The following is a 113,790-nucleotide window of genomic DNA, read 5'->3' as shown; positions in this document are numbered from 1 at the left end:
CCCGTCGCCGGCCCCGTCCAGCTTGTGCCCCTGGAACACCGCGAACGCCAGCTCGGCCATCGTCATCCCGGCGTCCGTCCCGCGGACGCCGTACCGCCCGGCCGAGAACTCGAGGTCGTCCGCGTTCGCCTCCAGCAGCTGCGCCGCGATCGGCTTCGCCTTCTCGATCACCTTGTCCGCGGCGGCCAGGACCGCCATCCCGCCGACGGCCAGCGACCGCGAACCGTACGTGTCGAGCCCGCGGACGGCGACCTGGGTGTCGCCGTGCAGTACTTCGACATCCTCGAACGCCACGCCCAGCCGGTCCGCGACGAGCTGGCTCCACGCGGTCTCGTGGCCCTGCCCGTGCGGGCTGGTCCCGGTCACCACCTCGACCTTGCCGGTCGGCAGCATCCGGATCGACGCGTGCTCCCAGCCGCCGCCGACGTACCCCATCGACCCGAGCCAGCGCGACGGCGCCAGCCCGCACATCTCGGTGAACGTCGACACGCCGATGCCGAGCTGCACAGGGTCGCCGGACTCCCGGCGTTGCGCCTGTTCCTTGCGGAGTTCGTCGTACCGGAAGAGCTCGCGCGCCTTCGCGGTCGCGGCCTCGTAGTTGCCGGAGTCGTACCGCAGCCCGGACACCGTCGAGAACGGGAACTCCTCGTGCTTGATCCAGTTCTTCTCGCGGATCTCGAGCGCGTCGACGCCGACCCGGGCGGCGAGCTCGTCCATCAGGCGTTCGATCGCGTACGTCGCCTCGGGGCGGCCGGCGCCGCGGTACGCGTCGGTCCACGTCTTGTTCGTGAATACGTTCGTGATGCCGAGGTGGTACGCGGGGAACTTGTAGATCCCGTTGTACATGAACGCGCCGAGCAGCGGGATCGCCGACGTGACCAGGCCGAGGTACGCGCCCATGTCGGCGATCAGCTCGACCTTCAGCCCGGTGACCGTACCGTCGGCGTTCGCGGCGAGCGTGAGCTGCTGCCACTGGTCGCGGCCGTGGTGGGCCGCCATCAACGACTCGGACCTGCTCTCGGTGTACTTGCAGGGTTTTCCGGTACGGCGGGCCGCGATCACCGTGAGCACTTCCTCCGGGGTGAACTGCAGCTTGCCGCCGAAGCCGCCGCCGACGTCCGGGGCGATCACCCGGATCTTGCTCTCCGGGATGCCGAGCACGAGCGCGATGAAGATCTTCACGAAGTGCGGCACCTGGGTCGACGACCAGACCGTCATCTGTTCGCTGGTCGGATCGACGACGATCGACCGCGGCTCCATGAACGCCGGGATCAGCCGCTGCTGCCGGAACTCCTGCTCGATCAGGATGCCGCCGTCCCGGGCCGCCGCGATCGCCGCCTCGACGTCGCCGCCGGTGCCGGACTCGGCCGAGTCGTACGACCAGACCGCGGACACGTTCGTCCCGAGATCCGGATGCGCGAGCACCTCGTCGCGGGCCGCGGCCTTGAGGTCGAGCGCAGGGTCGAGTTCCTCGTAGTCGACGTCCACCAGGTCGGCGGCGTCGGCCGCCTCGGCGGCGGTGCGGGCGATCACCATCGCGACGATCTCGCCGGCGAACGCGACCCGGTCGACCGCCATCGACGGGTGCGGCGGTGCCTTCTGGTCGGGGACGACGGCCCACGCGTTCGGCAGGGCGCCCTGTTCCTCGGCGATGTCGGCGCCGGTGATCACGGCGACGACACCGGACGCTTCCTTGGCGGCGCTGGTGTCGACCGAGGTGATCCGGGCGTGGGCGAACGGGCTGCGCACCATCGCGAGGTGCTGCATGCCGGGCAGCACGATGTTGTCGGTCCAGCGGGTCCGGCCGGTGATCAGCCGGGCGTCCTCCTTGCGGCGCCGCGGGTTGCCGACCTCCTTGACCGGGCGTTCCTCGGTGGCCGTCATTGCGCACCTCCGGCCGCGGCGCGGACCGCCTTCACGATGTTCTGGTAGCCGGTGCAGCGGCAGAGGTTGCCTTCGAGGCCGAGGCGGATCTCGTCGTCGTCGGCATTCGGATTGTCGGCAATCAGGTCGAGGGACTGCATGATCATCCCCGGTGTGCAGTAGCCGCACTGCAGGGCGTGGTTCTCGTGGAAGGCCTGCTGCATCGGATGCAGTTGGCCGTTGGTCGCGAGTCCCTCGATTGTGGTGATCTCGTGACCGTCGGCCTGGACCGCGAGCAGCGAACACGACTTCACGCTGCGGCCGTCCAGGTGCACGGTGCAGGCGCCGCAGTTGCTGGTGTCGCAACCGACCACGGTGCCCGTCTTCCCCAGTTGCTCGCGCAGATAATGCACGAGCAGCGTGCGCGGCTCCACTTCGTCCGTGAAGCTGCTTCCGTCGACCTTCACCGTGATCCGGGTCATCGCCCCGCCTCCAGATGTCAGTACTCGCCGTACCGTCGATCCTGCTCCTGTTGTGTTCTCGACCACAAGGTTCAGTGGTGGATCGGCCCTGCCGCTGCCGAAAGTCGTTGCCCTGCGCCACCCCACCGTTGGGCGATGATCTCGGCCGCGATGCTGACCGCGGTCTCCTCCGGGGTACGCGCGCCGAGGTCGAGGCCGATCGGGCTGGCCAGCCGGGCGACCTCGGTCTCGCTCAGACCCGCCTCCCGCAGGCGTTTCAGCCGGTCGTCGTGGGTGCGCCGAGAGCCCATCGCGCCGATGTAGGCGACCTGCGGCAACCGCAGCGCGACCTCCAGCAGCGGTACGTCGAACTTCGGGTCGTGCGTCAGTACGCAGATCACCGTGCGCTCGTCGAGCCGGCCGGCCGCCGCCTCCGCGGACAGGTACCGGTGCGGCCAGTCGACGATCACCTCGTCGGCGAAGGGGAACCGGGTCGCGGTCGCGAACACCGCGCGCGCATCGCAGACCGTCACCCGATAGCCCAGGAACGAACCGAGTCGCGCAACCGCAGCTGCGAAGTCGATCGCGCCGAACACCAGCAAACGCGGCACCGGCGCGTACGACGACACGAAGACGCGCATCCCCTCACCGCGCCGCTGCCCGTCCGGTCCGTACTCCAGCGTCTCGGTCCGGCCGTTCGCCAGCAGGCCGCGCGCATCGTCGGCAATCGCATCGTCGACACGGTCCGAGCCGGTGCTCCCCGACTGCCCGTCCGGACGGACGATCAGCCGGCGGCCGATCCGGGCCGGGTCCGGGTGCGCCACCACGGTCGCCACCGCCACCGGCCGGCCATCGGCGATGTCCGCCGCCACCTCCGCCAGTTCCGGGAACGTCGTCCGGTCGACCTTCTCGACGAACACGTCGAGGATCCCGCCGCAGGTCAGCCCGACCGCGAACGCCGACTCGTCGCTGACGCCGTACCGCTGCAGCACCGGCTCACCGGACTCCAGGATCTCCTCGCCGAGCTGGTACACCGCGCCCTCGACGCAGCCGCCGGACACGCTGCCGACCGCCTCCAGCCCGGGACCGACGAGCATCACCGCACCGGGCGGCCGGGGCGCCGACTGGAACGTCGCGACAACGGTGCCGACGGCAACGGATTCGCCGGCCTCCCACCATGTCAGCAACCGATCGAGGACGTCACGCATCGGCCACCACCTCCAGTAGTTCCGCGAAGCTGGCCAGGCTGTGCCCGGCGACGAGATCGTCCAGGTGCGGCAGGACGGCGACGATCCCGGCCTGCACCGGCTCGTACCCGCGCTTGCCGCGGTGCGGGTTGAGCCAGACCACCCGGTGCGCGAGGCTCGCCAGGCGTTCCAGCTGGGCGCCGAGGAGGGCGGCGTCGCCGCGTTCCCAGCCGTCGCTGCACACCACCACGACGGCGCGCCGCGCGGTACCGCGTTGCCCCCAGCGGTCGAGGAACACCTTCAGCACCTCGCCCAGCCGGGTCCCGCCCGACCAGTCGGGTACCACGTCCCCGGCGGCGCGCAGCGCGAACTCCGGGTCGCGGTGCCGGAGCGCCGGGGTGACGCGGGTCAACCGGGTACCGATGGTGAACACCTCGACGATCCGCGGTGCCTGCTGGACCATCGCGTGCGCGAGCCGGAGCAGGCTGTCGGCGTACGGGCGCATCGAGCCGGAGACGTCGATCAGTACGACGACGCGGCGCGGCCGGACGCCGCGGCGCCGGTAGTGGACGCGGGCCGGTTCGCCGACCTGCCGGAGCTGGGCGCGGAGCGTGCGCCGCGGGTCGATCTCGCCGCGGTGTGAGGGGCGGCGGCGGTTCGCCCGGCGCAGCGGGACCTGCGGGCGCAGCGTGCCGAACAGGCGGGCGAGTTCGGCACGGTCGACGGCCGACAGTTCGGCGACGTCGCGATGGCGGAGGACTTCCGTCGTACTGGCGGAGACGTTGAGGCTGTGGTCGCCGCTGTCGTCGCCCGCGTCCGAGACGTCGAGGGCGGCTTGGACGGAGGCCTGCGGTGTGCGGCTCGGGACGACGCCGCGGGTGCGGTCGCCGGTGAACCAGGCGGCGAACACCTCGTCGTACCGGGCGGTGTCGTCGGGTCCGCTGCAGAGGGCGGCGCGACCGGCCCAGTACACGTCGGCGGTCAACGTCGCGTCGAGGACCGCCACCGCCTGCAGGAACAGCTGCACCCGATCGGCTGTCACCGCCAGCCCCGCGTGCCGAAGCGCGGTCGCGAACCCGGCAAGCGCCAGGTCCGGCGCGGAGAGCTTCTGGTGCGTCATAGGAGTCAGCTCGCCAGCAGGCGGTCGAGGGAGTCGCGGACGCGGTCCGTGTCCTCGCGGTACTTGAGTACGGCGCCGAGCGTCGCGGCCGCGGTCTCGACGTCGAGGACGTCGGTGCCGAGCGCCTCCAGAGCGCGCGCCCAGTCGAGGGTCTCCGCGACACCGGGCGGCTTCAGCAGGTCCAGATCGCGCATCCGCTGGACAGACCTCGTGACCTGTTCGGCGAGCCGCGCCGACACGCCGGGCAGTCGCGTCCGGACGATCTCGATCTCCCGGGCCAGACCCGGGTGGTCGATCCAGTGGTACAGGCACCGGCGCTTCAGCGCGTCGTGCACCTCCCGCGTCCGGTTCGAGGTGAGCACCACGACCGGCGGTACGTCGGCGGCGATCGTGCCGAGCTCGGGGATCGTCACCTCGTACGTCGACAGCACCTCGAGCAGGAACGCCTCGAACTCGTCGTCGGCGCGATCGATCTCGTCGACCAGCAGTACGGCGGGGCTCTCCCGGAGCGCCCGCAGAACCGGGCGGGACAACAGGAAGCGCTCGTCGAACAGGCTCTTCTCCACCTCTTCGACGGCCGCCTCGGAGCTGGTCGCCTCGACCGTGCGCAGGTGCAGGATCTGCCGCGGGAAGTCCCAGTCGTAGAGCGCCTGCGACGCGTCGATGCCCTCGTAGCACTGCAGGCGGATCAGGTCGATCCCGAGTGCTTCGGCGAGTGCCTCGGCGAGGGCGGTCTTGCCGGTGCCAGGCTCGCCCTCGAGCAGCAGCGGGCGGTGCAGTGCGAGCGTGAGATAGCCGACCGTGGCAAGGCCCTCACCGGCCAAGTACCCGGTCGCCCGCAAACACCCGGCAAGCTCGCCCGCCGAGCCGACGGCACGCATTTCTTCAGCATTCACCTACCCGGCCGTGTTGCCAACCCCCGTCTCAACGGTGGCCCGGCGGCAGGTCCGCGGGCGTGTCGACGTCGGCGCCGTCCGCGACGTCACCGCATTCCACCTGCGCCGCCCGGTGCTCGCGGAGATAGGCCCGTGCCCCTTCGTCCCCGCGCGCCGACGCGATCACCCCGTCCCAGTGCGCCCGCCCGATCACCACCGGGTGCCCGGGCGCGCCGTCGTACGTCGCCCGCCGCAAGGCCTCCGGTCCGACCTCCGACGTGATCCTCTCGATGGCGGCGACCGTCAGCCCGGGTACATCCACCGGCACCACGACGACCGCGTCCGCACCCGAGCTGGTGAGATGCGTGAGGCCGGCGCGGAGCGAGGCACCCATGCCTTCGGACCAGTCCGTTGCTTCGACGACCTCGACCGGTTCGGCGGCGAGAGCGGCTCGGGCTCGGAAGGCGTCGGCGCCGACGACGACCACGACCGGGGCGCAGCCCGCCCACGTCAGCAACCTCGCCGTACGGACGGCCCACGGTACGCCGGACGCGTCGCGGACCAGCGCCTTCGGAGTACCCATCCGGCGGCCGGCGCCGGCAGCGAGGAGGAGGCCTGCGACGGCAGGGGCGTTCTTCACCTCAGCAGCGTACTGATTTCACACTCTGGGCAGTGACGTCTGCCACGCGATGCCGGGCGGCAGGCGTGGCACGATATCTGACGTGACGACGATCGCAGACGGCTCGAGGTCCCTTCCGTTGCTGTTCCTCGGGCAGAACACCGACCCGCACTCCGAGCGCGGCGTCGAGTGCCCGGGCGCGCTTCCGCCGGCGTCCGACCCGGATCTGGTGGAGCGGGCGCTGAAGGCGAAGGCGGCGCTCGGTGACCAGGTGTTCGTGCTCGGGCACCACTACCAGCGCGACGAGGTGATCCAGTTCGCGGACGTCACCGGTGACTCGTTCAAGCTCGCCCGGGACGCGGCGGCCCGCCCGGACGCGCCGTACATCGTGTTCTGCGGCGTGCACTTCATGGCGGAGTCGGCCGACATCCTCACCAACGACCAGCAGACCGTGATCCTGCCGGACCTGGCGGCCGGGTGCTCGATGGCCGACATGGCCCGCATCCAGCAGGTCGAGGCCGCCTGGGACGCGCTCGCCGACGCGGGCGTCGCGGACGTGACGGTGCCGGTCACGTACATGAACTCGAGCGCCGACATCAAGGCGTTCTGCGGCCGCCACGGCGGTGTCGTGTGTACGTCGAGCAACGCCGAGACGGCGCTGAACTGGGCGTTCGAGCAGGGCGAGAAGGTGCTCTTCCTCCCGGACCAGCACCTCGGCCGCAACACCGCCGTACTGCAACTGGGCATGTCGCTCGACGACTGTGTCGTGTACGACCCGCACAAGCCGAACGGCGGGCTCACGAAGGAGCAACTCGCCGCCGCGAAGATGATCCTGTGGCGCGGGCACTGCTCGGTGCACGGCCGGTTCACCGCCGAGTCGGTCGACGACGTCCGCTCCCGGGTCCCCGGCGTGAACGTGATCGTGCACCCCGAGTGCCGGCACGAGGTCGTCACGAAGGCCGACCAGGTCGGGTCCACGGAGTACATCATCCAGGCCCTTGAGACGGCCGAGCCCGGTACGTCGTGGGCGGTCGGCACCGAGCTCAACCTGGTCCAGCGGCTCGCGAAGCAGCACACCGACAAGAACATCGTGTTCCTCGACAAGACCGTCTGCTACTGCGCGACGATGAACCGCATCGACCTCCCGCACTTCGTCTGGGCCCTGGAGAACCTGGTCGCCGGCCACGTCGTCAACCCGATCAAGGTCGACGCCGACACCGAGCACTACGCCAAGGTCGCCCTCGACCAGATGCTCGCCCTCCCGGGCAAGACCGCGAAGGACTGATCAGAGGGAGGCCCGCAGACTGCGTACCAGGTCTTCCGGGTTGCGTTCGGCGATGTGGTGCGTGGACTTGATGCCGTGCCCCTCGACCTGGCGGCACCACGGCCGCCAGACCGCGACCACATCTCCGTAGAGCTGCTCCATGTCGTCGTCGGTCGACCAGAGCGCGAGCGTGGTCCACGCGTTGTACCAGGTGTCGGGATCCGCGCAGATCACCCGCTCGGCAGGCTTCTCCTGCTGCGCGAAGAACCACCAGTGCCACCACGCCGCGGCGAACTCCGCCCCACATCGCTCCAGCGCTTCGACGACCGGCACGCTGTCCATCACGACGAGCTTGCTGACTCGCTCCGGATGGTCGAGCGCGGTGCGATAGGCGACGTACGAACCGCGGTCGTGCCCGGCGACGGCGAACCGCTCGTGCCCGAGCGACGTCATCAGCCGTACGACGTCCGCGGCCAGCTCCCGTTTCGAGTACGGCGTGTGCTCCGCGCCCGTGACCGGCTTGCCCGACTGCCCGTAGCCGCGCAGGTCCGGACACACCACGGTGTACCCGGCGGCCACCAGCCGCGGTGCCACGGCGTACCAGGTGGTGTGGGCCCGCGGATGCCCGTGCAGCAGTACGACGGCGGGTCCGCTGCCGCCGTACCGCACCCTGATCCGCTGTCCTTCGAGGTCGACGTCGTCCAGCACGAATCCTTCGAACACGGCCGGCCGGTACCCAGTCCCGGCGGCTCAGAAGCCCGGCAGGAACAGGCAGAACAGGTGACCGTCCGGGTCGCGCATGACCCGCACACCGTCCGGCTGCGGCTGATGGGCCTCGACGCTGCCGCCCAGACTCACCGCGTGTTCCACCTCGCGGTCGAGGTCGTCCACCTCGATGTCCAGGTGGGCCTGCATCTGCTGGACGTCGCCCTGCTGCGGCCAGGTCGGCGGGACGTGGTCGGACTCCAGCTGGAAGCTCAGCCCCGGGCGGTCGCGGTCGGGGTGGCGCAGGGTCACCCAGTCCGGCTGGCGCCGAACCTCGACCCAGTCCAACAGCTCGCGGTAGAAGTCGGCCAGCTTGGGCGGATCCGGAGTTCCGAGGACGGTGGCAGCGAGGTTCGCAGACATGGCGGCCTTTCTCTGGGCGAGGTCGGTGATCTGCCGGTACCCCGCCCCAACCCGTCAGTCGGCGGTGACGCGCGCCGGGTTGTACCACTCCGCCAGCAGCTCCGGGAGGCGGTCGGGGCCCCAGCGGTCCACCGGGGTGATGCGGCCGGTCAGGGTGGACAGGCCGCGGGCGAGTTCGCCGACGACGTCGCCGCGCCACGGGACCGTGACGCCTTCCTCGGGGCCGACGATGACCGCCGGGCCGCCGCGGTCGACGCAGACCACCGGACATCCGGAGGCCAGGGCTTCGGTGACGGCCCAGCCGGCGGCCTCCCGGAACGCGGGTGCGAGCAAGGCGTCCGCCCGGAACATCGCGGCCAGCACCTCCTCGCGGGGCAGCGCGCCCATGAACTCCACGCGGTCGCGGACGCCCAACTGCCAGGCGAGGCTCTCGGCGCGGCCCCAGTCGGGCCCGTCGCCGATGATCCGCAGCTCCCAGCCCGCCGCCTCCGGACGCGCCAGCGCGCTGATCGCCAGCAGCACGCCCTTCCACGGGATCAGCCGCCCCACGAACAAGGCGGTCTTCACGGTGCGGCTGAACGGCTCGTACGGCCCGGACGCCGTGAACCGCCGGATCGCGACGTTCGGCTGCACCACGAGCTCCTGCGCGTACGGCGCGAACGCCGCCGCGACGTCGTTGTTCTGGGCAACCATCAGGTCCGCGGTCTGCGCCATCCGGCGACCGGTCAGACGCCGCCGCACGCCGGTGTAGGCCCGCCGTACCAGCTCCCCCAGAACGCCCCGCGGGCCCAGCCAGTGCGCCATCGACAGCGGCGCGGTCGTCGACCCGCCGACAGGACCCCAGATCACCTTCGCGGACGACTCCTCGACCACCCCGGCGCCCATCCAGTCCACCGCGAACGTCAGGTGGTGGATCACGTCGAACGCGTGCAGCGCGTGCAGCTCCCGCGCCGTACGCCGGGCCAGCCCCTGCCACAACGGGTAGTACCAGTACACGTCCGCGGGCCGGCGCCGGAGCCGGAGAATCCACCGGGGCATCTCCAGCGGTACGACGGTCAGCCCCGGCACCGGCCGCGCGGCGAGCTCCTCGTGGATCTCGTGCACGAACTTGCCCCGGGTCAGCAGCCAGACGTCGTGGTCGCGCGCCGCGGCCTTCGCCCAGGCCCATCCGGCGCCCGGCTCGGACCCGCCCGACGGCCGGCACGCGTAGGCGCTCAGCAAGACCTTCGGCCGGCCAGGCATCAGCTCATCCCCTCCAGGAGCCTGCGCAGATCGGTGCTCGAGGTGGAGGCGGTGTACGGGAAGTAATGCACCTGTGCGCCGACCTCACCCAGCAGCCGCTCCAGTCTGGTCCCCTTTTCGGTTCCCTTCCAGTCGTCCCCCTTGAACAGGATGTCGTACCGCAGCTGCTGCCACATCTCGAACTTGTCGCTGGACCAGTCGCTGACCACCTGGTCGACCAGGTCCAGCGCCCGGACCACGTCCATCCGCTCGGCATGCGGGACGACCGGTGGGCGGCCCTTGATCCGGGTGACCACGTCGTCCTCGACGACGCCGGCGATCAGGTGGTCGCAGTGCTCGCGGGCGCGGCGCAGGATGTTCAGGTGGCCGATGTGGAACATGTCGTACACGCCGGGCGCGTAGCCGACGACCGTCATGCGGACACCCCCAGGGCTGCCATCTCCCGATACCACTTGCCGATCGCGGCGGCCAGGAAAAGCGCGTTCAGCAGCAGCAACGCGCCGTACAGCACGACGAACACCGACGGTGCGCCGAAGGCGAGGAAGACCAGGCAGAGGACGCCGTAGTCGGTCGGTGCGATGAGCAACGACTTGACCACGGAATCGCCACGTTCGTTGGGTTTCGCGCCAACGCCGTGCCGGCGGCGGAGCTGGTCGATCAGGATCAGGCCGAAGAACAGCACCGACGACAGGCACACGTAGGCCAGCGGCACCAGCAGCACGAGGTCATTGCCGAAGGCATCGAAGCGGTAGAACGAGATCAGTACGGCGCTGTGCAGCAGCACGATCTTGACCGCGTCGATCATGTGGTCGAGCCACTCCCCCAGCGGCGAGCCGCCGCCGCGCAGCCGGGCCAGCTGCCCGTCCGCGGAGTCCAGCCCGTACCCGAGCACGAGCAGCGCGGTCACCAGCAGGGCCGACCACCACGACGGGCGCACGGTCGCCACCAGCACGATCCCGACCAGCGAGCAGAACCCGGACGCGAGGCTCACCTGGTTCGGCGTCCGGCCTCCCAGGTACGCCGCGGCCGCGAACACCCGGCCGATCCGGCGGTTCACGAACCGCGAGTACGCCGGCGTACCGGCCGACGGCTTCTGCGCCCGGGAGAGCCGCGCGACGGTGTCCCGCAACCCGGTCATGGGGCCTCCCGGTGTCGCGGCATCAGTACAGCCCTCATGCGACCGAGCTGCGCGACTGCCGCTGGTCGATCGCGGCGCGCAGGATCGGGCTGCGGGACCGCCGACCGGCGGGCAGTACGGTGATCAGCCCGGCCGGCAGCCCGGCGAGCTCCGCAACACCCAGCACGCCGTCCGCGGCACTCGCGGCGAACACGGTCTGTACCCCCAGTGCACCGGCCAGCCGGTCGTCCTGTACCGCGTCGACGGCAACGACCTCGTCGACGCAGCGCAGGTGCCCGACGATCTGCGCCCGCTCCAGCTGCGGCACGAACGGCCGCGCGCCCCAGGCGTCGAGTGCCCAGTCGTCCGACAGCACCGCGACGACCAGCCGGTCACAGAACTGCCGCGCCCGCTCGAGTACGTCGACATGCCCGACGTGGAACAGGTCGAAGACCCCCACAACGCATCCGACCCGCGGCTCGGTGGCCAAGCTGCCTTCCCCCAACACGAAATCCCGCATTCTTCCCTGCCCGATGCCGCCCCCTGCATCTGGCGTGACCTTATACCTGGCGGGCACGACCGGCCCAACGTCCCGTGCTCGACCTGCCGCGGGCGGTGTGCCGGGCGATCGCATCGGTGTAGATCCTTTCCGTGGCCACCAGATCGCGCTCCGGCGTGAAGCGCTTCAGGTAGTCCTCGCGGGCTCGTTCGCCGCAGGCTATCGAAGTCACGGGATCAGCCACCAACCCGATCGCCTTGCGCAGTGCTTCCGGATCGCCGGGTTCGGTCAGCGCGCCGGTCCGTCCGTCGTCGACCAGCTCCGCCAGCGCCCCGAGCCGGGACGCGACCACCGGCACTCCTTGTGCGAAAGCCTCGACGACCACGAGTCCGAACGTCTCATACGAACGGGCCGGTACGACGGCGGCGCGCGCGGAGCGCAGCACATCCATGCCGGCCGCCCACGGTAGTTGACCGAGTACCTGAATCGACAGGTCCGTCCGGGCCCGTTCGTCGGCCACTGCGCGCAGCGGACCGTCTCCCACGACAACCAGTCGGCCGAGCCCGGAATCCCATGCCTGCAGGAGATCCGCGAACCCCTTGTCCTCGCTCAACCGCCCGAGGAACACCACCGCGTCGCCCGCTCCGGTGCGTACCCCGGCGGGATGCGGTACGGCGTGCGGCTTCACCACGAACCGCTCCGCGTCGAACCCGGCGGCGACGTACCGGTCACGGACGAACCCGGACGGCACCACGAACGTGTCGACGTACCGCTGCCAGGTGTGCAGGGAGTTGTGCACGCCGATGCCGGTCGCCAGCGGGAGTGTCTGGACGCGCGACTCGCGGTAGCAGCTGTGCTTGACCGCGGCGAGCGGGAGCTTGCCGATGCAGGACTCGCACGGCCGCCCGTCCCGCTGGAGGACCGCGTTCGCGCAGAGCAGCCGGAAGTTGTGCAGGGTCGCGACGACGGGCAGGTCCAGCCGGTACGCCGCGCGCAGTACCGACGGGCTGAACAGCGGGAACGTGTTGTGGACGTGCACCACGTCGGGCCGCTGCTTCTGCAATAGCTGTGTTAAATCGCGTTCCGCCGAAAATGACCAGACGGAACGAAACGGTAACAGTGCGCGATCTTTCCGGCTCATGGTCGCGATGTCGTCGCTGTCCCGGGCGTAGAGGTCGATCTCATGGCCGGATTTCCGCAACGAATCAACCGTTTGAGCGACAACGGTGTTCTCACCACTGGGTTGACCGGTCCGGTAACGGTTGTGCAGCATTGCGACCCGCATGGCACTACCTTAAGTCCCGCGGTAACTACAGCCTGGTCTCGCCCGCTCCCAGGAGAGTGCATTGAGGAAGTGGTGGTTCGCAGGCCTGCTCGCCGCGGCGGTGGCCGTGGTCGCGGCCGCTGTGCCGGTGATCGCGCACGAGCACAAGGCGACGACGGCGGCGCGGTTCCAGGAGTCCGAGCAGGCCGCGTCACGGGTTCTGCCCTCGCATCGTCCCGGCACTGCCACTCGACCGACCACCAGGCCGACCTCCGCCCCTTCGTCGAAGCCCGGCTCGCACCACACCAGGAAGCCGGGCGGTACGCCGACGACCGGCAAGCCGTCGAAGCCTGCCGAGCCCAAGGTCCCGAAGCCGCCCGTGGTCAGCTCGGACAAGGCCGGGCCCGCGATCGCCGGCCCGTGCGTCGGCGTGGTGATCAAGCCCGGGCAGGACGCACAGTCGATCGTGAGCTCCGAGCCCGCCGGTACGACGTTCTGCTTCGCCGCGGGAGTGCACCGGATCAGCAGCACGATCCGGCCGAAGGCGAACCAGGTCCTCGCGAGTGCGCAGCGGGCCGTACTGACCGGGTCCGTTCCGTTGAGCGGCTGGGTCCGCTCGGGATCGGCGTGGGTCGTCCGCGGCGTGCTGCCGGCGGCGTACGGCAAGAGCGGTGAGTGCGAGGACGACAGGGCGAACATCTGTTATCTGCGGGAACAGCTGTTCCTCGACGGCGCCCACCTGACGCGAGTCGCCGGGGTGTCCGCGGTCCGGGCCGGCACGTTCTACGCCGACTACGCGGCCAACGCGGTCTACCTCGGCAGCAGCCCGTCCGGGCACGACGTCGAGATGTCGAAGACCGCGACCGCGATCGAGTCGAACGCCCGCGGCGTCGTGGTCCGGGGGCTCACGATCGAGCACTTCGCCAGCGCACCGCAGGCCGGGGCGCTGGTCTCCGGTCCCGGCTGGAAGGTGACGGCGAACGACGTCTCCTGGAACCACGCGGTCGGCGTGATGCTGGTGGACGCGGACAAGGCGATCGTCGACAAGAACCTGATCCACCACAACGGGCAGCTCGGCCTCGGGCAGTACAGCTCGGCCGCGGCGAACGTCACCCGCAACGTGGTCAGCTCGAACAACACCGACGGCTTCTGGATCGCCGACTGGGAGTCCGGCGGCATCAAGTCGACCCGTTCGTCCGGCACCGTGAGCGGCAACGTGATCAAGGCGAACAAGGGCGTCGGGATGTGGGCCGACGTCGCCGACGACGGCCGGCAGATCGTCGACAATCAGATCGTCGGCAACGCGGCGGACGGCATCCGCTACGAGATCAGCCGGAACGGCACCATCGAGGGCAACACGGTCACCGGCAACGGCTTCGGCACCGGCCGCGGCTCCGGTACGTCGCTGTGGGACGGCGGCGGGATCAACGTGAACACGTCGACCGGTGTGACGATCAAGGCGAATCGGGTCGCGGGCAACGTCAACGGCGTGACGATCCAGTCCCGGACACGCGGCAGCGGGCCGTGGGGCACGTACCTGCTCCGCGACGTCCAGGTCAGCGGCAACACCATCGAGATGACCGGCGGATCCCAGGCAACCGGCATGGTCCAGAACTCCGGAGCCGAGGTTCCCGCGGGCGAGGTGGTGTTCAGCGGCAACAAGTACGTGCTGGACAGCCTCGGGACCCAGCGGTTCGCGCGCTTCGGCACCAAGCTGACGGCGGCCGGGTGGCGGCGGGCGGGGCTGGACAAGGTCGGGAGCTTCCTCGCCAACTGACGGCGACCGCTTGCCTTTCGCAACATATTTGTGCGCTACGTATTGCCATGACTACGTGACGTAGGGGTAACCTGCGTAGCGAAGCCGCGCCATGGGGGGTGCGCTCAGGGCTACCTGTGCCACCGGAGGCTCCGCTATGAAGACCGCATTTCTGGCAGTCGTTGTCGTCGGCACCGGCCTGGTTGCCGTCGGCCCGCTACCCGCGAACAGCACACCGCCCGACGTCGGCGATCAGGTTCTCGGCCTGTTGACCGGCGACGATCACGCTGCCGCCACGCCGCCGAACGACGGGACGTTCCGCACCGGCCCCGCGCTGGCACCCGCGTGCGACGGCCTACCGATCAGCACCACCGACGACGCCGCCGAGATCGTCGACAAGGCACCCGCCGGTACGACGTTCTGCTTCAGCGCCGGCCTGCACCGGATCCGCGACACGATCCACCCGAAGGCCGGCCAGGTGCTCGCCAGCGACGACGGCGCCGTACTGACCGGGTCGGTCCGCCTCAACCGCTGGGCCGCCGCCACGGGATCGAGCCGCGCCTGGGTGAGCACCGGCGTACTGCCGCCGGCGTACGCGCGGACCGGGCAGTGCGAGGACGACAAGGCGAACATCTGCTACCTCCGCGAGCAGGTGTTCCGCGACGGCCGGCACCTGACCCGGGTGGCGTCCCGCGACAAGGTTGCCCCCGGCACCTTCTACGCGGACTACACGGCGAACGCCGTCTACCTCGGCGACAGTCCGTTCGGGCACGCGATCGAGATGTCGCGTACACCGACCGCGATCGAGCCCGGCGGGAACAACGTGGTCGTCCGCGGGCTGACGATCGAGCACTTCGCCACTCCCCCGCAGTCCGGCGCCGTGGTGCTCGGGCTCGGATGGCACGTTTACGCGAACGACATCCGCTGGAACCACGCCGTCGGCGCGATGCTGGTGAACGCGGACAGCGCCGTACTGGAGAAGAACCGGATCCACGACAACGGCCAGCTCGGCGTCGGGCAGTACAGCACGCTGAAGGGCACGATCGCCGCGAACGAGGTGAGCGGCAACAACACCGACGGCTTCTGGATCGCCGACTGGGAGTCCGGCGGGATCAAGACCACCTGGTCCTCCGGCGGCTCGGTCGCCGGCAATCTGATTGCCGACAATCTGGGCGTCGGGCTGTGGAGCGACGCGTACGACGACAGCCGGACGTTCGCCAACAACCAGATCGTCGACAATGCGGCGGACGGGATCCGCTACGAGATCGGCCGCAACGGTGTGATCGAGGACAATGTGGTCAGCGGCAACGGCTTCGGCACCGGCCGCGGCTCCGGTACGTCGCTGTGGGACGGCGGCGGGATCAACGTGAACACGTCGTCGAACGTCCAGGTCCGCGACAACGTCGTGGCGAACAACGTGAACGGGATCTCGATCCAGTCCCGGACCCGCGGCTCCGGTCCGTGGGGCCAGAACCTGCTCCGCGACATCGTTGTCTCCGGCAACCGGGTGACGATGCGCGGCGGCAGCACCGCGACCGGGATGGTGCAGAACTCCGGTGCGGCGATCCCGGCCGGCGCGGTCACCCTCGACGACAACCTGTACGTCCTCGACAGCCTGACCGCGGACCGCTTCCAGAAGACGGGCCAGTGGTACACCGCGAAACAGTGGCGCACCACCGGCCAGGACACGTCCAGCGTCTTCACCCTCGGCAAAGCAGTCCTCACCGCCACCGGCATCCTCACCATCCTCCCCACCAACTGAGGCCGCCCGCCAGCGGATGGCGTGGTGGGGTTCAGCGGGTGAGGGCGGAGACGTGGTGGGTGAGGAGGGTGCGGAAGGTGGTCGAGTCGCGGAGGTCGGGGGTGAAGACCGTGTCGACCGAGAGCAGCGCGTCGACCAGTTTGGCGGGGTCGGTGATGCCGGCGACGGCGGACTGCAGGCGTGCGGCCTGGGGGTCGTCGAGGTCGGGCGTGCGGAGGACGTAGACCATCCAGGCGGCGACCGCGAGCGAGATGGTGCGCGGTTCGGCGCCCGCGTCGAGGCGGTCGCGGACGGTGCCGAGCATCCGGACCGGGAGCTTGACCGAGCCGTCCATCGCGACCTGGCGGGTGCGGTGCTTGAGGGCCGGGTTCTCGAAGCGCTCCAGGACCGTCTCGCCGTACGCCGCGAGGTCGAGACCGTCCGGCGGCGTCAGGGTCGGGATCACGTCGTCGGTCATCAGCTGCCGGGCGAGGCCGCCGAGCTCCTCGTCGCGGACCGCCTCCGCGATCGTCTCGTAGCCCCGGAGGGCACCGAGGTACGCGAGCATCGAGTGGGTCGCGTTCAGCATCCGCAGCTTCGCCTGCTCCCACGGCGCGACGTCGGCGGTGAGGACCGCGCCGCCGCGTTCCCACGCGGGTCGCGGGCCGGCGAAGTCGTTCTCGATCACCCACTGCAGGAACGGCTCCGCGACCACCACGGCCTCGTCGCGGACGCCGAGCATCCGGGCCGCCTCGTCGCGGTCCGCGTCCGTGGTCGCCGGGACGATCCGGTCGACCATGCCGGCCGGGAACCGGGTCGCCTCGAACGCCGCCGGAACCTTGCCGAGGGCGTCGAAGTAGTCCGTCACCAGCTTCCGCAGGAACGGGCCGTTGGCCACCAGGTTGTCGCAGGACAGGATCGTCAACGGCTCGTCCCGGCGGGCGAGCGCGGCGGCCAGCTGACCGACCACGGTCCGCGGCGGCCGCCCGGTCAGGTCGGCCCGGATCTCCGGGTCGTCCAGGTCGAGCCCGCCGCCCGCGGCCCGGTACCCCTTCTCGGTCACGGTCAGCGTGACCACCGACACCGCCGGGTCCGCGATCCGGGCCACCACCGCCTCCGGGTCCTCGGGCGCGGTCAGTACGTCGCGAACGCTGCCGATCACCTGGATCGACGGATCGCCGAGGCCGCGTTCGAGCACGGAGTACAGGCCGTCCTGCGGCGCGAGCTGGTCGCGGACCGTGGCAGACCGCTGGCTCACCCCGGTGATCCCCCAGCGGGTCTCGCCGGTCGCGACCGCCGCGCGTTCGGTGACGACGGCCTGGTGGGCGCGGTGGAACGCGCCGATCCCGAGGTGCACGATGCCGACCGACAACGCGTTCGGGTCGACCGCGGGGGCGACGGGGAGGTTGGTGAGACTCAGCCTGGACAAGCGACACGGCCTTTCTTTCGAGAAGCACAGCTATTCGGAGGGTTCTTCCTTCACCCGGGCCACCAGTTGGGTCGGGTTGACGAAACGCAGCGCGACCACCAGCAGGACCAGCATCATCGCCGTGTACATGACGGCCATCGCGTCGACCGACTGCTGCGCGCGGATCCCCGCGGCGGACATCGAGTAGTACAAGGCAACCACGAGGGTCTGCGAGTCCGGCCCCGCGGTGAGGAAGGTCAGTTCGAACATCCCGACCGTGCGGACCAGGACCAGGATGCCGGACGCGAGCAGCCCCGGGACCAGCAGCGGCGCGAGGATCTTCAGGAACACCGAGCGGGTCCCGGCGCCGAGCATCCGGGCCGCGTCCTCGATCCGCGGATCGACCTGCTCGATGAACGGCGTCATCGTGAGGATCACGAACGGCACCGACGGCACCAGGTTGGCCAGCACCACCCCGGACAGATGCCCGGCGAAGCCGAACTTGTAGAGCACGGTCGCGAGCGGGATGCCGTACGTGATCGGCGGCATCAGGATCGGCAGCAGGAACGTCAGGTACACCAGCCGCTTGCCGGGAAAGTTCTTCCGGGCCAGCACGTACGCCGCGGGCGCGCCGACGAGGACCGACAGTACGACGACCAGCGCGGACACGAGCAGCGTGACGACGATGACGTGGAACAACGTGAACTCGTGCCACGCGTCGCCGTACCACTTGGTGGTGAAACCGCTCGGGAACCAGGTGTCGAACCACTTCTGGCCGAACGAGCTGACCAGGACCGACAGCACGACGCCGGCCAGGTTGACGAAGAAGAACGCCACGACGGCCCAGATCACCCAGCCGAGCGGAGTGGAGCGGACCGAACGCACTTTCTCGCTCATCCCTTGCCTCCCGTCGATCCGGTGTACAGCCGGGACCGCCAGATCAGCACGATCGCGACCACGATCAGCTCGACGGCGCCCATCACCATCGCGATCGCCGACGCGTACGAGTAGTCGTACTGCTCGTACGCCGCCTGGTACGCGGCCAGCGAGATGACCCGGGTGGATCCGGCCGGGTTGCCGACCAGGACCGCCGACGGGAACACGGAGAACGCCAGTACGAAGGTCAGCAAGAAGGTCGTCGCGAGGCCGGGGGCCAGTAGCGGGAGCGTGATCCGGCGGAAGCGCTGCGCCCGGGACGCGCCGAGTGTCGCCGCGGCCCGTTCCAGGGTCGGGTCGATCCCGGACAGGTACGACAGCACCAGCAGGAACGCGAACGGGAAGCCGGTGATGACCAGCGAGAAGAACACGCCCCAGTAGTTGTTGGTCAGCCGGACAGGATTGTCGACAATGTGCAGGCTGAGCAGCACGCGGTTGAACCAGCCGGTCGGGCCGAGGTAGTTCAACAGCCCCTGCGCGGTGAGCACCGTGCCGAGCGTGATCGGTACGACGAGGATCGTGGTCATGAGCCGCTTCCCGCGGAACCGGCCGCGCAACCGGAACGCGATCGGGACCGCCGCCAGCACGTTCAGCAGGGCCGCGGGGAGGGCGATCTTCAGCGTGGTCGCGATCGTGTCCCGCTGGTACGCGTCGCCGAAGAACTTGCTGTAGTTCGCCAGTACGCCGCCGCCCTTCATCGGCTGGAACGACAGGCTGAGGCCGTACAGGAACGGGTAGACGAACAGCAGCAGGACGAAGATCGTAGCCGGAAGCAACAACCACAGCCGCCGGTCGACGCCTCGCTCGGCCAGCCGGTGCTGCCAGGTCGCGCCGGCCCTCGCGCCGGCCGTGCCCGCGCTCACGACGGGTACACCAGGAGCCGCCCGGGCGTCACCGTCAGGGCCACCTGCTCCCCCGGCTCGACCCGGTGCTCGGTCCGCACGTGCAGCTTGACGTCGCCGTCCAGCGCCACCTCGAGGGCCCGTTCCCGGCCCTGGTACTCGACCACCTCGACGAGGCCCTTCACGCCCTCGTCGCCGAGCTTCACGTCCTCCGGCCGGACCGCCGCGATCACGTCGTCGCCGATCGCGACCGGGCCCTGGGCGGCGCCGCGGACCGGCGTCCCGCCGAGGTCGACGGTCACCTGGTCGCCGTTCAGCTGGGACACCTTCAACGGCAGCAGGTTCCGGTACCCCATGAAGTCCGCGACGTGCCACGTCGACGGCTTCGTGTGCACCTCCTCCGGCGTACCGATCTGCTGCACCTTGCCGAGCCGCATGACGACCAGGCGGTCGGCCATGCTGAGCGCCTCCTCCTGGTCGTGCGTCACGTACACCGTGGTGAGTCCGAGCGACTGGTGCAGCCGGCGGATCTCGGTGCGCATCTCCAGGCGGAGCTTGGCGTCGAGGTTGCTCAGCGGCTCGTCCATCAGCACCAGCGACGGCTCGAGGACCGTCGCGCGGGCGATCGCCACGCGCTGCTGCTGACCGCCGGACAGCTGGCCCGGCAGCTTGCCGGCGTGGTCACCGAGCTGCACCATCTCGATCGCGTCGGCGGTCCGCCGCTGGACGTCGGACTTCGGCAGGTTCCGCATCCGCAGCCCGAAGGCGATGTTGTCCCCGACCGTCAGGTGCGGGAACAGCGCGTAGTTCTGGAACACCATGCCGAATCCGCGCTTCTCCGGCGGCAGCGTGTCGATCCGCCGGTCGTCCTGCCAGATCGAACCCGCGGTCAGCGGGAGCAGCCCGGCCAGGCAGTTGAGCGCTGTCGACTTCCCGCAACCGGACGGCCCGAGCAGGGCGATGAACTCGCCCCGCTCGATGGTCAGGTCGAGCCCGGAGAGCGCGTCGGCGGTCCCGAACCGGCGCGTCACCCCGTCCAGCCTGAGCTGCGCGAACCCGCTCACGAGCCCTTGACCTTGCTGCCACCGACCTCGCGGTCCCACTTGTCGAAGGCCGCCACCAGCGCCTTCGCGTCCAGCGGCACCTCTGTCGGATTGTCGGCAATCAGCTTGTCGTACTCCGGGCGACCGAACTGGTTGATCGCGTCCTGGCTCTCCTGCGGCGCCTGCGACAGCTGGACACCCTTGATCGCCGGACCCGGGTAGAAGTAGCCCTTGTCGTAGGCCTTCGCCTGCTGCTCCGGCGTCAGCATGAACTGCAACAGCTGCAGGATCGCCGCCTGCTTGTCGGTCGACACACCCTTGGGTACGACGGCGTAGTGCGCGTCGGTGACCCAGTGGAAGCCCTGGATCGGGGTGATCGCGGCCTCCTTCGGGACCGTGCCGAGCACCCGCGGGTTGATGTCCCACCCGGTGGTCGAGGCGATGATGTTGGCGGACCCGTTGGCCAGCGCCTTCATCGTGTCCGCCGTACCGGACGGGTAGAAGTCGACGTACTGGTTGAGCTCCTTCAGGTACGCCCAGGTCTTGTCCCAGCCGTTCACCGGGTCCTTCGGGTCCTTGTCGCCGAGGATGTACGGCAGACCCATCAGGAACGTCCGGCCGGGACCGGAGTTCGCCGGGCGGGCGTACATGACCTTGCCCTTGTTGGCCTTCGCGTAGGCGAGCAACTCGTCGGCCGTCTTCGGCGGCGACGGCACCTTGGACGGCATGTACTCGAGCAGCGGGCCGGACGGGTAGTACGTGACCGTCACGCCCTCGTTGCCGGCCAGCTCCTGCATCTTCGCCGCGGGCGGCAGGTAGTCCTTCATCCCGGGCAGCCGGTCCTTGTACTTCGAGAGCAGGTCGACCCACAGGCCCTGCTCGTGACCGGCGGCGAGGCCGTCGGTCCCGGTGAGCACGAGGTCGATGTCGACCCGGTTCGCGTTCTGCTGGGCCTTGATCTTGCCGGCCAGCTCGGGCGCGGGCCCCTTCGAGTACGTGACCTTCGAGATCACGTCCGGGTGCTGCTTGACGAAGTCGTCGATCATGCCCTGCGTGAGCTGCAGGTTGCCGGCCACGTCGAGGATGTTCAGGCTCACCGCCTTCGACGGCTTGTCGGGTACGTCGCCACCGCTGTCGGCGGCGGGCTTGTTCGGGGTCGGGGCGCCGCAACCGGCCAGCAACGCCAACAGGCCGGCGGCGGCAACGAACTTCCGCTGCAGTTGCATCGGACATCTCCTTGATCAAAGGCGGGCCCGGCGCGGCGCGAACGCCGGCCGGGGTGATCACTTCAGTGGTGCCGGTCCGGTCGAGTCCCGGACGATCAGTTCCCCGTGCAGGTCCCCGTGGGTCGTGCTCGCGGCGTCCGGGTCGTCCAGGAGGGCGAGCAGGAGCTCGACCGCGACCCGGCCGGCCTCCTGCTTCGGCAGCCGGACCGTGGTCAGTGCGGGCCGGGCCATCCGGGACATCGCGATGTCGTCGACGCCGACCACGCTGAGGTCGCCGGGCACCGAGATGCCGCGGCTGTGCAGCCGGGCGAGCAGGCCGATCGCGACCAGGTCGTTGTAGGCGATCACCGCGGTCGCGCCGGTCGCGGCGACCTGGTCCGCGGCCGCCATCCCGCCCTCGTACGTCGGCGCGAAGTTGCCGACCGGCGCCAGCTCGACCTGCAGCGCCTCGACCGCGTTCCGGAGGCCGACCGCTCTGTGCTGGGTGGACCAGGACGAGGCCGGGCCGCCGACCCAGGCGATCCGGCGGTGGCCGAGGGCAACGAGATGGGCGACGGCCTGCCGCATCCCGTCCTCGTTGTCGTAGCTGACCCCGGGCAGGCCCGCGGCCGCACGGTTGACCAGGACGACCGTTGTCTCCTGGGCGATCGCGGCCAGCTCCTCGTCACTGCCGCGGGGCGAGCACAGGACGACGCCGTCGACCTGCTTGGACAGCGCCCGGACCAGGCCCGACTCGGCGGTCGGGTCCTCGTCGGTGTCGGCGACGAACACGGCGACGTCGTGCCGGCGGGCGCGCGCCTGGACGCCCTTGGTGAGGCTGGCGAAGAACGGGTTGGCCAGATCCGGCACCACCAGGCCGATGGTCCCGGTGCGGCCGGTGATCAGGCCGCGGGCGGCCCGGTTCGGCTCGTACCCGAGCTGCTCGACGGCGGCGGCCACGCGGGCCCGGGTGGCCGCGTTCACCATCCCGGGCAGCGAGAGCGCACGGGACACCGTGGACGCCGACACACCGGCCAGCCGCGCCACATCCCGGATCGTCGCCGCCACCTTCGCCTCCTTCATTAGTCGGCCATGAGTCTGCAATCGGTTGCAGTTTGTGTCAAGAACCCGGGTATTGTGCGGACAAGGATCGACTGCAATCCTTTGCAGTACCTGTTTCAGACCCGCTCATCGGAGGACAGATGCCGAAGGCTTTGCAGCCCCATCCGGACCGCGCCCTGCCGGCCGGTCCGGCGCGTGACGTCGCGCGCCGGATCCACGACTCGACGAAGGACCTGCCGCTGCTCTGCCTGCACGGCCACGTCGACATCGGGCTGTTCGCCGCCGACGCCCCGTTCGGCGACCCGGCCGAACTGCTCGTCGTCCCGGACCACTACGTGACCCGGATGCTGGTCTCCCAGGGCGTCTCCCCCGGCAAACTCGGCCTGCCCCGCCGGGACGGCAAGCAGACCGCGGAGCCGCGGGAGATCTGGCGCGAGTTCTGCGCCAACTGGCACCTGTTCCTCGGTACGCCGAGCCGGTACTGGCTGGAGCACGAGTTCGCCGAGGTCCTCGGCCTGACCGTGCACCCGTCCGCGGAGACCGCCGACGAGCTGTACGACCAGATCATGGCGCGGCTCGCGGAGCCCGAGTTCCGCCCGCGCGCGCTGCTCGACCGGTTCAACATCGAGCTGATCTCCACCACCGACCCGGCCACCGACGACCTCGCCCAGCACGCGAGCCTGGACAAGGAGCTGCCCGGCCGGGTGGTCCCGACCTTCCGGCCGGACGCGGTCGCCCACGTCGACCGGGACGGCTGGCCGCAGCTGGTCGCCCGGCTCGGCGAGCTGGCCGACGTCGACACCACGTCGTACGACGGGTTCCTGCAGGCGCTCCGGCAGCGGCGGCAGGCGTTCATCGACGCTGGTGCCCGCGCGACTGATCACGGCCACCTGAGCGCCGCCGCCGTACCGCTCGACGACAAGGAGGCCGCCCGGATCTACGCGGCCGCGTTGAAGGGTGAGGCGTCGCCGGAGGACGCCGCGGTGTTCGCCGGGCACATGCTGTACCAGTTCGCGGTGATGTCGGCCGAGGACGGGCTGGTCATGCAACTGCACCCCGGCGTGCTGCGGGACCACGACCCGGCGGTCTTCGCGACGTACGGCCCGGACCAGGGGCACGACATCCCGGTGGCGACCGAGTTCACCCGGTCGCTGCGGCCGTTGCTGGAGCGGTTCGGGCACGCGGACGGGTTCCGGCTCGTGCTGTTCACCGTGGACGAGACGGTCTACAGCCGGGAGCTCGCGCCGCTGGCCGGCGTCTACCCGGCCCTCCGGCTCGGGGCACCGTGGTGGTTCCTGGACAGCCCGGACGGCATGCGAAGGTTCCGTGAGCTGGTGACCGAGACGGCCGGGTTCTACAACATGTCCGGGTTCGTCGACGACACCCGGGCGTACCTGTCGATCCCGGCGCGGCACGACCTGGCCCGCCGGATCGACGCCAGCTACCTGGCCAACCTCGTCGTACAGCACCGGCTGGACGAGGACGACGCGCTGCAGGTCGCGAAGGCGCTGGCGTACGACCTCGCGAAGGACACGTACCTCTCGAACAGGTAGTCTCTCGCAATCTTGCCGAAGGGATTGCGATGAGGCGTGGGGCCGTCGCGGCTGCTGGTGCCGCGGTGCTGTTGGTGTCGGGCTGCTCGAGCAAAGGAGCGGCCCCGGAGCCCACACCGGTCGTGACCGTCACGGTCCCCACCGCTCCCCCGGCCGCGGCCGCCGCCGTGCTCGGACCGACAGGCCCGAGTACGGCGAAGCCCTGCAGCGGTACGGCGCTCCCGGTCGGCACCGACCCGCAGCCGATCATCGACGCCGCACCGGCGAACACGACGTTCTGTTTCGCAACGGGCGTGCACCGGCTGACGCGGGCGATCCAGCCGCGGACAGGTGACACGCTCGGCGGACAGCCCGGCGCCGTACTGACTGGAGCTGTCCGGTTGACCGGCTGGAAGCACGCCGGCACGAGCTGGTCGGTGCAAGGCGTGCTGCCGCCGGCGTACAACCTCAAAGGCCAGTGCGAGGACAACAGGACGAACCCCTGCCAGCGAGGCGAGCAGGTGTTCGTCGACGGCAAGCACCTCACCCGGGTGATGAGCCTTCCCCAGGTGAAGCCCGGCACGTTCTACGGGGACTACGGCACCAACACCTTGTACGTCGGTGACGACCCGAACGGGCACGTCACCGAGATGTCGCGCACCCAGACCGCGATCGCGAACACGGCCGAGGACGTGACCGTCACCGGGCTGACGATCGAGCACTTCGCGAGCCGCCCGCAGGCCGGCGCGCTGCAGGCCGGGCCCGGCTGGAAGGTGCTGTCGAACGAGGTCCGCTGGAACCACGCCGTCGGCATCATGGTGAGCCAGGGCGACCGCGCCGAGGTCACCCGGAACACCGTCGCCGACAACGGTCAGCTCGGCATCGGGCAGTACAGGTCCGCGGACGTCCGGATCAGCGCGAACCTCGTCACCCGGAACAACACCGACGGGTTCTGGATCGCGGACTGGGAGTCCGGCGGGATCAAGTCCACCCGGTCCTCCGGCGAGGTCAGCGGCAACGACATCGTCGCGAACCGCGGCGTCGGGATGTGGAGCGACATCGCGGAGTACGACCGCCGGATCACCGGCAATCGGATCCGCGACAACGCGGCGGACGGGATCCGGTACGAGATCAGCTACGCCGGCGTGATCGACCAGAACGTCGTCGAGCACAACGGGTTCGGCACCGGCCGCGGCTCCGGCGGCACGCTCTGGGACGGCGGCGGGATCAACGTCAACACGTCGTCCGACGTACAGGTCCGCGGCAACCTGATCAAGGACAACCGCAACGCGCTGTCGATCCAGTCGCGGACCCGGGGCGACGGGCCGCGCGGCACGTACGTCCTGCGGAACGTGCTGGTCGAGGGCAACCTGATCGTGATGACCGGCCCGTCGTCGACGCTCGGCGTGGTGGAGAACAAGAAGTCGCCGACACAGCCCGGCGCCATCACCTTCCGCCGGAACAGCTACCAGGGTGCCGACCGGTTCTCGTACCACGGCAAGTCGCTGACCTGGTCGCAGTGGCAGCAGTCCGGCTTCGACAAGGACTCAGTGAGCAGCTGAGCGTCTTCGCTGCCGGAGGCGGTCGGCGTCGCAGATCGCGGCGGCCACCAGCAGGTGCACCGTCATCGAGGACAGGTCCGACAGGCCGCTCTCGTTCAGCGAGGCGGCCGTCACGTAGCCGAGCAGCAGCGCACCGCAGGCCTTGACGTACGGCGTCGGCGCGCGCAGCACGGACACCCACGCGACGATCAGCGCGAGCCCGACGATCGCGACCGCGAGCAGTCCGGTCTCCCAGTACAGGCCGAGCCAACTGTTGTCGATCGCCATCACGTCGACGTCGCCCTCGCCTCGGGTGAGCAGCACCCGTTTGTTGCCGAGGCCGTGGCCGATGATCATGGTCTGCGTCGACACCTTCTCGTCGACGACCGCGTGCCAGCTCGTCGTCCGGCCGCTCAGCGAGGTGATCTGCCGGCTGCTCTGGCCGCGCAGCAGCCAGTCGTGCAGTGACCCGATGGTGAGGAACGCGAGCCCGAGCAGCCCTGGTACGACGAGGCAGGCGAACCGGCCGAGCCACGTCTTCCGGGTGACGATCAACGCGATCACGAGCCCGAACGCGACGGCCGCCGCCGACGTACGCGTCCGGCTGGCCGCGATCAGGACGCCGCCCAGGCCGATCAGCGTCAGCGCGGGCAGCACGGCCAGCTTCCGGCAGATCAGCCCGATCAGGGCCAGCCCGAGCAGGATCGCGCCTACCTCGCCGACCCGTGGCGGCAGCATCGGGATGATCACACCCTGCAGCCGCGACCCGGTGCCGAGCGAGCTCAGCGGCCGCCAGGCCTGCGACGGCGAGTACGCCAGACTCAGTACGACGGTCGCCGCGAGCAACAGGTGCGCCCACAGATGCGCCCGGACCAGGCGCTCCGGGACCTGCACGAGCGGCCGCCAGAGCAGGAAGACGAACACCAGCCCGATCAGGAACCGGGCCAGCCGGGTCAGCGGCCCCATCGGCTCGGCCAGCAGGAACGCCGTCGCGCAGGCGAACAGCACGTACATCACGTAGATCCAGCTGGCCGGGTTCACCCGGGTCCGGAACCCGGGCTTCGTCGCCGCCAGCGCGACCAGGAACACCGCACCGAGCAGCAGCCCCTTGGCCATGCTGTTCGTGGATCCCGTCGTACCCTGCGGGGACGCGACCCGGGCCGACCATGGCTGCACGCCGAGGACGAACAGGCACCACAGCAGCAGCCAGAACCAGCCCGGTCGCTCGCTCTCGTGCTCGACCGTGCCCGGGACCGGAGCCGCCAGCGTTGCCTGCATCAGTCCAGCGGCTTGTAGTTCAGCGGGATGCCCAGCGTCTCGTCCTGCGTCGCCGTGCCGATCAGTACGACGCCCAGCACCGGGGCGCCGGCGAACTGCAGCGCGCCGGTCAGCCGGGCGACGTCCATCTCCTTGTCGAGACCGACCTGGACCACCAGCACCGACGCGTCGACGGCGGCGGCCAGCGGCGAGATCCCGTGCCGGCCGACGGAGGCCGGGCCGTGGATGACCACGGAGTACCCAGGCGGCAGGTCCGCGACGATGCCGGGCACCAGCGACGGGCCGACCGCCTCCGCGGTCTCCTCGTGGTTGAGGCCGGGCGGCAGCACGTACAGGTCCGCGACGGTGCCGGGCCGGAACAGCTTGCGGGCGCGGATCGCCCGGGTGGCGGCGGGCTCGTTGACCAGGTCCGTCAGCCCTTCGTGGCCGGTGAGGTGCGGGAGGACCGGCGTACCTTCGATGTCGGCGAGGACCAACAGGGTCTCGCGGCCGTCGCGGGCGTTCGCCTCGGCCATCGCCAGCGCGATACCGGCGGAGTTCGGCGTCGGGGACGCGGACACGACCAGCAGTGCGCCGGGGCTGCCGCCGGCGATCGCGCGCGGGTTCAGCTCGCGGCGCGCCAGCGCACCGCTCGCCTCGGCACCGAGCGCGGTGATCTCGTACTGCGGGAGCTCCGGGGCGGACCGCCGCCAGAACCGGCGGCGATGCCCCTCGGAGGCCGCCATCACCGGGGCGCTCGCGGCCCGCGCCGCCTGGTCACGGGTGAGGATGTACGGCGTCAGGTGCGAACGGAGCAGAGCGAGACCGAAGCCGAGCACCAGGCCGAGAATGCCGCCGACGAGGATGTCGCGGGCAACCATCGGCGACGAGGTGGCCGTGTCGGTTGTGGCCGGCGCCACCAGTTGGCTCGCGGCGCCGACGGCCGAGAGCGCCTTCAGCATCGCGGCCGCGTCGTCGGCGGCCTGCCGGGCCTCGGTCGCGAGGCCGACCCGCTGGTCACGCAGTGCTGCCGCGGTCTGGTTGTCGCCACGACCGACGGCCTCGTTGATCTGGCTGACCAGGCTGCGGGACTGCGCGGTCGCGGTCTTCGACCGGGCCTGCGCCTGCTCGGCCAGGTTCGTGAGCAGGCTCTTGGCCTCGTTGTTGCGCTGCGTCAGATAGGTCGCCGCGATCGCGTTCGCCCGGTCCACCGCCTTCTGCGCGGTCGGACCGTCGGTGCTGATCAGGTAGGCGTTGTCGGTGACCGCCTTGACCTTGGTCGCCGCGGCCAGGTTCTGGAGGGTCTTGTCGTCGCTCGGCATCCCGAGGCTCTTGACCACGGCTTTCAGCAGCGTCGGGCTGGCCATCACCCGGGCCTGCGTCTCGGCCGGCAGGTCCATGCCGAGCGGGCCGGTCTTGTCCGCGCCGGTGGACAGCTTGCCGACCAGCGCCGGCGGCACCGCCGGGCCGATCACCAGCTGACTGGAAGCGGTCCAGCGGGTGGTCTGCGAGAGCGCGAACACCGAGGCGCCGAACAGGCCGAGCAGCACGCAGCCCATGATCAGCCACTTCTGCCGCAGCAGTGACTGGGCGGTCTCCCGCCAGACCACAGTGCCCGGTTCCATGCAGTACCTCGCTCGAGTCGATCACGGCCAGCGCCCCAGGATATCCACAGCGTCTTCCGTCCAGGGCAGACGATCTCGCTCCGGTGCTCTACTCTCTGTCCGGGGGAGCTTCTGAGAAAGCTTGTGTACGGCGTCGTGAGGCGGCGCCGAATTGTCCTAGGGGGGACATGACGAAACGACGGCTGTTCACACGTCTGCGCATTCAACTCGGCATCGCTGGGACCTTGCTGGCCGTCGCCGGCACGCTGCTGCTCGCGCCGCCGGCGCAGAGCGTGGAGGCGTCGCTGTCCGCGGTCGACAGCTCGAGCTGGCAGACCAACGCCAGCGTCCAGGGTCTCGCGGTGACCGGCGGCAAGGCGTACGCGGGAGGACGGTTCACGAGCGTCCGGCCGCCGGGCGCCGCGGCCGGCACCGGCGAGGTCGCCCAGGCGTACCTGGCGGCGTTCGACGCCGGCACCGGTGACCTGGTCAGCTCGTTCAACCCGGTGCTGAACGGTCAGGTCTACGCGGTCGCCGCCTCGGCGGACGGGTCGCGGATCTTCGTCGGCGGCGACTTCACCACGGTCAACGGCCAGACCCGGAACCGGATCGCCGCCTTCGACACCGCGACCGGTGCCCTGGTCACGAACTGGAAGCCCTCGGTCTCGTACCGGGTGAAGACCATCGCGGTCTCCGGGACGACGGTGTACTTCGGCGGCTCGTTCGGCCTGGTGAACGGCCAGACCCGGAACCGGCTCGCCGCGGTCACCACCGACACCGGCACGCTGTTGCCGTGGGCGCCGGACGTGAACGGTGACGTGTACGCCGTCGACGCCGCCGATGACGCTTCCAAGGTGTACGCGGGCGGCCAGTTCAGTACGGTCAACGGCACCAGCCAGAACACGGTGACCAGCCTCGACCCGGTGACCGGCGCCGTACTGCCGTTCCCCGGTGCCTCCGCCGTACCGCCGCCGAACGGGTCCTGCACAACCCGGGTGAAGACCATCGACGCCAGCGGCGACACGGTGTACTTCGGCAACGGGGGTGACGGCGGCGGGTGCTTCGACGGCACCTGGGCGGTCGACATCGCGACCAACACGCTGAAGTGGAAGAACCAGTGCCTCGGCGCGACCGAAGCCGTCAAGGTCGTGAACGGCTGGCTCTACAAGGGCTCCCACGCACACGACTGCGCCAACCAGGGCGCCGGTGGATTCCCACAGGGCTTCGGCTACCACTTCCTGCTCTCCGAGAAGCTCAGCGACGGTGGCCTCGGCCCCTGGTACCCGAACACCGACGCGGATCCGAACAGCGTGACCAACGTCGGCCCGCTGGCGTTCGCGACCGGTGGAGACGACCTGTGGGTCGGCGGCGACTTCCTGCACGTGAACGGCGTCGCCCAGCAGGGCCTCACCCACTTCACCAACGCACTTCCCGGTGCGGCTCCGGCCAAGCCGGCCAAGTTGACGCCGTACAGCGTCCGTCCGGGTGCTGTGCAGATCAACTTCCCGACCGTGGTCGACAACGACGACAGCACGCTGACCTACCGGCTGCTCCGCGGCTTCAGCAACACCACGATCGCGACCTGGACGGTCAAGTCGACGCCGTGGGACCGCCCGTGGGTGCACTACACCGACACCGACGTGACCCCCGGTGAGTCGACCAACTACCGCGTCGAGGTCACCGACGGCAGTACGACGATCCGCGGCAACTACTCGGACCCGGTCACGGTCGCCACGACCGCGTCCACGGCGTACGACCAGATCGTGAACGCCGACGGGCCGCAGGCGTACTGGCGGCTCGGCGAGCCGGCCGGTACGACGACCTCGGTGGACTCCTCCGGGCAGAGCAACAACGGCACCTTCACCGGGGTCACGCTGGGCAGCGCCGGGGCGGTCGCGGGCAACACCGCGATGACGCTCAGCACCAGCACCGGGCGGATGGTCGGCGAGAAGGCGTACAGCATGCCGCAGCAGTTCACGGTCGAGGCCTGGGTCAAGCAGAGCGGGCTGAACCGCGGCGGCCGGATCCTCGGCTTCGGCAACGGGAAGACCCAGAGCAGCGCGATCAACGACCGGATGCTGTACATGCGGACCAACGGCTCGATCGTGTTCGGCGTGAGCGACGGCTCCCAGCGGACGCTGACCAGCGTGTCCGGCAAGAACGACGGCACCTGGCACCACGTCGTCGGGACGTACGACAACGGCGCGATGAAGCTGTACGTCGACGGCGTGCTGAGCGGCAGCGCCCAGGTGGGGCAGGCGTCGCTGTACTACGGGTGGTGGCGGGTCGGGTACGACAACAACAACTCGTGGCCCGGCGGCGGCGCGACGCAGACCGGCATGGGCATCGACGAGGCCGCGGTGTATCCGTACGCGTTGACGGGCGCGCAGATCCAGTCCCACTACCTGGCCAGGTGAAAAGGCTTCTCCAGCACAAAGTCATAACGCGAGCAGGAGGCCCGCTTCCGGTGGGCCTCCTGCGGCGCTAGTGTCCGACGCTGGTGCGTGATGAGGCACGCGCTGTAGGACCCCGCCTGTGTGAGGACACAAATGAAGAAGTTAGTGCTGGCCCTTGTCACCGGTGCGGCCGTTCTGGCCGCGGCGCTGATTCCGTCAGGACCGCCTGTGCAAGCGGCGACCCCGGGCTTCGCGTCCGCGGTGTCGGCGATCAAGCAGACCTCGTGGCAGACCAACAACAGCGTGAACGCGCTGGCGATCGCCGGGGACACCGTGTTCGCCGGCGGCCTCTTCACCAGGCTGCGGCAGCCCGGGATGGCCTCCGGTCAGGCGCCGGAGACGAAGCGCTCGTACGTCGCCGCGTTCAACCGCAAGACCGGTGCGCCGACGGCCTTCGCGCCGACCCTCAACGGCCCCGTGTACGCGATCGCCACCAGCCCGGACGGCAAGTGGGTGGTGATCGGCGGCGACTTCACGATGGTGAACGGCATCCGGCGCAGCAAGATCGCGATGTTCTCGGTCGCCACCGGCAAGCTGGTCGCCGCCTGGGACCCGGTGGTCGCGGCCCGGGTGAAGGCGCTGGCGATCTACGGCAACAGCGTGTTCATCGGCGGCGCGTTCGGCAAGATCGACGGCGTGGTCCGCAACCGGCTCGGCGCGGTCCGGCTGATCCAGGGCGACCTGCTGCCGTGGAACCCGAACGCCAACGCCGACGTGTACGCGGTCGACGTGTCCGACAACGGCACCCGGGTCTTCGTGGGCGGCCCGTTCAGCACGATCGGCGGCAAGGACCACTACTCGCTGGCGATGCTGAACAACACCACCGGCGCGGCCTTCAGCTTCCCCGCCGCGGCCGCGATCCCGAAGCCGACGGCGACCTGTACGACCCGGGTGAAGGACATCGACACCCTCGGTGACAACGTGTACGTGTCCAACGGGGGCGACGGGTCCGGCTGCTACGACGGCGTACTGGCCGCGTCGGTGTCGACCGGCAAACTGCTCTGGCAGAACAAGTGCCTCGGCGCGACCGAAGCCATCAAGGCGATCGGGAGCTGGCTGTACAAGGGGTCGCACGCGCACAACTGCAGCTCGTCGCCGAACGGCTTCCCGGACGGTACCGGCACGCACTACCTGCTGGTCGAGAGCACGATCAACGGCAACCTCGGGCCGTGGTTCCCGAACACCGACGCGAACCTGAAGAGCACCACGAAGGTCGGCCCGCTGGCGATGGCCGGCACCGACACCGACCTGTGGGTCGGCGGCGACTTCCTGCACGTGAACGGCAAGCTGCAGGTCGGCATCACCCACTTCACGAACGCGCCCGGCGGCGCGGCTCCCGCCGTACCGAAGGCTCCGAGGCTGACCGCGACGACGGCCGGCCGCGTGTACGTGAGCTACTCGGACTCGTACGACGTGGACAACCTGTCGCTGACGTACAACGTGTTCCGCGGGTCGCTGAACATCGGCTCGAACAAGTACACGACGTACTTCTGGCAGCCGCGCAAGACCTACCAGGTGGTGGACCGCGGCCTGAAGCGCGGCTCGACGTACTCGTACCACGTCGAGGTCCACGACGGCCGGAACATCATGAAGGGCGCCTCCGCCTCGGTGAAGATCCCGTAACTGCCTCTTCCCGATCGGCACCCCCAGTCGTAGCTTGATGACTGGGGGTGTTGATCATGGGGACAAGACTCTTCGTTGCGTTGGGCATCGGTGGACTGGTCCTGGCGGTGCTGCCGCCGGAGCCCGCACACAGCACCGGGGCGAGGCTGACGGCCGTCGCCGCCACCAGCTGGCAGACCGATGCCAGCGTGCTCGGCCTGGCCGTTGCCAGGGGCAAGGTGTACGTCGGCGGCCGGTTCAGCACCGTCCGCCCGCCGGGAGCGGCGCCCGGGACACGCGAGGTGACCCGGACCTATCTGGCCGCGTTCGACGAGCGCACCGGTGCGCTCGACGCCGCGATGAACCACGACCTGAACGGATTCGTCTGGGCGGTGGTCGCGTCGCCCGACGGTTCGAGGGTCTATGTCGGTGGCGACTTCACCCGCGTCGACGGTCTGGTCCGGAATCGGCTCGCCGCCTTCGACACCGCGACCGGCAGGCTCGTCGCGGGTATCGCGCCGCGGGTGTCGTACCGGGTGAAGGCACTCGCGATCGGCCGGACCAGCCTGTACTTCGGTGGCTCGTTCGGGCTCGTGAACGGCGTGACCCGGAACCGCGCGGCCGCGATCAGCACCGTCACCGGTGCTCTGCTGCCGTGGAACCCCGACGCGGACGACGACGTCTACGCGATCGACGTTGCCCACGACAACTCCAGGGTCTACCTGGGCGGGACGTTCGCCACGCTCCGCGGGAGGAGTCACTGGGCCGTTGCCAGCGTCGACACCTCCACCGGCGCGGCTCTGCCCTTCCCCGCGGCGTCCGCCGTACCGCTGCCGACCAGTACCTGCACGTCGCGGGTGAAGGACATCCAGGCGTCCGGGCGCCGGGTCTTCTTCGCCGACGCCGGTGACGGCCGCGGCTGCTTCGACGGGACCTGGGCCGCGGACGTTGCCAGCGGCAAACTCCTGTGGAAGAGCAATTGCCTGGGCGCGACCGAGGCGCTGGCGGTGGTGGACGGGTGGCTCTTCAAGGGGTCGCACGCGCACAGCTGTCCCCGGACCTTCGCCGACGGCAGCGGTACGCACTTCCTGCTGCTGCAGAACCCGGCGACCGGTGCGCTGGGCCCGTGGTTCCCGAACACGAACGGCGGGCCGCCGACATTGGTCGGTCCCCTGGTGGCGACCAGCGGCGGGAGCGATCTGTGGGTGGGCGGCGACTTCACCGAGGTCAACGGCGCCGGGCAGCAAGGTCTGACCCGGTTCACCAACTTCGGACCCGACGCCCCGCCGCTCAGGCCCGCGGTCCCGACCTTGTCCCGCCCGGCGATAGGACAGGTGCGGGCCACTGTGCGGGCCTCGCTCGACAACGACGACGTACGCCTCACCTATCGTCTGCTCCGCGGTACGTCGAACACGGTTGTCGCCTCCACTCGGGTCAGCTCCGCGTTCTGGTACCGCCCGAACGTCACGCTCACCGACACCACGGCGCCGACGAGGACCACTCAGGCGTATCGCATCGAGGTCTCCGACGGGCATCACGACGTACGAGGCGGCTACGCCACCGTCACTGTGCGCTGACCCGGCGATGGGCGGCGATGGCCCGGTGTGCCTCGTTCCACCACAGCAGCAAGGTGGCGAACGAGGCACCGGCCAGCCCCCACGCCGCACCCTTCGGGCCGCACAGGTAGGCACCGGAAATGCCGCAGACGATCAGGATCACCGACGAGATCAGCCGCACGCGCAGGCCGCGGGTCGCAGCGGTCAGGGCGCGGAGGATCGCGAAGGCGCCGGCGTTCGAGGCGCCGAGGGCCTGCAGCAGGATCACCGGGATCAGCACCGTGTGCGCCTGGTTCCAGACACCCGGGCCGAGGAGTTCCCGGCCGACCACGGCCGGCAGCAGCAGGAAGACGGCACCCCAGGCGAGCGCCCCGGCGCCGACGCCGAACGAGATCGCCAGGCCGACCAGCCACAACCTGCGGTACGAGTGCCGGAGCGCGCGCGCCGCCTCCGGGACCGAGATCATCCGGATCCCCTGGTTCAGCACGTTGACCGGGCCGAGCAGGACCTGCGCGCCGCGGATGCCCGCGGTGGCGACCAGGCCGGCCGCGGCGGTGATGCCCAGCATGTAGACCTGGATGGTGCCGGAGACCGCCAGCATCTCCCCGACGTACTTCGGGCTGAGGTCCCAGTTGCGCCGGACCCATTCGCGGATCAGCTGGCGGCGGGGGGCGACGCCTGCCTGGAAGCGGCCGGCAATCGCGGCGATGACCGCGCCGAGTCCCCAGCCGAAGGTGAGCGTGAAGGCCGAGGTGGTCCCGGTCAGGTAGAGGCCGCCGAAGATCGCGAGCATGGCGAGCAGCCAGATCAGGTCGTTCACGAAGGCTTTCTGGCCTTCGCCGACGACGAAGAACGCCCAGCGCCAGGCGTCCTGCAGGAGCAGCCCGGGCATGGTGAGGGCGAACGCGAGCAGGACACCCTTCGACGGAACGCCTGGGACCGCGGCGATGGCGAGGCCGACGAGCAGCGCCAGCAGACCACAGAGTACGGCGGTGGCGGTGCTGGCTCGGACGGCTCGTTGCCAGGCCGGGGTGCGGGTGCCGGAGTGGCGGACCGCCAGGGGCTCGGTCGAGACGGCCCGGGAGACGTTGAGGGCGATCGTGTAGCCGCCGAACGCCAGCGCGTACACGCCGAAGTCGGCGACCGTGCTGGAGCGGGCGACGACGACGCCGACGGCGAGATTGCTGAGGCTCGACAGCGCCTGGTCGGCCAAACCCCAGGTGGCGCGACCGGCCGGACCGGCCAGCCGACGCAACTTCGGCCGCCGGAACTTCACCGCCCCAACCTAGACTAGGCGGGCCGCGGCGGATGCCGGAGCACGCCCAGGAGGAACCGCGGGATGCCCAGCACGTACCGCTTCCAGAGCCGCCGCGGTTCCTTGTACAGCCGGTAGCTCCACTCCAGCCCGGCGCGCTGCATCCAGCGCGGTGCGCGCTCCAGCCGCCCGGTGTGGAAGTCGAACGCCGCACCGACGCCGATCAGGATCGTCGCGTTCAGCCGGTCTCGGTGGTCGGCCATCCAGCGTTCCTGCTTCGGCGCGCCGAGCCCGACCCAGACGATGTCCGGCCGTGCCTCGTTCATCCGGGCCACCGTCTCCGCGTCCTCGGCGTCGGTCAGCGCACGGTACGGCGGGCACTCGACGCCGACCACCTTCAACGCCGGGTGACGGTCCTGGAACCGCTCGCTCAGTTCCTGCGCGACGCCGACCGCGCCGCCGTAGAAGTACTGCGTCCAGCCGCGTTCGGCCGCCTCCGCGAGCACCCGCTCGAGCAGGTCCGGCCCGGCGACCCGGTCCATCTCCGCGAAGCCTGCCTTCTTCCCCGCCCACACCAACGGCATGCCGTCCGGGACGGTCAGGCCGGACGTGTTGTAGACCTCGGTCAGCCGGGCGTCGGCCCGCGCGTGCAGCAACGCATTCATGTCCGACACGCACACCAGCTGTCGCTCGCCGTCGTCGATCCAGCGCGCGAAGGTCTCCACCGTCCGGTCCAGGTTCGTCACGCTGACGTGGATGCCGAGGACATCTACCCTGCTCATGCGTGCTCCCCCGTCAGCTCGGCGAGGTCGGCGTCGACCATGATGCGGACCAGTTCCGGGACGTGCACCTGGGCCTTCCAGCCGAGTTCGCTGGTCGCCTTCGACGCGTCGCCGATCAGCGAGTCCACCTCGGTCGGGCGCTCGTACCGCCGGTCGTGGTCGACGTACTTCTCCCAGTCCAGCCCGACGTGCTCGAACGCCAGCGCCACGAAGTCGCGCACGGAGTACGACGTACCGGTCGCGATCACGTAGTCCGCCGGGGTGTTGTGCTGCAGCATCCGCCACATGCCCTCGACGTACTCCGGGGCGTACCCCCAGTCGCGGGACGCCTGCAGGTTGCCGAGGTACAGCCGGTCCTGCCTGCCGCACTTGATCGCCGCGACCGCACGGGAGATCTTCCGGGTCACGAACGTCTCACCGCGGCGCGGTGACTCGTGGTTGAACAGGATCCCGTTCACCGCGAACATGTCGTACGCCTCGCGGTAGTTGCGGGTCATCCAGTAGCTGTAGAGCTTCGCGGCGCCGTACGGCGAGCGCGGGTAGAACGGGGTGTCCTCGTTCTGCGGCGGGGGCGTCGCGCCGAACATCTCCGACGACGAGGCCTGGTAGAACCGGCAGTCGAGCCCGATCATCCGGATCGCCTCGAGCAGCCGCGTCGTACCCATCCCGGTCGTGTCGCCGGTGTACTCCGGCTCGTCGAAGCTCACCCGGACGTGGCTCTGCGCGGCCAGGTGGTACACCTCGGCGGGCTGGATCGCCGCGAGCAACGTGACCAGCCGCGAGCCGTCGGTGAGGTCGCCGTAGTGCAGGAACAGCCGCTTGTCCTCGGCGTGCGGGTCCTCGTACAGATGGTCGATCCGCTTGGTGTTGAAGGTGCTCGCGCGGCGGATCAGGCCGTGCACTTCGTAGCCCTTGGACAGCAGCAGCTCGGCCAGGTACGAACCGTCCTGGCCGGTGATACCGGTGATGAAGGCCTTTTTCATGATTGGTTCTCCACGTACCAGCGGTAGGTGGCGGCCACACCGTCTTCCAGCGAAATCGAGGGTTTCCAGCCCAGCGCGAGCAGCCGGCTCACGTCGAGCAGTTTGCGCGGGGTGCCGTCCGGCTTGGACAGGTCGTTGCTCAGGGCACCGGTGTAACCGACGGTCCGCGCGACCAGCTCGGCCAGCTCGCGGATCGTCACGTCGGTGCCGACACCGACGTTGATCGGCTCCGGCTCGTCGTAGTGCTCCAGCAGGTGCAGACATGCGTCCGCCAGGTCGTCGACGTGCAGGAACTCGCGCCGCGGCGTACCACTCCCCCACAGCACGACTTCTTCGGCAGCGCTCGTCTTCGCCTCGTGGAAGCGGCGGATCAACGCCGGCAGGACGTGCGAGCTGGCCGGGTCGAAGTTGTCATGAGGCCCGTACAGGTTCGTCGGCATCGCGGAGATCCAGCGCAGGCCGTACTGCCGGCGTACTGCCTGCACCTGCATGATGCCGGCGATCTTCGCGATCGCGTACGCGTCGTTGGTCGGCTCCAGCTCGCCGGTCAGCAGGCTCGACTCCTGGATCGGCTGCTCGGCGTACTTCGGGTAGATGCACGACGAGCCGAGGAACAGCAGCCGCGGCGTCCGGACCTCGAGGCAGGCGTCCATCAGGTTCACCTGGATCCGCAGGTTGTCGCTGAGGAACTCGGTCGGGTGGTCCCGGTTCGCCAGGATCCCGCCGACCCGCGCCGCGGCGTCCACCACCACCGCGGGCCGGTGCTCACGCAGGAACGCGAACGTCGCGGCCCGGTCCCGCAGGTCCAGCTCGGCCGACGACGCGCCGATCAGGTTCGTGTACCCGGCGGCGTCCAGCCGCCGCCAGATCGCCGAACCGACCAGACCACGGTGGCCGGCCACGTACACGGGTGCATGTAGATCCATCAATAGGCTCCTGCGCCGTAGATCACCGCGCGGACGGTCTTCCAGAGAATCAGCAGGTCGAGCGTCATCGACCAGTTGTCGACGTACCGCAGGTCGAGGCGGACCGACTCGTCCCAGGACAGGTCGCTGCGGCCGCTGACCTGCCACAGGCCGGTCATCCCGGGCTTCACCAGCATCCGCCGCGAGTCGTCGGCGGCGTACAGCGCGACCTCCTCGGCCAGCGGCGGGCGCGGGCCGACCAGCGACATGTCGCCGCGCAGCACGTTGAACAGCTGCGGCAGCTCGTCCAGCGAGAACCGGCGGATCCAGCGGCCGAGCGGGGTCATCCGCGGGTCGTTGCGCATCTTGAAGATCACGCCGTTCCCGTCGCTCAACGCGTACAGGTCGGAGAGCCGCTGCTCGGCGTCGACGTACATGCTGCGGAACTTCAGCATCGTGAACTCGACGCCCGCGCGGCCGACCCGCTGCTGCCGGAACAGCATCGGACCGGAGCTGGTCAGCTTGACCGCGAGCGCCAGCCCGATCAGCAGCGGGGACAGCAGCAGGATGATGCCGAGGGCAACCACACGGTCGAAGACCGCCTTCATCAGGTGCGGGCCGCCGCTGACCGACGGGCGCTCCAGGTGCAGCAGCGACAGGCCGGCCACCGGGCGGACCGAGATCCGCGGGCCGGCCACCTCGATGATGCCCGGCGAGACGATCAGCTCGACGCCGCGCTGCTCGAGCGCCCAGGAGAGCCGGCGCAGCGACTGGCCGGCCAGCTCCGGGTCGGTCGCGATCGCGACCACCTCGACCGCGTACCGATCGGCGGCGGCGAGGATGTCCGGCTCGGTGAGCTCGTCGGGGTGCAGCGGGGTGTCGTCCGTCGCGGTGCTGCTGTCGCCGCGGGGGCGGCAGGTGGCGACGACCCGGAACCCGTCGGTCGGACGGCTCTCGAGGTGCTCGCACAAGGTCGCGGCCGGGCCACTGCGCCCGACCACGAGAACCCTGTGCATACAGCGACCTCGGACCCGGTGCCGGTGCAGGTCCTTCCGCAACGCGTACCGCAGCAGCAGCGCGGCGATCACCAGGACCGGGATCGCCAGCACCACGAAGCCGCGGGCGATCTCTGCCCTGGTCACGTACGACGTCATCGCCACCGCGGCGGTCAGCCCGACACCGGCCCGCAGCAGCGAACGGAACTCGTCCGGGCCGGCGCCGAAGAACCGCGGGTCGTACCCCTTCGACAAAGCGACGACCGCGACCCAGGCGATCGGCAGCAGGCTGCTCACGACCAGATAGCTGGAACCGACGTGGTATCCGAACCGGGTCAGCAACGCGATCGAGACACCGAGCATCGCCGCCAGCAGGTCGCCGCCGACCGCGGCCCAGCGGTACACCCCCACCCAGCGCGGCTCGGTCGACCGCGAGGACAGCGGAACGATCGCCGGCACCTCGTGCGGGACGACCCAGAGCGGGCGACGGCCATCCCTGCTGCCGACCGCGTCCGGCGCTTCTGCTCCGCTCACAGCGGCCCCTGTCCCCTCCCGCAACCGCTCCGTCACTATCAGTGTCCGATCCGGCGTGCAGTGTGTCCTTGTTAACCCGCGTGTCGTCGCCGGGTCACCGAAGATTACTACGCAGTCGGTCCGCCAGTGACGCATGGGCGCCGTTCCTGTGGACAACTTGGTCAAGTCCTTGCATCCACAGCAAAGAAGCAGTGCACGCCTGACGAATCAGTTGCACCCTAGACTGACTACTGGGGGTGGGGATGGCGTCAACTCGGACACTGCCGGCGCTCGGACAGGGGCTGCGCCGGCCACTTGCGGTGCTGGCCGCGGTCGGTGCGGTGCTGCTCGCCGTACCGGCTGTCGCGCTCGCCGGTGACACCGGCCCGAGCCGGCTCGACCGCTCGATCCAGCGGCTCGTCGACGGCTCACCGGCCGGTGTCTGGAACCTCGCCCACGCCCTCGACTGGCTGGGCGAACCTGTCGGCCGGGCCGTGCTGACGATCGCCCTCGCAGCGGTCTGCCTGCTCGCCGGCCGCCGGATGCTCGCGATCGCCGCAGTGGCCGCCATGGTCACCGCCACACTGCTGAGCACGCTGCTGAAGTACGTCGTCGACCGCCGGATCCACGACGGCTTCCTCTCCTACCCCAGCGGCCACGCCGCCGCCGCCACCGTCGCCGCCACGATCATCGGCCTGCTCCTGGCCGGCCTGCTGCGCACCGACGGCGTTCGCGGTACGGCGGTCGTCCTGGCCGTCAGCATCCTCGGCGGTGGTCTGATGGCCTGGACGCAGATCCTCCTCACCGCGCACTACCCCACCGACACGCTCGGTGGCTACGGGTGCGGAGTTCTCGTCACCGCAGTGGCCGTTCTGCTCATGCCTCGCCGCAGGTAACGACAGAAGGCCCACAGAAGACCCTGTATCAACGCCCGATGGAAATGCTCTTTTCGGAGGGGAAGAACTCGGGGTCAGCTGTGGTGCGACTGAGGAGGTATGTCGCGGTGCCGAATTCACACGCCGCGGAGATCGTGACGGATCTCTGCATCATCGGCGCGGGGCCTGCAGGGATCAGCGTCGCGCGGACGCTGGCCGGCACCGGGGCCCGGATCTGCATCCTGGAGAGCGGTGGTCCGAACATCGAGCGCCGCGTGCAGCGGCTGAGCAGGGGCGAAACCGACGGCTATCCGCTGCACCTACTACACCGATCGAGGGTACGCGCCTTCGGCGGCACGCTGCGGCATCCGAGAGTCCTGCACGGCGGGTGGCTCGCCCGTCCGCTGGACCCGATCGACTTCGAGTCCCGTCCCGGGCGCCCCGACTTCGGCTGGCCGTTCGACCGCGACCACCTTCTTCCGTACTACGTTCAGGCGCAGCGGGACTGCGGCCTGGCGCCGTACGACCTGGTCGACGGCGACCCGTTGTCCGACGGCCGACCGGCGCCGCCGGTGCAGGACGACGAGATCGTGCCCACACTGTTCCAGGTCTGCTCCGCCGACTTCCGGGACGAGCTGCAGGCGTTCGCTCGTACCGCCAACGTGCGGGTCGAGTTGCACACCCGGGTGGCCGACATCACCGCCGATCCGTCGGGCCGGCGCGTCGCATCGGTCACCGCCGTACGTGCCGACCGCAGCCGGGTCGTCGTCCGGCCACGGGTCGTCGTACTCGCGACAGGCGGGATCGAGAACGCCCGGCTGCTGCTGACCGCCGACGGCGGCAAGGGCATCGGCAACGAGCACGACCTGGTCGGGCGCTACTTCGCCGAACGGCTGTCGCTGCCGGTCGGCCAGGTCGTGCTGTCCGGCTCGCACACCGTCGACGACGCAGGATTCTTCCCCAGCCTGCACGACGCGACGGGCGCGGTCCGGATCGCCGAAAGCGTCCAGCGGGACAAGGATCTGCTGAACTGCACCTTCTCGTTGGTCCCGAGGCCGGCAGCGGTCTCGACGCCGGCAGTCCGATCGCTGACCACGCTGCGCAAGGCCGTCGGCAGGCGGCCCCGGATCGACGGGTTCGGTACCCACGTGCGCAACGTCGTGACGGGACTTCCGGATGTCGCCGAGCTGGCACTGGGCAAGGTGATGGCGCGGCCCCGGACGCTGATGCTCCGCGCCATGGGTGAGCAGGCACCGAACAGCCTGTCGCGGGTGTCGCTCGGCTCCCGGCGGGACGACCTCGGGATCCCGGTCGCCCGGGTGACCTGGCGGCGGTCGACCGACGACGTCGAGTCCCTCCGGTCGTCGGTCGACATCCTGGCCGCGGCCTTCCGGGCCGACGGGTTCGGGTACGTCGAGACACTGTTCGACGACGTCCCCGCGACCCTTGTCGAAGGCAACCATCACCACATGGGGACCACCCGGATGAACGTCGATCCGCGCAAGGGTGTCCTGGATGCCGACTCGCGGGTGCACTCCGTGGAGAACCTCTACGTCGCCGGAGCGTCGGTCTTCCCGACGTACGGCGCCTCCAACCCGACGTTCACGATCATCGCGCTCGCGCTCCGCCTCGCCGACCACCTTCGCGGAGTCCTCGGTTCAGGCGGGTGATCCCTCGGGCACGTGCTGCCGTAGCGCACTCGTCAACTGCTGCCACCAGATCCCGGTGCCCAGGATCGCGGCGAGTGCGGAGCCCCAGACGGCACCCTGGGCTCCCCAGGCGAGCGCTCCGGCGGCGCAGAACACGACGGCGAGCGGAGCGTTGGCGAGTTGGCAGCGCATGGTCCGGTCGGCTCTGCCCAAGGCGCGCAGACCGGCGGACGGACCGACCTGCAGGCAGCCGGCCAAGTTCCTGACCGTGATACCGAGCACGAGTACCTGAGCTTGCGGCCAGACGGTCCCGAGCAGCACGCTGCCGAGCCCGAACGGGAAGACGACAAGGACCACCAGACTCCAGCCGAACGACACGACGGCCAGCCCACCGCTCAGTCCGAGGCAGAACCGCCGCAGGTGCCGGTCGCTGCGGCGGACGGCGCGCGCCGCCTCCGGAACGGCGACCTGTGCGAGGCCCATCAACAGCGCGCTCACCGGGCCGACGAGCATCTCGCCGCCCCTGATCGCGCCGACCGCCGCCAGCCCGACGGTCGCGGCCACCACGACGGCGCGGACCTGCCCGACCGATGCGAGTACGACGTTCTCGACCAGGAAACGCGGACCGAGATCGCGATGCCGGTGCAGCCAGCCGGTCGCGGCCCGCGGTCGGGGCACGATCCCGGCCTGAAACCCGCCGAACAGCGCGGCCAGCGTGGCTGATCCTCCGAACGCGAGCAGCGACCACGCGACCCCGTGGGCACCGGCGAGCCCGCCAAGGAGCAGCGTGCCCAGCAGCAGCACGGTCCAGACCGAGTCGTTGACGAACGCCTTGACCCCTTCGCCCGCGGCGAAGAACGCCTGACGCCAACTGTCCTGCAGCATGAGCCCTGGGAGCCCTGCCGCCAGGGCGACAAAGGCGGCCCCGACCTCGGAGCCCGGCATCGCGCTCCGCAGGACCGCCCCGATCGCGGCGCAGCCGACGCCACCGGCGAGCCCGACCAGGAGCGCGACGCCACCAGAGGCGGCAACTCCCTGGCGCCAGGTCTGTCTCGGAACGTCGCTGAACCGGACCATCAACGCGTCGGTGGACAGCGCGCGCGACACGTTGAGGATGATCCCGTAGGCGACGAACGCGACACCGAGCGCGCCCAGGCTCGCGGCACCCAGCGTCCTCGCGACATAGACGCCGAGCAGGAAGTTCTCCAGGCTGGACACCGCCTGGTCGGCGACTCCCCAGCTCAGCCGCCGCAGGATCTGGCGACGGAGTCTCGACGGCACAGCTTCCCCGCGGCCGGGTCAGGCGTACTTGCGGAAGACGGGCTGCACCGGCCGTCCGGGCAGGAACGCCGTCACGTCCTGCGAGTCGAGCGCCTGGCGGTAGACCGTGCAAGCCTGTGCGACGACCTCGACAGTACGGTCGATGTCGGCATCGGTGAGCGCACTGCTGACCACGAAGGACGGGCCGATCACGCCGCCGAGGATGAGCTCGCGGAGGAAAAGCGTGCGGTACGGCTGGGACGGCAGCAGTTGCTCGTCGAGCGTGGCGAACACCAGGTTGCTCGGCCGGCCGCGGACCACCACGTGGTCCTGGACGCCCGCTGCCGCTGCCACCTCGCGTACTCCCCTGGCCAGTCGTTCGCCGCGCTCGTGCAGCCGGGCCGAGATGCCTTCCTCCGCGTAGACGTCCATCACGGCCATGGCCGCCGCCAGCGCATGCGTCTCGGCGCCGTGCGTCGTGGAGAGCAGGAACACCCGCTCCCGCTCGTCCCGCAGGCCGCCGCGTTCCATGTACTCGCGTTTGCCGGCCAGCGCGGACACAGCGAAGCCGTTGCCGAGCGCCTTGCCGAAGGTGGAGAGGTCGGGTGTCACGCCGTACAGACCCTGGGCACCCGCCGCGGAGAAGCGGAAACCGGTGATCATCTCGTCGAAGATCAGCAGTGCGCCGTGCCGGTGCGCGAGGTCGCGGAGGCCTTCGAGGTACCCGGCCGGCGGGTCGTGCTGGGTCGCGGCCTCCAGGATCAGGCAGGCGATCCGGCCGTCGTGCTGCCGGAACAGTTCCTCGGTCGCGGCCAGGTCGCCGTACGGGAAGCCGACCGTCAGGTCGCCGAACTCGGCGGGGATGCCGGCCGACATCGGGGTCCTGGCGATGAACCAGTCGTCGATCGAGAAGAACGCGTGGTCCGAGCAGAGCGCGACGAGCGGGCGGCCGGTGACCGCGCGGGCCAGCTTGACCGCGGCCGTGGTGGCGTCCGAGCCGTTCTTGGCGAACTTCACCATCTCGGCGGTCGGCACCGAGGCCAGGAAGCGTTCGGCTGCCTCGAGTTCGACGATGCTCGGCCGGACGAAGTTGCTCCCGCGCTCGAGCTCCCGGCGTACCGCCTCCAGCACCTTCGGGTGCCGGTGGCCGAGGCTGACGGCGCGCAGACCGGCGCCGTACTCGATGTACTCGTTGCCGTCGACGTCCCAGACGTGCGCGCCCAGCCCGTGGTCGATGACCGGCGCCAGGTCCTCGGGGTACTGGTCCTCGCCCTTGGCGTAGGTGTGAGCCCCACCGGGGATCAGGTCGTGCAGTCGCTTGTTCGCGGCAACGGACTTCTCGAAGGACTTCTTCGGCACTGTCATGTGAGCCTCGCAGTAGCCAGGACGAGTGAGAGGGCGGCCTGGTCGCGCTCGGACACGAGCGTGACCGGGAGCGGCCAGGGGATGTCCAGTTCCGGGTCGTCGAACCGGATCGCCACGTCCTCGGAAGGGTCGTGCGCCCGGTCGATGCGGTAGGACACGTCCGCGGGCTCGGTGAGCGCCTGGAAGCCGTGCGCGCACCCGGCAGGCACGTACACGGTCACCTGGTTGTCGCCGGTCAGGTCGAACGTCTCCCGGTTCCGGTACGTCGGTGAGCCCGGACGCAGGTCGACGACCACGTCCAACACCGCGCCGTACGAGCAGCGCACCAGCTTGGCTTCGCCCCGGCCGGAGCGGACGTGCATACCGCGGACGACGCCGCGCCTCGAGCGGGAGATGCTGTCCTGCACGAAGGCGTCCGGGTCGAGACCGGCCGACTTCACCACGTCCCGGTCGAACGTGCGCGAGAAGAACCCGCGCTCGTCGCGGTACGGCGCCGGCCGGAACAGCAGCGCTCCGGCGATCGCCGGCACCTCGATGACTTCCATCCCTAGGCCCCCTGTTCCGTGACGACAACGCTGCGGGTCGTGCCGAAGAGGGCCGCGGACAGGACGTCGTACTGCCGCTCGAGGTCCGCGACGTACTCGGCGTTCCGCTCCCGCATGACGGAGACGATCGACGGCGCCCGCAACTCCAGCGCGCGAACCTGCTCCATCAGCAGGTCGACGTCGAGCCCCCGGATCGGCTGCCTGAACTCGGCGAGGCGCATCTGCTCCAGCAGGATGTCGCCTTTGGTCCCGTAGCTGATCGAGACCGTCGGCTTCGACAACTTCAACGCCGACAGGACGTTGTGGTACCTCGAGGCGACGACCAGGTCGACCTCGGCCAGCTGCGTCATGAGTTCGCCCAGCGTCTCGGCCGGCTCACTCAGCACGCGCTTCTCGACGAGGTCCGGCCGGGTCCGGCGCAGATCGGCGTACACGGCCTCGACCACTACGAGGTCCGACGGATCACCGGTGATCAGGCGGATCCGGTAGCCCTGGTCCACGAGCCGGCGAGCGAAGTCGACGATCTTCGCGGTGTACTCGTCGAGGATCTGTTCCGCCCGGTGCCGGTCAGAGTTCGTTCCGCGGTAGGCCATCACGCCGAGGCCGACAACGCGCTCGGCTCGCTCGACCCTCCCGGCGGCCGCGGGTTCCGGCAGCCCGAACGCGAGATCCGGGTACACCTCGTCCGCACTGGTGTCGAGGCCCATCTGGCGCATCGCGTCCCGCGAGTACCCGTCGCGGAACGAGCGGTACGACGCGAGCCGGGCGGCGCCGGCGTACAGCCGTCGCAGCGAGCGTTCGCGGGCGACGTTCGCGCCGACGCTGACGAAGGCGGTCTTCGCACCGGCGAGCCGGGCCGACGCCGACATCAGGAACAGCGCGTACGGCCAGCCCCACGGGCGGACCTCGAGCGTGGTCTCGAACACGCCCATCCCCGGCACGATCACGATGTCGTAGTCGCGCATCAGTCGTGGCATCCGCACCAGGTCGGCGGCCTTGCCGAAGACCTTCCGCGCGACCGACCCGAGCCTGGAACCACCCGGGCCGTGCGCCTGGTACCACGTGATCGCCACCGCCGGGATGCCGTACTGACGCTCGAACTCCTCCGGGTCCGAGCACACACAGCTGAGCTCCGCCTCCGGGTGGTGCGTCCGGACGAACGCCAGCATCGCGTCCAGCGAGCCGTGGTTGCCGAGGTTGCCCGACCCCAGCAGCCCGAAGAACGCCACCCTCGGTGCTCGCGGTGCGTCGTTCATGGTCAGGACGCCTTCCCGCGGACCACTGCCGAGCTCTCCGGGATCCGGGCCGGCGGCGACGCCGGCTTGCTGTCCTCGATCCGGCCGGTCGACCGGCCGGCCGCACGGCTCGCCAGCCAGCGCGTCAGGTGCCCGTAGCACTCACGCCGGTCCGCGGTCGACAACGGTGCCCGGCGGATGCCGCCGACGAAGCCGTTCACGTACTCGGCCAGCAACCGGACGGTGGGGTTGCGCAGGCGGCTCGCCCGCCGGGGCTCCATGTTCGCCGACCGGGAGCGGATCGTCGGCTTCGCCCGCTCGGCGCGGTCGGGGTGGTCGCGCCGGAAGAACAGCAACTCCGGTACCTGGTGGAAGCGGCCGTACAACGTCAGCTCGGCCATGATCGTCCGGTCGGAGTGGTGGTAGCTGCCGTTCAGCGGCGTACGGCGGAGGATGTCGGAGCGCATCACGCCGTAGAAGTCGTCACCGCCCACGTCGAACAGCAGGCTGCGGAACCGTTCCGGCGCGTGCGGATCGGCGGTGTCGAGCGGATAGTCGACCTCGAGCACGATATCGCCGGCGCCGTCGATGATCGCCTGGTACGCGTGCGCCAGGACGAGGTACGGGTCGTCGTCCAGCGCCTCGACGCAGCGCTTCAGCAGGTCCCGGCCGTACAGGTCGTCGTACGACGCCCACTTGAACAGCTCGGTGTCCGACTGCTCGAAGCACCAGTTGTGGTTCGGAGTCGCGCCGATGTTCACCGGCTGGCGGAAGTACGTGATCCGCGGGTCCTTGGCCTGGTACTCCCGGCAGATCTCCTCCGTGGCGTCGGTCGACGCGTTGTCGGAGATGATCATCCGATAGTCGCCGTAGCTCTGCCCCAGCAGCGCGTCCAGGGACTCGGCCAGGTACTTCTCGCCGTTGTAGACCGGAAGGCCGACGGTCAGCCGCGGTACCGCGTTCATGCGCTCCTCATTTCGGGCAGTTCCTCGACAACGGCCGGCTCGGGTCCGGCCGGCTCGGCTTCCAGCAGCCTGCGTTCACGGACCCCGGCCCGGAGTGTGAAACACCAGACGACGGCGCTCGACGACGTCGCGGCGGCGGCTCCCCAGGCCGAGCCCAGCGCGCCGCCGACAGCGCCACCGGTGACGCCGCCGACGAGGTAGAAGGCCGAGGCACACAGCTGCGCCTTCAGACTGCGCCGCGCGACACCGAGAGCGCGTAGCCCGGCGGCCGCGCCGGTGTTGAACCCGGCGGACGCCACCGCCAACGTTGCCGGCAGCACCAATGCGGACGACGTCAGCCAGACCTCGCCCAGCAATGCGTGTCCCCACTTGTCCGGAAGCGCGAACAGAAGCGTCAGACCCCACGCGAGCGCCGCGGCCGCCTGCGCGCCGCCGAGCGCGAAACAGAACAGCGGCAGCCTGCCGACGGACCGGCGAAGGACCCGCGCAGCTTCCGGCACCGCGACCAGCCCGACGCCGGACAGCACGATGAAGAACGGCCCCAGCAGCATCTCCGCGCCCCGGACCGTGCCGACGGCGGCGACTCCGGCGAAGGCACCGAGCCCGTACATCCGGAGCTGGTACGCACCGCTCTGTGTCAGGTTCTCGGTCAGGTACCGCAGGCCGAGATCGCGATGCTCCGTCAGCCAGTACCGCGCGCGCGACACCTTCGGCACGACGCCGGCCTGTACGCCGCTCACCAGCGCCGCCAGGATCCCGGCGCCGCCCCAGGCCAGCACGAACCCGGTGACACTCGGACTCCGCGCCGCCAGATACAGCGCGGGAACGAGACCGAGCGCCCAGGTGATGTCGCTGGTGAACGCCTTGCTGCCCTGACCGGAGGCGAAGAACGCGAACCGCCAGCTGTCCTGCAGCATGAGCCCGGGCAGCACGATGCCCAAGGCAACGAACGCGCTGCCGGTCCGGCCGCCGAGGGCCGCACCGAAGCCCGCGCAGATCGCACCGGTCGCGATGCCGACGACGATCGCGGTACCCGACGAACCGGCCACCGCGGTGCGCCACAACCGGCGTTCGACGCCGCTGAACCGCACCGCCAACGGGTCGGTCGCGAGACCGCGCGAGATGTTGACCGCCACGCCGTACGTCACCCAGGCCAGGCTGAACGCCCCGAACTCGAGCGCGCCGAGCGACCGGGCCACGACGATGCCGACGACGAAGCTGACCAGGCTGGTCACCGCCTGGTCGGCCAGTCCCCAGGTGAGGCGGCGCAACACTCCGCGCATGGTCAGCGCCTCGTCCCGTGCGGTTCGGGCAGGCGGAGTTCCTGCAGCGGCCAGACGCCGATCCGGCTCGGGTCGACGTCACCTCCGTCCGGGAACGACTCGACCGGTTCGGGGAACTCGAAGGGCGGCCGGGTCAGGTTCAGCCGCCGCCAGTTCCGGCCGGTGAACTGGTTCCGGTTGCTCTCGACCTCGGAATAGGTGTTGGTCAGCAGCCAGTTCGCTCCGGTACTGCGGAAGTTGTCCAGGATCAGCGCCGCGTCCTGGAACGAGACGTGCACGAGGCAGTCCCGGCACAGGATCGCGTCGGCTTGCGGCAACTCGTCGCGGGTCAGGTCCGCGACCGCGAAGGTCCGGTTCCCCGCACCGTGCTGCCGCTCGTTCGCGGCGATCACCGACGGCACGATGTCGACTCCGTAGTACTCGTCCACCGGAAGCTCGATCTGGCTCATCCAGTTCAGGTCGCCGCACGGCGCGTCGAGCAGCGAGCGCGCCTCGAGGCGGGTCAGCACCTCCGGCAGGTTCTGCCGGATGTCGACGGTCGCGCGCAGCTCGGACCCGGTACCGGAACCCGACTCCGCACTGGCCCAGCCGGCGGTCTCGTAGACCTGGGAGAACAGCTTCTCTCGCGACGTGACGCGCCACCTCAGGCGGTGCATCGCCGGCAGCCGTGGCAGCGTGCCGCGCAGTGTCCGGAGCAGTCGTCGCATCGTCAGCATCCCCTCTCGTAGGGTTCTGGGAGCGGCACGAGGTACGTCGTACCCCAGCCGCCGGCGGACTCGAGCTGGGTGATGATCTCGTCGGCGATGTCCCAGGTCAGGACGAGCACGACGTCCGGCTTCGCGGCTCTGAGGTCGTCGATCGGGCGGATCGGGACCAGGCTGCTGCCAGGGATCCGGCGGCCGTGCTTGCCGGGGGCGAGGTCGACGGTGAACGGCAGCAGGTCGGTCGTCACCTTGCTCAGGTCGAGCAGCAGCGGGGCCTTCGACGGGGCGCCGTACCCGAGGACCGTCCGGCCCGCGGCCCGGTGCCGGGCCAGCTCCTCGTGTAGCGCACCGGCCGCATGCCACGCGGCGTCCTGCAGCGTGCCGAGCTGTACTTCGTCCGCGATGCCGGCCGCGTCCTCGTCCTCCAGCACCACGTCGACCGAGGCGTCCGGGTGGGCTTCCGCCGTGTGCCGGAGCATCACCAGCAGGCTGCCGCCGTACATGTCGACCTGCCGTACCGACTCGACCGCGAGACCGTGCGGCGCGGCGAGGTTCCGCAGTGCGCGCAGCGACATGTAGACCCAGTGGCCGTGCCGGATCGTGTCGAACTGGTTCCCGACGAACAACGGCAGCAGGTGGTGGAACTCCATCACCAGCAGCCCGCCCGGCGCCAGCCGCTCCGCCCGCAGCCTCAGCATCTCGCCGTACCGCGGCTCGTGCACGATCCCGTGGACGTCGACGACCAGATCCGCCCGCTCGTCGCTCTGGGCGAGCCGGCACCCCGCGGCGTACAGATGCTCGAGCCAGGAACCGCCGTGCGGACTCCCGAACTCGAACACCACCTTCAGGTCCGGGTAGTCACCGAGGATCTCCTTGACCGAAGCCTCCGCGTGCGCCCGGCTGGTCGCGGACTCCACCGCCAGCGGCTCCTCGGGCAGCTGCGGCCGGACCGGACCGAGCTGCACCAGCGTGCACTCGCGACACAACCACAGCGCGAGCGGCCACCGCGGATCCGGCCCGGGGGTATCGGCGGCCGGAAAGTAGTCGGCGCACGGCTGCGCCCCCAGATCCACCACCGGTACGACGTCCGCACCCGCGCACCCGCGGCACGTGAAGCCCACGACGTCCCCCTCGCTCACCATGTCAACGTCGCCTTCGCGGTCGTGAACGCCTCGGCGTACGGCGCCCGGCACTCCATGCCGCGCAACCGCGCCAGTCCGGCGAACACCTCTTCGTCGAACCAGTCGTGCGGGACCTGCGACGGGTACGCCTTGTGCAGCAGGGCGATCTTGTCCCGGAGCTGCTCCTCGGTGAGTTCGACGTACAGCCACGGCCGGCTGAAGTCGCCGTCCCACTTCGGGATCTCGTAGTGCAGCACCAGGTGGTTGCGCCAGACCGTCGGCGCCAGCTCGGCGATCAACCGGTGGTCCTGGTGCGCGTCGGTCCGGCTCGGCGCGAGCACGAGGTCCGGGCGGCGGCTGTTGCGGGCGGTTGCCTCCAGCAACTCCTTGGTCTGGTTCCAGTACGCCGGGAGCCTGCCGTCCCGGAGTTCCGCGGACGTCACGGTGACCTCGCAGTCGGGCAGGAACAGCTCCGCCGCGCGGCGCGCCTCCTCCAGGCGGACCGGCGTACCGGTCGCGATCACGAACTCGGCGGACAGCTCCGGCACCGACTCGGCGAGCTTGAGCAGCGTGCCGCCGCAGCCGATCTCGATGTCGTCCGGATGGGCGCCCACGGCAACCAGATGGATCGGCCCGTCGATCAGGCCGAGCTGGAACGGGAGCATCAGACCGCCGCCATCGGCGAGGTCTGGCGGCTCCACAACGCCCACGGCTTCTTGCCGGAGCGGTGCAGGTCCTCGAGCATGCTGCGCTCCTTGAGCGTGTCCATCGGCGCCCAGAACCCGTGGTGCGGGATCGCCTCCAGCTTGCTCATCGCGGCCAGCCGCGGGAACGCGTCGCCGACCAGGTCCTCGCCCTCGTGCAGGACGTCGAAGATCTCCTTCTTCAGCACGAAGTAGCCGCCGTTGATCCAGACGTTCAGATCGGTCGCCGAGCGCAGCCCGGTGACCCGGGAGTCGGTGCCGAACTCGACGACGTGGAACGAGTCCTGCGGCGGGACCGCGAGCAGGCTCGCGGTGATGTCGCTGGTCAGCACGTGGTCGACGATCTTGTCCATCGGCGCGTCGGTCAGCACGTCGCCGTAGTTGGCCAGGAACGCGTCGTCGTCCTCCAGGTACGGGCGCACCCGGCGCAGCCGCTCACCGATGCTGGTGTCGATCCCGGTGTCGACGAAGGTGATCTTCCATTCGCTGATATCGGACTCGAGCAGCTCGATCTGCTGGCCGCCCTTGGTCATCACGAAGTCGTTCGAGACGGTCTCCTCGTAGCGCAGGAAGTACTCCTTCACCGAGGCCCCGCCGAAGCCCAGCGGCAGGATGAACTCGGTGTGCCCGAAGTGCGCGTAGTACCGCATCACGTGCCACAGGACCGGCCGGTCGCCGATCGTCATCATCGGCTTCGGTGCGGAGTCCACGCCGCTGCGCATCCGCAGCCCGTGCCCCCCGCAGAAGATCACGACCTTCATGACGGTGTTCCCTTCCCCCCGGAACGGTTCAGATCACTTCAAGACGCGGAATGGGTACGACGAACCTCGCGCCCCACTCCCGTGCGTAGCCGAGCTGGTGGACGATCTCCGCGCGCAGGTTCCACGGCAGGATCACGATGTAGTCGGGACGCGTCTCGGCCAGGCGCTCCGGGGCGAAGATCGGGATGTGTGTGCCCGGCAGGTACATGCCGTGCTTGTGCGGGCTGCGGTCGACCGTGTACGGGAGCAGGTCCTCGCGGATGCCGCAGTGGTTGAGCAGCGTGTTGCCCTTGCCGGGAGCGCCGTACCCGGCGACGAACTTGCCGTCGCGCTGCGCCTGGATCAGGAACTCGAGCAGGTCGGACTTGATCTTGAACACCTCGGCGGCGAAACCCAGGTGGCCCTCGACCGTGTGCAGCCCGGCGTCCTGCTCGTCCTGCAGCACCTTGCCGACCAGCTCGGTCGGCTCGGTCTTCGCCGGCGTCGAGAAGACGCGGAGCGAGCCGCCGTGGCTCTGCAGCTCCTGGACGTCGACGACGGTGAGGCCGGCCCTGTTCAGTGCTTCGGCGGCCGTCTTCAGGGTCAGGTACTGGTAGTGCTCGTGGTAGATCGTGTCGTACTGCCGGTTCTCGATCAGCCGGAGCAGATGCGGGAACTCCAGCGACACCAGGCCGTCGTCCTTGACCAGCGCGCGCAGGCCCTTGGCGAAGTCGACGATGTCCGGCACGTGCGCGAACACGTTGTTGCCGACGACAAGGTCTGCCTTGCCGTGCCTGGCGGCCGCGTCCTTGCCGGTCGCCTCACCGAGGAAGTAGCTCTCGGTGCGGATGCCCTTCTCGTTGGCGATCTCGGCGATGTTGGCGGCCGGCTCGATGCCGAGCACCGGGATCTTGAGTTCGACCGCGTGCTGCAGCAGGTAGCCGTCGTTGCTGGCGGCCTCGACGATCAGGCTGTTCTCGTCCAGGTCGAGCCGTTCCTGCATGTCGACGACGAACCGGCGCGCGTGCTCGACCCAGCTGGTCGAGTACGACGAGAAGTACAGGTAGTCGCTGAACACGTCGTCGGCCGCGACGTACGCCGGGAGCTGCACGAGCAGGCAGTTGCCGCAGATCCGGACGTGCAGCGGATAGAACGTCTCGCCGCTGTCGAGCTGGTCGGCGCGAAGGTAGCTCTCACACGGCGGCGACATACCCAGGTCGACGAACGTCTGGGTGAGCGGTTCGCCGCAGAGCCGGCAGGCTGGATCGGTCATCGGCCCAGCTCCTTCGGTCCGGGGAACTGCTCGTCGGTGCTGCGGCGCAGTCGATTGTCGACAAGGCCCGCGTCGAGCAGTTGCTGGATGCGGCGCAGCCGGACGAACTGCGCGGAGTTGAAGTCGTCGAGCGTGAGGCCGTGCCGCCGATACGCGTCGTACAGCTCGTCGACCCCCTTGCGGACCGACCACTGCAACTCGAGCTCCGGGAACGTGTCGTCGAGCTTGCCGAAGTCGACCTTGTAGTTGCGCAGGTCCGGGCCGGCGCCGTCGGCGATCGACAGCGTGGATCCCGGGACCGACTCGCGGACCATCTCGGCGATGTCGCGGACCTGGACGACGTCCTCGGCCCGGCCGACGTTGAACGCCTCGTCGTGGATCGTCTCCCGCGGCGCCTCGAGGACGGCCTGGAACGCCCGGCTGATGTCCTCGATGTGCACGAGCGGCCGCCACGGGGTGCCGTCGCTCTCCAGCCGGACCTGTCCGGACGTCATCGCGATCGCCGTCAGATTGTTGACAACGATATCGAGCCGCAGCCGGGTCGACGCGCCGTACGCGGTCGCGTTCCGCAGGTACGTCGGGCTGAAGTTGTCGTCGGCCAGCTTCGACAGTTCCTGCTCGGCGAGCGCCTTCGTCTCGCCGTATGCCGTCACCGGGAACAGCTCGGCCTCCTCGGTCACCGCCTCCGACCCCGCCGCGCCGTACAGGCTGCACGACGACGCGAACAGGAACCGCTCGATGCCGGCGTCCTTCGCGGCCCGGGCGAGGTTGAGCGTCCCGTCGAGGTTGACCGAGTACGTGGCGGCCTTGTCGAGATTCCCGAGCGGATCGTTCGACAGCGCGGCCAGACACACGACGGCGTCGTACCCCTGCAGTTCGGCCGCCGTCACGTCCCGCAGATCCCGCGGCGCCCGCTCCCCGATCGCCTCCGGCCCGCCCAGCAGGTCGCACCCCTCGTACAACCCGGAGTCCAGGCCGCCGACCTCGAACCCCTGCCCCCGCAGGAACGGCACCATCACCGCCCCGATATAACCCCGATCCCCCGCAACCAGAACCCTCATCCCGCCATCCCCTCACCCCACAAGTTCCCGTCGCCCAATACAGATCACCGGGCGGCGCCCCTGATACAGGAACCTCGGAATTGGGCTTACGGAAGGAGGGAACTCCGCATCGCGGCAGCCAGCCAGCCGCGGAACCGCGCCTCCGGCCAGCCGCGGCCGAGCACGAGGTTCGCGTAGTGCGCCGGATCGTTGAACACGGCGAGGATGTCGACCGCGGACCCGAGATCGAGACCGTCGGTCAGCGAGCCCACGGTCAAGAGGTGTTCCAGCACCATGTGCGCGCCGGCACGACGGTTGTCGCGCAACGTCTGCCACAACTCCTCCGCCTCGGGCGAGTCGTCCGCCGCCCGGTGCACGGCCTCGAACAGCGGAGCCGCCCGCCCGGCGATCAGTACGCAGACACCGGCATACGCCTCGAGCACGTCAGCCGGGGCGGACGCCTGCCAGACCGGCTGGAACCAGGGTCGCTGCGCCACCGGCACGGGATCGTCGTCACCCGCGAGCGCCTGGTCCAGCGCCTGGCGCAACAGCGCGGCCTTCGAGCCGAACGCGGCGAACACGGTCGGCCGCGCGACCCCCGCTGCCTCGGCCACCTCGGCCAGCGAGGTCGCCGCGTAGCCCTTGGCCACGAACAGTTCGCCGGCCGCGGCGACGATCGCCTGACGGGTGCGCCGCGCGCTGTCGGCCCGGACCGCCGACCGGTACGGCCGGCGCTTGGCTTGCTTCTTGACAGGCTCGCTCATCGTGTCGTCATACTAGCGACATATTCAGTAGACGCGAGTATGACGAAATGAGGTTGCTGATGATCCGACCGTCGGTGTGCCGTGACGGCGAAGGTGAAGCGCTGTGGTTCCTGGGCAACCTCGTGACGCTCAAGGCGACCGGGAAGCAGACCGGGGGCAAGCTCACCGTCGCGGAGTTCGTCAACCCGCCCGGTTTCGCACCGCCCGTCCACCGGCACCTCGAGGAGGACGAATGCTTCTACGTACTCTCCGGCAGCGCCGAGTTCCGCTGCGACGGTGAGGTGTTCACGGCCGGGGCCGGCGACTTCGTCCTGCTGCCGGTCGGTCTGCCGCACACGTTCCTGGTCGGCGCCGACGAACCTCTCCGCGCTCTCCAGCTCACCACCCCGTCAGGCTTCGAGGACTTCGCCGCCGCGGTCGGCCGCCCCGCCCCCGAACGCCGCCTCCCCGACCCGACCCCGCTCGACCCGGCCGCGCTCGGCCACGCCGCCACCCGACACGCCATAGAAATCCTCGGCCCACCCCCGAACCTGTAGCCACCCGTCGGCAGACTTCTCGCGGAAGTTTTCACAGGGGTGTATCAGCGTGGTGGGGTGCGTGCTCTCATGGGCGCTGGGGCGTGGGGACGTCGGGATCTTGCCTGTGGGGGGCGTTATGAGAGTTGCCGTGTTCGGCTTGGGGTATGTGGGGTCGGTGACGGCGGCTTGTCTGGCTGCTGCCGGGCATGAGGTGTGGGGGGTGGATGTCGACACCGCCAAGGTCGAGCCGATCGTGCGGGGGCGTAGCCCGGTGGTCGAGCCGGGGCTGGACGAGCTCGTCGCGGCGGGGGTTGCGGCGGGGCGGTTGCGGGCGACCACGGATCCTCGGGAGGCGCTGGACGGTGCCGACGTCTCGTTGATCTGTGTCGGTACGCCGTCGACCGCGGCGGGCAGCACCGATCTCACGTACATCAAGCGCGCGGTGCGGGACATCGCCGAGGCGGCGCGGGACGTCGTACGGCCGGAGTCCGGGTTTCACAGCATCGTGGTGCGCAGCACGGTCCCGCCGGGAACGGTCGACGGGGTCGTCGCGCAGGTGCTGGCGGAGGTGCCGGCGCCGGACGGGCTGACGTTCGGTACGGCGATGTGCCCGGAGTTCCTGCGGGAGGGGTCGGGGCTGGCGGACTTCTACGCGCCGCCGTTCGTTGTCGTCGGCACCCGGAACCCGCGGGTCGGCAGCGCTCTGACCGACCTGTTCGCCTTTCTGAATGTCGACGTTCAGATTGTCGACGTTCGGACGGCCGAGGCGCTCAAGTACGCGTGCAACGCGTTCCATGCCACGAAGGTCTCGTTCGCGAACGAGATGGGCCGGATCTTCCGGCACTTCGCCGTGGACTCGCGCGAGGTGATGAAGATCTTCGTGCAGGACACCAGCCTGAACATCTCGCCGTACTACCTGAAGCCCGGCTTCGCGTTCGGCGGCTCGTGCCTGCCGAAGGACCTGCGCAGCGTGCTGCACCTCGCGCGGATGAACGACACCGAACTACCGTTGCTCTCCGGCGCGCTGGCCACCAACGAGCGCAGCGTCCGCGACATCGTCGACCGGGTGATCGCCGGCCCCGGCCGTGAGATCGCGCTGCTCGGGCTCAGCTTCAAGCACGCCACCGACGACCTCCGCGAGAGCCCGAACGTCGAAGTCGCCGAACGCCTGATCGGCAAGGGCTACAACCTGCGGATCTACGACGCGATCGTGAACCCGACCCGCCTGGTCGGCGCGAACCTGCGGCACGTCCAGTCGAAACTGCCGCACCTGCAACGGGTGCTGACCGACGACCCGCACGCCGCGCTGGCGGGCGCCGACCTGGCGATCGTCTCCGCGACCGACAGCGCCGCGGTCGGCGCGCTGCTCGACAACCCGCCGGCCCGGACCATCGACCTGAGCGGCCGGCTCGGCGCGGAGGTCGAGGCGCTGCCCGGATACGAAGGAGTCGGCTGGTGAGCGGTCCGCGGGTACTGATCATCATCCAGAACCTGTGGGTGCCGTTCGACCGCCGGGTCTGGCTGGAATGCCAGGCGCTGGTCGCGGCCGGGTACGACGTGACGGTGGTCTGCCCGAAAGGTCCGGGCGATCCGTCGTACGACGTGATCGACGGCGTGACCGTGCACAAGTACAAGGCGTATGCACCCGGCGGCAGCAAGATCGGCTTCGTCTGGGAGTACGCGTACTCGTTCCTGATGACGCTCCGGCTCGTGTTCCGGGCCCGCAAGGCCGGCACGTTCCGCGTGCTGCAGGCCTGCAATCCGCCGGACATCTTCTGGCCGATCGCGATGCTGCTCCGTCGCCTCGACGGCACCCGGTTCGTGTTCGACCACCACGACCTGTGCCCGGAACTGTTCCAGTCCCGGTTCGGCGGTACGGCGAGCCTTCCGTACAAGGGATTGCGCTTCCTGGAGCGGACGACGCACCGCCAGGCCGATCACGTGATCTCGACCAACGACTCGTACCGCCGGATCGCGATCACCCGCAGCGGCAAGGCGAACCACGACGTGACCGTGGTGCGCACCGGGCCGGACCCGGACAAGCTGCTCCGCGGCGCTGCGGACGAGTCGCTGCGCCGCGGGCACCGGTACCTGGTCACGTACATCGGCGTGATGGGTCCGCAGGACGGCGTCGACATCGTCGTCCGGGCCGCCGATCATATTGTCAACAATCTGCAGCGCACCGACATCGCGTTCACGCTGATGGGCGGCGGCGACGCGTTCGACGAGGTGGTCGCGCTGCGGGACGAGCTCGGGCTCGGCAGGTACGTCGAGTTCACCGGGCGGGTGCCGGACGAGACCGTGCGCGCGGTGATGTCGACCGCGGACCTCGGCCTCTCCCCCGACCCGAAGAATCCACTCAACGACGTGTCGACGATGAACAAGACCATGGAGTACATGGCGTTCGAACTCCCGGTCGTCGCCTTCGACCTGGTGGAGACCAAGGTGTCGGCCGCCGACGCCGCGGTGTACGTGGAGCCGAACGACGTGACGAAGTACGGCCAGGCGATCGTCGACCTGCTCGACGACGAGGTACGCCGGCGCCGGATGGCGAAGCTCGGCCGGGAACGCGTTGAACGGGTGCTGGCGTGGAAGCACCAGCAGAAGGCCTACCTCGAGGTGTACGACCAGCTGACCGGGCACGTCAGCCGTTTCGGGCCTGTCGCCGGCGTCAAGACGGGGTCCTGACGTGTGCGGGATCGCGGGCTGCTACCAGCAGCGCGACGGCTTCGCGCTCGCGGAGGTGATGAGCGACCGGATCGCGCACCGCGGCCCGGACGCGGACCAGGTGTACGCGTTCGACGAAGGCGACGTCCGGGCGTTCCTCGCGCATCGCAGACTGTCGATCATCGACCTCTCGGCGGCCGCGGACCAGCCGTTCAGCAAGCGCGGGCTGACGATCTGCTACAACGGCGAGCTCTACAACTACAAGGAACTCCGGGCCGAGCTGTCGAAGTCGGGCGTGCACTTCCGCACCCGGAGCGACACCGAAGTCGTGCTGGAAGCGTGGCGCCGCTGGGGTCCCGACGCGCTCCGGCGGTTCCGCGGCATGTTCGCGTTCGCGATGCTGGACGAGGACAGCGGCAGCCTGTACCTCGCCCGGGACCCGCTCGGCATCAAGCCGCTGTACTTCCTCCGCCGGCAGGGCGGCGTGATCTTCGCGTCCGAACTGAAGGCGCTCGTCGCCGCGGTGGGGCCCGAGCTCCGTACCGAACCCGGCGCGCTGATTGCGTCGATGCTCTACTACTGGCTGCCCGAGCAGCGCTGCGCGATCGACGGCGTCGACAAGCTGCCGCCCGGGTCCTGGGCGGAGTTCCGGCCGGACGGCAGCAGCCGGCACGAGACGTACTGGCGGGTCGCCGACGTCGCGGCCGAGGCCGCCGCCGGTCCGCCCGCCGACCTCCGCCAGGTCATCGAGGAGTCCGTCGCGGCGCACCTCGTCGCCGACGTCGGAGTGTCGACGTTCCTCAGCGGCGGCCTCGACTCGAGCCTCGTCACGGTTCTCGCGAAGCAGCTGGATCCGGGGATCGACTCGTACACGATCACGTTCCGCGCGCAGGACCAGAAGCTGGAGGCGATGCCGGACGACGCGATCTACGCGCGCAAGCTGGCCCGGCAGTTCGGTATCGACCTGCACGAGATCGAGATCGCCCCCGACGTCGTCGAACTGCTTCCGCGGATTGTCGACAATCTGGACGAACCGATCGGCGACCCGGCCGCGATCAACACGCTGCTGATGTGCGACACCGCACGGGACGCGGGCGTGAAGGTCCTGCTGTCCGGGATGGGCGCCGACGAGCTGTTCGGCGGCTACCGCAAGCACCTCGCCTGTGTGATGGGAGCGCAGTACCAACGACTCCCCGGCGTCCTGCGGAACGGCGTGGTCGGGCCCGCCGTACGGCGGCTCCCCGTCACGGTCAACGGGCGCGGTCTGCGCTACGCGCGCTGGGCGAAACGGTTCGAGACGTTCGCGAACCTCCCCGAGGAAGAGGCGTTCCGGCGCAGCTACACGATGTACGACGCGGACCAGCTCGCCGGGCTGATCAGCCCGGACCTCGAGCCGTACGTCGGGAAGCTGCTCGCCGAGCACAGCGACATCTACCACGACAACGCGCTCGACGACCACGTGAACCGGATGTGCCTGGCCGACTCGCGGATGTTCCTGCCCGGGTTGAACCTCACGTACACGGACCGCGCGAGCATGGCGGCGTCGACCGAGGTGCGGACGCCGTTCGTCGACCCGGTCGTGGCCCGGGCGGCGTTCTCGATCCCGGGCAGCGCGAAGATCCACCGCCGGGTCGGCAAGCTCGCGTTGAAGCGGGCCGCAGAGGAGTGGTTGCCGAAGGAGATCATCTACCGGCCGAAGGCGTCGTTCAGTGCGCCGCTGCGCGCCTGGGTGCGGAACGACCTGCGCGAACTCGTCGACGACGTACTGCTGCGCGGTGAACTCGTCGGGAGCGGGTTCCTGCGGCAGTCCGCCGTTCAGCAGATTGTCGACAACGAACGATCCGGCCGGGAGGACTACTCCAAGCAGATCTGGCAGCTGCTGACGCTCGAGACCTGGACCCGGCACATGCGCTCGCTGGGCGTGACCATCACCTCTGGATGAAGGACGGACATGAAGCAGGTTGCACAGAACTACAAGTCCGGCGAGCTGGCGGTTCTCGACGTACCGCCGCCGGCTTGTGCGCCGGGCGGAGTGCTGATCCGTTCGCTGTACTCGTTGATCTCGACCGGGACCGAGCTGATGAAGGTCGGCGAGGCGCGGCTGTCGCTGCTGGGCAAGGCGAAGGCGCGGCCGGACCAGGTGCGCAAGGTGCTGGACACGGTGGCGCAGCAGGGGTTGACGAGCACGTACAAGAAGGTGATGAACAAGCTCGACTCGTACACGCCGCTCGGGTACTCCTTGTGCGGCGTGGTCGTCGAGGTCGGGGCGGGGGCGGAGGAGTTCAGTGTCGGGCAGCTGGTTGCCGCTGCGGGGAACGAGTTCGCGTTGCATGCGGAGTACAACTGGGTGCCGGTGAATCTGTGCGTGCCGGTGCCGGACGGCGTGCCGGCTGAGCAGGCTGCGTTCTCGACCGTCGGCGCGATCGCCATGCAGGGGGTTCGGCAGGCCGAGGTGCAGCTGGGCGACACGGCGGTGGTGATCGGGCTCGGGCTGGTCGGGCAGCTGGTGGTGCGGTTGCTGGTTGCCGCCGGGGTGCGGGTGTTCGGGATCGACACGGTCGCGGACCGGTGCCGGATGGCGGAGAAGGCGGGCGCGCTGTACTGCGCGGGGGCGGACGAGGCCGGGGTCGCCGCGCTGGAGCAGTCGTTGCTGCAGGCATCCAACGGGCTCGGGGCGGATCACATCCTGCTGGCTGCGGGCGGGCATTCGAACGGGCCGGTGGAGACGGCGGCGCGGCTGGCGCGGGACCGGGCGCGGGTGGTCGACATCGGCAAGACGAAGCTGGACCTGCCGTGGAACGCGTACTACGACAAGGAGCTGGAGGTCCGGTTCTCCCGGTCGTACGGGCCCGGGCGGTACGACGACCGATACGAGTTGGAGGGGATCGACTATCCCGCCGGCTACGTCCGCTGGACGGAACGCCGCAACCTCGAGTGCTTCGTCGACCTGATCGCACGCGAACAGATCGACGTCGGCGCGCTGATCGCCAACACGTTCCCGATCACCGACGCCACCGACGTCTACCAGAAACTCAGCACCGGCACCTACCCCGGCGTCGGCTTCCTGTTCGAATACCCAAAGGAAGCAGAACCCGCCACCCGGACCGCGGCAAGCGCGAGGGCGGCCGGCGCCGCGACGAGCACGGTGAGCGCAGGTGTCGACGGCGGCGTGCGGGTGGGGTTTGTGGGGGCGGGGAATTATGCGTCGAGCATGCTGCTGCCGCATCTGCAGAAGGACGAGCAGGTCGTGCTGGGACGGGTTGCGACCAACAAGTCTTTGTCCGCGGCGAACGCTCAGCGGAGGTTCGGGTTCGAGGCGGTGTCGACGGACGCCGCCGAGGTGCTGGCCGACGACACCCTGGATGCCGTGTTCGTGGTGACGCGGCACAGTTCGCATGCCGAGCTCGCGTGCCGCGCCCTGGAGACCGGGAAGGCCGTCTTCGTCGAGAAGCCGCTGGCGTTGAGCGACGACGAGCTGGACCGGATCGTCGCGACAGTGGATGCCACAGGCAACGATCGGCTCATGGTCGGTTTCAACCGCCGGTTCGCCCCACTGCTGACCGACCTGAAGGACCGCTTCGCCGCACACGGCAACACCTCCGTCAGGTATCTCGTGAACGCCGGCAAGCTCGACTCCTCCAGCTGGTACCTCGACGCCGGCAAGGAGGGTACGAGGTTCGCCGGCGAGGGCGGGCACTTCATCGACACGCTCACCTGGTGGCTGGACAGCCTCCCGACCGAGGTGTACGCCGTACCCGGCCCGGACGCCGGCGACGTCCTCGTCACGCTCCGGTTCGCGAACGGCTCCGTCGGCACGATCACGTACGTCGGCGGCGGCAACGCGCGCTTCCCGAAGGAGACGATCGACATCACCGGCGGCGGCCGCAACGCGCGCTTCGACAACTTCCAGCGCGCCTCGGTGTGGGCCGGACGGAAGCCCGCCACCCGCAAGACCCGCAGTACCGACAAGGGCCAGCGCAACGAACTGGAACGCTTCGTCGCCGCCGTACGCACCGGCGGACCGATGCCGATCCCGTTCGAGCAGCTGATCGCCACCACTCGCGCCACCATCGCAGTAGACCGCAGCCTGGCTTCCGGAAAGCCGGAGTGCGTGTGAGCCGCCAGCCCCTGGGCTGGTATGTCCGCCGCCTGCGCCGGATGTCCCCCACCGAACTCATCCAGCGCACCAGCGACGCCGGACGCCGTACTGCCTGGGCCTACCAACAGGTCCGGCCCGGGCAGGACGGAAAGCTGACCCTGCCGCTCCGACGCGAAAGAACCTTCAGTACGACGCTCCCGCTCCAGGCGGCCTGCTCTGTCCCGGAAGACGCCCGCAAGGCGGTCATCCAGCAGGCCGACGCCATCCTGGCGGGCAACCTGGAGGTACTAGGCGTCGACCGTACCGATCTCAAAGCGCCCGACTGGTTCCGCGACCCGGTCACCGGCCGCCGTTCCGACCCGACGCAGTACGTCTTCAAACTGAACCACCGCAACGAGCAAGCCGTCGGAAACATCAAGCAGGTGTGGGAGCTGTCCCGTCACCACCACCTCACCCAACTCGCCGCGGCGTGGTACCTGACCCACGACGACCGGTATGCCGAACGCGTAGCCGACCACCTGAACGACTGGTGGCGTGCGAACCCGTTCCTGTCCGGCGTGCACTGGGCGAGCGGCATCGAGATCGGCCTGCGCCTGATCAGCTGGACGTGGATCAGACGCCTACTCAACGACTGGCCCGACATCACAGACCTGTTCGAGCACAACGAACTGGCGCTACAGCAGCTGTACTGGCACCAGCGATACCTGGCCGCGTTCCAGAGCCACGGCTCCTCGGCCAACAACCATGTGATCGCAGAAGCAGCAGGACAGCTAGTGGGCGCCTGTGCGTTCCCCTGGTTCACCAGGAGCGACCGCTGGCGCGCCAACGCCGCGGCCCTGCTGGAGAAGCAGTTGGACGCCAACACATTCCCATCCGGCCTCAACCGCGAACTGGCGACCGACTACCACCGCTTCGTCTCAGAACTCGGCCTGTACGCCGCTCTGGAAGCCGACAACGCCGGCCACCCGCTCAGCCAGGACACGTGGGCCCTCCTGACCCGAACGCTCGACGCAGCCGCAGCAATCGTCGACGACCGCCTACGCCCACCTCGGCAAGGCGACGACGACGAAGGCATGGTCCTGGTGCTGGATCCACCCGACGCAAGCACGTGGTCGGCGTACCTCTCGCTAGGCGCTGCTGTCGTCGGCAAAGCACCCTGGTGGCCAGACACCCCCCGTACGGCGACCTCGGTCATCGTCGGCGCGCTGGTCCACGGACAGCAGCCGGACCGCCCAACCGAGCGCCCGTCGCATTTCAGGGACGCCGGGCTGACTATCCTGCGCCACAAGGACATCTGGTGCCGAGCAGACGCCGGCCCGCACGGTTTCCTGTCGATCGCCGCCCACGCGCACTCCGACGCCCTCTCGCTGGAGGTCCGTGTCGACGGGGTCGACATCCTCGCCGACCCAGGCACGTACTGCTACCACGGCGAAGAGGACTGGCGGGACTACTTCCGCTCCACGATCGCCCACAACACCGTCGAGGTCGCCCACACCGAGCAGTCCACCTGGGGCGGCCCGTTCCTCTGGCTGCGCGGCGCCAACGGCAACGTCCTCCACCACTCCCCCACGACCTGGCAGGCAGAACACGACGGCTACGCACCGGTGACGCACCGCCGTACGGCGACCCTCGACGACACCGTGCTCCGCATCGAAGACACCCTGGACACGACGACCGACGTACGCATCGCCTGGCATCTAGGGCCCGAGGTTGACGTCGACCTGGCCACCGGGCGGCTCGAATGGCCGACGGGCTCGGCCGTCGTCGAGTTGCCGACAGAACTCACGTGGACGACGTACCGCGGCAGCACCGACCCGCTGCTCGGCTGGTACTCACCACGCTTCGGCCACAAGGTCCCCACCACCACTCTGATCGGCGAAGGGACCCTCACCGCCGGCTCGCCCGCGGTCAGCACCTTCCGTTTCTGACCGCGGACGTGTATCAGCCCCCCGCCGTAGGCCCTCTATTACCGGACACAGTTCGGCGTTCATCTGGAGGGGACCGTGAGCGCACAGCAGCTCGATGTGAGGAAGTCGTGGCGGGCGATCCGTCGGCATCGCTGGATCGTGGCAGCCGCGGCGGCCGTGGGTCTGCTCGGCGGGATCGCCTACGGCCTGGCCGTCCCTGCCATGCACACCGCCACCTCCCTGGTCGTCCTGCCACCGCCCGCGGCCAACGATCCCGCCAAGACCGCCACCGCGCCCGGTGTCCAGAGCATCGACACCCAGGTCTACATCGCGGGCAGTGAACCGGTGCTGAAGAGCGCCGGGCAGAACGTCACCCCCGCCCTGCCGACCGAGAAGGTGCGGGACCGGGTGAAGGTCACGGCCGTCACCACCGATGTCATCCAGATCGACGCCCAAGGAACGACGGCGCAGCAGTCGATGCAGCTCGCGAACGCGGTCGCCGAGGTCTACCTGGTGTTCGTGACGACCGATCAGAAGCTGCCGGGCGACCTGGGGAAGAAGACCGGCGCCCGGATCCTGGAGCAGGCGACCACCGCACGGGGCGGGAACATGCTCGTACACCTCGGGATCTTCGGCCTGCTCGGTGCGCTGGCCGGCGCCGTGGCCGGGTCGATCGGCGTACTGGTCAGGGTCCGCGGCGACCGGCGGCTGCGACTGCGCGACGAGATCGCGGACTCCGTCGGACTGCCGGTCCTCGCCTCGGTCTCGTCGTACCGCGCGACCGACAGGTCGGACTGGGCCTACCTGCTCGAGCACTACCAACCGACCGCGGTGGAAGCCTGGAGCCTGCGCAAGACCCTGCACCACCTCGCCCTGGACGTCCGCGACGGTACGCCGGGAACGCTGACCGTGCTGTCCCTCGCAGGCGACGACAAGGCACTCCCCCTCGGCCCGCAACTGGCCGCGCTGGCGAACTCGATCGGCATCTCCGCCGCGATCGTCATCGACGGCCATCAGGAACCGGCGGGCGACCCGGCGCTGACCATCCACCTCGTGGTGGTCGACCGGGAGACGCCGCACCTGGGCGACGCCGAGCACACCGCGAGCACGATCGTCGCGCTCTCGGCCGGTTTCGTGACCGCCGAGCAACTCGCCCGGCTCGCGGTCGCCGCGGCCGCCCAGGATCGCACCATCGACGGCATCGTGGTCACCGATCCCGACCCGACGGACCGCACCACCGGTCGCGTCTCGGCGGCGACCCGGCGGGCGGGCTCACGCTTGCCCACCCTGCTCAGCGGTACGGCGCGGAGGCTCCGATGAGCAACCAGCCGTACGACCGGCCCACGGTCCGCGAACCGCTCTGGGCGGACGACGACGACCTGTTCGACGACGAGCGGTCCGCCTCCTTCCCGCCCGACGCGCTCGTGACGTTCCGGTTCATCCGCGACTCGCTCCGCCGGCACCTGCGGATCTGGCTGGTCCTCGGTCTGGTCGGTCTGGCCGGCGGCCTCGCGTCGATGGTGGTGATGCCCGCGCCGCACACCGCGCAGACCCGGCTGCTGCTGACGCATCGCGACGGCGAGGACGGCACCAAGGCGATGGCCACCGATGCCAGCCTCGCGACCACCCACACGGTCGCGCAACGGGTGATCGACCTGCTCAAGCTGCCGGTGACGCCGGACAAGCTGCTCAAGCAGTACACGGTCGTGGCGTCGACCGACCGGATCCTCGAGGTCACCGCCGGCGCCAAGACCGACGCCGAGGCGGCGAACCTGGCGACCGCGGTCGCGCAGGTGTTCCTCGTCTACCGCAAGCAGCAGATCGCCTTGCAGGACGCACCGTTGACCCGCAACCTGACGGCCGCCCAGAACGAGCTCGCCCTGGCCGAGCAGGGAGTCAGGGCCACGGGCGACGACCCGAACGACATGAAGCGCCCGAACAGCCCCGCGGGCGTCCGGCTCGGCGTGGCGCGGGACCAGGTCCAGTACGTCCGGCAGCAGCTGCTCGACCAGCAGACACAGGCCGCCCGGATGAACAGCAGCCGCGTTCTCGACGTCGCCGCGCCGGTCAGGGTCTCGCTCAAGAAGACGATCGTCATCACCGCCGGGACCGGTCTGATCGCGGGCCTCTTCCTCGGCGTCGGCTTCGTCATCGTCCGCGCGCTGATCTCCGACCGGCTGTGGAAACGGCAGGACATCTCGCACGCGCTCGGAACCCGGGTCCGGCTGAGCACTCCGCGGCCGCGCCGCTGGCGGCTGCTCCCGTGGCCCGCGCTGCTGAGCGACAACCAGCGCCGTGCCCCGGAGAACAAGCTGATCGTGCAGCACCTCGACCATCGGATCGTCCGGGGTGAGCGCCCGACGTCCGCGCTCGCGGTGGTTGCCGTGGACGACGACTACACCTGCGCGCTGGCGGTCGCCTCACTCGCCGTATCGCTGGCCGAGGACGGCAAGCAGGTCCTGGTGGCGGACCTGACCCGCTCGGGCAAGCTCGGACGGATGCTCGGCGTGAAGGCACCGGGGACCCGCGAGTCCCGGTTCAGCGAGCCCGGGCGGCGGATCGACGTACACCTGGCCGACCCCGCCGGCGGACCGGCCGAGGGTGCCTACCTGCGGCTCGGCGAAACCAGCCGTCCGGGCGGGTCGGAGAACGTCGCGCTCGACGCTTCGTGGGAGGTCGCGGACGTCGTACTGACCCTGGCCGAGATCACGCCCGCGCTCGGTGCGGACCACCTGGCCACCTGGGCCGCCCGTGCCGCCGTCGTGGTGACGGCCGGGCGCTCGACCGCGACCGCCGTCCAGGCGACCGGAGAGATGCTGCGACTGGCCGGACTCGAACTGGACACCGCGATCGTGCTCCGCCCGGACCGCACCGACGAGAGCGTCGGCCTCGCCGAGGCGGAGTCCGGCCGCCGGCGCACCGTCGACCTCGAGATGTTCGGCCGATGACCCTCTCCGTCACACCACCCGGTACCAGCTCCGGCCCCCGCTCCGGCCACCGCCTCGCGGTTCGCCCGACGCGGCGGGTCGTCGCCCCGGAGGTACGCCGGCGCCGCCGGGTCCAGCTGACCTGGGCGCTGATGGTGCTGAACGTGATGACGTTCTTCCCCGGCGCCCCGCACCTGCTGCCGATCCCCGGATCGGTCGGCAAGCTGATCGCGCAGGGGGCACTCGTCGGCGCGCTGGTGATGGCGCTGTCCGTGAACCGGCCGCTGCGGGTCCGGCCCAGCGTGTACGTCGTGATCCTGATGACCCTGGCCGTCGAGGCGTTGCTGTCCAGCCTCCACGCGGAGTTCCTGCTCGGCGCGCTGTTCCGGGCCTGCCGGCTGTTCGGCTTCGCCCTGGTGCTGTGGTTGCTGACGCCGTGGTGGACGCGGCGCGACCTCTTGCTGGTCCGTACGCACCTGCTGATGCTGTGGGGCATCGTCGCGTCGGTCGTCGTCGGCCTTGCGGTGGCGCCCGGTCTGGCGATGACCGAGGACCGGCTCGGCGGGACACTCTGGCCGATCCCACCGACCCAGGTGGGCCACTACTCCGCGGTGGCGATCGGTCTCACGATCGTCCTGTGGATGTCCGGTCTGCTGCGGCGCAGCGTGGCCCTGGTCAGCGTGCTGGTCTGCGTCCCGGTCCTGCTGCTGACCCACACCCGGACCGCCCTGGTAGCGGTGCTCGCGGGCGTCACGCTCGCCGGGATCAGCCTGTTCACCGCGCGCTCGCGGGTCCGTAAGGCCTTCGCGATCGGTCTCGTCGTGTTCACGCTCGGCGACCTCACGCTCGGCTCGGTCGTCACCACCTGGCTGGCCCGCGGCCAGGACACCGCCGAGCTGGGGGCCCTGACCGGGCGGAAGGCGGTCTGGGAAGCGATCCTGGCGCAACCCCGGTCGGCGATGGAGGTCCTGTTCGGCTTCGGCCTGTCCAACAAGTCGTTCAACGGCCTGCCGATCGACAGCAACTGGCTCGGCACGTACTACGACGTCGGCCTGGTCGGCTGCGCCCTGACAGTCATGCTCGTGCTGTTCGTGCTGGTCGCGGCCTGGTTCCGGCCGCAGGGTCCGCACCGCGCTCTCGCGCTGTTCCTGGTCGCCTACTGCGTCGTGGCCTCGTTCACCGAGAGCGGCCTCAGCGAGGCGTCGCCGTACCTGCTGGAACTGACGCTCGCCGCGTCGCTGGTGTACTCCACCCCCACCCGTGAAGGACCGCGATGAAGATCCTGATGGTGCACAACAGGTATCGGTCGACCGCGCCGAGCGGAGAGAACCAGGTCGTCGACCAGGAGAGCGCCGCACTCACCGCGGCCGGGCACGCCGTGCGGCACTTCGAGCGGCACAGCGACGACATCGAGGACTGGTCCGCACTCAAGAAGGCGACACTGCCCGGGCGGGTCGTCTGGAGCCGGGCGAGCCGCTACGACCTCGCCCGGGACCTGTACCGGCATCGGCCGGACGTGGTGCACATCCACAACACCTTCCCGCTGCTCAGCCCGTCGGTGCTGTACGCGTGCCGGCAAGCCGAAGTACCCGCGGTGATCACCCTGCACAACTACAAGCTGCTGTGCGCCGGCGGCGACTTCGTCCGTGACGGCAAGGTCTGCCACGACTGCGCCGGCGGCAACCCGCTGAGCGGCGTACTGCACCGCTGCTACCGCGGGTCCGCGCTCGCCACCGCGACCACCGTGCTGAACACGCGCGGCCATCGCGGCAGCTGGCGGAACCTGGTGTCCGCCTACATCTTCATCTCGGAGTCCCAGCGCGAGCTGATGGCCGGAATGGAGTTCGACCCGCACCGGACGTTCGTCAAACACAACCTCGTGCCGTACGACGGACCACCCGCGCGCCGGGCCGAACGCCAGGTGGCGTACGTCGGCCGCCTGGACGCGGCGAAGGGCGCGCCGTTGCTGATGAAGGGCTGGGACGCGTACCGCGCGACCGCCGGCGACGACGCGCTCCGCCTGGTGATCGCCGGCGGCGGGCCGATGCTCGAGGAGGTCACCGCGTGGGCCGCCGACCGGCCGTCGGTCGAACTGCGCGGTCTGCTGAGCAAACCCGACGTGTTCAAACTGATCGGCGAGTGCCGCGCCGTCGTCCTGCCGTCGGAGTGGGAGGAGACGTTCGGGCTCGTGGTCGTCGAGGCGATGGCGGTCGGCGTGCCGCCGCTGGCCACCGCGCACGGGTCCTTCCCCGACCTGATCACCGACGGCGTCGACGGCGCCCTGTTCGACCCGAGTCGCCCGGACGCGCTCGCCGCCCTGCTGCGCGACGTCGACGCCGACCCCGAGCGGTACGCCGGGCTCGGCCGGCAGGCGCGGACGACGTACGAGACCCACCACCGGACCGACCGGAACATCGAGCAACTGCTCGACATCTATCGCTTCGCGGTGGACCACCCGGTCACCGCCCACCGCTGAGCCGAGGTCCCCATGCCCCCCGAATCCCCCGGACGTGCCGCGTGGTTCCGCAAACCGCAGGTCCTTGCAGGCGTCGCGGCACTGGCTGTCGCGGCGCTGGTCACCGCCGACCTCGCCGGCTATCACCTGCACTCCGGACGGCAGGTCGCGACCGGCCCCGGCGTCGCATCCTCCACCGCGGTCACGACACCCGCACCCCCCGCGCCCACCGCACCACCCGCCCGGATCTGCGCCAATCAGAAGGCGCTCTCCGGCCCGGTGTCCGCTCCGCCCGGTGCCGTCGTGGTCACCACCTCGGACAACCTCAACCAAGTCACGCAGGCGCATCCGGAAGGCACCACCTTCTGGCTGACGCCCGGCGTCCACCGGCTCGGTACCAGCCCGTTCGCGCAGGTGATCCCGAAGAACCGCGACACCTACGTCGGTGCGCCCGGCGCGATCCTGGACGGTGCGCGACGGAACCGCTACGCGTTCACGGGCTACGCCACCGGCGTGACGGTGAAGAACCTCACCATCCAGAACTTCGGGCCGGTCAGGACCAACAACGACGAGGGCGTCGTCAACCACGACTCGGGCGTGCGCTGGAACGTGCTCGCGAACACCATCAAGGACAACGCCGGCGCCGGGGTGATGATCGGTGACCACAACGTTGTCCGCGGCAACTGCCTGCAGTCCAACGGGCAGTACGGCTTCAACGCCTACAGCGCGAACAAGGTGGCCGGGATCACCGTCGAGGGCAACGAGATCACCGGCAACAACACCGACGACTGGGAGAAGCTGAAGGGCGGCTGCGGGTGCACCGGCGGTGGGAAGTTCTGGGAGGTCACCGGGGCTGTCGTGCGCGCCAACTGGGTGCACGACAACCACAGCCCCGGTCTCTGGGCGGACACCAACAACACCGGGTTCGTGATCGAGGGCAACTACCTGTCCGGCAACCTGGCCGAAGGCATCATCTACGAGACCAGTTACAACGCGGGCATCCGCGGCAACACCTTCGTCCGCAACGGCCTCGGCAAGGGTCCGGCGAACCACGGCTTCCCGACCCCGGCGCTGTACATCTCGGAGTCCGGCAGCGACTCGCGGGTCCCCGGCGTCTTCAACCAGACCTTCGAGATCAGCGGGAACGTGTTCACCGACAACTGGGCCGGAGTGATCCTGTGGGAGAACGCCGACCGGTTCGCCGGATCGGCAGCCAACACCAGCACCGGCGTGGGCACGCTGGTCAACCCGTCGGTGGTGAACGCCAAGACGTGCACGGCCGCGACCATCCGCGACCAGCCGTACCTGCGTGACTGCCGGTGGAAGACGCAGAACGTGCGGGTGCACGACAACGTGTTCAGCCTGTCCCCCGACAAGGTCTCCCCGATCTGCGGCTTCAGCAGCGGCTGCGGCTTCAACGGCCTGTTCTCCAACTGGGGCACCTACCCCACGTGGTCGCCGTACCAGAAAGCCGTCGTGCAGGACGCGATCACCTATCACCAGGCCAACCGGTTCTTCAACAACACCTACGCCGGACCGTGGAACTTCATCGTCCACGAGCAGGGCAACCGGGTGAACTGGGCCGCCTGGCAGGGTGCGCCGTACGGGCAGGACCAGGACAGCGTGGTCAAGGTTCTCGGGGAGCGCTGACCATGACGGAGCGGGTCGCCGGCGAGCAGATCGCACTGCTCCGCTGCATCGGGTACGCGGCATTCAGCCGGTACGACCGCGACGTCGACATCCTCGACCTGGTCTTCGACAGCCTGGTCGACGCCCCCGGAAGCGAGGGCGTCCGCCGGCTGCGGTTCGCCGGGTACGGCGTCACGCTGGACGTCGACCGCACCGAACTGGGCGTGGAACTGCGGGTATTACCCACCGGGCCAGTCGTGGTGGAAGCCTGCGGCGACAAGGCCACCCGGCTGGTGAGCTTCCTGTTGCGGTGGCCCGCAGGTACACAAAGGCCGGTCCGGACCGCCTGGGTGATGCTTTAGGCGGTCCGGACCGGGTCTGGTGTCTCAGGAGGCAAGTAGCAGTCGGAGTTTCTCCAGGCAGCGGCCGCGGATCGGGCCGATGCTGCCGATCGGGATCCCGATCGTCGCGGAGATCTCGGCGTACGGCGCCGGCGGGTCGGCCATCAGCATGCCGAGCAGCTGCTGCCACCGGTCCGGCAGGCTTTCGAGCGCCCGCCGTACGTCGTCGGCGCGCTCGCCCGCGAGCAGGTCGGCGTCCAGCTCAGGCTGGTCACCGGCCACCTCCTCGAACGCCGTCGCCTCGTAGGTCAGCAGCACGCGCTTGCGGAACGCCAGTACCCGCAGGCATTCCCGGCGCGTGGTGACGACCAGCCAGGCGCCGACCCGGCCGGGGTCGACGCGATCGATGTGTTCGAGCAACCGCAGCCAGACCACCTGCGACACGTCGGCGGCGTCGCTGTCGGTCAGCCGGAAGCTACGGGTCACGGCCCAGACCAGCCGCGCGTAGTGGTCGACCAGCCGGCTCCACGCACCCTGGTCCCCGGACGCGGCGTCGACGACCGTCGTCTGATCGAAGTCCTTAGTAAGCACCGTCGCTCCCCAGGACGGCGCGGGCGGTCTTCCACAGGATCAGCAGATCCAGCGCGATCGACCAGTTGTCGGCGTACCGCAGGTCGAGCCGCATCGACTCTTCCCAGGTCAGATCGCTGCGCCCGCTGACCTGCCAGAGGCCGGTCAGGCCGGGCTTCACGAGCATCCGGCGCGCGTCGTCGAGCTGGTACTGCGCCACCTCGGCGGGCAGCGGCGGACGCGGGCCGACCAGCGACATGTCCCCGCGGAGCACGTTCACCAGCTGCGGCAGCTCGTCGATCGAGAACCTCCGTAGGTACCGCCCGATCCTCGTCACCCGCGGGTCGTCGCGGAGCTTGAACAGGATCCCGTTGCCCTCGTTCAGCGCGTGCAGCTCGGCCTTGCGTTCCTCGGCGTCGGCCACCATCGTGCGGAACTTCAGCATCCGGAACTGCTCGCCGCCGCGGCCGACCCTGGTCTGCCGGAACAGCACCGGACCGCGGCTGGTGAGCTTCACCAGCACCGCCGTCACCAGCAGTAGCGGCAGCAGGGCCAGGATCAGCAGGCAGCCGACCACCCGGTCGAAGATGTTCTTCAGCACGTGCGGGCCACCGCTCACCGACGGCCGCTCCAGGTGCAGCAGCGACAGCCCGGCGACCGGCCGGATCGAGATCCGCGGACCGGCCACCTCGACGATGCCCGGCGACACGATCAGCTCGACGCCGCGCTGTTCCAGTGCCCAGGACAGCTTCCGCAAGGAATGCCCGGTGAGCTCCGGGTCGGCGGCCACCGCGACCACCTCGACGTCCCATTCGTCGACGGCCTTCAGGATGTCCATCTCGGCACGGCCCAGGCGTTCCGGCCCGGGCTCGTCCGGCGTGTCGCCGCGCGGCAGGCAGCTCGCGACCACGACGTACCCGTCGGTCTTCCGCTCCTCCAGGTGCCGGTGCAGCGTGGTCACCTGGTCGTTGCGCCCGACAACGAGTACCCGGCGCATGCAGCGGCCGGCGAACCGGCGCCTCGAGATCTGCCGGTGCAGCACCCAACGCGCGAACATCGCCGCGAAACACGTCATCGGCACCGCCAGCACGACGAACCCACGCGCCACCTGGCTCTTCGTCGCGTACGACGTCACCGCGACCAGCGCGGTCAACGCGACGGCGGCCCGGATGATCGACCGGAACTCCTCCGGCCCGGTGCCGAAGTACCGGCTCTCGTAACCCCGCTCCAGCGCGACACACACCAGCCAGGCGATCGGCAGCGCGACCCCGAGCAGCACGTAGCGGACGTCGATCTGGGCACCGAACCGAACCACGAGCGCCAGCGAGACACCGAACAGCGCCGCTCCCAGGTCACCCGCGAGCGCCGCCCACCGGTACTTCGCGACCCAGCGCGCCTCGGTGAACCGTGCCGCCCGCGGCACGACCGCCGGTATCTCTTCCGGCACCACCCAGACCGGCCGACGTCGTTCCCCCGACGGCGCCGGCCGTAGATCAGCCGGATCGGCCAACCCCTCGGACATGACAAATTCAGTCACGCACAGTCACCCCCCACAGGTGAAAAAACCGAACCCCGTGACCAACCCACACCCCGTCACGGACCTCGTCCAACGCCGCCCCCACAACGGCGTGAACCAGAGAGTACTACGTGGTCGCGGCGGAGGACAGCGCCTGACGCGAGTGTTTACCGCGGAGCAACCCGACTCCCAGGTTCCGTAAAACAAAGACCTCCGGGAGCCCGAATTCGGGTTCCCGGAGGTCTCAAACGATTACTTCAAGTGACCAATCGCCGGGTCGGAGGCTTTGGTCGCCGAAGGTTCGTCAGCCGGCGATCAGGCCGTCGCCGCTGATCAGCTCGCGCATCTCGGCGAGCGAGCTGTCCGACGGGGGCAGGATCGCGTCGGAGTCGTGCAGCTCGTCGTCCGGCACCTTCTCGCCGGAGCGGACGAAGTCCAGCAGCGCGGCGAAAGCGGTCTGGTACGCCGCCTCGTCACCGGACGACACGGCCTTCTCCAGGTCGCCGTCGACCGCGTTGAGCGCGTCCAGCTTCTCGTCGGCCAGTCGCCACTGACCTTCACCCATGATGCGAACGATCACCGAACATCTCCGTCCTGAGGTCGCGCCGGCTCCGAGGCAGGTTGAGCTGCCGGCTGCTGCACTGGCTGGGCGGCCTGCTGGGCCTCACCGGAGAGCTCCTTGGGCGTGCTGCTGCCGCCGGACAGCTGGGCCTTCATCGCGGCCAGCTCGTTCTCCACGTCGGAGCCGGACGACATCCGGTCCAGCTCCAAGGTGATGTTGTCCTTGACCGTGCCGCTGGCGTCGTCGAGCGCGCCGGAGGCGAGCAGCTCGTCGATCGCGCCGGCCCGGGCCTGCATCTGCTGGGTCTTGTCCTCGGCGCGCTGCACCGCGAGGCCGACGTCGCTCATCTCCTCGGAGATGCCGGAGAACGCCTCGTTGATCCGGGTCTGCGCCTCGGCCGCGGTGTAGGTGGCCTTGATGGTCTCCTTGCGGGTCCGGAACGACTCGACCTTGGCCTGCAGCCGCTGGGAGGCGAGCGTGAGCTTCTCCTCCTCACCCTGCAGCTGGGCGTGCTGGGTGGTCAGGTCGTCGATCTGGCCCTGCAGCCCGGACTTGCGGGTCAGGGCCTCCCGGGCCAGGTCCTCGCGGCCCATCGAGAGCGCCTTCTGCGCCTGCTCCTGGAGCTTCGCCGACTGGGACTGCAGCTGGGACGCCTGCAGCTCCACCCGCTTCCGGCTGGTGGCCACGTCGGCCACGCCGCGGCGTACCTTCTGGAGCAGCTCGAGCTGCTTCTGATACGAGTAGTCAAGGGTTTCGCGAGGATCCTCGGCCTTGTCCAGGGCGGAGTTCGCCTTGGCCTTGAAGATCGTCGACATCCGCTTGAAGATGCTCATCGATATCCGTACCCCTTCTGTGCCGGCCTGACGACCCGGCGTGCGTACAGTCCACCCTATGTCCCACCGGGTCACCACACCATCGGGACAGGCCCCGATAAAGTAGTAGGAAGGTCCGGGGACCACCCCGACGCGTCCTGCCCTGCGAATGAGGTTCTGACCCCGTGTTCCGTCGTACCAAGTCTGAGACAGCTACCACCGTACCTGCCGAGCCCCAGGGCAAGCCGGGCGGCAAGGGACGGCCGACCCCGAGCCGCAAGGAAGCGGAGGCGGCCCGGAAGGCGGCGTTCAAGAAGCCGCGGAACCGCAAGGAGGCCTCGGCGATCCGCCGGGACAAGATGCGGACCGAGCGGGCCAAGATGCAGTCGGCCATGCAGACCGGCGACGACCGGTACCTGCCGGCCGCCGACAAGGGCCCGGTCCGGCGGTTCGCCCGGGACTACGTCGACGCCCGGTACTCGGTGATGGAGTTCGCGCTGCCGATCCTGCTGGTGGTGTCGCTGGTCGGCGTGGTGTTCTCGCCGCAGTTCCCGTGGCTGGCCGGGATGGTGAACCTGCTGTTCCTGTTCATGATCCTGCTGATCGCCGGCGACTGGTTCCTGCTCACCGCGGGGCTGAAGAAGCAGATCGCGATCAAGTTCCCGAAGGAGTCCACCAAGGGCATCGGGTTCTACGCGGTCCGGCGGACCATGCAGATGCGCCGCTGGCGGCTGCCCAAGCCGATGGTGAAGCGCGGCGAGAAGCCGTCCTGATCGAGGCGAGTTAGGGTCGGACCATGGACTTCCGCTATCTGGGCAACAGTGGTCTCAAGGTCAGCGAGATCTCGTACGGCAACTGGCTGACGCACGGCTCGCAGGTGGAGAACGAGCAGGCGAAGGCCTGCGTCCGGGCCGCCCTGGAGGCCGGCATCACGACGTTCGACACCGCCGACACCTACGCCAACACCAAGGCGGAGTCGGTGCTCGGCGAGGCGCTGGCCGGCGAGCGCCGCGAGTCGCTGGAGATCTTCACCAAGGTGTATTGGCCGACCGGTCCCGGCGGACCGAACGACACCGGCCTGTCCCGCAAGCACATCCACGAGTCGATCAACGGCTCGCTGAAGCGGCTCGGCACCGACTACGTCGACCTCTACCAGGCGCACCGGTTCGACACCGAGACGCCGCTCGAGGAGACGATGGAGGCGTTCGCCGACGTCGTCCGGCAGGGCAAGGCGCTGTACATCGGGGTCTCCGAGTGGACCGCGGACCAGCTCCAGGAGGGTCACCGGCTGGCCCGTGAGCTGCGGATCCCGTTCGTCTCGAACCAGCCGCAGTACAGCATGCTCTGGCGGGTCATCGAGGGCGAGGTCGTCCCGGCGTCCGAGGAGCTCGGGATCAGCCAGGTGGTGTTCTCGCCGATCGCGCAGGGGGTGCTGACCGGCAAGTACCTGCCCGGGCAGCAGCCGCCGGAAGGCTCCCGGGCCACCGACGCGAACGGGTCGAACTTCATCAAGCGGTTCCTCACCGACGACGTCCTGACCCGGGTCCAGGAGCTGAAGCCGCTGGCGGCCGAGGTGGACCTGTCGCTGTCCCAGCTGGCGATCGCCTGGGTGCTGCAGAACCCGAACGTCGCCTCGGCGATCATCGGCGCCTCCCGGCCCGAGCAGGTCACCGAGAACGTCAAGGCCTCCGGCGTCACGCTGGACGAGGGCCTGCTGAAGCGGATCGACGAGGTGCTCGGCCACATCGTCGAGAGGGATCCGGCGAAGACCGTGCAGAACGCCCCGCAGAAGCGGCCGAACTCGTGAGCTGGAGCTGGCGGTTCGAGACCGCGACCGGCGCGCTGGTCGACCCGGGTGAGGTCGGCGGCGCGGAGTTCTCGGCCCAGGGCGACGCCGAGAGCTGGCTGGGTGAGACCTGGCGGGACCTGGCCGACCGCGGCGTCGGTCAGGTGTACCTGCTGGAGGACGGCCGTGAGGTGTACGGCCCGATGAGTCTCTCCTCGGCAGAGTAGAGTTCGCTCGAACCAACAAGCCTGCGTCACAGGGAAGCCGGTCCAAGTCCGGCGCTGACCCGCAACCGTAGGCCACCGCACCTGGTGGCAAGCCGGAACACTGTGACGCAGGCAGTCAGGCTCAACTACCCGCCGTGGTCCGCGGGTGGAGCCCCTACCCTGCCGGTGCAGGCGGGACCTCCTCCACCGGGCTGCGGCCCGACCGAGGAACACCACCATGACTGCACATCGCCGGACCCTACGACTGGTCCTCAGCCTGCTGGCGGGTCTCCTGCTGGCTGGGACCGTTGCCACCAGCGCCCGAGCCGAGGACGGCTACCGCTTCTGGGGCTACTACCAGTGGACCAACGGCCAGTGGGCCTTCTCACAGAAGGGCGCCGACGCCACCGTCCCGGCCGACGGGGCGGTCGAGGGCTGGCGGTTTGCCGTCGGCGGCGCCAAGCCGCGGGTGCCGCGGGCGGCCGGCGACTTCGCCGCCGTCTGCGGGAAGACCCCGGCCGAGACCGGCAAGAAGCGCGTTGCCCTGGTCGTCGACCCGGGTACGCCGGAGGACGCCGTGTCCGGCGAGACCCCCGGCCCGGCCACCGGGACGTGTGTGGTGACCGCCACGACCTCGACCGGCGCGCAGATCCTGGCCGCGGCCGGGCCCGACCGGATCGAGAAGGGCCTGACCTGCGGGATCAACGGGTACCCGGCGAAGGGCTGCGGCGACCAGGTGAAGAACATCAAGGTCCCGGCCACCGACCCGCCTGTCACGCTGGAGATCAAGTCCGCCGTGGGCTCGACGGCCGCCGCGCCGGCGTCGTCGACGTCGAACAGCAGCAGCGGTACGCCGTGGACCGGCATCATCATCGCGATCATCGTGGTCGTGCTGCTGGCCGGCGGCGGGTTCTTCCTCAACCGTCGGCGCGCCGCAGCCAAGTAGATGCGCGCCGTACACCACCCGACACTCCCCCGGGCGCTCCACCCGGGGGCCTGGTGGTTGTGGGCGCTCTGTATGGCTGTGGCCGCCAGCAGGACGCGTAACCCGGTGCTGCTGGTTCTCATCCTCGCGGTCACCGGTTTTGTCGTGGCTGCGCGCCGCAGTGACGCGCCCTGGGCGCACAGCTTCACGGCGTTCCTCAAGCTGGGTCTGCTGGTGATTGCGATCCGTGTGGTCCTGCAGGCGTTGCTGTCGACCCGCTCGCAGGGCAACACGGTGCTGTTCACGCTGCCGCAGGTCCCGTTGCCGGACTGGGCCGCCGGGGTGAAGCTCGGCGGTCAGGTGACGGCCGAGGCACTCATCACCGCTCTGTACGACGGCGGCCAACTGGCCGTGATGCTGTGCTGCGTGGGCGCGGCCAACGCATTGGCCAGCCCACGACGGCTGCTGAAGTCGTTGCCAGGAGCCCTCTACGAGATGGGCGTCGCCTGTGTCGTGGCGCTGACCTTCGCACCACAGTTGGTGACGGACGGCCGTCGTATCCGTGGTGCCCGCCGGCTGCGCGGCCGTACCCGCGCGTCCTTCCGTACGACGGCCATGCCGGTCCTGGAGGGCGCACTGGATCGTTCGGTGGAGCTGGCGGCTGCGATGGACTCCCGCGGGTACGGGCGTACGGCGCAGGCTCCTCGTAGTCACCGTCGGCTCACGGCGTTGTGTGTGCTGCTGGGGCTGCTGGGGATCCTGCTCGGTGTCTACGCGTTGCTGACCGACTCCATGGCGTTTCCAGTCTCAGCCGGTGCACTGGTGGCCGGCGTACTCCTGGCAGTCGCGGCCATGGCTGTCGGACGTCAGCGGGTCAGCAGGACGCGGTACCGGCCGGATCCGTGGGCGTTGCCCGAGTGGCTGGTCGTCGCGGCCGGTGTGGTCGCCGCCGGTGTCATGGTGACCGCGGCGGTGCGCGGCGTGGACGGACTGCTGCTGGCGGGCCCGTTGGTGGTCCCACCAGTACCTGTGCTGCCGGTTGTCGGCGTACTGATCGGACTGGTGCCCGCACTCGCTGCACCACCGTTGAAGAGGGGCGCCGCATGATCGAGTTCGAGCGGGTGAGTGTGACGTACGACGGGGCGCGCGAGCCGGCGCTGCGGGACGTGAGCTTCACGGTGCCGGAGGGTGAGCTGGCGTTGGTGATCGGACGCACCGGCTCCGGCAAGTCCACGTTGCTGCGGGCAATCAACGGGCTGGTGCCGCACTTCACCGGCGGCACGCTCGCCGGGCGGGTGCTGGTCAGCGGGCGGGACACCCGCGAGTACCGGCCGCGGGACCTGGCGGACGTGGTCGGAATGGTCGGGCAGGACCCGATGGCGGGGTTCGTCACCGACACGGTCGAGGACGAGCTGGCGTACAGCATGGAGTCGCTGGGCGTGGCGCCGGACGTGATGCGCCGCCGCGTCGAGGAGACGCTCGACCTGTTGGGGCTGGCCGACGTACGCGACCGGGCGCTCACCTCCTTGTCGGGCGGTCAGCGGCAGCGGACCGCTATCGGAGCGGCCCTCACGTCGCATCCCGCCGTACTGGTGCTGGACGAGCCCACGTCGGCGCTGGACCCGCAGGCTGCCGAGGAGGTACTGGCTGCCCTCCAACGGCTCGTCCACGACCTGGGCGTCACCGTGGTGATGGCCGAGCACCGCCTGGAGCGGGTGATCCAGTACGCCGACCGGGTGATCGAAATACCGGGTGGGGGTGCCGCCGTGTCTACAGGACTGCCCGCGGAGCGAATGGTGACCGCACCGGTCGCACCGCCCGTGGTGGAGCTTGGCCGGCTGGCTGGATGGTCACCGCTCCCCCTGTCCGTACGAGATGCACGACGCGCGGCCGCGACCCTGCGATCCCGCTTGGCCTCCCCGCCGTCGCGTACTGCGGGACCGTTGGGGGCCGAGCTCGCCCACTGCAAGGATCTCGTGGTGGGCTACGGCGCCGTCACAGCACTGCGTGGTGTTTCCGTCGGCGTCAAGGCCGGCGAGGTGGTCGCGTTGATGGGCCGCAACGGCGCAGGCAAGTCCACCCTGCTGAACGCCCTCGTAGGCATCGTCCCGGCCCGTTCCGGTACGGCGGTTGCCGCCGGCGCGGACCCACGACGTACCAAGCCGAAGCAACTGGTCAAGGCAGTCGGCCTGGTGCCGCAGGAGCCGGCTGACCTGCTGTACGCCGCTACGGTCGCGGACGAGTGCGCCAGCGCGGACTCGGACTTCAAGGTGCCCGCTGGTAGTTGCCGGGCGTTGCTGGAGCGGCTCGCGCCGGATGTCGCGTTGGACATGCATCCGCGCGACTTGTCGGAAGGACAGCGGTTGTGCTTGGCGCTGGCCGTCGTACTGTGCGGCGCTCCGCCGCTGCTCTTGCTGGACGAGCCGACACGTGGGCTCGACTACGGCGCGAAACGGCGGCTCGTGGCGATTCTGCGCGAGCTGGCGGCTGCTGGGCATGCGGTGGTGCTGTCGACACACGACGTGGAGATGGTGGCCGAGGTCGCGACCCGGGTGATGGTGCTCGCGGACGGTGAGCTGGTCAGCGACGGCCCGACGGCCGAGGTGATCGCGGGGTCGCCGGCGTTCGCACCGCAGGTCGCGAAGATCCTTGCGCCGCTGCCGTTCCTGACGGTCGGAGAAGTCGCCGACGCACTGGATCGTGCTTCATGAACCTGATCCGGCTGAAGCCCCGCAGCACGGTCGCATTGCTGGTCGCCTCACTCGTCGGCGTACTGGCGTTCGCCTGGCCGTTGTTCTTCCGCACGCCCCAGGCAGGCGCGGCGGCGATCGGTCACACCACGGACGCCCCGTGGCTGTTCGTGTTGCTGCTGCCCTTGCTGGTGGCCGTCGTACTCGCGGAGCTCTCCGAGGCCGGCATCGACGCGAAGGTGATCTCGCTGGTCGGCATGCTCGCGGCGGTCGGCGCTGCGCTGCGGGCGCTCGGCCCTGGTACGGCGGGGCTCGAGCCCGGGTTCTTCCTGCTGGTGCTGGCCGGGCGGGCGTTCGGCGCCGGGTTCGGGTTCGTGCTGGGTGCGGCGTCGTTGCTGGGCGGGGCGTTGATCAGCGGCGGGGTCGGGCCGTGGATGCCGTTCCAGATGTTCGCGTGCGCGTGGGTCGGCTGCCTGGCCGGGTTGCTGCCGCGGATCGGCGGTCGGCTCGAGCTGCTGCTGCTGGCGGCGTACTCGCTGGTGTCCGGGGTGCTGTACGGGATCATCATGAACCTGTGGTTCTGGCCGTACGCGACGTTCGGGAGCGACTTCTCGTTCGTGCCGGGTGACGCGCTGGCCGAGAACCTGCACCGGTACTTCCTGTTCGTGGTGGCGACGTCGCTCGGGTGGGACATTCCGCGCGGGATCCTGTGCGCGGTGCTGGTGCTCGTGCTCGGGCGGCCGATCCTGAACGCGTTCCGGCGGACGGCCCGCAAGGCGGCGTTCGAGGCGCCGGTGGTCTTCGAACCCGGGAGGACGAATGGGTGAGCGTACGTTGGTGCTCGGCGGGGCGCGCTCCGGCAAGTCGATCGCGGCCGAGCGACTGCTGGCCGACGTACCGGACGTCGTGTACGTCGCCACCGGCGGAGACGACTCCGGCAACGCCGAATGGGCCGACCGGATCGCCCTGCACCGCTCGCGCCGCCCGGAGTCCTGGGGCCTGGCCGAGACCATCGACCTGGTCCCGCTGCTGGAATCCCCCGGCCCGCCGCTGCTGATCGACTGCCTCACCCTGTGGCTGTCCCGCACCATGGACGCCACCGACGTCTGGTCCGACCTGACCCGCGCCACCGTCGTCGACCAGCACCTCGCCGCCCTGGCCGACGCCTGGTCCGCCACCCCTCGCCGCGTAGTTGCCGTTAGCAACGACGTCGGATCCGGCATCGTCCCCGCCGACCCCGGTACCCGCCTCTTCCGCGACCTGATGGGCCGCCTCAACACCACCATCTCCCTGGCCTCCGACCAAGTCCTCTGGACCATCGCCGGCCGCACCATGCCACTCACATGAGCACTTTGACCGATGGGTTGCGGCTCTCGTTCGGGACGCTGACTGTTCTTCCGGCAGGGGTTCCGCGGCGGGTGGATCGGGTGGTGGGCGGGTGGGCGATGGTGTTGGCGCCCGCCGCCGGTGTGGTGATGGGTGGGATTGCAGCCGGGGTGGTCGCGCTGGTGCAACTCGTGCGGCCGGACGCGGGGTTGCTGGCGGCGGTGCTCGGAGTTCTCGTCGTCGCCGGGTTGTCGGGTGGGCTGCATCTGGACGGGTTGGCGGACTACGCCGATGCGCTGGGATCGCGGCGAGACCGCGAGCGCATGTTGCAGATCATGAAGCAGAGCGACATCGGCCCGTTCGGGGTGGTCGCGATCGCCGGCGTCCTGCTGCTCGACGTCGCCGCGCTGACGGCGTGCGTACAGGCGGGCTTCGGCTGGCAGGCGATCCTCGTCGCCACCGTCGCGAGCCGCCTCACCCTCCCCTGGTCCTGCCGTACGTCGATCCCCGCCGCCCGCCCCGACGGCCTCGGCGCCGTCGTCGCCGCCACGATCCGCCCCGCTACCGCGACCCTCACCACAGCCCTGGTCCTCGCCGCAACCACCACCCTCACCTGGCTCCAACCCGCATCCCCCACCTCGCTCCAACACCCGACCAGCACCCCACCAGACGCGAGCGCCTGGCAGCTGATCGGCGTCGGCAGCGCCGTCCTCCTCGCGGTCGTCACCAGCCTTCTCACCAGCCGTCAGGCGACCAAGAAGCTCGGCGGAACTACCGGTGACGTACTGGGCGCCACCGTCGAACTGGCCCTCCCGGTAGCCCTCGTCGCCCTCGCCCTGACCGTGTGAGCGCTCACCTCCACCACGCTGTCCCCGCGGTGGTCTACTGTCGCCGATGGAACGATCAAGTGGGGTAGTGACGGCGAGGTTGCGACTGATGTTCATGGTTCACGACCGGTGGGCGGCCGGGTACGCCCCGCGATCCGTTATCTTTATGTAATGAACGCAACCCGTCCGGCCCCGGGCTCGCAGGCTTCGCTGCGCGAAGCCAACCGTGCGCGCGTTCTCGATGTCGTCCGGCAGCACGGCCCACTCACCCAGGTCGAGATCGCGGCCGCCTCCGGCCTCTCCGCGGCCACCGTGTCGAACATGGTGAAGGAGCTCGACCAGACCGGCATGGTCGGCCTCTCCCGGAGCATCCGCAACGGCCGCCGCGCCGTCCTGGTGTCACTCGCCTCCGGCGGCGGCCTGCTGGCCGGTGTCGCGTTCGGCGAGCGCGACGTCCGGGTCGCCGTCGCCAACGGCTCCCGCGAGATCCTCGCCCAGCAGCTGATGCCGTTGCAGGCCGACCACGTCGCCGACGAGGGCATGGAACGCGCCGCCCGGCTGCTCGCGGACCTGGCCGAGACGGTCAGCTCCGGCGTCGAGGACATCTCCGCGATCGGGTTCGGGCTGCCGATGCCGGTGGACGCGATCAGCGGCGAGGCCGGGTCGGACGCCGTACTGCCCGGCTGGCGCGGCGTGAACGTCACCGACGCGATGTCGGCGTACCTGCGGGCCCCGGTCGCGCTCGACAACACCGCCAACCTGGCGGCCCTCGGCGAGCTCCGGGCCGGCGGCCTGCGCGGTGTCCGGAACGGCTGCTACCTGAAGTTCTCGTACGGCGTCGGCGCGGGGATCGTGATCGACGGCGAGGTCTACCGCGGCTCGGCCGGTACGGCGGGAGAGATCGGCCACGTCACGATCGACGAGAACGGCCCGATCTGCCGCTGCGGGAACCGCGGCTGCCTGGACACGTTCGTCGGCTCCCGCGCACTGATCAGCAGCCTCGCCGCCTCCCACGGACCGCTGCGGCTGAAGGACATCGTGCACCGCGCGCTGGCCGGCGACCTGGGCTGCCGCCGGGTGATCGAGGACGCCGGCCGCCGGGTCGGCGTCGCCGTCGCCGGCGTGGTGAACCTGCTGAACCCGGAGGCGATCGTGGTCGGCGGCCTGCTCGCCGAGGCCGGCGAACTGATCCTCGGCCCGCTCCGCGAGGCGCTCGACCGGTGCGCGATCCCGAGCGCCGCCGCGACCGTCGAACTGCGGCCCGCCGAGCTCGGCGACCGGGCCGACATCGTCGGCGCGATCCACCGGGCGTCGATGCTGACTCATGCCAATATCTCCATTTCTTGAATTCAAGTCTTGACGTCAAGGGCTGACCCGGCTTGACTGCGGGCAGGCCAAATCGGCCTGTCCCGTCAAGGAGCCGCCACATGTCTCTCTCCGCATTCCGTCTCGTCGGCCTCGGCATCGCCGTGTCGGCCCTGGCCACCTCGCTGGTGGCCTGCGGCAAAGACAACTCAGGCGACTCCGGCAGCAAGGGCGACGCCAAGAAGATCGCGCTGCTGCTGCCCGAGTCGAAGACCACGCGGTACGAGGCCCTCGACCGCCCGCTGTTCACCGAAGCGCTGAAGGCCGCCTGCGCGAAGTGCGAGCTGATCTACAGCAACGCCGACCAGGACGCGTCCAAGCAACAGCAGCAGGCCGAGGCGGCACTCACCCAGGGCGCGAACGTCCTGGTCCTCGACCCGGTCGACGGCAAGGCTGCCGCCGCGGTCGCCGCCTCCGCGAAGGCGCAGAACGTCCCGGTGGTCGCGTACGACCGGTTCATCGACAAGGCCGACTACTACGTGTCGTTCGAGAACGAGGCCGTCGGCAAGCTGCAGGCACAGACCCTGGTCGACACCCTCAAGGCGGCCGGCAAGACGTCCGGCAACATCGCGATGATCAACGGCTCACCGACCGACCCGAACGCGGCCGAGTTCAAGAAGGGCGCGCACAGCGTGCTGGACTCGAGCGGGTTCAAGATCGCCGCCGAGTTCGACACGCCGGACTGGAGCCCGGACAAGGCGCAGGCCTGGATGGAAGGCCAGCTGAGCGCGATCAAGAACGGCCTCGTCGGTGTGTACGCCGCCAACGACGGCACCGCGGGCGGCGCGATCGCGGCGCTCAAGGGCGGCGGCGTGAAGCCACTGCCGCCGGTCACCGGGCAGGACTCGGAGCTGGCCGCGATCCAGCGGATCGTCGCCGGTGACCAGGCGATGACCATCTACAAGGCGGTCAAGCCCGAGGCCGAGGCCGCCGCCAAGGGCGCGGTGGCGCTGGCGAACGGCGGCAAGCCGGAGTCCACCACCGACAAGAACGGCGTACCGGCAACGATTCTCGACCCGGTCGCGGTGACCAAGGCGAACATCAAGGACACCGTGGTCAAGGACAACCTGTACAAGATAACCGACATCTGTACGGCGTCGTTCGCCGCGGCGTGCGCCGCCGCCGGACTCTCCACCAACTGACCGCCCCGCGGCGTTGCCCCCGTCGTGAGGTGCGGGGGCAACGCCGGTCTTTTCAGGTTCCGGAACCGGCAGAGCCTGTTCCCACCGGCCGCCCCGCCGGATCATGGCCTGAAATCCAAGCCCAGGAGGCTGATCGCGTGACTGTTACCCCGGCTCCCCTCGACGTCGGTGCCGGCACGGTGCTGCGGCTGGAGGGCATCTCCAAACGCTTCGGCGCCGTCCAGGCCCTGAAGAACATCGAGCTGGACGTCCGGGCCGGCGAGGTCCTCGCGCTGGTCGGTGACAACGGCGCCGGCAAGTCCACGCTGGTCAAGACCATCGCCGGCGTCTACACCGCCGACGACGGGACGATGGTCTTCGACGGCCGCCGGGTCCGGGTCGGCAGCCCGGCCGAGGCGCAGCAGCTCGGGATCGCCACCGTGTTCCAGGACCTGGCGCTCTGCGACAACCTCGACGTGGTCGCGAACCTGTACCTCGGCCGCGAGCTGCGCACCGCCGGCGCCCTCGACGACGTCGAGATGGAACGCCAGTCCTGGGACCTGCTCCGGCAGCTGTCCGCGAAGATCCCGTCGGTGCGGATCCCGGTCGCCAGCCTGTCCGGCGGCCAGCGGCAGACCGTCGCGATCGCCCGCAGCCTGCTCGGCAAGCCCAAGGTCGTGATGCTGGACGAACCGACCGCGGCTCTCGGCGTCGCTCAGACCGCCGAGGTCCTCAACCTGGTCGAGCGGCTCCGCGAGCGCGGTCTCGCGGTGATCCTGATCAGCCACAACATGGCCGACGTGATGGCGGTCGCCGACCGGGTCGCGGTCCTGCGGCTCGGCCGGAACAACGGCGTCTTCGTGGTCAGCGAGACCCGGACGCAGGACATCATCGCCGCGATCACCGGCGCCGAAGACAACGCGGTCTCCGCGCGCGCGATGCGCCGGAACCCGGAGGAGGGTCCCACCAGATGAGCATCCAGGGATCGGGCACCCGCCCCCAGGACACCGTCGGTACGGCGAACACCCCGGAGCCGGACGGCGCCGCCGGGCTCCCCGCCGACCTCCAGGACGAGCGGCTGATCGCGAGCCACGGGCTCAGCGGCGCGATCGCCGCCTTCACCGCGAGGCTCCGCTCGGGCGACCTCGGGTCGGTCCCGGTGGTGATCGGGCTGATCATCATCTGGGCGGTCTTCCAGATCGCCAACAGCTCGTTCCTGTCCAGCCGGAACCTGGTCAACCTGACGCTGCAGACCACCTCGGTCGGCGTGATCGCGCTCGGTATCGTGCTGGTCCTGCTGCTCGGCGAGATCGACCTGTCGGTCGGTTCGGTCAGCGGCTTCGCGGGCGCGGTCGTCGGTGTCACGTTCGTCAACAAGGGCTGGCCGCTCCTCGTCTCGTTGCTGATCGGCATCGTGCTCGGCGTGCTGGTCGGGCTCTTCTACGGCCTGCTCTACACGAGGTTCGGCGTACCGAGTTTCGTCATCACGCTCGCCGGGCTGCTCGGGTTCCTCGGGTTGCAACTGCTGGTGCTGGGCAAGGACGGCACGATCAACCTGCCGTACGACTCCGCGCTGGTCGGGTTCGCGACCCGCAGCTTCCTCTCCCCTGCCGTCGCCTACGGGCTGGTCGTCGTGGTCGTGGCGGTCTACACGCTCACCCGGCTGCAGAGCCGGAAGGCCCGCCTCGCCGCCGGGCTGTCCGCGGCGCCGACGTCGTTCATCGCCGTCCAGGCCGCCGGCCTGGCGGTCGTCCTGCTCGTCCCGGTCGCGATCCTGAACGGCGACCGCGGCGTCTCCTCGATGTTCCTGCTGTTCCTGGCACTCGTGGTGGTGGCCGACTTCGCCGTCCGCCGGACCCGCTGGGGCCGGTCGGTCTTCGCCGTCGGCGGCAACGTCGAGGCCGCACGCCGGGCCGGCATCGACGTCCGGGCGATCTACCTGTCGGTGTTCGCCGCCTGCTCCACGTTCGCGGCCCTCGGCGGGATCCTGGCCGCGGCTCGGCTGGTCGCGGTCGGCCAGGCCAGCGGCGGTACGGACACCAACCTGAACGCGATCGCCGCCGCGGTCATCGGCGGCACCAGCCTGTTCGGCGGCCGCGGTTCGGCGTACTCCGCGTTGCTCGGCGCGCTGGTGATCATGTCGATCTCCAACGGCCTCGCACTGCTCAGCCTGGACTCCAACGTCCGCTACATCGTCACCGCCGGTGTCCTGCTGATCGCGGTCACGATCGACTCGCTGAGCCGCCGCTCCCGCCAGGCCCACGGCCGGGCCTGAGCCGGGAAACCTCTCAGGTTCGGGGCGGTACGACCCCCCGGGGAGGTTAACGTCCTGGACGGGCTAGTTGCCTTAAGCATCTAATTCGACCAGGATCGAAAGGTTTGACAACGATGAAGTGGAAGATTCCGGGGACCCGTCGTACCCGGGCGCTCGGTGCGGGTGCCGTCGTGACCACCGCGGCGCTGGTCGCGGGTGGTGTCGCGGTCGCGAACAGTGCCGGTGCAGCGACGACCTCCGCGACGGCGACGTCGTACCGGACGCAGCTGATCGAGATGCGCACCGCCGGCGCGAAGGGTTACTTCTACACCGCGAACCAGGCCGAGTACCTGCGCGCGCAGAAGCTCGGCTTCAAGTTCACCGGCCAGGTCCCGGGGTACGTCGCGAACACCGCGATCCGCGGCACTGTCCCGGTGTACCGGCTGCGGATGAAGTCCGGGTCGTCATACCTGCTGTCGATCTCGACCGCCGAGCGGAACAAGCTCGCGTCGTCCGGCCAGTGGGTGTACGAGGGTGTCGTCGGCCGGATCCCGCTGGCCGCCGCGGCGGACCGGACCAAGATCTACCGGGTGTCGAAGAACGGTGTCGGCTGGCGGGTGATGCGCACCGCCCAGGCGGCCGCGTACGTGAAGGCCGGCTGGCATCTGGACGGCTTCATGGGCTACGTCTGGACCCACAAGTAGGCACGTGCAGATGAGAAAGCCCCCGTCGCCGTTGACGGGGGCCTTCTCCGCTTCTCAGCAGGTCACGCGGTGGCGGCGGTCAGGTCGACCTTCGGCTCCGCGAAGTGGCAGGCGGCCGTGTGGCCCTCGGAGGACTGCGGCTTGATCTCCAGCAGCGGCTCCTGGGTGGCGCAGATGTCCTCCGCCTTCCAGCACCGGGTCCGGAACCGGCAGCCGCTCGGCGGGTCGATCGGCGAAGGTACGTCGCCGACCAGCCGGATCCGCTCCTTCGGCGGGACGCCGCGGATCGTGCCGAGGTCCGGCGCCGCCGACAGCAGCGCCTGCGTGTACGGGTGCTGCGGCGCGTTGTAGATCTGGTCCCGGCTGCCCTGCTCGACGATCTTGCCGAGGTACATCACGGCAACCTCATCACAGAAGTGCCGGACCACGCCGAGGTCGTGCGCGATGAACACGAACGCGATCCCGAGATCGCGGCGCAGGTCCTCGAGCAGGTTCATCACCTGGGCCTGGATCGACACGTCCAGCGCGGACACCGGCTCGTCGGCGATGATCACCTCGGGCTCCACGGCGAGCGCCCGGGCGATCCCGATCCGCTGCCGCTGGCCGCCGGAGAACTCGTTCGGGTACCGGTTGTGGTGCTCCGGGTTCAGGCCGACCCGCTCCAGCAGCTCCTGGACCCGGTCGAGCTCCTTGTTCCGCGGCACCAGGTTGTGGACGCGCAGTGGCGTACTGATGATGTTGCTGACCGTCTGCCGCGGGTTCAGCGAGCTGTACGGGTCCTGGAAGACGATCTGCAGCTGCCGGCGGAAAGGACGCAGGTCCCGTTCCTTCAGCTTCGCGATGTCGGTGCCCTTGAACACGATCTCGCCGGACGTCGGGGTCAGCAGCCGGGTGATCATCCGGCCGGTGGTCGACTTGCCGCAGCCGGACTCGCCGACCAGGCCCAGGCTGGCGCCGGCCTTCAGCTCGAAGCTGACGCCGTCGACGGCCTGGACGACCTTCTTGGTCCGGGCCAGGCCGGCGGCCTCCTTGATCGGGAAGTGCATCTTCAGGTCGCGGACCTGCAGCAGGGTCTCGCCCTTGGCGGCCGGCTTCGCGACCGCGTCGACGGGACGGGTTTCGTCGCTCATCTCTCTCCTCGATCCCCTCGTCAGCCCAGTCTCGGCGCGACCTCGGTCTCGTACACCGAGACCTTGTCGTGCAGGTGACAACGGGACGTGTGCGCACCGGCGCCGTCGACCGGCAGCAGTTCCGGCAGTTCCGTCGTGCAGAGCTCGCCCTTGACCCGGTCCTTGTACGGGCAGCGCGGGTTGAACGAGCAGCCGCCCGGCAGGTTCAGCAGGCTCGGCGGCAGGCCCTTGATCGGGCGCAGCCGCTCGTTCGCCGCCGACACCGTCGGGATCGACTCGAGCAGGCCCCAGGTGTACGGCATCCGCGGGTTCGCCAGCACGTCCTCGGCGGTGCCGTACTCGACGCAGCGCCCGGCGTACATCACCAGGACGTCGTCGGCCATCTCGGCGACCACACCCAGGTCGTGGGTGATCAGCACGATCGCGGAGCCGAACTCCTTCTGCAGATTGTTCAGCAGGTCCAGGATCTGCGCCTGCACGGTGACGTCGAGCGCGGTGGTCGGCTCGTCGGCGATCACCAGCTTCGGGTCGTTGATCAGGCTCATCGCGATCATCGCGCGCTGCCGCATACCGCCGGAGAACTCGTGCGGGTACTGGCTGAACCGGCGCGGCGGGTTCGGGATGCCGACCAGTTCGAGCATCTCCAGCGCACGCTTCTTCGCGACGTCCTTGGAGACCTTGTGGTGCACCCGGTACGCCTCGACCAGCTGGTTGCCGATCGTGTACAGCGGATGCAGCGAGGACTGCGGATCCTGGAAGACCATCGAGACCGCGTCGCCGCGGATCTTCATCAGGTCGTTCTCGCTGAGACCGACGATCTCGTCGCCGCCGACCCGGATCGAGCCGGTGATCCGGGTCCGCTTCCGGTCGTGCAGGCCCATCACGGCCATGCTGGACACGGACTTGCCGGAACCGGACTCGCCGACGATCGCCAGCGTGCGGCCGAGCGGGACCGAGTAGCTCAGCCCGTTCACCGCGCTGACCAGTCCGTCGGCGGTCGGGAACTTCACCGCCAGGTCCTCGACCACCAGGTACGGCGTCTCGCCGCTCGGGTTCATCGCCGACTGCCGGCGCTCGCGCGTCGCGATCGACGGGCCGCGCTTGGCTGCCTCTGGAGCGTCCGCCGGGGTGGCTGCGTCCTCGGCCATGCTGTCCTTCCGGTCTTCGGGTACTGGTGCGCTCATGCCAACCTCACCCGCGGGTCGATCAGGCTGTAGCCGATGTCCACCAGCAGGTTCATCACGACGATCAGCACGGACGCGACCAGCACGGTGCCCATGATCACCGGCAGGTCGTAGTTGTTCAAGCTGTCCAGCACCAGCACACCGAGACCGGGGAGGTCGAAGATCCGCTCGGTGAAGATCGCGCCGCCGAGGCTGCCGGCGACGTCCAGGCCGAAGATCGTCACGACCGGGATCAGCCCGGAGCGCAGTGCGTGCTTGTAGGTGACCATCCGGTCGGACAGGCCCTTGGCCCGTGCGGTCCGGATGTAGTCCTCGCTCAGTGTCTCGACCATGGAGCCACGGGAGTATCTGGCATAGGACGTGCAGTTGTAGATCCCCAGCACGAGCCAGGGAGTTATCAGTCCGGCGACCCATTTGCCCGGATTCTCCGTGGGTGGTGTCCACTCACCGCGCGGAAGGATCGGATACAGCACGGTCAGGTACAGCGCGACCATCAGGGCCACGATGTAGTACGGCACCGAACTGACCACCAGGGTGGTGCTCATCAGCGCCCGGTCGCCGAGGGTTCCGCGTCTCTTGGCCGCCATCGATCCGACGAACACGCCGATCGTCAGTACCAGGACGGCGTACCCGAGGACGAGCGACAACGTCACCGGGAACCGGGACTTGATCATGTCCGTGACCGGACGGTTGTTCTTGAACGAGAAGCCGAGGCACGGCGCGTCGCAGTGCTGCTTGACGCCCGCGGTGGTGAATTCGCGGCCGGTGAAGATCCCGCCGGTGTACTCGACGAACTGCTCGACCTTGGGCCGATCGAGATGCAGGTTCTTCTTGATCTCGTTGTAGCGCTGCGTCGTGCACTGGCGCTCACCGCAGATGGCGCCGGCAGGGTCCGTCGGCGCGATGAAGAACAGCGCGAAGGTCGCGATCAGCGTTGCCAACACGACACTGAGCGCGCTGACCAGGCGGCGCGCCACGAAATAGAGCACGGGATCGACTCCTCACCGATCGGCGTGGTGCCCGGACTTTTGGTCCGGACACCACGCCACCTTCAGTGGATCAGTACTTCGTCAGAACGGACTTGTCAGGACGGCTGCTTCAGGAACATCGAGGTGAACTCGGGCATGCCCTGTGTCGGGTCGTTGATCGCGTGCCCGATGTTCGTGCCGACCGGGAAGTTGCTGGAGCTCCAGTACAGCGGCAGCACCGGCAGGTACTTCTCCAGGATGTCCTTGTCGACCTTCGACCATTCCTTCAGCTGCTCGTCCGGGGTCTTCGCGGTGACCGCGTCGATCTCGGCGTCGAGCGCCTTGTCCTGCAGCTGGCCGACGCTGTTGCCCAGGGCAATCGCGTCCGACTTGAACAGCACCGGGAACCAGCTGGTGCCGCTCGGCCAGTCGGAGCACCAACCGGCGGGGGTCTTGCCGATGTTCACCGGAGCGTTCTGGTCGCCGTTGGCCGCACGGATCTTGGCCTTCGGGAGACCGACGGCGCGGACCTTGAAGCCGGCCTTCGTGAACATCTGCGTCCGGAGCTGGTTGACCTGGGTCGAGATCTTGTCGTCGATCGAGTAGTACCAGCTGAGCTCGAAGTTCGACTTGCCCAGCTTGGCCAGGTCGGACTTGACCTCGGCGGCCACGGCGTCGTCCTCGGCGCCCTTACCGGTACCGGTCAGGCCCGGCAGCTCGTACTTCTGGAAGCCCGGCACGGCCGGCGGCAGGATCGTCGACGACGGCGGGTCGTCGTTCGGGTTCAGACCGGCGACCTTGCGCCACGCGTCGTACGGGTACGCCTTGGCGATCAGCTTGCGGACCTCCAGCGGAATCTTCCGGGTGTCCATGGTGTACATGATCGAGCACGGCGACTCGCCCTTGACCAACTGCGACTGGTCCTTGACCTCAGGCAGCAGCGAGACGTCGAGGTTCGAGTAGCTCAGCGCGCTCGCGTCCGGACCGCTGCTGGCCAGCACCTGGCGCTGGGCCTTGATCAGGTCCTGGCCGAACTTGAAGTCGAAGCCGTCCACGTACTGGTGCCGCACCGGGTCGGTGTTCGGGTCCCAGTTCGGGTTCTTGGTGAGCTTGAGCTCGGTGCCCACGACGTTCGACGCGACCTGGTACGGGCCGGTCACCATCGGCTTCAGCTCGTAGTTCTTCTGGGTGTCCTTCGCCTTCGGGATCGGCGCGAACATCGGGAAGGCCGCGTAGTACGGCAGGTCGTCGAACTTCTTCGCCAGGTGGATGACCAGGGTGTGGTCGTCCGGCGTCTCGACGCCCTTGTAGTTGTCGCCGCCGGCGACGTACGGGCCCTTGTACTTGTCGCCGTCCAGGAAGAACGTCTTCTGGTACGTCGGACCGTCCGTGAACAGGTCGGTCGCGAAGGACCGCTTGATCGCGTACGCGTAGTCCTCGGCCTTGACCGGGGTGCCGTCCTGGTACTTGATGCCCTGCTTCAGCTTGAAGGTCCAGGTCAGGCCGTCGTCGGACTTGGTGCCGAGGTCCTCGGCGAGGTCCGGAACCAGGACCGGCTTGTGCTTGTCGCCGTCCAGCCGGTACTGCGTCAGGCTCCGGAAGAACAGCTTCTCGATCTGGTTCCCGTCCACGTAGTACGTGTCGGTGCTGTCGAAGGTCGACGGCGTCACGTCCGAGAGGACGGTGATCGTGCCACCCTTCTTCGCGCCGTCGACGTCAGGGGCCGGGCCCTTGGCAGTGGGGTCCGTAGCCTTCTCCTGGGCGCCGCCCAGGTTGCTCCCACCACTGTTGTTGCCGCTGTTCGACGACGGGCTGCCACAAGCCACGGCGGCCAGCATGACCGTCGCCGCGACCGCGGTTATCCGTTTCCACTGCATGGTCGGGTTTCTCCTTTTCTGCCGCTGGGGCAATCGCCGAACTACCGGCGAGTCTTGGGGTCGAAGGCGTCCCGGACCGCGTCTCCGAGCAGCGCCAGGGCAAGCACCAGACCGGTGATGCCGACGACGGGCAGCCAGAGGTACAGCGGGTCCGCCTTGAACCAGTTCGTGGCGACGGCGATCGTCTGGCCCCAGGAGGGCTTCGGTTCGACCAGTCCGACACCGAGGAAGGACAATCCGGCCTCCGCCGTGACGTACGCGGGCAGCGACAGCGAGGCCGAGATGACGATCGGGGCGACCAGGTTCGGCAGCAGTTCCTTGAACAGCACCCGGCGGGTCGGGACGCCGATCGCCTTGGCGGCGAGCACGAACTCGCGCTCGCGCAGCGAGAGCACCTCGCCCCGGATGATCCGGGCCAGTCCGGCCCAGCCGAAGAACGCCAGCACGAAGATCAGGACGTAGAAGCGGATGTTCGCCTGGTCCTCGGGGGTCAGGTTGAACGAGCCGCCGCGCATCGACTCGACGATCGGCACCAGCGCGATCGCGAACAGCAGGTACGGCAGGCTCAGCACGAAGTCGATCAGCCAGGAGATCACCCGGTCGACCCAGCCGCCGAGGAAGCCGGCCAGCAGGCCCATCACGACACCGACCGCCGTGCCGACGACGGTGGCCACGAAGGCGATGATCAGCGACGGCTGGGCGCCGTACACCCAGCGGGCGAAGTTGTCCCGGCCGGTCTTCGGCTCGACGCCGAACCAGTGCTGGGCGTTCGCGGAGATCGTCGGGTAGCCGAACTCGTCCACCAGCTCGGGGTGGAAGGTACCGATGTCCTGCCCCTCGATCTTCGTCAGCAACGGCGCGAAGACCGCGATCAGGATGAAGAACAGGACCACCGACGCACAGACCACCGCGACCCGGTCCTTGCGCAGCCGGTCGAACGCGATCCGGCTCGGCGACTTGCCGTGCGGAGTAGCCGCCGTACGGGCCGGCTCCGCCGACGCCGGGTGATCTTCGACTCCTACGCTCGAGTCGGGCGACCCAATACTCATTCGCACTCCGTCAGTTCGTCGGCCGGATTTCGGTCCGTTGATCCGGCACATATCGGTGGATAGCGTGCCGAGCCTTTGCTCTCTGGCGGGCTCGCGTCAAATCCCCTTGACAGCCGAATACCCCGCAACCGGGCGCTAGCCTGCCTGACACTGTGACACCAAACCAGCGGTGCTTGGCACCAGTGCACAAATCGTTACCGGAACTGGTACTCGAACGGAACATTTGCCCCGTTTCGTCACCCTGCGCAGTCAATCCTTCGCAAAACGCGTCGGCACAGCACCGACAGTGGCCATTTTGTGCCAGGTTCTTACGGAGGGTGACGATCGGACGCGTTCGGTGGCAGTGGGTGTCTACGGCCGTCTAACGCACGTGCACCGTCACGAACGGAGGTTTCACGACCTCGAAGATTTCCTGCCGGCCACGGATGTCGACGATCACCTGATCGCCTTCTTTCACCGCCGCGTCGAGCAGTGCCAACGCGACGCCTTTTTTCAAGGTCGGAGAGAACGTGCCCGAAGTCACTTCGCCCAGAGTTCCACCCGATTGGTCCAGAACGGTCATGTGCGGCCGCGGAATACCCCGGCCGGCCGCGCGCAGCCCGCGGAGGATCCGGGCCGGACCCTGTTCCTTCTCCGCGCGCAGGGCGGCGTCGCCCCAGAAGTGCTCCTTCTTCCAGCCGACGGCCCAGCCCGAGCGGGCCTGGACGGGCGTGATGTCCGGCGAGATGTCCTGCCCGTGCAGCGGGTAGCCCATCTCGGTCCGCAGTGTGTCCCGCGCCCCCAGTCCGGCCGGGACGATGCCGTACTGCTCGCCGGCCTTCAGCAACGCGTCGAAGACCGCCACCGCGGCCGCGTTCGGTACGACGAGCTCGTACCCGCGCTCACCGGTGTAGCCGGTGCGGCAGACCACTACCGGCGTACCGCCGAAGTCGGCTGTGGCGAAGGCCATGTAGTCGTGGCCGATGGGCAGGCCGACGGCGGAGACCACCTCGTCGCTGTTCGCGCCCTGGACCGCGAGGATCGCGTAGTCCTCGTGGACGTTCGTGACCTCGACGCCGTCCGGGGCGTCCGCCTGTAGCAGCCGGACCACCTCGGCGGTGTTCGCCGCGTTCGGGATCAGGAACACGTCGTCGTCGGCGTGCAGGTACGCGATCAGGTCGTCGACCACTCCCCCGCGCTCGTTGCAGCACAGCGTGTACTGTGCCTGTCCCGGCGCGATCTTGCCGAGGTCGTTGGTCAGGCAGGCGTTCACGTACGCCGCGGCGCCCGGGCCCTTGACCGTCGCCTTGCCGAGGTGGCTGACGTCGAAGACGCCGACCGACGTACGCACCGCCGTGTGCTCGGCCACGACGCCGCTGTACTCCAGGGGCATCTCCCAGCCGCCGAACTCGGCGAACTTCGCACCGAGCGCGACGTGGCGCTCGTGCAGAGGGGACTTCTTCAAATCGGACGACTCTGTCATGCAGCGGAACTTACCGGACGCGTAGCATGCTCAGGCAGCTTGCACGTACCGTCACGACCGGCCATCTGAGGCGCCGGTCAAGGAGGACTGAGGATTTCGTGACCACCATCACCCTGAGCAAGTCAGATGCCGCCGGCGTCAAGACCGACGCCCTGGTCATCGGCGTGGTCAAACTCGGCGGCGGCGTCACCCTGCCGGCCGGCACCGAGTCGCTGAACGCCGCGTACGGCGGGAAGCTGGTGGAGGTGCTGACCGGCCTCGGTGCCACCGGGAAGGCCGGCGAGGTGACCAAGGTCCCCGGGCCGAAACCGGGCAAGTCGGCGACGCTGGTCGCGGTCGGTCTGGGCGCGGCGCCGGACGGTTCGCTGAAGACCGAGGACCTGCGCGCCGCGGCCGGCGCCGGGGTCCGCGCGACGAAGACCGGACAGTCGGTCGCGTTCGCCCTGCCGACGCCGGACGCCGAGTGCGTGCGGGCCGTCGCCGAGGGGGCACTGCTCGGCCGCTACGCGTTCACGGCGTACAAGTCCTCGGACAGCAACGAGGCGCCGGGCAACCTGACCGTGCTCACCGACCTCGCCCGGAACAAGGACGCCAAGGCCGCGCTGGAGCGCGCCCAGGTGACCGCCGAGTCCGTCGCGCAGGTGCGCGACTGGGTCAACACCCCGCCGTCGGACCTGCACCCGGTCGAGTTCGCCGCGGACGCGGTCAAGCTCGGCAAGGAGTTCGGCGTCAAGGTCGAGGTGCTCGACGAGAAGGCGCTCGCCAAGGGCGGGTACGGCGGCATCCTCGGCGTCGGCCAGGGCTCGGCGAACCCGCCGCGGCTGGTCCGGCTGACGTACACGCCGAAGAAGCCGGTCACGCACCTGGCGTTCGTCGGCAAGGGCATCACGTTCGACTCCGGCGGCCTGTCGCTGAAGACGTCGACCGGCATGGTGAGCATGAAGTCCGACATGGCCGGCGCGGCCGCGGTGATCGGCGCCACGCTCGCGATCGCGCGGCTCGGCCTGCCGGTGCAGGTGACGACGTACGCCGCGATGGCCGAGAACATGCCGTCGGGTTCGGCGGCCCGGCCGTCGGACGTGCTGACCATGTACGGCGGCAAGACCGTCGAGGTGCTGAACACCGACGCCGAGGGCCGGCTGGTGCTCGGGGACGCGCTGGTCCGGGCGTCCGAGGACGCGCCGGACCTGATCGTCGACGTGGCCACGCTGACCGGCGCCTGTGTCGTTGCCCTGGGCACCAAGGTGGCCGGCGCCTTCGGGAACACCGACAGCGCCCGGGACCGGGTGGTGGACGCCGCGGTCGCGTCCGGCGAGGCGATGTGGCCGCTGCCGATCCCGGCCGAGATGCTGGACAAGCTGAAGTCGCACTCGAAGGTCGCCGACCTGGCGAACATCACCGGCGAGCCGTGGGGCGGCGCGCTGGCAGCGGCCGCGTTCCTCGGCGACTTCGTTGCCGACGGCATCGACTGGGTGCACCTGGACGTGGCCGGACCGGCCTTCAACGACGGCGCCGCCGGCGGCTACACCCCGACCGGCGGCACCGGCTACGCCGTCCGCACGCTGATCGAACTGGCCGCCTCAGCCGGCTGAGTAACGGATCTCCAGCATCACGCAGCCGGTCTCCGTCGTGTACGGACCGTGCGGCATCCCCGGCGGCCGGCAGGCGTAGTCGCCGGGGTGGAAGGTCTGCTCGAGGGTGCGGTCGGTGAGCTCGCCCTCGAGCAGGTACACCTCTTCGACGTACTCGTGCCGGATCACTTCATCTGTGCTGGTCCCAGGCGCCCAGCGTGCGAGCCTGGTCAGCATCCCGTCCGGGCCTTGGCTCAGCACCCGCTCGGCGACCCCGCCGCCGGTGTCCACCCATTCGACCTGGCTGCTCGGGGAGAACTCCCGCTGTTCTTTCATCGATCAGTCCCAGGCCGGCGCCAGTTCTTCGACGTCGTACCTGATCCGGCTGCTCACACCCCGCGGATCCGTCAGCTCCACCCGCCACCCGTCCCCGAACTGATCCACGCCCGCGATCATCGGGATCGTCCCGCTCAGCAACACGGTCCCCGGCACCAGCCGGTCCCCCAGCTCCCTGATCCAGTACGCCGGCGGCAGCAGCTGTCCGAGCGTCCCGTCCTGGATCAGCTCCTCGCGCTCGCCGTGCCGGACCCAGGCCCGCAGCGTGAACTTGTCGAGCTCGTCCTCGACCTCCGCGAGCCGCCAGGCCACGTCGCCGAGCACGTCCGGCGCCGACTGCTTGCTCCAGGCGACGCCGTGCACCTCGAGCGCGCGATCCGTGTGGTCGCAGGCAACCGTCAGCAGGTAGTCGTCCGGCGTGACGACCAACGCCCACTCCGCCTCCCCGGAGGTCTGCGCGTGCGCGACCTGCACGGTCCCGGGCCGGCCGACCAGGGACGCGGAGAGCGGGTAGAGCGTCGGCACCCGGTTCGGCGCCGGTACGCCGAGTGCCGCGAGCTCGTCGACGTGGTGCCGGACCTCCGCGGTGTTGCGGCCGGCGTACCCGGCGTTCAGCGCGTAGCGCACCGCGACTTCCCGGGCGCTCCCGTCCGGTAGCTCGAATCGCATGGATTCCTCCTCAGGTCTTGCGTGAACACGTCGTATACAACGAGTATGTAGCAACCCCACCCTGGAGGTCCACCCGATGCCTACTGCTGACCCTGACCGCCGCGGGCTCGTGAAGGCGTTCGCCGCGAGCCTGTCCGGCACCTCGCTGGAGTGGTACGACTTCGCCGTCTACTCCTCGGCCGCCGCGCTCGTCTTCGGCGACGTCTTCTTCCCGGGCAGCGAGCCGCTCACCGGGACGCTGCAGGCGTTCGCGACGTACGCCGTCGGGTACGTCGCCCGGCCGCTCGGCGGTATCTTCTTCGGCCGGCTCGGCGACGTGATCGGCCGCAAGCGCGTGCTGGTCGCGACGCTGCTGCTGATCGGCGTGGCCACGTTCTGCATCGGGATCCTGCCGACGCATGCACAAGCCGGTGCCCTGGCGCCGACACTGCTGGTCGTCCTCCGGTTCGCCCAGGGCGTCGGTGTGGGTGGCGAGTGGGGCGGCGCGGTGCTGCTGAGCAGCGAGTTCAGCAAGCCGGATCAGCGCGGCTTCTGGGCGTCGGCCGCGCAGGTCGGGCCGCCGCTCGGGACACTGCTCGCCAACGGAGTGCTGGCGGTGCTGGCGGGTGTGTTGTCCGCGGACGCGTTCCTGAGCTGGGGCTGGCGGGTCGCGTTCCTGCTGTCCGCCGTACTGGTTGCCTTCGGCCTGCTGATCCGGACGAAGCTCGAGGAGACGCCCGTGTTCCGCGAACTGGAGGCACGCGGCGAGCGCCCGGCGGCCCCGGTGTCCGAAGTACTGCGGAACGAGACGCGACCGCTCGTCGCGGCGATCCTGGCGCGCGTCGGACCCGACGTGCTCTATGCGATGTTCGCGGTCTTCGTCCTCACCTATGCGACCAAAGACCTGGGCATGAGCCGCGGCCAGGCCGTTGCCGCGGTTCTGGTCGGCTCCGGTTGTCAGGTCGCGCTGATTCCGCTGTCCGGCTGGCTGTCGGACCGGTACGGGCGTCGTACCGTCTATGCGATCGGTGCTGTCGGCGGAGCGGTCTGGAGCGTCGTGTTCTTCGCCATGGCGTCGTCACTGGCGACGCTGCTGCCGGGTGTGGTGATCGGGCTGCTGTTCCACTCACTCATGTACGGGCCGCAGGCAGCGTTCGTGTCGGAGCAGTTCACGGCACGGCTGCGCTACACGGGCAGCTCGCTCGCCTACACGTTCGCGGGCGTCATCGGTGGTGCGCTGGCGCCGCTGGCGTTCACGTACTTCCTGGCGAAGACAGGCTCCGGCTACGCGATCGCGACGTACATCGTGGTGGCTTGTGTGATCACCCTGGTCGGGTTGCGGCTCGGCCGGGCTGTACAGGACGAGCCGCAGGACCTGGTTGTCAGCCGTGCATGAGAAGCGCGCCCGTGGAGTCCAGGTGGCTGAGGATCGCCTTCTCGGCCGCGTTGGGCTTTCCGGCCGCGAGACCGTCGACGATCGCCTGATGCTCGGCAACGACCTCTTGCCTTCTGGTCGCGCTTCGTTGCAGGGCAACCAGCCCCAGTACGACGTGCTTGGCGCGCAGGTTGTCGTACAGCCGGCCGAGCACCGAGTTGCCGGCCGCCTCGACCAGCAGCGCGTGGAACTGGCTGTCCAGCTCGATGAACTGCTTCGCGTCGCCGTCGCCGACAATCTCGCGTTGCTGGTCGAGCACCGCCGACATCGCCGCCACCGGAGTGCTCCCGGCCGCCATCGCGGTCGTCGCGGCCCAGCACTCGATCACGCCGCGGGCCTGCATCATCTCCGCGATCTCCCGGCCCGGCACCGGCGCAACGAACGCGCCGCGGTGCGGGACGAGCTGCACCAGGTCCTCGGCGGCGAGCATCAACAGCGCCTCCCGGACCGGCGTCCGCGAGATCCCCACTTCGGTCGCGACCGCCTGCTCGTTGATGAACGTCCCCGACACCGCCGGGTCGCTCAGCACGACCGCCCGCAGGTGCTGGTAGGCGCGGTCCCGCCCGGAATCCCCACTCAATTGCATACCTCATGTATACAGTCTCGGAGGTCCTGATGACAGTCCTGCACGTGGCGGCGGCCCAGCTCACCGCCGGCCCGGATCCGGTCGCCAACCTTGCCACGGCGACCGACGCGGTACGGCGTGCGGCGGCCGCCGGGGCCGAACTGGTCGCGCTCCCCGAGGCCACGTCGGCGTGCTTCGGCACCGACCTGGCGACAGTGGCCGAGCCGCTCGACGGACCGTTCGCGACCGGGTTGCGGAAAGTGGCCGCGGACCTCGGGATCGTCGTGGTCGCCGGCCTGTTCGAGCCGGCCACCGACGGGCGCGTGCACAACACCTTGCTCGCCACCGGCCCGGGCGTCGAGGCGACGTACCGGAAGATCCACCTGTACGACGCGTTCGGCTCGCGCGAGTCCGACACGGTTGCGCCGGGCAACAGCCTGGTCAGCTTCGGTTACCGCGGGCTGACCGTCGGGCTGGCGACGTGCTACGACCTGCGATTCGCCGGCCAGTTCACGGAGCTCGGGCGACTCGGGGCGGACCTGGTCGTCGTACCGGCGTCGTGGGGTGCGGGACCCGGCAAGGAAGAGCAGTGGGACCTGCTCACCCGGGCCCGGGCCGCGGACGCGCAGGCGTACCTGCTCGCGTGCGACCAGGCGTACGTGCCGCCGACGGGGACCGATCCGCTCGGGATCGGGCGGAGCAGCCTCACCGGGCCGCTCGGCCAGACCCACGCGCGGCTCGACGGCGCCGCCGGAATCCTGCACGCGACAGTCGACACGGACGTGGTCGCGTCGGTCCGGGCCCGGGTGCCGGTCCTCTAGCCGCGGCCGTTCTTCTTCATCCGGGCGTTGTACTCGCGCATCCGGGGCGGGTAGCCGACCACGGCCGCGTCGTACGACGGGATGCCGAGCCGGTTCGCGAAGTCGTGCGCCCACTTGACCGACGGGACCCGCCGACGGGTCCACTCGCCGTCGATGGCGACCAGCAGCAAGGTGTAGTCGGTGACCGCCGTCTTGGGCTCGACGAAGCCTTCGACGCCCTGGCGGCTCTGGGCGAACTCCCGCAGGTGCGCCTGGTCCGGGGCGTCCGCCCGGCGCATCGTTCCGGCCTTCCGCCGGCGACCGAACCACTTCATGACGCCAAGTGTCCACTATGTGTGCAAGTCGGCCCCGGAAACCTGGATAACGGTTGCGCCCGATCGCCGTCGGCACGCCGGACCCGGCCCGGGCGTGGATCCGCGGGTTATCGGTGAAAGGATGGCGAGGGGCGGGGCCCGCGATCCGGGACCGCCTGCTTCGACCGGACCCACGGAGGAACCTGTGACTGACGCTGGTACGACGTACGACCTGGTGATCCTCGGCGGCGGCAGCGGCGGTTATGCCGCCGGACTGCGGGCCGCGACGCTCGGCCTGTCCGTGGCGCTGATCGAGAAGGACAAGGTCGGCGGCACCTGTCTGCACCGCGGCTGCATCCCGACCAAGGCGCTGCTGCACGCCGCCGAGGTCGCGGACTCGGCGCGCGAAGGCGAGCAGTTCGGGGTCCGGACGACGCTCGAGGGCGTCGACATGGGCGGCGTGAACAAGTACAAGGACGGCGTCGTCGAGCGGTTGTTCAAGGGTCTGCAGGGCCAGCTGAAGGCACGCGGCATCACGGTCATCGAGGGTGAGGGGCGGCTCACCTCGCCCACCACGGTCCAGGTCGGCGACACGACGTACACCGGCCGCAACGTGATCCTTGCCTCCGGCTCCTACTCCAAGTCGCTGCCCGGGCTGGAGCTCGACGGTCACCGGGTGATCGCGAGCGAGCACGCGCTGACGCTCGACCGGGTGCCGGAGTCCGCGGTGGTCCTCGGCGGCGGCGTGATCGGGGTCGAGTTCGCGTCCGCGTGGACGTCGTTCGGCACCCGCGTGACGATCGTCGAAGCGCTGCCGCGACTGGTCCCGGCCGAGGACGCCGACTCCTCGAAGGCGCTGGAGCGAGCATTCCGGAAGCGGAAGATCGCCTTCAAGACCGGTACGCCGTTCGAGTCGGTCACGGTGACCGACTCCGGGGTGCAGGTCCGGGTCGCGGGCGGCGAGGTCATCGAGGCCGAAGTACTGCTGGTCGCGGTCGGGCGTGGCCCGAACACCGCCGGCCTCGGGTACGAAGAGGTCGGCGTGGCGCTCGACCGCGGGTTCGTGACCGTCGACGCGACGCTGCAGACGAGCGTGCCCGGCGTGTACGCGGTCGGCGACATCGTCCCGGGGCTGCAACTCGCGCACCGCGGGTTCCAGCAGGGCATCTTCGTCGCCGAGCACCTCGCCGGCCTGTCACCGACGCCGATCGACGAGTCCGGCATCCCGCGGGTGACCTACTCCGAGCCCGAGGTCGCCTCGGTCGGGCTGACCGAGGAGCAGGCGCGGGCGAAGTACGGCGAGGTCGACGTCCTCAACTACCCGCTCGGCGCGAACGGCAAGTCGCAGATCCTCAAGACCTCCGGTTTCGTGAAGCTCGTCCGCGCCCGCGACGGCGCGGTCGTCGGCCTGCACCTGGTCGGCTCGCGTGTCGGCGAGCTGATCGGCGAGGCGCAGCTGATCTACAACTGGGAGGCGTACCCGGCCGACGTCGCGCCGCTGGTGCACGCCCACCCGACCCAGAACGAGGCCCTCGGCGAGGCACATCTGGCGCTGGCCGGGAAACCTTTGCACTTCCATGACTGACCCTGCTGGTTCATCCCAGTAGGTTGGGGTCGCAGGAGCGCTGAGGATGGCCGTGACCCGGATCCCGCGCGCTCCGGCGGCACCGTAGGCTGACACTCGACCGATCAGACGAAGGAGCAACGACCGTCATGCCGACCTCTGTATCCCTGCCGGCCCTCGGGGAGAGCGTCACCGAAGGAACCGTCACCCGCTGGCTCAAGCAGGTCGGTGACACGGTGGCCGTCGACGAGCCCCTGCTGGAGGTGTCGACCGACAAGGTGGACACCGAGATCCCGAGCCCTGTCGCCGGCACCCTGCTGGAGATCAAGGCCGCCGAAGACGAGACCGTCGAGGTCGGCGCCGAACTCGCCGTCATCGGCGACGCCGGCGAGGCCCCCGCCCCCTCCGCCGACACTCCCGCCGCTGAGGCCCCCGCTGCGGAGGCCGCCGCGGACCCAGCGCCCGCTGCCGCTCCGGCTTCTGCCCCGGCTCCGGCTTCTGCCCCGGCTCCGGCCGCCGCGCCGGCTGCTGCTGCCCCCGCGGCCCAGGCCTCCGACGCTCCTTCCGCGGCCGCCGCCGACTCGACCCAGGCAGAGTCCCCGGCCGCCGAGACCAACGCATCCCAGGCCGCATCCGGTACGTCGGTAACCCTGCCGGCGCTCGGCGAGAGCGTCACCGAGGGCACCGTCACCCGCTGGCTGAAGCAGGTCGGCGACGACGTAGCCGTGGACGAGCCGCTGCTCGAGGTCTCCACCGACAAGGTGGACACCGAGATCCCGAGCCCGATCGCCGGCAAGCTGCTGGAGATCAAGGTCGCCGAGGACGAAACCGTCGAGGTCGGCGCCGAACTGGCCATCGTCGGCTCGGGCTCCGCCACCCCGGCCGCCGCACCCGCCGCAGAGTCCCCGGCCCCCGCCCAGGCTGCCGCGCCCGCCGAAGCCCCAGCCCCTGCCCAGGCTCCGGCTCCTGCCGCTGCCCCGGCTGCCCCGGCTCAGGCCTCGGCTCAGGCACCTGCTCCGGCTCAGGCACCCGCCCCGGCTCGGTCCGCTCAGGCACCCGCCCCGGCCGCCGCACCCACTCCGGCTCCTGCCGCTGCACCGGCTGCTGCTTCGGCGCCGGCTGCTCCTGCCGCTTCGGCCCCTTCCCCGAACGGCGCCGCCACCGACGGCCCGAACTACGTCACCCCGCTGGTCCGCAAGCTCGCCGCGGAGCACTCCGTCGACCTGAACGCGGTACAGGGCACCGGCGTCGGCGGCCGCATCCGTAAGCAGGACGTCATCGCCGCCGCCGAGGCCAAGAAGGCCGCCGCGGCCTCCGCGCCCGCCGCCGCTCCGGCCGCGTCGGCGCCCGCCGCTGCACAGGCGCCGGCAGTCAGCCCGCTGCGCGGTACCACCGAGAAGATGAGCCGGATCCGCAAGGCGATCGCCGCGCACATGGTGAACAGCCTCAAGGTCTCGGCCCAGCTGACCACGGTGGTCGAGGTCGACGTCACCGAGATCGCCAAGCTGCGGAACGCGAAGAAGGCCGAGTTCGAGGCCCGCGAGGGCACCAAGCTGTCCTTCCTGCCGTTCTTCGCGCTCGCCGCTGTCGACGCGCTGAAGCAGTACCCGAAGCTGAACGCGTCGATCGACGAGGAGAAGGGCGAGATCACGTACCACGCCGCCGAGCACCTCGGCATCGCGGTGGACGTGGAGCGCGGCCTGATGGTCCCGGTCGTGCACAACGCCGGCGACCTGAACATCGCCGGCCTGGCGAAGAAGATCGCCGACCTCGCCGACCGCACCCGCAACAACAAGGTGCTGCCGGACGAGATGGCGGGCGGCACGTTCACCATCACCAACACCGGCAGCCGCGGCGCGCTGTTCGACACCCCGATCCTGAACCAGCCGCAGGTCGGCATGCTCGGGACCGGTGCCGTGGTGAAGCGCCCGGTCGTCATCACCCACCCGGAGCTCGGCGAGACGATCGCGATCCGGCAGATGGTGTACCTGGCGCTGACCTACGACCACCGTCTGGTCGACGGTGCCGACGCGGCCCGGTACCTGACGGCCGTGAAGCAGCGCCTCGAAGAGGCCCAGTTCGACGTCTGATCCGATCGACGACGGCGCCGGTGCCTGTCCTCCCCGGGGGACGGCCACCGGCGCTTCTCGTTTACCCGACAGGGAGTAGTGCGGGATGAAATATGTACTGGCCGGCGCGTCCGGCTTCCTCGGCCGGGCCCTCGCCCGCGATCTGGTTGCCGACGGCCACCAAGTACTGCGGCTGGTACGGCGTACCCCGTCGGCGCCGGACGAGTTCCGCTGGGACCCGGCCCGCGGCGACCTGGATCCCGCCGCACTCGACGACCCCGACGTACTGGTCAACCTGGCCGGCGCGAACATCGGCCGCCCGTGGACGCCGACGTACCGGATGACGATCCGCGAGAGCCGCGTCCGGACGACGTCCACGCTGGCAGCCGCGGCGACGCAACTCGACCGCCCGCCCGTCCTGATCACGCAGAGCGGAATCGGCGGCTACGGCACCGATCTCGGCGACCGCATCCTCACAGAGGACTCGGACCTCGGTGACGGCTTCCTCGCCGACGTCGTACGGCTCTGGGAAGGTGCTCTCGAACCCGCCCGGGCAGCCGGCTGCCGAGTGGCCGCCCTCCGTACGGGCGTCGTTCTGGACCGCAAGGCCCCGGCGTTCCAGCTCCTGTCACTCCCGTTCCGCATCGGCCTGGGCGGTCGCCTCGGCCCGGGAACGCAGTACTTCCCGGTCGTGTCCCTCATCGACTGGGTCCGCGCCGTCCGCCACGTAGCCGAGAACGACGCGGTGAACGGCCCGGTCAACATCACGCTACCGACGCCCGCCACCAACAACGAATTCACCGAGGCGCTGGCGACAGCCCTCCACCGCCCGTCCTTCGTTCCCGTCCCGGGACCCCTGATGCAGCTGGCGCTTGGCGAATTCGCCTGGGAACTCCTAGGCAGCAAACGAGCCTTACCCACCCGCCTCCAGTCCACCGGCTTCGCCTTCCACCACCCCCAAGTAGCCACCGCCATCTCCGCCGCCCTGACCTGATCCGGCTGCCTCACACATAGTCAGGCTCGGGTGATCGTGGTGATGCGCCAGGGTTGGTTGTTCGGGTTGCTCGGATTCGGACGTACGGCGGTGAGGGTGATCAGTCGGGCTGACGGCTGACCTGCTGGGAATGGAGTCCTGGCGCCGAACCGGTCGACGGCTTCCCCGGCGGTGAGGTGGTCGACAGTGCGGAGCGTGATGGTGGTCGCCGTGCGGGCGGCAATCGTGGTGCTGACTATGGTGATCCGGAGACCCTGGACCCGCACGTTCTGCTTCCGGTAGCTCGCCAGCAACGCCCGGTCTGCAACCCAAGGCGAGCTACCCGGCAGATAGATCTTGTCGAGAGCAGCCGCGTCGAGGCTCCAGAACGCCTGCGAACGTTGAGCATCAAGCACCTCCAACGTCCGCATCCACACTTCCGGATCAACAGTCGCAATCGTCGCCCGCCCAGCCAACCTCTCCCCAGCCGAGGCCCGCGTAGGCTCCCCCGCCCGCGTCGTCTCTCCCGTCGGCTGGTTCGTCGACGTCGGCGGTCGACCGGGTGTTGTCACCGTCGGCGTGGTGGTGGGCCGAGCTGAGGTTGTCTGCTCAGTCGCGGGCTGCGTGGACACGCCCCCGGTTGGCTGCGTGAGTGTCGTCTGTGGTTGGTGGGATTCCGGCTGTGCGGTCGTCGAGGTGTCGACGGTGCGCACCGCGGCGATACCCAGCACAAGTACGACGACGGCACCGGCCGCCACCGCCGCGAGTACGCCGTACGCAGGATGGGTGAAGCGCCCGAACCTCCGCCCACCGACAACCGCACCCCGCCGCCGACGAACGCGCCGGGACCTATCCCCACGCCGCACCTGCCCATCTCCCCAAAGCCCACCACGCAACTCCGCACCGCCAAAACCACGACCACCTGCATCAGCGTGGCCGACGGCATCGGCGGAGGTGACATCGCTCGCGGTGTCACCTCCTGTCTCCCGGTGGCGGGCTGTATCCGCAGCTGCCACCGGGCCGTCGGTCGCGGCACCGCGCGGTGCTTCAGCGCCACGACCGGCTGTTTCAGCTGTCATGAGGTGAGCTGTCTCCTTGGGTTTGCCGGCGAGGTGTCTCCGTTCGACTTGGGCGCCGGCCGCGTTCTGTTGGTTGGCCTCGTGCGTGTGGCTGAGGGACATGCTGTGCGGGGTGCCGAGGCGCGCGGAGCGGGTGGTGCGGATTGTGCGGCCGGTGGGGGTTTTGGTGCGGCGGCTTACGCGGGCTCGTTTTGGGCTTGGGGCGGCGGCTGGGTGTTGAGGCTGGGGTTCGTGGGTTGGCCGTGGTTTGGCCGGGTTTGGTGGCGGCGGGCCCAGCGGGTTGCGGGCGAGCGACGGCGGGTCGTCATCGTCGGGTGGCGCAGTGGGTGGGTTCTGGCGACGGTTGGTGCCGCTAGTGGTGTTCGCGGTAGTGGGTGTGAACGGCTGCGGCGCACGGTTGGTCCCACGGTTGGCCACAGGGCTGGCCCCTGGCCCGGGGTCGGGCGGTTGCTGGGTGGGGTTCGGCTTGGGTGGGGTGGTGGGTAGGGGGTCTTGGGTGGGGGGCGGTGGTGGGGTGGGTTCGGGGGTGGGGGTTGTTGGTGGGGGTGCTGGGGTTGGGAGGAGGCCTTCTGGGGGGATGGCTAGTTCTATGGGGGCGGGTTGGGCGAGGGTGAGGAGGCGGGTGGGGATGGAGTTGAGGGGTGGGGTGGTGAAGAGGGTGGAGGCGAAGGGGTGGGGGTCGGCGCCGGCTTGGTGGGCCAGGTGGGACAGGGCTTGGGTGTCGGCTTCGGGGGTGCCTGCGTGGAGGGCTGGGTCGGTGAGGATGGGCCGGCCGTCAGCGTCGAACATGATGTTGTTCGGGGTGATCGAGCCGTGGGTCAGGCCGTAGTCGTGGAGGTAGGAAAGGGCCGAGGCGAGTGGGGTCAGCAGGGTGACCAGTTCGCCTTTGGTGAGTGGGCCTCTGCGGGTCAGGAGGGCGGTTAGTGTCCCGGCGGCCAGGTGCTGGCTGATCAGCAGCCAGCCGGTGTCGGTTTCACGGAACTCCACCAGGCGGGCCAGGTGCGGATGGCGGAGGCGGGCCAGTTTGGTGAGGTCCTCGCGGACGCGGTGGCTGTCGGGGAGAGCGCCGGCGGGGATGTGTTTGAGCACGGCATTGCGGCCGGTTGCGCGGTCCCGGACCTGCCAGACGGTGCCGGCGGATCCGGAGCCCAACTGCCGACGCAGGCTGTAGCCGGCGAGGTCTGCGAGGTCCATGTCCAAGAGGATGCACCGATCGCGAACACCCCCGCGGAAGTTATCCACAGGCTCCCGCCGGGCGGGTGGAGACGTACCCCGCGGATGGGTCGGGTGGGTGGGACCTACACTCGGGAGCGTGAGTGCGATCAGGTACGTCGAGGCCGGGTTCGGTGCGGGTGCGGTGGATTACGAGACCGCGTGGGCTGAGCAGCGGCGGTTGCATGCGCAGGTTGCTGAGGGCACCGACGGTGGCACGGTGATTCTGCTGGAGCACCCGCCGGTTTACACGGCCGGTAAGCGCACCGAGCCGCACGAGCGGCCACTCGACGGGACGCCGGTGGTCGATGTCGACCGGGGCGGCAAGATCACCTGGCACGGGCCTGGACAGTTGGTCGGGTATCCGATCGTGAAGCTCGCCTCCCACGTCTACGTCGTGGACTACGTCCGCCGCCTCGAGGAAGCGCTGATCGGCGTCTGCGCGGAGCTCGGCGTGCGGACCGGACGGGTCAAGGGGCGCAGCGGTGTCTGGGTCGCTGCCGACGAGCGCGGACGGGAGCGGAAGATCGCCGCGATCGGGATCCGGGTCGCGCAGGGCGTGACCATGCACGGTTTCGCGCTGAACTGCAACAACGACCTCGCCTGGTTCGACCGGATCGTGCCCTGCGGGATCTCCGACGCGGACGTGACCACGCTGTCGAAGGAGCTCGGTCGTGAGGTCACGGTCGCCGAGGTCCTGGACCCGGTGCGGCGGCACCTCGACGAGTTCCTCGCCTGGAACGAGTACCAGCGCAGCCCGGACATCGACCACCACGAGGAGCCGCCGACCGCGATCACCTACGGGTTGACCGTCTGAGGCTCCAGACCGACTTCCACACGCCAGGAACTGTGCAGCGCGCGCAACCGGGCGGCGATCTCGGGTTGCGCTGACAGCTCGTTCTGCTGCTCGCCGATATCGTCGGCCAGGTTCGCGAGGAACCAGCCCTCCCCCATCGGCGCGTGCTCGTAGTCGCGCAGATGCCGGGTGTTCTCGTTGTCGTCGACCCAGCTGAGCTTCCAGTCGCCCGACCTGACCGCCCACTGGAATCCGCAGTCCCAGTGCAGGTCCTCGTGCGCGACCTCGACCGATCCGGAGAGCACCGGCAGGATGTCGACGCCGTCCGTACCCTCCAGCGTTGCGCCGGCCGCGGCCGCGAGCGTGGGTACCAGGTCGAGAGTGCTCAGGAGTGCGTCCGTACGACGACCTGCCGGCAGCCGGTCCGGCCAGCGCCAGAGCATCGGGATGCGGATGCCGCCGTCCCAGAGGGTGTACTTCGTCCCGCGCAGCGGCGCGTTGTCGCCGAAGTTGCAGGTCGACCCGCCGTTGTCGGTCACGTACACGACGATCGTGTCGTCGCCGGCCGCGTCGAGCAGCCGCCCGATCTCGGCGTCCATCAGCTCCAGCTGCGCCAGGTAGTACTCGCGGCCGTGCGGGAGGTTCGGCACGATCACGTCGTCGTACCACTCCATGAACGGGCCGTCTGCCTCCGGCGACCAGTCACGGAAGGTCGGCAGGCCACGGGCCTTCAGCTCGGCCTCCGGCAGTTGCCAGCAGAAGTTGTGGACGGCGTTGAACGCGACCATGCAGAAGTACGGGCGCTCGTCCTCCGCGGTGATGAACTCCGCTGCGCGGCGGCCGAACTCAGCGGTCAGGAAGCCCTCGTGCTCGACGGGCTCGTCACCGGACAGCAGCGGCTGCACAGCCATGTGGTGCGCTGCGGACTGGCCGTAGGACTCCACTGCTTCCGCAGAGTGGTGCAGGTAGTTCAGCCGTCCGAACGACTGCCCCGCGAGTCCGTAGAGGGTCTCCTCGAAGCCATGGTGTGGTGGGCACGCCCTGTCCCCCACGTCCTCTTTGCCGTAGTGCACCTTGCCGAAGTAGCCGGTGCGGTAGCCCTGGTCACGCAGTACCTCGGCCAGCGTTGGTACGTCGTCCGGTGGGAAGGCGGCGGAGTCGAACCATTGGCCGCCCCATCGCTGCTGGTAGCGGCCGGAGATGATGGATGCTCGCGACGGGCTGCAGATCGGTGCTGTCACGTAGGCGTCGGTGCAGGTCACGCCCTCGGCTGCCAGCCGGTCCAGGGCCGGTGTCTGTACGTCCGGATGCAGTCCGAGACCGCCACGGTCGGCGTAGCCGTGGTCGTCGGACACGATCAGCAGGATGTTCGGAGCGGGCAAGGGCTCATCCTCTCGAAAGACGTACGGCCTGGTCTGCCTTGGCGCGGGCGTCGGTGGCGTCTGGGTCGAGTAGCAGTCTCAACTCAGCGTCCAGGCGTTGCACCAGAGGCGTCTCAGCGGAGAGGTCGTGCAACTCTTGTGGGTCCTCGTCGAGGTTGAAGAGCTCTGGAGGGTGGGCTTTGCCGTAGTAGCAGTACTTCCAGGGGCCGGATTTGAGCATGAAACCGCCGTTGAGCATGCCTTGGGCGTGGTACTCCGACAACACCGGACGGTCGTGGGGGTCGAGGAGCGACTGGCCGGGCAGGGCCGGATCCGGTGGCAGCCCTGCGATGTTTCGGAGGGTAGGGAGCAGGTCGACGAGACTGACCTGGGCGTCGGCGCGGGCGGGCTCCAGCGCCGGGTGACGTAGGAGCAGCGGGATATGTACGGCGGGTTCGTAGAAGCACTGCTTCTGCCAGATGCCTTGGTGGCCGGCCATTTCGCCGTGATCACTGGTGTAGATGACCACGGTGTCGTCCGGTACTGCCGCCAGCAACCGGCCGATCTGGAAGTCCAAGTGGCTGATCAGCGCCCAGTAGCAGGCCGTTGCCTCGCGTAGCTGCTCTTCTGTCACCGGCTCGTCGTTGCGGAAGCCGTGACGTAGCAACGAGATCACGGGGTGCTGCTCGTCGGCGACAACCGGCAGTTCTACGTCAGCGGCGTCGTACAGCTCTCGGAACTCTGGTGGTGCGACCAACGGGAAGTGCGGGTGCATGTAGCCGACGTACAGCAGGAAGGGCGGCTCCCCCGGGTCGCGTAAGAACTCCAGGGCTGCGTCGGTAGCCGCTACGTCGTGCTGGGTATGCACGTGATCGCCAGGGCCGTGTTCGGTGACGTGGGAGTTCGTGGGGCGTTGCCAGTCCGCCGTACGGCGTGGTGGGCGGCCGCTGTGGTCCAGCCAGAAGTCCAGGTCGTCAGTGAGGCGGCGATCGAAGCCCAGCAATCGGTCTGGCCCGTTGAAATGCGTACGGCCCGCTAAGACGGAGGTGTAGCCCGCTTCGCGCAGATGGTGGCCCCAGGTGCGGTACGTCGGGTCCGGGATGACGCCGTTGTCCCAGGCCCCGATCTGGTGCACGTACCGACCTGTCATCAGCGAGAGCCGCGACGGCACGCACATGGGGCTGTTGGTGTACGCACGGTCGAACGAAACGCTTTGTGCGGCCAGGTGATCCAGGTGGGGCGTTCGTACCTGCGGGTGACCGGCCCAGCCGGCAGCGGCGGCGGTGTGTTCGTCGGACAGGACGACGAGGATGTTCGGCGGACGCATGGCTCCACCTTAGGCAAGCGATTGCCGGTCCGGGGTGTGCCGAAGTGTCTGCGGGGTGTGACGGCTGTTCGTCGCTACCTTGGGGTTGTGTCCAAATTTCTTGGGTTCTTGCTCGGCGTAGCCGTTGCTCTGGCCGGACCGGCCGTGTTCGGGGTGCTCGCGGCGCCGGGTGGTATCGAACTGAACGCGAAGGAGATGGCGCTGGCCTTCGGCATCGGCGCGCTGATCTTCTGGGCCGTCGTGTCGTACTTCTCCGGCGCCGGGGCGCTCGGGGCGTTCGCCGCGTTCGGCACCCTGGTCTACTGCTGGCTCTGGATCCCGAACCGGACCACGAACTTCCTGAACGACGTCCCGGGGGTGACCAACGGGATGATCGAGGGGTCGAAGCAGTACACGCTGAACGGGGTCGTGCCGATCCTCGGGGTGATCTCGCTGGTGTACTCGATCCAGCTGATCGTCCGCGGGGTGCAGCGGCGCCGCCGGGAGCGGGCCGAGGCCGAGCGGCTGCAGCGGGAGCAGGAGGCGGCGCAGGCGCAGCAGGAGGCGGACGTCGCCGCCGTGTATCCGGTTGCCGGGGGCACCTATCAGGAGGCCGCGCCGTACCAGCCGCACAGCTCGTACGACGACCTGTTCGACGAGCCGGAGCCGGTGCAGCCGCGGAACCAGGCGGACGAGCAGACCCGGCAGTTCCCGGTGGGTGCGGCCGGGGAGTTCGAGCACACGCGGCAGTTCCCGGCGCCGGGTGCCGAGAGCAACCAGTCCGGCGAGGAGACGGTCGTAGCAGCCGCTGAACCTCAGCAGGAGGAGCCCGCAGCCGAGGAGCCGGCCGCGCCGGTAGCCGAGCAGAAGCCCGCGGGTCCTGTGGCCGAGGAGCCGGCCGCGCCGGTAGCCGAGCAGAAGCCCGCGGGTCCTGTGGCCGAAGAGTCGAAGGCGGCGAGCGACGACGAGCCGACTCAGCCGGCCGAGGTGCAGGCGGATGGTGTGAAGCAGGAGCCGGCGGGCGCGGGGCCGGCGGCTGAGGAGACGAAGCCGGTCGAGACCAAGCCGGTCGAGACCAAGCCGGCTGCGGGTGAGGAGAAGGTGGAGGCCGTGGCGGGGCGGGTTTCGCCGAAGGAGGAGATGGGGTCGCAGTATCGGGAGCGGATGGAGGACCCCGAGGACACCGGTGAGTTCTTTCTGAGCGCCTTCGAGAAGCCGGCCGTCAAGCCGGCCTAGTACTCCCCGGCACTGCCTACGCGACGTGCATGCGCTGCGGGTGTTCCCCCCGCCGCGCGTGCTCCGCGATCGCCTCCGAGTACGCCGTACTCGCCATCTCCAGGACGTCGCCCGCCATCTGCGCCCGCGGCGAGTCCGTACTCCAGGCCAGCACCAGCTTCCGATGGATCGGATCCCCGGCCAGCGTCCGGGTGGTGACGTCCGACGACAGCATCCGGTACGACGTGGGCGAGATCAGCGCCACGCCTTGCCCGCTCGTCACGAAGCCCATCAGCACCGATGTGTCGACCGAGTGATGCTCCACCCGCGGCTGGAACCCGGCCGCCTCGCAGGCCGCCCGGAACAGCACGTGGAACCCGCTGTCGTCCGGCGGCTCCCCGATCCACTCCTCGTCGCACAGCGCCGCCAGGTCGATCTCGCCGTGGGTCCGGACGGCGACCGGGTGGTCGGCGGACAACGCGACGTACGCCGACTCCGACTCGACGACCGTGGTCGCCTCGACGCCGGACGGC

At 69.7% G+C, this 113,790-nt stretch carries 101 protein-coding genes and 1 riboswitch (2 of these 102 running past the window's edge); of the genes, 44 read left to right on the top strand and 57 right to left on the bottom strand.

Annotated features, from left to right (window positions below; translation table 11 throughout):
- From AB0M51_RS03780 to AB0M51_RS03755, 6 genes are all read right to left on the bottom strand, one after another.
- Positions 1–1,884, bottom strand: partial view of a xanthine dehydrogenase family protein molybdopterin-binding subunit gene (locus AB0M51_RS03780; RefSeq protein WP_363747988.1) — the 5' portion only. 501 nt of this gene lie to the left of the window's left edge; the window shows 1,884 of its 2,385 coding nt (coding positions 1–1,884); it begins with the start codon at positions 1,882–1,884; its stop codon lies beyond the left edge, outside the window.
- Positions 1,881–2,345 carry a (2Fe-2S)-binding protein gene (locus AB0M51_RS03775; RefSeq protein WP_344201456.1) on the bottom strand — a complete coding sequence of 155 codons (465 nt, stop codon included), beginning with the start codon at positions 2,343–2,345 and terminating at the stop codon, positions 1,881–1,883. Before AB0M51_RS03775 ends, AB0M51_RS03780 begins: the two co-directional genes overlap by 4 nt.
- Positions 2,346–2,416: 71 nt before the next feature.
- On the bottom strand, positions 2,417–3,532 hold the full coding sequence (locus AB0M51_RS03770) for an XdhC/CoxI family protein (protein WP_344201458.1): 1,116 nt from the start codon (positions 3,530–3,532) through the stop codon (positions 2,417–2,419).
- Complete coding sequence (locus AB0M51_RS03765; RefSeq protein WP_344201460.1) at positions 3,525–4,631, bottom strand: VWA domain-containing protein; 1,107 nt, start codon at positions 4,629–4,631, stop codon at positions 3,525–3,527. Before AB0M51_RS03765 ends, AB0M51_RS03770 begins: the two co-directional genes overlap by 8 nt.
- A 5-nt stretch (positions 4,632–4,636) precedes the next feature.
- Positions 4,637–5,512 (bottom strand): MoxR family ATPase, encoded by an 876-nt coding sequence (locus tag AB0M51_RS03760; RefSeq protein WP_344201463.1) that lies wholly within the window; start codon positions 5,510–5,512, stop codon positions 4,637–4,639.
- A 43-nt stretch (positions 5,513–5,555) separates the two neighbouring features.
- The gene (locus AB0M51_RS03755) at positions 5,556–6,146 is read right to left on the bottom strand and encodes an NTP transferase domain-containing protein (protein ID WP_344201466.1); all 591 of its coding nucleotides are present in this window, start codon (positions 6,144–6,146) and stop codon (positions 5,556–5,558) included.
- 82 nt (positions 6,147–6,228) lie between these two features.
- On the opposite strand from AB0M51_RS03755, the gene nadA reads away from it, so the two are divergent.
- Entirely contained in the window at positions 6,229–7,410 is a 1,182-nt protein-coding gene (gene nadA, locus AB0M51_RS03750; protein WP_344201469.1) for a quinolinate synthase NadA, read from the top strand.
- Here the strand turns inward: nadA and AB0M51_RS03745 are convergent, their stop codons facing one another.
- The 7 genes from AB0M51_RS03745 to AB0M51_RS03715 are packed head-to-tail and all read right to left on the bottom strand — an operon-like array spanning position 7,411 to position 12,648.
- Positions 7,411–8,112: an alpha/beta hydrolase gene (locus tag AB0M51_RS03745; protein ID WP_344201472.1), complete on the bottom strand. Its 702-nt coding sequence runs from the start codon at positions 8,110–8,112 to the stop codon at positions 7,411–7,413.
- A 27-nt stretch (positions 8,113–8,139) separates the two neighbouring features.
- A complete protein-coding gene (locus tag AB0M51_RS03740; protein WP_344201475.1) occupies positions 8,140–8,517 on the bottom strand; it encodes a VOC family protein in 378 nt (125 codons plus the stop codon).
- A 54-nt stretch (positions 8,518–8,571) separates the two neighbouring features.
- The gene (locus tag AB0M51_RS03735; RefSeq protein WP_344201478.1) at positions 8,572–9,759 is read right to left on the bottom strand and encodes a glycosyltransferase; all 1,188 of its coding nucleotides are present in this window, start codon (positions 9,757–9,759) and stop codon (positions 8,572–8,574) included.
- Positions 9,759–10,175: an adenylyltransferase/cytidyltransferase family protein gene (locus AB0M51_RS03730; protein WP_344201481.1), complete on the bottom strand. Its 417-nt coding sequence runs from the start codon at positions 10,173–10,175 to the stop codon at positions 9,759–9,761. The genes AB0M51_RS03735 and AB0M51_RS03730 overlap by 1 nt, the downstream gene beginning before the upstream one ends.
- Complete coding sequence (locus AB0M51_RS03725; protein ID WP_363747983.1) at positions 10,172–10,897, bottom strand: CDP-alcohol phosphatidyltransferase family protein; 726 nt, start codon at positions 10,895–10,897, stop codon at positions 10,172–10,174. Before AB0M51_RS03725 ends, AB0M51_RS03730 begins: the two co-directional genes overlap by 4 nt.
- 34 nt (positions 10,898–10,931) lie before the next feature.
- Positions 10,932–11,396: an adenylyltransferase/cytidyltransferase family protein gene (locus tag AB0M51_RS03720; RefSeq protein ID WP_363747981.1), complete on the bottom strand. Its 465-nt coding sequence runs from the start codon at positions 11,394–11,396 to the stop codon at positions 10,932–10,934.
- Positions 11,397–11,436: 40 nt separating this feature from the next.
- The gene (locus AB0M51_RS03715) at positions 11,437–12,648 is read right to left on the bottom strand and encodes a glycosyltransferase (protein WP_363748495.1); all 1,212 of its coding nucleotides are present in this window, start codon (positions 12,646–12,648) and stop codon (positions 11,437–11,439) included.
- A gap of 73 nt (positions 12,649–12,721) precedes the next feature.
- Here AB0M51_RS03715 and AB0M51_RS03710 point away from each other — a divergent pair, with 73 nt between their 5' ends.
- Both AB0M51_RS03710 and AB0M51_RS03705 read left to right on the top strand, forming a co-directional pair.
- Complete coding sequence (locus AB0M51_RS03710) at positions 12,722–14,416, top strand: right-handed parallel beta-helix repeat-containing protein (RefSeq protein ID WP_363747979.1); 1,695 nt, start codon at positions 12,722–12,724, stop codon at positions 14,414–14,416.
- A 136-nt stretch (positions 14,417–14,552) separates the two neighbouring features.
- A complete protein-coding gene (locus AB0M51_RS03705) occupies positions 14,553–16,157 on the top strand; it encodes a right-handed parallel beta-helix repeat-containing protein (RefSeq protein ID WP_363747977.1) in 1,605 nt (534 codons plus the stop codon).
- A gap of 31 nt (positions 16,158–16,188) precedes the next feature.
- On the opposite strand, the gene AB0M51_RS03700 is transcribed toward AB0M51_RS03705, so the two are convergent.
- Genes AB0M51_RS03700 through AB0M51_RS03675 form a run of 6 tightly spaced genes read right to left on the bottom strand, consistent with a single transcriptional unit; the run spans position 16,189 to position 22,638 of the window.
- Positions 16,189–17,565 carry a mannitol dehydrogenase family protein gene (locus tag AB0M51_RS03700; protein WP_363747975.1) on the bottom strand — a complete coding sequence of 459 codons (1,377 nt, stop codon included), beginning with the start codon at positions 17,563–17,565 and terminating at the stop codon, positions 16,189–16,191.
- Between the two features lie 30 nt (positions 17,566–17,595).
- Positions 17,596–18,441: an ABC transporter permease subunit gene (locus tag AB0M51_RS03695; RefSeq protein WP_363747973.1), complete on the bottom strand. Its 846-nt coding sequence runs from the start codon at positions 18,439–18,441 to the stop codon at positions 17,596–17,598.
- Positions 18,438–19,343: a sugar ABC transporter permease gene (locus AB0M51_RS03690; protein WP_344201503.1), complete on the bottom strand. Its 906-nt coding sequence runs from the start codon at positions 19,341–19,343 to the stop codon at positions 18,438–18,440. Before AB0M51_RS03690 ends, AB0M51_RS03695 begins: the two co-directional genes overlap by 4 nt.
- Complete coding sequence (locus AB0M51_RS03685; protein ID WP_363747970.1) at positions 19,340–20,386, bottom strand: ABC transporter ATP-binding protein; 1,047 nt, start codon at positions 20,384–20,386, stop codon at positions 19,340–19,342. Before AB0M51_RS03685 ends, AB0M51_RS03690 begins: the two co-directional genes overlap by 4 nt.
- Complete coding sequence (locus AB0M51_RS03680; RefSeq protein ID WP_344201508.1) at positions 20,383–21,591, bottom strand: extracellular solute-binding protein; 1,209 nt, start codon at positions 21,589–21,591, stop codon at positions 20,383–20,385. The genes AB0M51_RS03685 and AB0M51_RS03680 overlap by 4 nt, the downstream gene beginning before the upstream one ends.
- Positions 21,592–21,648: 57 nt before the next feature.
- Complete coding sequence (locus AB0M51_RS03675; protein ID WP_363747967.1) at positions 21,649–22,638, bottom strand: LacI family DNA-binding transcriptional regulator; 990 nt, start codon at positions 22,636–22,638, stop codon at positions 21,649–21,651.
- A 134-nt stretch (positions 22,639–22,772) separates the two neighbouring features.
- Between AB0M51_RS03675 and uxaC the strand changes: the two genes are divergently transcribed.
- Entirely contained in the window at positions 22,773–24,185 is a 1,413-nt protein-coding gene (gene uxaC / locus AB0M51_RS03670; RefSeq protein WP_363747965.1) for a glucuronate isomerase, read from the top strand.
- A gap of 29 nt (positions 24,186–24,214) precedes the next feature.
- Positions 24,215–25,726, top strand: coding sequence for a right-handed parallel beta-helix repeat-containing protein (locus AB0M51_RS03665; RefSeq protein WP_344201516.1), 1,512 nt, complete (start codon positions 24,215–24,217; stop codon positions 25,724–25,726).
- Here AB0M51_RS03665 and AB0M51_RS03660 read toward each other — a convergent pair.
- Both AB0M51_RS03660 and AB0M51_RS03655 read right to left on the bottom strand, forming a co-directional pair.
- A complete protein-coding gene (locus AB0M51_RS03660) occupies positions 25,712–26,983 on the bottom strand; it encodes a hypothetical protein (RefSeq protein WP_344201518.1) in 1,272 nt (423 codons plus the stop codon). The two genes, AB0M51_RS03665 and AB0M51_RS03660, sit on opposite strands and share 15 nt — an antisense overlap.
- On the bottom strand, positions 26,983–28,587 hold the full coding sequence (locus AB0M51_RS03655; RefSeq protein WP_363747962.1) for a Wzz/FepE/Etk N-terminal domain-containing protein: 1,605 nt from the start codon (positions 28,585–28,587) through the stop codon (positions 26,983–26,985). The genes AB0M51_RS03660 and AB0M51_RS03655 overlap by 1 nt, the downstream gene beginning before the upstream one ends.
- A 167-nt stretch (positions 28,588–28,754) precedes the next feature.
- On the opposite strand from AB0M51_RS03655, the gene AB0M51_RS03650 reads away from it, so the two are divergent.
- The 3 genes from AB0M51_RS03650 to AB0M51_RS03640 all read left to right on the top strand — a co-directional run bounded on the left by AB0M51_RS03650 (position 28,755) and on the right by AB0M51_RS03640 (position 34,201).
- On the top strand, positions 28,755–30,983 hold the full coding sequence (locus AB0M51_RS03650) for a LamG-like jellyroll fold domain-containing protein (protein ID WP_344201523.1): 2,229 nt from the start codon (positions 28,755–28,757) through the stop codon (positions 30,981–30,983).
- Between the two features lie 132 nt (positions 30,984–31,115).
- Positions 31,116–32,645 (top strand): fibronectin type III domain-containing protein, encoded by a 1,530-nt coding sequence (locus AB0M51_RS03645; protein ID WP_344201526.1) that lies wholly within the window; start codon positions 31,116–31,118, stop codon positions 32,643–32,645.
- 56 nt (positions 32,646–32,701) lie between these two features.
- The gene (locus tag AB0M51_RS03640; RefSeq protein WP_344201529.1) at positions 32,702–34,201 is read left to right on the top strand and encodes a fibronectin type III domain-containing protein; all 1,500 of its coding nucleotides are present in this window, start codon (positions 32,702–32,704) and stop codon (positions 34,199–34,201) included.
- Here AB0M51_RS03640 and AB0M51_RS03635 read toward each other — a convergent pair.
- Genes AB0M51_RS03635 through AB0M51_RS03615 form a run of 5 tightly spaced genes read right to left on the bottom strand, consistent with a single transcriptional unit; the run spans position 34,188 to position 39,634 of the window.
- Positions 34,188–35,456: a hypothetical protein gene (locus AB0M51_RS03635; protein WP_344201532.1), complete on the bottom strand. Its 1,269-nt coding sequence runs from the start codon at positions 35,454–35,456 to the stop codon at positions 34,188–34,190. The genes AB0M51_RS03640 and AB0M51_RS03635 overlap by 14 nt on opposite strands.
- Positions 35,457–35,470: 14 nt before the next feature.
- Positions 35,471–36,217: a WecB/TagA/CpsF family glycosyltransferase gene (locus AB0M51_RS03630; protein WP_344201535.1), complete on the bottom strand. Its 747-nt coding sequence runs from the start codon at positions 36,215–36,217 to the stop codon at positions 35,471–35,473.
- The gene (gene gmd, locus AB0M51_RS03625; RefSeq protein WP_344201537.1) at positions 36,214–37,200 is read right to left on the bottom strand and encodes a GDP-mannose 4,6-dehydratase; all 987 of its coding nucleotides are present in this window, start codon (positions 37,198–37,200) and stop codon (positions 36,214–36,216) included. The genes AB0M51_RS03630 and gmd overlap by 4 nt, the downstream gene beginning before the upstream one ends.
- On the bottom strand, positions 37,197–38,126 hold the full coding sequence (locus tag AB0M51_RS03620) for a GDP-L-fucose synthase (RefSeq protein WP_344201540.1): 930 nt from the start codon (positions 38,124–38,126) through the stop codon (positions 37,197–37,199). The genes gmd and AB0M51_RS03620 overlap by 4 nt, the downstream gene beginning before the upstream one ends.
- Entirely contained in the window at positions 38,126–39,634 is a 1,509-nt protein-coding gene (locus AB0M51_RS03615; protein WP_344201543.1) for a sugar transferase, read from the bottom strand. The genes AB0M51_RS03620 and AB0M51_RS03615 overlap by 1 nt, the downstream gene beginning before the upstream one ends.
- Before the next feature lie 242 nt (positions 39,635–39,876).
- Here AB0M51_RS03615 and AB0M51_RS03610 point away from each other — a divergent pair, with 242 nt between their 5' ends.
- Positions 39,877–40,509, top strand: coding sequence for a phosphatase PAP2 family protein (locus AB0M51_RS03610; protein ID WP_344201546.1), 633 nt, complete (start codon positions 39,877–39,879; stop codon positions 40,507–40,509).
- A 107-nt stretch (positions 40,510–40,616) separates the two neighbouring features.
- Complete coding sequence (locus tag AB0M51_RS03605; protein WP_344201549.1) at positions 40,617–42,158, top strand: GMC family oxidoreductase; 1,542 nt, start codon at positions 40,617–40,619, stop codon at positions 42,156–42,158.
- On the opposite strand, the gene AB0M51_RS03600 is transcribed toward AB0M51_RS03605, so the two are convergent.
- The 13 genes from AB0M51_RS03600 to AB0M51_RS03540 form a co-directional block, all read right to left on the bottom strand.
- The gene (locus AB0M51_RS03600) at positions 42,147–43,418 is read right to left on the bottom strand and encodes a hypothetical protein (RefSeq protein ID WP_344201552.1); all 1,272 of its coding nucleotides are present in this window, start codon (positions 43,416–43,418) and stop codon (positions 42,147–42,149) included. The two genes, AB0M51_RS03605 and AB0M51_RS03600, sit on opposite strands and share 12 nt — an antisense overlap.
- An 18-nt stretch (positions 43,419–43,436) precedes the next feature.
- The gene (locus tag AB0M51_RS03595) at positions 43,437–44,762 is read right to left on the bottom strand and encodes a glutamate-1-semialdehyde 2,1-aminomutase (RefSeq protein ID WP_344201554.1); all 1,326 of its coding nucleotides are present in this window, start codon (positions 44,760–44,762) and stop codon (positions 43,437–43,439) included.
- Positions 44,759–45,307, bottom strand: a complete 549-nt coding sequence (locus AB0M51_RS03590; protein WP_344201557.1) for a dTDP-4-dehydrorhamnose 3,5-epimerase family protein — start codon at positions 45,305–45,307, stop codon at positions 44,759–44,761. Before AB0M51_RS03590 ends, AB0M51_RS03595 begins: the two co-directional genes overlap by 4 nt.
- A 2-nt stretch (positions 45,308–45,309) precedes the next feature.
- A complete protein-coding gene (locus AB0M51_RS03585; RefSeq protein WP_344201559.1) occupies positions 45,310–46,563 on the bottom strand; it encodes a polysaccharide pyruvyl transferase family protein in 1,254 nt (417 codons plus the stop codon).
- Between the two features lie 2 nt (positions 46,564–46,565).
- Entirely contained in the window at positions 46,566–47,507 is a 942-nt protein-coding gene (locus tag AB0M51_RS03580; RefSeq protein ID WP_344201562.1) for a glycosyltransferase family 2 protein, read from the bottom strand.
- Positions 47,504–48,790, bottom strand: coding sequence for a hypothetical protein (locus AB0M51_RS03575; RefSeq protein WP_344201564.1), 1,287 nt, complete (start codon positions 48,788–48,790; stop codon positions 47,504–47,506). Before AB0M51_RS03575 ends, AB0M51_RS03580 begins: the two co-directional genes overlap by 4 nt.
- Before the next feature lie 2 nt (positions 48,791–48,792).
- Positions 48,793–49,497 (bottom strand): class I SAM-dependent methyltransferase, encoded by a 705-nt coding sequence (locus AB0M51_RS03570; RefSeq protein ID WP_344201566.1) that lies wholly within the window; start codon positions 49,495–49,497, stop codon positions 48,793–48,795.
- A gap of 2 nt (positions 49,498–49,499) precedes the next feature.
- A complete protein-coding gene (locus AB0M51_RS03565; RefSeq protein ID WP_363747956.1) occupies positions 49,500–50,636 on the bottom strand; it encodes a class I SAM-dependent methyltransferase in 1,137 nt (378 codons plus the stop codon).
- Positions 50,630–51,316 carry a PIG-L family deacetylase gene (locus AB0M51_RS03560; protein WP_344201571.1) on the bottom strand — a complete coding sequence of 229 codons (687 nt, stop codon included), beginning with the start codon at positions 51,314–51,316 and terminating at the stop codon, positions 50,630–50,632. The genes AB0M51_RS03565 and AB0M51_RS03560 overlap by 7 nt, the downstream gene beginning before the upstream one ends.
- A complete protein-coding gene (locus tag AB0M51_RS03555) occupies positions 51,280–52,080 on the bottom strand; it encodes a glucose-1-phosphate cytidylyltransferase (protein WP_344201574.1) in 801 nt (266 codons plus the stop codon). The genes AB0M51_RS03560 and AB0M51_RS03555 overlap by 37 nt, the downstream gene beginning before the upstream one ends.
- Before the next feature lie 28 nt (positions 52,081–52,108).
- Positions 52,109–53,332 carry a class I SAM-dependent methyltransferase gene (locus AB0M51_RS03550; RefSeq protein WP_344201576.1) on the bottom strand — a complete coding sequence of 408 codons (1,224 nt, stop codon included), beginning with the start codon at positions 53,330–53,332 and terminating at the stop codon, positions 52,109–52,111.
- On the bottom strand, positions 53,329–54,393 hold the full coding sequence (locus AB0M51_RS03545) for an SDR family oxidoreductase (protein ID WP_344201579.1): 1,065 nt from the start codon (positions 54,391–54,393) through the stop codon (positions 53,329–53,331). Before AB0M51_RS03545 ends, AB0M51_RS03550 begins: the two co-directional genes overlap by 4 nt.
- Before the next feature lie 86 nt (positions 54,394–54,479).
- Positions 54,480–55,136: a TetR/AcrR family transcriptional regulator gene (locus AB0M51_RS03540; protein WP_344201582.1), complete on the bottom strand. Its 657-nt coding sequence runs from the start codon at positions 55,134–55,136 to the stop codon at positions 54,480–54,482.
- Between the two features lie 59 nt (positions 55,137–55,195).
- On the opposite strand from AB0M51_RS03540, the gene AB0M51_RS03535 reads away from it, so the two are divergent.
- The 12 genes from AB0M51_RS03535 to AB0M51_RS03480 all read left to right on the top strand — a co-directional run bounded on the left by AB0M51_RS03535 (position 55,196) and on the right by AB0M51_RS03480 (position 71,700).
- Positions 55,196–55,672, top strand: coding sequence for a quercetin 2,3-dioxygenase (locus AB0M51_RS03535; protein WP_363747952.1), 477 nt, complete (start codon positions 55,196–55,198; stop codon positions 55,670–55,672).
- A 118-nt stretch (positions 55,673–55,790) separates the two neighbouring features.
- Positions 55,791–57,113, top strand: coding sequence for a UDP-glucose/GDP-mannose dehydrogenase family protein (locus AB0M51_RS03530; protein ID WP_344201588.1), 1,323 nt, complete (start codon positions 55,791–55,793; stop codon positions 57,111–57,113).
- The gene (locus AB0M51_RS03525) at positions 57,110–58,342 is read left to right on the top strand and encodes a glycosyltransferase family 4 protein (protein ID WP_344201591.1); all 1,233 of its coding nucleotides are present in this window, start codon (positions 57,110–57,112) and stop codon (positions 58,340–58,342) included. Before AB0M51_RS03530 ends, AB0M51_RS03525 begins: the two co-directional genes overlap by 4 nt.
- 1 nt (position 58,343) lies before the next feature.
- The gene (asnB, locus tag AB0M51_RS03520; protein WP_344201594.1) at positions 58,344–60,263 is read left to right on the top strand and encodes an asparagine synthase (glutamine-hydrolyzing); all 1,920 of its coding nucleotides are present in this window, start codon (positions 58,344–58,346) and stop codon (positions 60,261–60,263) included.
- Between the two features lie 9 nt (positions 60,264–60,272).
- Entirely contained in the window at positions 60,273–62,438 is a 2,166-nt protein-coding gene (locus AB0M51_RS03515; protein WP_344201597.1) for a bi-domain-containing oxidoreductase, read from the top strand.
- The gene (locus tag AB0M51_RS03510; RefSeq protein WP_344201600.1) at positions 62,435–64,348 is read left to right on the top strand and encodes an alginate lyase family protein; all 1,914 of its coding nucleotides are present in this window, start codon (positions 62,435–62,437) and stop codon (positions 64,346–64,348) included. The genes AB0M51_RS03515 and AB0M51_RS03510 overlap by 4 nt, the downstream gene beginning before the upstream one ends.
- Positions 64,349–64,423: 75 nt before the next feature.
- The gene (locus tag AB0M51_RS03505) at positions 64,424–65,647 is read left to right on the top strand and encodes a Wzz/FepE/Etk N-terminal domain-containing protein (RefSeq protein WP_363747949.1); all 1,224 of its coding nucleotides are present in this window, start codon (positions 64,424–64,426) and stop codon (positions 65,645–65,647) included.
- Positions 65,644–67,275 carry a hypothetical protein gene (locus tag AB0M51_RS03500; RefSeq protein WP_344201604.1) on the top strand — a complete coding sequence of 544 codons (1,632 nt, stop codon included), beginning with the start codon at positions 65,644–65,646 and terminating at the stop codon, positions 67,273–67,275. Before AB0M51_RS03505 ends, AB0M51_RS03500 begins: the two co-directional genes overlap by 4 nt.
- On the top strand, positions 67,272–68,531 hold the full coding sequence (locus AB0M51_RS03495; protein ID WP_344201606.1) for a hypothetical protein: 1,260 nt from the start codon (positions 67,272–67,274) through the stop codon (positions 68,529–68,531). Before AB0M51_RS03500 ends, AB0M51_RS03495 begins: the two co-directional genes overlap by 4 nt.
- Positions 68,528–69,730, top strand: a complete 1,203-nt coding sequence (locus AB0M51_RS03490) for a glycosyltransferase (protein ID WP_344201609.1) — start codon at positions 68,528–68,530, stop codon at positions 69,728–69,730. Before AB0M51_RS03495 ends, AB0M51_RS03490 begins: the two co-directional genes overlap by 4 nt.
- 12 nt (positions 69,731–69,742) lie before the next feature.
- Positions 69,743–71,359: a right-handed parallel beta-helix repeat-containing protein gene (locus AB0M51_RS03485; protein WP_344201612.1), complete on the top strand. Its 1,617-nt coding sequence runs from the start codon at positions 69,743–69,745 to the stop codon at positions 71,357–71,359.
- A 2-nt stretch (positions 71,360–71,361) separates the two neighbouring features.
- Positions 71,362–71,700 (top strand): hypothetical protein, encoded by a 339-nt coding sequence (locus tag AB0M51_RS03480; RefSeq protein ID WP_344201615.1) that lies wholly within the window; start codon positions 71,362–71,364, stop codon positions 71,698–71,700.
- Between the two features lie 24 nt (positions 71,701–71,724).
- Here the strand turns inward: AB0M51_RS03480 and AB0M51_RS03475 are convergent, their stop codons facing one another.
- From AB0M51_RS03475 to AB0M51_RS03460, 4 genes are all read right to left on the bottom strand, one after another.
- Positions 71,725–72,270: a sigma-70 family RNA polymerase sigma factor gene (locus AB0M51_RS03475; RefSeq protein WP_344201617.1), complete on the bottom strand. Its 546-nt coding sequence runs from the start codon at positions 72,268–72,270 to the stop codon at positions 71,725–71,727.
- Positions 72,260–73,786, bottom strand: coding sequence for a sugar transferase (locus AB0M51_RS03470; RefSeq protein WP_344201620.1), 1,527 nt, complete (start codon positions 73,784–73,786; stop codon positions 72,260–72,262). The genes AB0M51_RS03475 and AB0M51_RS03470 overlap by 11 nt, the downstream gene beginning before the upstream one ends.
- A 283-nt stretch (positions 73,787–74,069) precedes the next feature.
- Positions 74,070–74,345 carry a hypothetical protein gene (locus AB0M51_RS03465; protein ID WP_344201623.1) on the bottom strand — a complete coding sequence of 92 codons (276 nt, stop codon included), beginning with the start codon at positions 74,343–74,345 and terminating at the stop codon, positions 74,070–74,072.
- On the bottom strand, positions 74,342–75,160 hold the full coding sequence (locus AB0M51_RS03460; RefSeq protein WP_344201625.1) for a PspA/IM30 family protein: 819 nt from the start codon (positions 75,158–75,160) through the stop codon (positions 74,342–74,344). Before AB0M51_RS03460 ends, AB0M51_RS03465 begins: the two co-directional genes overlap by 4 nt.
- Before the next feature lie 164 nt (positions 75,161–75,324).
- On the opposite strand from AB0M51_RS03460, the gene AB0M51_RS03455 reads away from it, so the two are divergent.
- The 14 genes from AB0M51_RS03455 to AB0M51_RS03390 all read left to right on the top strand — a co-directional run bounded on the left by AB0M51_RS03455 (position 75,325) and on the right by AB0M51_RS03390 (position 88,343).
- Positions 75,325–75,912 carry a DUF3043 domain-containing protein gene (locus tag AB0M51_RS03455; protein WP_344201628.1) on the top strand — a complete coding sequence of 196 codons (588 nt, stop codon included), beginning with the start codon at positions 75,325–75,327 and terminating at the stop codon, positions 75,910–75,912.
- 23 nt (positions 75,913–75,935) lie between these two features.
- The gene (locus AB0M51_RS03450; protein ID WP_344201631.1) at positions 75,936–76,946 is read left to right on the top strand and encodes an aldo/keto reductase family protein; all 1,011 of its coding nucleotides are present in this window, start codon (positions 75,936–75,938) and stop codon (positions 76,944–76,946) included.
- The gene (locus AB0M51_RS03445; protein ID WP_325035728.1) at positions 76,943–77,152 is read left to right on the top strand and encodes a hypothetical protein; all 210 of its coding nucleotides are present in this window, start codon (positions 76,943–76,945) and stop codon (positions 77,150–77,152) included. Before AB0M51_RS03450 ends, AB0M51_RS03445 begins: the two co-directional genes overlap by 4 nt.
- A 32-nt stretch (positions 77,153–77,184) precedes the next feature.
- A riboswitch (cobalamin riboswitch) is annotated at positions 77,185–77,253 on the top strand.
- A 116-nt stretch (positions 77,254–77,369) separates the two neighbouring features.
- On the top strand, positions 77,370–78,077 hold the full coding sequence (locus AB0M51_RS03440) for an SCO2322 family protein (protein WP_344201635.1): 708 nt from the start codon (positions 77,370–77,372) through the stop codon (positions 78,075–78,077).
- Positions 78,078–79,163: an energy-coupling factor transporter transmembrane component T gene (locus tag AB0M51_RS03435; RefSeq protein ID WP_344201637.1), complete on the top strand. Its 1,086-nt coding sequence runs from the start codon at positions 78,078–78,080 to the stop codon at positions 79,161–79,163.
- Complete coding sequence (locus AB0M51_RS03430) at positions 79,160–80,767, top strand: ATP-binding cassette domain-containing protein (protein ID WP_344201639.1); 1,608 nt, start codon at positions 79,160–79,162, stop codon at positions 80,765–80,767. Before AB0M51_RS03435 ends, AB0M51_RS03430 begins: the two co-directional genes overlap by 4 nt.
- Positions 80,764–81,573 carry an ECF transporter S component gene (locus AB0M51_RS03425; RefSeq protein ID WP_363747942.1) on the top strand — a complete coding sequence of 270 codons (810 nt, stop codon included), beginning with the start codon at positions 80,764–80,766 and terminating at the stop codon, positions 81,571–81,573. The genes AB0M51_RS03430 and AB0M51_RS03425 overlap by 4 nt, the downstream gene beginning before the upstream one ends.
- On the top strand, positions 81,566–82,093 hold the full coding sequence (locus AB0M51_RS03420) for a bifunctional adenosylcobinamide kinase/adenosylcobinamide-phosphate guanylyltransferase (protein ID WP_363747940.1): 528 nt from the start codon (positions 81,566–81,568) through the stop codon (positions 82,091–82,093). The genes AB0M51_RS03425 and AB0M51_RS03420 overlap by 8 nt, the downstream gene beginning before the upstream one ends.
- Positions 82,090–82,920 (top strand): adenosylcobinamide-GDP ribazoletransferase, encoded by an 831-nt coding sequence (locus tag AB0M51_RS03415; RefSeq protein ID WP_363747938.1) that lies wholly within the window; start codon positions 82,090–82,092, stop codon positions 82,918–82,920. Before AB0M51_RS03420 ends, AB0M51_RS03415 begins: the two co-directional genes overlap by 4 nt.
- A 150-nt stretch (positions 82,921–83,070) precedes the next feature.
- Positions 83,071–84,246: an ROK family transcriptional regulator gene (locus AB0M51_RS03410; RefSeq protein ID WP_363747936.1), complete on the top strand. Its 1,176-nt coding sequence runs from the start codon at positions 83,071–83,073 to the stop codon at positions 84,244–84,246.
- A gap of 80 nt (positions 84,247–84,326) precedes the next feature.
- On the top strand, positions 84,327–85,406 hold the full coding sequence (locus AB0M51_RS03405; RefSeq protein WP_363747934.1) for a sugar ABC transporter substrate-binding protein: 1,080 nt from the start codon (positions 84,327–84,329) through the stop codon (positions 85,404–85,406).
- A 137-nt stretch (positions 85,407–85,543) separates the two neighbouring features.
- Positions 85,544–86,359 carry an ATP-binding cassette domain-containing protein gene (locus AB0M51_RS03400; protein WP_363747932.1) on the top strand — a complete coding sequence of 272 codons (816 nt, stop codon included), beginning with the start codon at positions 85,544–85,546 and terminating at the stop codon, positions 86,357–86,359.
- On the top strand, positions 86,356–87,660 hold the full coding sequence (locus AB0M51_RS03395) for a sugar ABC transporter permease (RefSeq protein ID WP_363747930.1): 1,305 nt from the start codon (positions 86,356–86,358) through the stop codon (positions 87,658–87,660). Before AB0M51_RS03400 ends, AB0M51_RS03395 begins: the two co-directional genes overlap by 4 nt.
- Before the next feature lie 113 nt (positions 87,661–87,773).
- A complete protein-coding gene (locus AB0M51_RS03390) occupies positions 87,774–88,343 on the top strand; it encodes a hypothetical protein (protein WP_344201660.1) in 570 nt (189 codons plus the stop codon).
- A 62-nt stretch (positions 88,344–88,405) separates the two neighbouring features.
- Here the strand turns inward: AB0M51_RS03390 and AB0M51_RS03385 are convergent, their stop codons facing one another.
- The 6 genes from AB0M51_RS03385 to gcvT all read right to left on the bottom strand — a co-directional run bounded on the left by AB0M51_RS03385 (position 88,406) and on the right by gcvT (position 96,013).
- The gene (locus AB0M51_RS03385; RefSeq protein ID WP_344201662.1) at positions 88,406–89,473 is read right to left on the bottom strand and encodes a dipeptide ABC transporter ATP-binding protein; all 1,068 of its coding nucleotides are present in this window, start codon (positions 89,471–89,473) and stop codon (positions 88,406–88,408) included.
- Between the two features lie 20 nt (positions 89,474–89,493).
- Positions 89,494–90,531: an ABC transporter ATP-binding protein gene (locus tag AB0M51_RS03380; protein ID WP_344201716.1), complete on the bottom strand. Its 1,038-nt coding sequence runs from the start codon at positions 90,529–90,531 to the stop codon at positions 89,494–89,496.
- Positions 90,532–90,653: 122 nt separating this feature from the next.
- Positions 90,654–91,646, bottom strand: a complete 993-nt coding sequence (locus AB0M51_RS03375) for an ABC transporter permease (RefSeq protein WP_344201665.1) — start codon at positions 91,644–91,646, stop codon at positions 90,654–90,656.
- Positions 91,647–91,741: 95 nt separating this feature from the next.
- Complete coding sequence (locus AB0M51_RS03370; RefSeq protein WP_344201667.1) at positions 91,742–93,502, bottom strand: ABC transporter substrate-binding protein; 1,761 nt, start codon at positions 93,500–93,502, stop codon at positions 91,742–91,744.
- A gap of 41 nt (positions 93,503–93,543) precedes the next feature.
- Positions 93,544–94,551, bottom strand: coding sequence for an ABC transporter permease (locus AB0M51_RS03365; protein WP_344201669.1), 1,008 nt, complete (start codon positions 94,549–94,551; stop codon positions 93,544–93,546).
- Between the two features lie 361 nt (positions 94,552–94,912).
- Positions 94,913–96,013, bottom strand: a complete 1,101-nt coding sequence (gcvT, locus tag AB0M51_RS03360; protein ID WP_363747926.1) for a glycine cleavage system aminomethyltransferase GcvT — start codon at positions 96,011–96,013, stop codon at positions 94,913–94,915.
- A 98-nt stretch (positions 96,014–96,111) separates the two neighbouring features.
- On the opposite strand from gcvT, the gene AB0M51_RS03355 reads away from it, so the two are divergent.
- Entirely contained in the window at positions 96,112–97,605 is a 1,494-nt protein-coding gene (locus AB0M51_RS03355; protein ID WP_363747924.1) for a leucyl aminopeptidase, read from the top strand.
- On the opposite strand, the gene AB0M51_RS03350 is transcribed toward AB0M51_RS03355, so the two are convergent.
- Complete coding sequence (locus tag AB0M51_RS03350) at positions 97,594–97,920, bottom strand: cupin domain-containing protein (RefSeq protein WP_363747922.1); 327 nt, start codon at positions 97,918–97,920, stop codon at positions 97,594–97,596. The genes AB0M51_RS03355 and AB0M51_RS03350 overlap by 12 nt on opposite strands.
- Before the next feature lie 3 nt (positions 97,921–97,923).
- Positions 97,924–98,589, bottom strand: coding sequence for a DUF2848 domain-containing protein (locus tag AB0M51_RS03345; RefSeq protein ID WP_363747920.1), 666 nt, complete (start codon positions 98,587–98,589; stop codon positions 97,924–97,926).
- Between the two features lie 76 nt (positions 98,590–98,665).
- Here AB0M51_RS03345 and AB0M51_RS03340 point away from each other — a divergent pair, with 76 nt between their 5' ends.
- The gene (locus tag AB0M51_RS03340; protein WP_344201682.1) at positions 98,666–99,964 is read left to right on the top strand and encodes an MFS transporter; all 1,299 of its coding nucleotides are present in this window, start codon (positions 98,666–98,668) and stop codon (positions 99,962–99,964) included.
- Here the strand turns inward: AB0M51_RS03340 and AB0M51_RS03335 are convergent.
- A complete protein-coding gene (locus AB0M51_RS03335) occupies positions 99,951–100,589 on the bottom strand; it encodes a GntR family transcriptional regulator (protein WP_344201685.1) in 639 nt (212 codons plus the stop codon). The two genes, AB0M51_RS03340 and AB0M51_RS03335, sit on opposite strands and share 14 nt — an antisense overlap.
- Positions 100,590–100,618: 29 nt before the next feature.
- Between AB0M51_RS03335 and AB0M51_RS03330 the strand changes: the two genes are divergently transcribed.
- Positions 100,619–101,389 (top strand): carbon-nitrogen hydrolase family protein, encoded by a 771-nt coding sequence (locus tag AB0M51_RS03330; RefSeq protein WP_363747917.1) that lies wholly within the window; start codon positions 100,619–100,621, stop codon positions 101,387–101,389.
- Here the strand turns inward: AB0M51_RS03330 and AB0M51_RS03325 are convergent.
- Positions 101,386–101,703 (bottom strand): hypothetical protein, encoded by a 318-nt coding sequence (locus AB0M51_RS03325; protein ID WP_344201691.1) that lies wholly within the window; start codon positions 101,701–101,703, stop codon positions 101,386–101,388. The genes AB0M51_RS03330 and AB0M51_RS03325 overlap by 4 nt on opposite strands.
- Positions 101,704–101,887: 184 nt before the next feature.
- On the opposite strand from AB0M51_RS03325, the gene lpdA reads away from it, so the two are divergent.
- The 3 genes from lpdA to AB0M51_RS03310 all read left to right on the top strand — a co-directional run bounded on the left by lpdA (position 101,888) and on the right by AB0M51_RS03310 (position 106,309).
- Entirely contained in the window at positions 101,888–103,267 is a 1,380-nt protein-coding gene (gene lpdA, locus AB0M51_RS03320) for a dihydrolipoyl dehydrogenase (RefSeq protein ID WP_344201693.1), read from the top strand.
- A gap of 128 nt (positions 103,268–103,395) precedes the next feature.
- Positions 103,396–105,336 carry a 2-oxoglutarate dehydrogenase, E2 component, dihydrolipoamide succinyltransferase gene (gene sucB, locus AB0M51_RS03315; RefSeq protein ID WP_363747914.1) on the top strand — a complete coding sequence of 647 codons (1,941 nt, stop codon included), beginning with the start codon at positions 103,396–103,398 and terminating at the stop codon, positions 105,334–105,336.
- Positions 105,337–105,421: 85 nt separating this feature from the next.
- Positions 105,422–106,309, top strand: coding sequence for a TIGR01777 family oxidoreductase (locus AB0M51_RS03310; RefSeq protein WP_363747912.1), 888 nt, complete (start codon positions 105,422–105,424; stop codon positions 106,307–106,309).
- Positions 106,310–106,329: 20 nt separating this feature from the next.
- On the opposite strand, the gene AB0M51_RS03305 is transcribed toward AB0M51_RS03310, so the two are convergent.
- Positions 106,330–108,561, bottom strand: coding sequence for a protein kinase (locus AB0M51_RS03305; protein ID WP_363747910.1), 2,232 nt, complete (start codon positions 108,559–108,561; stop codon positions 106,330–106,332).
- Positions 108,562–108,679: 118 nt separating this feature from the next.
- Here AB0M51_RS03305 and lipB point away from each other — a divergent pair, with 118 nt between their 5' ends.
- Complete coding sequence (lipB, locus tag AB0M51_RS03300; RefSeq protein ID WP_363747908.1) at positions 108,680–109,396, top strand: lipoyl(octanoyl) transferase LipB; 717 nt, start codon at positions 108,680–108,682, stop codon at positions 109,394–109,396.
- On the opposite strand, the gene AB0M51_RS03295 is transcribed toward lipB, so the two are convergent.
- Positions 109,378–110,757: a sulfatase-like hydrolase/transferase gene (locus AB0M51_RS03295; RefSeq protein WP_363747906.1), complete on the bottom strand. Its 1,380-nt coding sequence runs from the start codon at positions 110,755–110,757 to the stop codon at positions 109,378–109,380. The genes lipB and AB0M51_RS03295 overlap by 19 nt on opposite strands.
- Positions 110,758–110,761: 4 nt before the next feature.
- On the bottom strand, positions 110,762–112,063 hold the full coding sequence (locus AB0M51_RS03290) for a sulfatase-like hydrolase/transferase (protein ID WP_363747904.1): 1,302 nt from the start codon (positions 112,061–112,063) through the stop codon (positions 110,762–110,764).
- Positions 112,064–112,150: 87 nt separating this feature from the next.
- Here AB0M51_RS03290 and AB0M51_RS03285 point away from each other — a divergent pair, with 87 nt between their 5' ends.
- A complete protein-coding gene (locus tag AB0M51_RS03285; RefSeq protein WP_344198159.1) occupies positions 112,151–113,278 on the top strand; it encodes a hypothetical protein in 1,128 nt (375 codons plus the stop codon).
- 16 nt (positions 113,279–113,294) lie between these two features.
- On the opposite strand, the gene AB0M51_RS03280 is transcribed toward AB0M51_RS03285, so the two are convergent.
- Positions 113,295–113,790, bottom strand: the 3' portion of a protein-coding gene (locus tag AB0M51_RS03280) for a LysR family transcriptional regulator (protein ID WP_344198157.1). It continues 467 nt past the right edge of the window; the window shows 496 of its 963 coding nt (coding positions 468–963); its start codon lies beyond the right edge, outside the window — the gene reads right to left on this strand; the stop codon is at positions 113,295–113,297.

This window comes from Kribbella sp. NPDC051137 (assembly GCF_040682535.1).
GTDB lineage: Bacteria > Actinomycetota > Actinomycetes > Propionibacteriales > Kribbellaceae > Kribbella > Kribbella karoonensis.
Note: the sequence above shows the minus strand (reverse complement) of the source record. Positions and strands in the feature narration are given on the sequence as shown.

What these genes read in the sequence shown, in the direction of transcription:
- AB0M51_RS03775 (WP_344201456.1), bottom strand. Translation starts at nt 2,345, where the DNA reads ATGACCCGGATCACGGTGAAGGTCGACGGAAGCAGCTTCACGGACGAA.
- AB0M51_RS03770 (WP_344201458.1), bottom strand. Translation starts at nt 3,532, where the DNA reads ATGCGTGACGTCCTCGATCGGTTGCTGACATGGTGGGAGGCCGGCGAA.
- AB0M51_RS03765 (WP_344201460.1), bottom strand. Translation starts at nt 4,631, where the DNA reads ATGACGCACCAGAAGCTCTCCGCGCCGGACCTGGCGCTTGCCGGGTTC.
- AB0M51_RS03760 (WP_344201463.1), bottom strand. Translation starts at nt 5,512, where the DNA reads ATGCGTGCCGTCGGCTCGGCGGGCGAGCTTGCCGGGTGTTTGCGGGCG.
- AB0M51_RS03740 (WP_344201475.1), bottom strand. Translation starts at nt 8,517, where the DNA reads ATGTCTGCGAACCTCGCTGCCACCGTCCTCGGAACTCCGGATCCGCCC.
- AB0M51_RS03735 (WP_344201478.1), bottom strand. Translation starts at nt 9,759, where the DNA reads ATGCCTGGCCGGCCGAAGGTCTTGCTGAGCGCCTACGCGTGCCGGCCG.
- AB0M51_RS03730 (WP_344201481.1), bottom strand. Translation starts at nt 10,175, where the DNA reads ATGACGGTCGTCGGCTACGCGCCCGGCGTGTACGACATGTTCCACATC.
- AB0M51_RS03725 (WP_363747983.1), bottom strand. Translation starts at nt 10,897, where the DNA reads ATGACCGGGTTGCGGGACACCGTCGCGCGGCTCTCCCGGGCGCAGAAG.
- AB0M51_RS03720 (WP_363747981.1), bottom strand. Translation starts at nt 11,396, where the DNA reads ATGCGGGATTTCGTGTTGGGGGAAGGCAGCTTGGCCACCGAGCCGCGG.
- AB0M51_RS03715 (WP_363748495.1), bottom strand. Translation starts at nt 12,648, where the DNA reads ATGCTGCACAACCGTTACCGGACCGGTCAACCCAGTGGTGAGAACACC.
- AB0M51_RS03705 (WP_363747977.1), top strand. Translation starts at nt 14,553, where the DNA reads ATGAAGACCGCATTTCTGGCAGTCGTTGTCGTCGGCACCGGCCTGGTT.
- AB0M51_RS03695 (WP_363747973.1), bottom strand. Translation starts at nt 18,441, where the DNA reads ATGAGCGAGAAAGTGCGTTCGGTCCGCTCCACTCCGCTCGGCTGGGTG.
- AB0M51_RS03680 (WP_344201508.1), bottom strand. Translation starts at nt 21,591, where the DNA reads ATGCAACTGCAGCGGAAGTTCGTTGCCGCCGCCGGCCTGTTGGCGTTG.
- uxaC (WP_363747965.1), top strand. Translation starts at nt 22,773, where the DNA reads ATGCCGAAGGCTTTGCAGCCCCATCCGGACCGCGCCCTGCCGGCCGGT.
- AB0M51_RS03665 (WP_344201516.1), top strand. Translation starts at nt 24,215, where the DNA reads ATGAGGCGTGGGGCCGTCGCGGCTGCTGGTGCCGCGGTGCTGTTGGTG.
- AB0M51_RS03660 (WP_344201518.1), bottom strand. Translation starts at nt 26,983, where the DNA reads ATGCAGGCAACGCTGGCGGCTCCGGTCCCGGGCACGGTCGAGCACGAG.
- AB0M51_RS03655 (WP_363747962.1), bottom strand. Translation starts at nt 28,587, where the DNA reads ATGGAACCGGGCACTGTGGTCTGGCGGGAGACCGCCCAGTCACTGCTG.
- AB0M51_RS03650 (WP_344201523.1), top strand. Translation starts at nt 28,755, where the DNA reads ATGACGAAACGACGGCTGTTCACACGTCTGCGCATTCAACTCGGCATC.
- AB0M51_RS03645 (WP_344201526.1), top strand. Translation starts at nt 31,116, where the DNA reads ATGAAGAAGTTAGTGCTGGCCCTTGTCACCGGTGCGGCCGTTCTGGCC.
- AB0M51_RS03640 (WP_344201529.1), top strand. Translation starts at nt 32,702, where the DNA reads ATGGGGACAAGACTCTTCGTTGCGTTGGGCATCGGTGGACTGGTCCTG.
- AB0M51_RS03630 (WP_344201535.1), bottom strand. Translation starts at nt 36,217, where the DNA reads ATGAGCAGGGTAGATGTCCTCGGCATCCACGTCAGCGTGACGAACCTG.
- gmd (WP_344201537.1), bottom strand. Translation starts at nt 37,200, where the DNA reads ATGAAAAAGGCCTTCATCACCGGTATCACCGGCCAGGACGGTTCGTAC.
- AB0M51_RS03620 (WP_344201540.1), bottom strand. Translation starts at nt 38,126, where the DNA reads ATGGATCTACATGCACCCGTGTACGTGGCCGGCCACCGTGGTCTGGTC.
- AB0M51_RS03610 (WP_344201546.1), top strand. Translation starts at nt 39,877, where the DNA reads ATGGCGTCAACTCGGACACTGCCGGCGCTCGGACAGGGGCTGCGCCGG.
- AB0M51_RS03595 (WP_344201554.1), bottom strand. Translation starts at nt 44,762, where the DNA reads ATGACAGTGCCGAAGAAGTCCTTCGAGAAGTCCGTTGCCGCGAACAAG.
- AB0M51_RS03590 (WP_344201557.1), bottom strand. Translation starts at nt 45,307, where the DNA reads ATGGAAGTCATCGAGGTGCCGGCGATCGCCGGAGCGCTGCTGTTCCGG.
- AB0M51_RS03585 (WP_344201559.1), bottom strand. Translation starts at nt 46,563, where the DNA reads ATGAACGACGCACCGCGAGCACCGAGGGTGGCGTTCTTCGGGCTGCTG.
- AB0M51_RS03580 (WP_344201562.1), bottom strand. Translation starts at nt 47,507, where the DNA reads ATGAACGCGGTACCGCGGCTGACCGTCGGCCTTCCGGTCTACAACGGC.
- AB0M51_RS03575 (WP_344201564.1), bottom strand. Translation starts at nt 48,790, where the DNA reads ATGCGCGGAGTGTTGCGCCGCCTCACCTGGGGACTGGCCGACCAGGCG.
- AB0M51_RS03570 (WP_344201566.1), bottom strand. Translation starts at nt 49,497, where the DNA reads ATGCGACGACTGCTCCGGACACTGCGCGGCACGCTGCCACGGCTGCCG.
- AB0M51_RS03565 (WP_363747956.1), bottom strand. Translation starts at nt 50,636, where the DNA reads ATGGTGAGCGAGGGGGACGTCGTGGGCTTCACGTGCCGCGGGTGCGCG.
- AB0M51_RS03555 (WP_344201574.1), bottom strand. Translation starts at nt 52,080, where the DNA reads ATGAAGGTCGTGATCTTCTGCGGGGGGCACGGGCTGCGGATGCGCAGC.
- AB0M51_RS03550 (WP_344201576.1), bottom strand. Translation starts at nt 53,332, where the DNA reads ATGACCGATCCAGCCTGCCGGCTCTGCGGCGAACCGCTCACCCAGACG.
- AB0M51_RS03545 (WP_344201579.1), bottom strand. Translation starts at nt 54,393, where the DNA reads ATGAGGGTTCTGGTTGCGGGGGATCGGGGTTATATCGGGGCGGTGATG.
- AB0M51_RS03540 (WP_344201582.1), bottom strand. Translation starts at nt 55,136, where the DNA reads ATGAGCGAGCCTGTCAAGAAGCAAGCCAAGCGCCGGCCGTACCGGTCG.
- AB0M51_RS03535 (WP_363747952.1), top strand. Translation starts at nt 55,196, where the DNA reads ATGATCCGACCGTCGGTGTGCCGTGACGGCGAAGGTGAAGCGCTGTGG.
- AB0M51_RS03530 (WP_344201588.1), top strand. Translation starts at nt 55,791, where the DNA reads ATGAGAGTTGCCGTGTTCGGCTTGGGGTATGTGGGGTCGGTGACGGCG.
- AB0M51_RS03515 (WP_344201597.1), top strand. Translation starts at nt 60,273, where the DNA reads ATGAAGCAGGTTGCACAGAACTACAAGTCCGGCGAGCTGGCGGTTCTC.
- AB0M51_RS03500 (WP_344201604.1), top strand. Translation starts at nt 65,644, where the DNA reads ATGAGCAACCAGCCGTACGACCGGCCCACGGTCCGCGAACCGCTCTGG.
- AB0M51_RS03495 (WP_344201606.1), top strand. Translation starts at nt 67,272, where the DNA reads ATGACCCTCTCCGTCACACCACCCGGTACCAGCTCCGGCCCCCGCTCC.
- AB0M51_RS03490 (WP_344201609.1), top strand. Translation starts at nt 68,528, where the DNA reads ATGAAGATCCTGATGGTGCACAACAGGTATCGGTCGACCGCGCCGAGC.
- AB0M51_RS03485 (WP_344201612.1), top strand. Translation starts at nt 69,743, where the DNA reads ATGCCCCCCGAATCCCCCGGACGTGCCGCGTGGTTCCGCAAACCGCAG.
- AB0M51_RS03480 (WP_344201615.1), top strand. Translation starts at nt 71,362, where the DNA reads ATGACGGAGCGGGTCGCCGGCGAGCAGATCGCACTGCTCCGCTGCATC.
- AB0M51_RS03460 (WP_344201625.1), bottom strand. Translation starts at nt 75,160, where the DNA reads ATGAGCATCTTCAAGCGGATGTCGACGATCTTCAAGGCCAAGGCGAAC.
- AB0M51_RS03450 (WP_344201631.1), top strand. Translation starts at nt 75,936, where the DNA reads ATGGACTTCCGCTATCTGGGCAACAGTGGTCTCAAGGTCAGCGAGATC.
- AB0M51_RS03440 (WP_344201635.1), top strand. Translation starts at nt 77,370, where the DNA reads ATGACTGCACATCGCCGGACCCTACGACTGGTCCTCAGCCTGCTGGCG.
- AB0M51_RS03435 (WP_344201637.1), top strand. Translation starts at nt 78,078, where the DNA reads ATGCGCGCCGTACACCACCCGACACTCCCCCGGGCGCTCCACCCGGGG.
- AB0M51_RS03430 (WP_344201639.1), top strand. Translation starts at nt 79,160, where the DNA reads ATGATCGAGTTCGAGCGGGTGAGTGTGACGTACGACGGGGCGCGCGAG.
- AB0M51_RS03425 (WP_363747942.1), top strand. Translation starts at nt 80,764, where the DNA reads ATGAACCTGATCCGGCTGAAGCCCCGCAGCACGGTCGCATTGCTGGTC.
- AB0M51_RS03420 (WP_363747940.1), top strand. Translation starts at nt 81,566, where the DNA reads ATGGGTGAGCGTACGTTGGTGCTCGGCGGGGCGCGCTCCGGCAAGTCG.
- AB0M51_RS03415 (WP_363747938.1), top strand. Translation starts at nt 82,090, where the DNA reads ATGAGCACTTTGACCGATGGGTTGCGGCTCTCGTTCGGGACGCTGACT.
- AB0M51_RS03410 (WP_363747936.1), top strand. Translation starts at nt 83,071, where the DNA reads ATGAACGCAACCCGTCCGGCCCCGGGCTCGCAGGCTTCGCTGCGCGAA.
- AB0M51_RS03405 (WP_363747934.1), top strand. Translation starts at nt 84,327, where the DNA reads ATGTCTCTCTCCGCATTCCGTCTCGTCGGCCTCGGCATCGCCGTGTCG.
- AB0M51_RS03395 (WP_363747930.1), top strand. Translation starts at nt 86,356, where the DNA reads ATGAGCATCCAGGGATCGGGCACCCGCCCCCAGGACACCGTCGGTACG.
- AB0M51_RS03390 (WP_344201660.1), top strand. Translation starts at nt 87,774, where the DNA reads ATGAAGTGGAAGATTCCGGGGACCCGTCGTACCCGGGCGCTCGGTGCG.
- AB0M51_RS03385 (WP_344201662.1), bottom strand. Translation starts at nt 89,473, where the DNA reads ATGAGCGACGAAACCCGTCCCGTCGACGCGGTCGCGAAGCCGGCCGCC.
- AB0M51_RS03380 (WP_344201716.1), bottom strand. Translation starts at nt 90,531, where the DNA reads ATGAACCCGAGCGGCGAGACGCCGTACCTGGTGGTCGAGGACCTGGCG.
- AB0M51_RS03370 (WP_344201667.1), bottom strand. Translation starts at nt 93,502, where the DNA reads ATGCAGTGGAAACGGATAACCGCGGTCGCGGCGACGGTCATGCTGGCC.
- AB0M51_RS03365 (WP_344201669.1), bottom strand. Translation starts at nt 94,551, where the DNA reads ATGAGTATTGGGTCGCCCGACTCGAGCGTAGGAGTCGAAGATCACCCG.
- gcvT (WP_363747926.1), bottom strand. Translation starts at nt 96,013, where the DNA reads ATGACAGAGTCGTCCGATTTGAAGAAGTCCCCTCTGCACGAGCGCCAC.
- AB0M51_RS03350 (WP_363747922.1), bottom strand. Translation starts at nt 97,920, where the DNA reads ATGAAAGAACAGCGGGAGTTCTCCCCGAGCAGCCAGGTCGAATGGGTG.
- AB0M51_RS03345 (WP_363747920.1), bottom strand. Translation starts at nt 98,589, where the DNA reads ATGCGATTCGAGCTACCGGACGGGAGCGCCCGGGAAGTCGCGGTGCGC.
- AB0M51_RS03340 (WP_344201682.1), top strand. Translation starts at nt 98,666, where the DNA reads ATGCCTACTGCTGACCCTGACCGCCGCGGGCTCGTGAAGGCGTTCGCC.
- AB0M51_RS03335 (WP_344201685.1), bottom strand. Translation starts at nt 100,589, where the DNA reads ATGCAATTGAGTGGGGATTCCGGGCGGGACCGCGCCTACCAGCACCTG.
- AB0M51_RS03330 (WP_363747917.1), top strand. Translation starts at nt 100,619, where the DNA reads ATGACAGTCCTGCACGTGGCGGCGGCCCAGCTCACCGCCGGCCCGGAT.
- AB0M51_RS03325 (WP_344201691.1), bottom strand. Translation starts at nt 101,703, where the DNA reads ATGAAGTGGTTCGGTCGCCGGCGGAAGGCCGGAACGATGCGCCGGGCG.
- sucB (WP_363747914.1), top strand. Translation starts at nt 103,396, where the DNA reads ATGCCGACCTCTGTATCCCTGCCGGCCCTCGGGGAGAGCGTCACCGAA.
- AB0M51_RS03310 (WP_363747912.1), top strand. Translation starts at nt 105,422, where the DNA reads ATGAAATATGTACTGGCCGGCGCGTCCGGCTTCCTCGGCCGGGCCCTC.
- AB0M51_RS03305 (WP_363747910.1), bottom strand. Translation starts at nt 108,561, where the DNA reads ATGGACCTCGCAGACCTCGCCGGCTACAGCCTGCGTCGGCAGTTGGGC.
- AB0M51_RS03290 (WP_363747904.1), bottom strand. Translation starts at nt 112,063, where the DNA reads ATGCGTCCGCCGAACATCCTCGTCGTCCTGTCCGACGAACACACCGCC.